The 111962-nt window shown below is 63.7% G+C and carries 111 protein-coding genes and 1 tRNA gene (1 of these 112 running past the window's edge); 41 read left to right on the top strand and 71 right to left on the bottom strand.

Translation table 11 applies throughout. The features are described from left to right. The 17 genes from ACN0S5_RS00560 to ACN0S5_RS00480 form a co-directional block, all read right to left on the bottom strand. Positions 1 to 1300: the 5' portion of a baseplate multidomain protein megatron gene (locus ACN0S5_RS00560; protein WP_417205016.1), read on the bottom strand. Its footprint begins 2636 nt before the window's first position; the window shows 1300 of its 3936 coding nt (coding positions 1–1300); the start codon lies at positions 1298 to 1300; its stop codon lies off the left edge, out of view. Between the two features lie 3 nt (positions 1301 to 1303). Continuing rightward, positions 1304 to 1735: an NlpC/P60 family protein gene (locus tag ACN0S5_RS00555; RefSeq protein ID WP_417205015.1), complete on the bottom strand. Its 432-nt coding sequence runs from the start codon at positions 1733 to 1735 to the stop codon at positions 1304 to 1306. Continuing rightward, entirely contained in the window at positions 1732 to 2616 is an 885-nt protein-coding gene (locus ACN0S5_RS00550; RefSeq protein WP_417205013.1) for a DUF2163 domain-containing protein, read from the bottom strand. Before ACN0S5_RS00550 ends, ACN0S5_RS00555 begins: the two co-directional genes overlap by 4 nt. Continuing rightward, positions 2616 to 3248, bottom strand: coding sequence for a TIGR02217 family protein (locus ACN0S5_RS00545; RefSeq protein ID WP_417205012.1), 633 nt, complete (start codon positions 3246 to 3248; stop codon positions 2616 to 2618). The genes ACN0S5_RS00550 and ACN0S5_RS00545 overlap by 1 nt, the downstream gene beginning before the upstream one ends. A 10-nt stretch (positions 3249 to 3258) precedes the next feature. After that, positions 3259 to 3918, bottom strand: a complete 660-nt coding sequence (locus tag ACN0S5_RS00540) for a phage tail tape measure protein (protein WP_417205011.1) — start codon at positions 3916 to 3918, stop codon at positions 3259 to 3261. Next, the gene (locus ACN0S5_RS00535) at positions 3915 to 4118 is read right to left on the bottom strand and encodes a rcc01693 family protein (protein ID WP_417205010.1); all 204 of its coding nucleotides are present in this window, start codon (positions 4116 to 4118) and stop codon (positions 3915 to 3917) included. The genes ACN0S5_RS00540 and ACN0S5_RS00535 overlap by 4 nt, the downstream gene beginning before the upstream one ends. Further along, on the bottom strand, positions 4105 to 4437 hold the full coding sequence (locus ACN0S5_RS00530) for a gene transfer agent family protein (protein ID WP_417205009.1): 333 nt from the start codon (positions 4435 to 4437) through the stop codon (positions 4105 to 4107). Before ACN0S5_RS00530 ends, ACN0S5_RS00535 begins: the two co-directional genes overlap by 14 nt. Next, positions 4437 to 4844 carry a phage major tail protein, TP901-1 family gene (locus ACN0S5_RS00525; RefSeq protein WP_417205007.1) on the bottom strand — a complete coding sequence of 136 codons (408 nt, stop codon included), beginning with the start codon at positions 4842 to 4844 and terminating at the stop codon, positions 4437 to 4439. Before ACN0S5_RS00525 ends, ACN0S5_RS00530 begins: the two co-directional genes overlap by 1 nt. A gap of 22 nt (positions 4845 to 4866) precedes the next feature. Beyond that, the gene (locus tag ACN0S5_RS00520) at positions 4867 to 5274 is read right to left on the bottom strand and encodes a DUF3168 domain-containing protein (RefSeq protein WP_417205006.1); all 408 of its coding nucleotides are present in this window, start codon (positions 5272 to 5274) and stop codon (positions 4867 to 4869) included. Next, on the bottom strand, positions 5271 to 5606 hold the full coding sequence (locus ACN0S5_RS00515) for a head-tail adaptor protein (RefSeq protein ID WP_417205004.1): 336 nt from the start codon (positions 5604 to 5606) through the stop codon (positions 5271 to 5273). The genes ACN0S5_RS00520 and ACN0S5_RS00515 overlap by 4 nt, the downstream gene beginning before the upstream one ends. Then, positions 5603 to 6196, bottom strand: a complete 594-nt coding sequence (locus ACN0S5_RS00510; RefSeq protein ID WP_417205003.1) for a head-tail connector protein — start codon at positions 6194 to 6196, stop codon at positions 5603 to 5605. Before ACN0S5_RS00510 ends, ACN0S5_RS00515 begins: the two co-directional genes overlap by 4 nt. Positions 6197 to 6353: 157 nt before the next feature. Then, positions 6354 to 7535: a phage major capsid protein gene (locus ACN0S5_RS00505; protein WP_417205002.1), complete on the bottom strand. Its 1182-nt coding sequence runs from the start codon at positions 7533 to 7535 to the stop codon at positions 6354 to 6356. A gap of 28 nt (positions 7536 to 7563) precedes the next feature. Continuing rightward, the gene (locus ACN0S5_RS00500; protein WP_417205001.1) at positions 7564 to 8103 is read right to left on the bottom strand and encodes an HK97 family phage prohead protease; all 540 of its coding nucleotides are present in this window, start codon (positions 8101 to 8103) and stop codon (positions 7564 to 7566) included. A gap of 80 nt (positions 8104 to 8183) precedes the next feature. Further along, entirely contained in the window at positions 8184 to 8402 is a 219-nt protein-coding gene (locus tag ACN0S5_RS00495; RefSeq protein WP_417205502.1) for a GTA head formation protein, RCAP_rcc01685 family, read from the bottom strand. Between the two features lies 1 nt (position 8403). Continuing rightward, positions 8404 to 9603 (bottom strand): phage portal protein, encoded by a 1200-nt coding sequence (locus ACN0S5_RS00490; protein ID WP_417204999.1) that lies wholly within the window; start codon positions 9601 to 9603, stop codon positions 8404 to 8406. A 206-nt stretch (positions 9604 to 9809) separates the two neighbouring features. Further along, entirely contained in the window at positions 9810 to 11087 is a 1278-nt protein-coding gene (locus tag ACN0S5_RS00485) for a DNA-packaging protein (RefSeq protein ID WP_417204997.1), read from the bottom strand. A 13-nt stretch (positions 11088 to 11100) separates the two neighbouring features. After that, on the bottom strand, positions 11101 to 11463 hold the full coding sequence (locus ACN0S5_RS00480) for a hypothetical protein (protein ID WP_417204995.1): 363 nt from the start codon (positions 11461 to 11463) through the stop codon (positions 11101 to 11103). 268 nt (positions 11464 to 11731) lie between these two features. Between ACN0S5_RS00480 and ACN0S5_RS00475 the strand changes: the two genes are divergently transcribed. From ACN0S5_RS00475 to ACN0S5_RS00465, 3 genes are read left to right on the top strand one after another with little or no spacing between them, the layout of a single operon-like run. After that, entirely contained in the window at positions 11732 to 12922 is a 1191-nt protein-coding gene (locus ACN0S5_RS00475) for a pyridoxal phosphate-dependent aminotransferase (protein ID WP_417204993.1), read from the top strand. Continuing rightward, a complete protein-coding gene (locus tag ACN0S5_RS00470) occupies positions 12909 to 13718 on the top strand; it encodes an isocitrate lyase/PEP mutase family protein (RefSeq protein ID WP_417204992.1) in 810 nt (269 codons plus the stop codon). The genes ACN0S5_RS00475 and ACN0S5_RS00470 overlap by 14 nt, the downstream gene beginning before the upstream one ends. After that, complete coding sequence (locus ACN0S5_RS00465) at positions 13715 to 14071, top strand: TfoX/Sxy family protein (protein WP_417204990.1); 357 nt, start codon at positions 13715 to 13717, stop codon at positions 14069 to 14071. The genes ACN0S5_RS00470 and ACN0S5_RS00465 overlap by 4 nt, the downstream gene beginning before the upstream one ends. 57 nt (positions 14072 to 14128) lie before the next feature. On the opposite strand, the gene ACN0S5_RS00460 is transcribed toward ACN0S5_RS00465, so the two are convergent. Beyond that, complete coding sequence (locus ACN0S5_RS00460) at positions 14129 to 15277, bottom strand: hypothetical protein (RefSeq protein WP_417204989.1); 1149 nt, start codon at positions 15275 to 15277, stop codon at positions 14129 to 14131. Next, positions 15261 to 15683 (bottom strand): nucleoside-diphosphate kinase, encoded by a 423-nt coding sequence (gene ndk, locus ACN0S5_RS00455; protein WP_323770054.1) that lies wholly within the window; start codon positions 15681 to 15683, stop codon positions 15261 to 15263. Before ndk ends, ACN0S5_RS00460 begins: the two co-directional genes overlap by 17 nt. Before the next feature lie 203 nt (positions 15684 to 15886). On the opposite strand from ndk, the gene ACN0S5_RS00450 reads away from it, so the two are divergent. The 3 genes from ACN0S5_RS00450 to ACN0S5_RS00440 all read left to right on the top strand — a co-directional run bounded on the left by ACN0S5_RS00450 (position 15887) and on the right by ACN0S5_RS00440 (position 19190). After that, positions 15887 to 17746, top strand: coding sequence for an ABC-F family ATP-binding cassette domain-containing protein (locus tag ACN0S5_RS00450; RefSeq protein ID WP_417204987.1), 1860 nt, complete (start codon positions 15887 to 15889; stop codon positions 17744 to 17746). A gap of 184 nt (positions 17747 to 17930) precedes the next feature. After that, a complete protein-coding gene (locus ACN0S5_RS00445) occupies positions 17931 to 18551 on the top strand; it encodes a MarC family protein (protein ID WP_417204986.1) in 621 nt (206 codons plus the stop codon). 57 nt (positions 18552 to 18608) lie between these two features. Continuing rightward, entirely contained in the window at positions 18609 to 19190 is a 582-nt protein-coding gene (locus ACN0S5_RS00440) for a retropepsin-like aspartic protease family protein (RefSeq protein WP_417204984.1), read from the top strand. A 37-nt stretch (positions 19191 to 19227) separates the two neighbouring features. Here the strand turns inward: ACN0S5_RS00440 and ACN0S5_RS00435 are convergent, their stop codons facing one another. After that, positions 19228 to 19686: a DNA polymerase III subunit chi gene (locus ACN0S5_RS00435; protein ID WP_417204982.1), complete on the bottom strand. Its 459-nt coding sequence runs from the start codon at positions 19684 to 19686 to the stop codon at positions 19228 to 19230. A gap of 25 nt (positions 19687 to 19711) precedes the next feature. After that, entirely contained in the window at positions 19712 to 21178 is a 1467-nt protein-coding gene (locus ACN0S5_RS00430; RefSeq protein WP_417204980.1) for a leucyl aminopeptidase, read from the bottom strand. A gap of 136 nt (positions 21179 to 21314) precedes the next feature. On the opposite strand from ACN0S5_RS00430, the gene lptF reads away from it, so the two are divergent. The 6 genes from lptF to rsmA are packed head-to-tail and all read left to right on the top strand — an operon-like array spanning position 21315 to position 28766. Further along, a complete protein-coding gene (gene lptF, locus ACN0S5_RS00425) occupies positions 21315 to 22451 on the top strand; it encodes an LPS export ABC transporter permease LptF (RefSeq protein WP_417204979.1) in 1137 nt (378 codons plus the stop codon). Next, positions 22448 to 23542 carry an LPS export ABC transporter permease LptG gene (gene lptG / locus ACN0S5_RS00420; RefSeq protein WP_417204977.1) on the top strand — a complete coding sequence of 365 codons (1095 nt, stop codon included), beginning with the start codon at positions 22448 to 22450 and terminating at the stop codon, positions 23540 to 23542. The genes lptF and lptG overlap by 4 nt, the downstream gene beginning before the upstream one ends. Then, positions 23539 to 25707 carry an LPS-assembly protein LptD gene (locus ACN0S5_RS00415; protein ID WP_417204975.1) on the top strand — a complete coding sequence of 723 codons (2169 nt, stop codon included), beginning with the start codon at positions 23539 to 23541 and terminating at the stop codon, positions 25705 to 25707. Before lptG ends, ACN0S5_RS00415 begins: the two co-directional genes overlap by 4 nt. Next, a complete protein-coding gene (locus ACN0S5_RS00410; protein ID WP_417204974.1) occupies positions 25695 to 26918 on the top strand; it encodes a peptidylprolyl isomerase in 1224 nt (407 codons plus the stop codon). The genes ACN0S5_RS00415 and ACN0S5_RS00410 overlap by 13 nt, the downstream gene beginning before the upstream one ends. Next, positions 26915 to 27886 (top strand): 4-hydroxythreonine-4-phosphate dehydrogenase PdxA, encoded by a 972-nt coding sequence (gene pdxA, locus ACN0S5_RS00405; protein WP_417204972.1) that lies wholly within the window; start codon positions 26915 to 26917, stop codon positions 27884 to 27886. The genes ACN0S5_RS00410 and pdxA overlap by 4 nt, the downstream gene beginning before the upstream one ends. 37 nt (positions 27887 to 27923) lie before the next feature. Further along, on the top strand, positions 27924 to 28766 hold the full coding sequence (gene rsmA / locus ACN0S5_RS00400) for a 16S rRNA (adenine(1518)-N(6)/adenine(1519)-N(6))-dimethyltransferase RsmA (protein ID WP_417204971.1): 843 nt from the start codon (positions 27924 to 27926) through the stop codon (positions 28764 to 28766). A gap of 15 nt (positions 28767 to 28781) precedes the next feature. On the opposite strand, the gene ACN0S5_RS00395 is transcribed toward rsmA, so the two are convergent. From ACN0S5_RS00395 to ACN0S5_RS00365, 7 genes are all read right to left on the bottom strand, one after another. Then, complete coding sequence (locus tag ACN0S5_RS00395) at positions 28782 to 29642, bottom strand: DUF4167 domain-containing protein (RefSeq protein WP_417204970.1); 861 nt, start codon at positions 29640 to 29642, stop codon at positions 28782 to 28784. 213 nt (positions 29643 to 29855) lie between these two features. Next, positions 29856 to 30704 carry a peptide chain release factor N(5)-glutamine methyltransferase gene (gene prmC / locus ACN0S5_RS00390; protein WP_417204969.1) on the bottom strand — a complete coding sequence of 283 codons (849 nt, stop codon included), beginning with the start codon at positions 30702 to 30704 and terminating at the stop codon, positions 29856 to 29858. 5 nt (positions 30705 to 30709) lie between these two features. Then, on the bottom strand, positions 30710 to 31759 hold the full coding sequence (prfA, locus tag ACN0S5_RS00385; protein ID WP_417204967.1) for a peptide chain release factor 1: 1050 nt from the start codon (positions 31757 to 31759) through the stop codon (positions 30710 to 30712). Positions 31760 to 31840: 81 nt separating this feature from the next. Continuing rightward, positions 31841 to 32254 carry a DUF1499 domain-containing protein gene (locus ACN0S5_RS00380; RefSeq protein ID WP_417204965.1) on the bottom strand — a complete coding sequence of 138 codons (414 nt, stop codon included), beginning with the start codon at positions 32252 to 32254 and terminating at the stop codon, positions 31841 to 31843. Positions 32255 to 32359: 105 nt separating this feature from the next. Continuing rightward, on the bottom strand, positions 32360 to 33325 hold the full coding sequence (speB, locus tag ACN0S5_RS00375; RefSeq protein ID WP_417204964.1) for an agmatinase: 966 nt from the start codon (positions 33323 to 33325) through the stop codon (positions 32360 to 32362). Between the two features lie 66 nt (positions 33326 to 33391). Continuing rightward, a complete protein-coding gene (locus ACN0S5_RS00370; RefSeq protein WP_417204963.1) occupies positions 33392 to 34552 on the bottom strand; it encodes a M20 aminoacylase family protein in 1161 nt (386 codons plus the stop codon). A 121-nt stretch (positions 34553 to 34673) separates the two neighbouring features. Beyond that, positions 34674 to 35831 carry a M20 aminoacylase family protein gene (locus tag ACN0S5_RS00365; RefSeq protein ID WP_417204961.1) on the bottom strand — a complete coding sequence of 386 codons (1158 nt, stop codon included), beginning with the start codon at positions 35829 to 35831 and terminating at the stop codon, positions 34674 to 34676. Positions 35832 to 35896: 65 nt separating this feature from the next. Here ACN0S5_RS00365 and mazG point away from each other — a divergent pair, with 65 nt between their 5' ends. Next, positions 35897 to 36718: a nucleoside triphosphate pyrophosphohydrolase gene (gene mazG, locus ACN0S5_RS00360; protein ID WP_417204959.1), complete on the top strand. Its 822-nt coding sequence runs from the start codon at positions 35897 to 35899 to the stop codon at positions 36716 to 36718. A 148-nt stretch (positions 36719 to 36866) separates the two neighbouring features. Here the strand turns inward: mazG and ACN0S5_RS00355 are convergent, their stop codons facing one another. Then, positions 36867 to 37775, bottom strand: a complete 909-nt coding sequence (locus ACN0S5_RS00355) for an AEC family transporter (RefSeq protein ID WP_417204957.1) — start codon at positions 37773 to 37775, stop codon at positions 36867 to 36869. 388 nt (positions 37776 to 38163) lie between these two features. Between ACN0S5_RS00355 and ACN0S5_RS00350 the strand changes: the two genes are divergently transcribed. After that, a complete protein-coding gene (locus ACN0S5_RS00350) occupies positions 38164 to 38589 on the top strand; it encodes a hypothetical protein (protein ID WP_417204955.1) in 426 nt (141 codons plus the stop codon). Positions 38590 to 38908: 319 nt separating this feature from the next. On the opposite strand, the gene ACN0S5_RS00345 is transcribed toward ACN0S5_RS00350, so the two are convergent. From ACN0S5_RS00345 to fabD, 3 genes are all read right to left on the bottom strand, one after another. After that, positions 38909 to 39142 (bottom strand): acyl carrier protein, encoded by a 234-nt coding sequence (locus tag ACN0S5_RS00345; RefSeq protein ID WP_094035528.1) that lies wholly within the window; start codon positions 39140 to 39142, stop codon positions 38909 to 38911. 219 nt (positions 39143 to 39361) lie between these two features. Continuing rightward, on the bottom strand, positions 39362 to 40099 hold the full coding sequence (fabG, locus tag ACN0S5_RS00340; protein WP_417204954.1) for a 3-oxoacyl-ACP reductase FabG: 738 nt from the start codon (positions 40097 to 40099) through the stop codon (positions 39362 to 39364). A gap of 17 nt (positions 40100 to 40116) precedes the next feature. After that, positions 40117 to 41055 (bottom strand): ACP S-malonyltransferase, encoded by a 939-nt coding sequence (gene fabD / locus ACN0S5_RS00335; protein ID WP_417204952.1) that lies wholly within the window; start codon positions 41053 to 41055, stop codon positions 40117 to 40119. A gap of 179 nt (positions 41056 to 41234) precedes the next feature. Between fabD and ACN0S5_RS00330 the strand changes: the two genes are divergently transcribed. Continuing rightward, entirely contained in the window at positions 41235 to 42434 is a 1200-nt protein-coding gene (locus ACN0S5_RS00330; RefSeq protein ID WP_417204950.1) for a cytochrome b/b6 domain-containing protein, read from the top strand. A 72-nt stretch (positions 42435 to 42506) separates the two neighbouring features. Here ACN0S5_RS00330 and ACN0S5_RS00325 read toward each other — a convergent pair whose 3' ends face one another. Next, positions 42507 to 43085: a YceI family protein gene (locus tag ACN0S5_RS00325; RefSeq protein WP_417204948.1), complete on the bottom strand. Its 579-nt coding sequence runs from the start codon at positions 43083 to 43085 to the stop codon at positions 42507 to 42509. Positions 43086 to 43190: 105 nt separating this feature from the next. Next, the gene (locus tag ACN0S5_RS00320; RefSeq protein WP_417204946.1) at positions 43191 to 43448 is read right to left on the bottom strand and encodes a hypothetical protein; all 258 of its coding nucleotides are present in this window, start codon (positions 43446 to 43448) and stop codon (positions 43191 to 43193) included. Between the two features lie 238 nt (positions 43449 to 43686). On the opposite strand from ACN0S5_RS00320, the gene rpsF reads away from it, so the two are divergent. From rpsF to ACN0S5_RS00300, 4 genes are all read left to right on the top strand, one after another. After that, on the top strand, positions 43687 to 44058 hold the full coding sequence (rpsF, locus tag ACN0S5_RS00315; protein ID WP_323770025.1) for a 30S ribosomal protein S6: 372 nt from the start codon (positions 43687 to 43689) through the stop codon (positions 44056 to 44058). Positions 44059 to 44080: 22 nt separating this feature from the next. Then, complete coding sequence (rpsR, locus tag ACN0S5_RS00310) at positions 44081 to 44308, top strand: 30S ribosomal protein S18 (protein ID WP_058310770.1); 228 nt, start codon at positions 44081 to 44083, stop codon at positions 44306 to 44308. Positions 44309 to 44320: 12 nt separating this feature from the next. Continuing rightward, complete coding sequence (gene rplI, locus ACN0S5_RS00305) at positions 44321 to 44941, top strand: 50S ribosomal protein L9 (protein ID WP_417204944.1); 621 nt, start codon at positions 44321 to 44323, stop codon at positions 44939 to 44941. Between the two features lie 222 nt (positions 44942 to 45163). Continuing rightward, complete coding sequence (locus tag ACN0S5_RS00300) at positions 45164 to 46162, top strand: hypothetical protein (protein ID WP_417204943.1); 999 nt, start codon at positions 45164 to 45166, stop codon at positions 46160 to 46162. 230 nt (positions 46163 to 46392) lie between these two features. Here ACN0S5_RS00300 and tig read toward each other — a convergent pair whose 3' ends face one another. From tig to ACN0S5_RS00270, 6 genes are all read right to left on the bottom strand, one after another. Then, complete coding sequence (gene tig, locus ACN0S5_RS00295) at positions 46393 to 47718, bottom strand: trigger factor (protein WP_417204942.1); 1326 nt, start codon at positions 47716 to 47718, stop codon at positions 46393 to 46395. Positions 47719 to 47821: 103 nt separating this feature from the next. After that, entirely contained in the window at positions 47822 to 48547 is a 726-nt protein-coding gene (locus ACN0S5_RS00290; RefSeq protein WP_417204941.1) for an HAD family hydrolase, read from the bottom strand. A gap of 81 nt (positions 48548 to 48628) precedes the next feature. Beyond that, positions 48629 to 49639, bottom strand: coding sequence for a glycosyltransferase (locus ACN0S5_RS00285; RefSeq protein WP_417204939.1), 1011 nt, complete (start codon positions 49637 to 49639; stop codon positions 48629 to 48631). A gap of 27 nt (positions 49640 to 49666) precedes the next feature. Then, a complete protein-coding gene (locus ACN0S5_RS00280; RefSeq protein WP_417204938.1) occupies positions 49667 to 50659 on the bottom strand; it encodes a glycosyltransferase family 2 protein in 993 nt (330 codons plus the stop codon). A gap of 12 nt (positions 50660 to 50671) precedes the next feature. Next, a complete protein-coding gene (locus ACN0S5_RS00275; protein WP_417204936.1) occupies positions 50672 to 51589 on the bottom strand; it encodes a glycosyltransferase family 2 protein in 918 nt (305 codons plus the stop codon). Between the two features lie 4 nt (positions 51590 to 51593). Further along, the gene (locus tag ACN0S5_RS00270; protein ID WP_417204935.1) at positions 51594 to 52823 is read right to left on the bottom strand and encodes an oligosaccharide flippase family protein; all 1230 of its coding nucleotides are present in this window, start codon (positions 52821 to 52823) and stop codon (positions 51594 to 51596) included. A 190-nt stretch (positions 52824 to 53013) separates the two neighbouring features. Here ACN0S5_RS00270 and ACN0S5_RS00265 point away from each other — a divergent pair, with 190 nt between their 5' ends. After that, positions 53014 to 54243 carry a polysaccharide biosynthesis/export family protein gene (locus tag ACN0S5_RS00265; protein ID WP_417204933.1) on the top strand — a complete coding sequence of 410 codons (1230 nt, stop codon included), beginning with the start codon at positions 53014 to 53016 and terminating at the stop codon, positions 54241 to 54243. A 10-nt stretch (positions 54244 to 54253) separates the two neighbouring features. Here the strand turns inward: ACN0S5_RS00265 and ACN0S5_RS00260 are convergent, their stop codons facing one another. The 3 genes from ACN0S5_RS00260 to ACN0S5_RS00250 all read right to left on the bottom strand — a co-directional run bounded on the left by ACN0S5_RS00260 (position 54254) and on the right by ACN0S5_RS00250 (position 58840). After that, positions 54254 to 56809: an ATP-binding protein gene (locus ACN0S5_RS00260; RefSeq protein WP_417204932.1), complete on the bottom strand. Its 2556-nt coding sequence runs from the start codon at positions 56807 to 56809 to the stop codon at positions 54254 to 54256. A 19-nt stretch (positions 56810 to 56828) separates the two neighbouring features. After that, the gene (locus tag ACN0S5_RS00255) at positions 56829 to 57338 is read right to left on the bottom strand and encodes a molybdopterin-dependent oxidoreductase (protein ID WP_417204930.1); all 510 of its coding nucleotides are present in this window, start codon (positions 57336 to 57338) and stop codon (positions 56829 to 56831) included. Between the two features lie 122 nt (positions 57339 to 57460). Then, a complete protein-coding gene (locus ACN0S5_RS00250) occupies positions 57461 to 58840 on the bottom strand; it encodes a sugar transferase (protein WP_417204928.1) in 1380 nt (459 codons plus the stop codon). A 261-nt stretch (positions 58841 to 59101) separates the two neighbouring features. Between ACN0S5_RS00250 and ACN0S5_RS00245 the strand changes: the two genes are divergently transcribed. The 3 genes from ACN0S5_RS00245 to ACN0S5_RS00235 all read left to right on the top strand — a co-directional run bounded on the left by ACN0S5_RS00245 (position 59102) and on the right by ACN0S5_RS00235 (position 62936). Further along, positions 59102 to 59716, top strand: a complete 615-nt coding sequence (locus ACN0S5_RS00245; protein ID WP_417204927.1) for a response regulator — start codon at positions 59102 to 59104, stop codon at positions 59714 to 59716. A 436-nt stretch (positions 59717 to 60152) separates the two neighbouring features. After that, positions 60153 to 61601 (top strand): GumC family protein, encoded by a 1449-nt coding sequence (locus ACN0S5_RS00240; protein ID WP_417204926.1) that lies wholly within the window; start codon positions 60153 to 60155, stop codon positions 61599 to 61601. Positions 61602 to 61604: 3 nt separating this feature from the next. Then, positions 61605 to 62936, top strand: a complete 1332-nt coding sequence (locus tag ACN0S5_RS00235) for an O-antigen ligase domain-containing protein (protein WP_417204924.1) — start codon at positions 61605 to 61607, stop codon at positions 62934 to 62936. Positions 62937 to 62952: 16 nt separating this feature from the next. On the opposite strand, the gene ACN0S5_RS00230 is transcribed toward ACN0S5_RS00235, so the two are convergent. Then, entirely contained in the window at positions 62953 to 63933 is a 981-nt protein-coding gene (locus ACN0S5_RS00230) for a hypothetical protein (protein WP_417204923.1), read from the bottom strand. Beyond that, a complete protein-coding gene (locus ACN0S5_RS00225; protein WP_417204921.1) occupies positions 63933 to 65318 on the bottom strand; it encodes a hypothetical protein in 1386 nt (461 codons plus the stop codon). The genes ACN0S5_RS00230 and ACN0S5_RS00225 overlap by 1 nt, the downstream gene beginning before the upstream one ends. A 94-nt stretch (positions 65319 to 65412) precedes the next feature. Here ACN0S5_RS00225 and ACN0S5_RS00220 point away from each other — a divergent pair, with 94 nt between their 5' ends. Further along, positions 65413 to 67533, top strand: coding sequence for a peroxidase family protein (locus tag ACN0S5_RS00220; protein ID WP_417204919.1), 2121 nt, complete (start codon positions 65413 to 65415; stop codon positions 67531 to 67533). A 110-nt stretch (positions 67534 to 67643) separates the two neighbouring features. Here ACN0S5_RS00220 and ACN0S5_RS00215 read toward each other — a convergent pair whose 3' ends face one another. From ACN0S5_RS00215 to ectA, 4 genes are read right to left on the bottom strand one after another with little or no spacing between them, the layout of a single operon-like run. Beyond that, positions 67644 to 69062: an aspartate kinase gene (locus tag ACN0S5_RS00215; protein WP_417204918.1), complete on the bottom strand. Its 1419-nt coding sequence runs from the start codon at positions 69060 to 69062 to the stop codon at positions 67644 to 67646. 4 nt (positions 69063 to 69066) lie between these two features. Then, complete coding sequence (locus ACN0S5_RS00210; RefSeq protein WP_323770004.1) at positions 69067 to 69468, bottom strand: ectoine synthase; 402 nt, start codon at positions 69466 to 69468, stop codon at positions 69067 to 69069. A gap of 5 nt (positions 69469 to 69473) precedes the next feature. After that, the gene (ectB, locus tag ACN0S5_RS00205; RefSeq protein WP_417204917.1) at positions 69474 to 70760 is read right to left on the bottom strand and encodes a diaminobutyrate--2-oxoglutarate transaminase; all 1287 of its coding nucleotides are present in this window, start codon (positions 70758 to 70760) and stop codon (positions 69474 to 69476) included. A gap of 46 nt (positions 70761 to 70806) precedes the next feature. Next, complete coding sequence (ectA, locus tag ACN0S5_RS00200) at positions 70807 to 71337, bottom strand: diaminobutyrate acetyltransferase (protein ID WP_417204915.1); 531 nt, start codon at positions 71335 to 71337, stop codon at positions 70807 to 70809. 210 nt (positions 71338 to 71547) lie between these two features. On the opposite strand from ectA, the gene ACN0S5_RS00195 reads away from it, so the two are divergent. The 10 genes from ACN0S5_RS00195 to ACN0S5_RS00150 all read left to right on the top strand — a co-directional run bounded on the left by ACN0S5_RS00195 (position 71548) and on the right by ACN0S5_RS00150 (position 82773). Next, positions 71548 to 72030 (top strand): MarR family winged helix-turn-helix transcriptional regulator, encoded by a 483-nt coding sequence (locus ACN0S5_RS00195; RefSeq protein WP_417204914.1) that lies wholly within the window; start codon positions 71548 to 71550, stop codon positions 72028 to 72030. Positions 72031 to 72971: 941 nt separating this feature from the next. Next, a complete protein-coding gene (locus ACN0S5_RS00190) occupies positions 72972 to 73619 on the top strand; it encodes a GntR family transcriptional regulator (protein WP_417204912.1) in 648 nt (215 codons plus the stop codon). 101 nt (positions 73620 to 73720) lie between these two features. Continuing rightward, positions 73721 to 74584, top strand: a complete 864-nt coding sequence (locus ACN0S5_RS00185) for an FAD binding domain-containing protein (protein WP_417204911.1) — start codon at positions 73721 to 73723, stop codon at positions 74582 to 74584. Continuing rightward, a complete protein-coding gene (locus ACN0S5_RS00180) occupies positions 74581 to 75078 on the top strand; it encodes a (2Fe-2S)-binding protein (RefSeq protein ID WP_417204909.1) in 498 nt (165 codons plus the stop codon). The genes ACN0S5_RS00185 and ACN0S5_RS00180 overlap by 4 nt, the downstream gene beginning before the upstream one ends. Further along, on the top strand, positions 75075 to 77399 hold the full coding sequence (locus tag ACN0S5_RS00175) for a xanthine dehydrogenase family protein molybdopterin-binding subunit (protein WP_417204907.1): 2325 nt from the start codon (positions 75075 to 75077) through the stop codon (positions 77397 to 77399). The genes ACN0S5_RS00180 and ACN0S5_RS00175 overlap by 4 nt, the downstream gene beginning before the upstream one ends. Then, positions 77386 to 78435, top strand: coding sequence for a CobW family GTP-binding protein (locus ACN0S5_RS00170; RefSeq protein WP_417204905.1), 1050 nt, complete (start codon positions 77386 to 77388; stop codon positions 78433 to 78435). Before ACN0S5_RS00175 ends, ACN0S5_RS00170 begins: the two co-directional genes overlap by 14 nt. A 338-nt stretch (positions 78436 to 78773) precedes the next feature. Next, on the top strand, positions 78774 to 79703 hold the full coding sequence (locus ACN0S5_RS00165; RefSeq protein WP_417204904.1) for an amidohydrolase family protein: 930 nt from the start codon (positions 78774 to 78776) through the stop codon (positions 79701 to 79703). Between the two features lie 31 nt (positions 79704 to 79734). Continuing rightward, positions 79735 to 80679: an amidohydrolase family protein gene (locus ACN0S5_RS00160; RefSeq protein WP_417204903.1), complete on the top strand. Its 945-nt coding sequence runs from the start codon at positions 79735 to 79737 to the stop codon at positions 80677 to 80679. Between the two features lie 116 nt (positions 80680 to 80795). Further along, positions 80796 to 82187, top strand: a complete 1392-nt coding sequence (locus ACN0S5_RS00155; protein WP_417204901.1) for a UbiD family decarboxylase — start codon at positions 80796 to 80798, stop codon at positions 82185 to 82187. Positions 82188 to 82197: 10 nt separating this feature from the next. Further along, positions 82198 to 82773 carry a UbiX family flavin prenyltransferase gene (locus ACN0S5_RS00150; protein WP_417204899.1) on the top strand — a complete coding sequence of 192 codons (576 nt, stop codon included), beginning with the start codon at positions 82198 to 82200 and terminating at the stop codon, positions 82771 to 82773. A gap of 597 nt (positions 82774 to 83370) precedes the next feature. Here ACN0S5_RS00150 and ACN0S5_RS00145 read toward each other — a convergent pair. From ACN0S5_RS00145 to ACN0S5_RS00075, 15 genes are all read right to left on the bottom strand, one after another. Next, positions 83371 to 84741, bottom strand: coding sequence for an amidohydrolase family protein (locus tag ACN0S5_RS00145; protein WP_417204898.1), 1371 nt, complete (start codon positions 84739 to 84741; stop codon positions 83371 to 83373). Then, positions 84738 to 85520: an ABC transporter permease gene (locus ACN0S5_RS00140; RefSeq protein ID WP_417204897.1), complete on the bottom strand. Its 783-nt coding sequence runs from the start codon at positions 85518 to 85520 to the stop codon at positions 84738 to 84740. The genes ACN0S5_RS00145 and ACN0S5_RS00140 overlap by 4 nt, the downstream gene beginning before the upstream one ends. Position 85521: 1 nt before the next feature. After that, a complete protein-coding gene (locus tag ACN0S5_RS00135; RefSeq protein WP_417204895.1) occupies positions 85522 to 86313 on the bottom strand; it encodes an ABC transporter ATP-binding protein in 792 nt (263 codons plus the stop codon). 2 nt (positions 86314 to 86315) lie between these two features. Then, entirely contained in the window at positions 86316 to 87299 is a 984-nt protein-coding gene (locus ACN0S5_RS00130) for an ABC transporter substrate-binding protein (protein ID WP_417204894.1), read from the bottom strand. 876 nt (positions 87300 to 88175) lie between these two features. Further along, a tRNA-Arg gene (locus ACN0S5_RS00125) sits at positions 88176 to 88252 on the bottom strand. Positions 88253 to 88498: 246 nt separating this feature from the next. Further along, positions 88499 to 89719, bottom strand: coding sequence for a cysteine desulfurase (locus ACN0S5_RS00120; protein WP_417204893.1), 1221 nt, complete (start codon positions 89717 to 89719; stop codon positions 88499 to 88501). Next, positions 89712 to 90296 carry a YIP1 family protein gene (locus tag ACN0S5_RS00115; protein WP_417204891.1) on the bottom strand — a complete coding sequence of 195 codons (585 nt, stop codon included), beginning with the start codon at positions 90294 to 90296 and terminating at the stop codon, positions 89712 to 89714. The genes ACN0S5_RS00120 and ACN0S5_RS00115 overlap by 8 nt, the downstream gene beginning before the upstream one ends. Then, positions 90293 to 90802, bottom strand: coding sequence for a YIP1 family protein (locus ACN0S5_RS00110; protein ID WP_417204890.1), 510 nt, complete (start codon positions 90800 to 90802; stop codon positions 90293 to 90295). The genes ACN0S5_RS00115 and ACN0S5_RS00110 overlap by 4 nt, the downstream gene beginning before the upstream one ends. Before the next feature lie 3 nt (positions 90803 to 90805). Further along, positions 90806 to 92086, bottom strand: a complete 1281-nt coding sequence (locus ACN0S5_RS00105; RefSeq protein ID WP_417204888.1) for a SufB/SufD family protein — start codon at positions 92084 to 92086, stop codon at positions 90806 to 90808. After that, the gene (gene sufC / locus ACN0S5_RS00100; protein ID WP_417204886.1) at positions 92086 to 92841 is read right to left on the bottom strand and encodes a Fe-S cluster assembly ATPase SufC; all 756 of its coding nucleotides are present in this window, start codon (positions 92839 to 92841) and stop codon (positions 92086 to 92088) included. The genes ACN0S5_RS00105 and sufC overlap by 1 nt, the downstream gene beginning before the upstream one ends. An 81-nt stretch (positions 92842 to 92922) precedes the next feature. Further along, entirely contained in the window at positions 92923 to 93234 is a 312-nt protein-coding gene (locus tag ACN0S5_RS00095; RefSeq protein ID WP_323769982.1) for a heavy metal-binding domain-containing protein, read from the bottom strand. 70 nt (positions 93235 to 93304) lie between these two features. After that, a complete protein-coding gene (locus ACN0S5_RS00090; RefSeq protein WP_417204884.1) occupies positions 93305 to 93526 on the bottom strand; it encodes a hypothetical protein in 222 nt (73 codons plus the stop codon). Next, positions 93526 to 95058 (bottom strand): Fe-S cluster assembly protein SufB, encoded by a 1533-nt coding sequence (gene sufB / locus ACN0S5_RS00085; protein ID WP_417204882.1) that lies wholly within the window; start codon positions 95056 to 95058, stop codon positions 93526 to 93528. The genes ACN0S5_RS00090 and sufB overlap by 1 nt, the downstream gene beginning before the upstream one ends. A 15-nt stretch (positions 95059 to 95073) precedes the next feature. Continuing rightward, positions 95074 to 96177, bottom strand: coding sequence for a cysteine desulfurase family protein (locus ACN0S5_RS00080; protein WP_417204880.1), 1104 nt, complete (start codon positions 96175 to 96177; stop codon positions 95074 to 95076). 3 nt (positions 96178 to 96180) lie between these two features. Then, positions 96181 to 96648, bottom strand: a complete 468-nt coding sequence (locus ACN0S5_RS00075) for an Rrf2 family transcriptional regulator (RefSeq protein ID WP_417204878.1) — start codon at positions 96646 to 96648, stop codon at positions 96181 to 96183. A 187-nt stretch (positions 96649 to 96835) separates the two neighbouring features. On the opposite strand from ACN0S5_RS00075, the gene ACN0S5_RS00070 reads away from it, so the two are divergent. Together ACN0S5_RS00070 and ACN0S5_RS00065 are read left to right on the top strand one after the other, a co-directional pair. After that, positions 96836 to 97489, top strand: coding sequence for an alpha/beta hydrolase (locus ACN0S5_RS00070; protein WP_417204877.1), 654 nt, complete (start codon positions 96836 to 96838; stop codon positions 97487 to 97489). Positions 97490 to 97498: 9 nt separating this feature from the next. Continuing rightward, positions 97499 to 97780: a hypothetical protein gene (locus ACN0S5_RS00065; protein ID WP_323769976.1), complete on the top strand. Its 282-nt coding sequence runs from the start codon at positions 97499 to 97501 to the stop codon at positions 97778 to 97780. A gap of 76 nt (positions 97781 to 97856) precedes the next feature. Here the strand turns inward: ACN0S5_RS00065 and ACN0S5_RS00060 are convergent, their stop codons facing one another. From ACN0S5_RS00060 to ACN0S5_RS00035, 6 genes are all read right to left on the bottom strand, one after another. Further along, on the bottom strand, positions 97857 to 98273 hold the full coding sequence (locus ACN0S5_RS00060) for a DUF1801 domain-containing protein (protein WP_417204874.1): 417 nt from the start codon (positions 98271 to 98273) through the stop codon (positions 97857 to 97859). A 114-nt stretch (positions 98274 to 98387) separates the two neighbouring features. Beyond that, the gene (gene lpdA / locus ACN0S5_RS00055; RefSeq protein ID WP_417204872.1) at positions 98388 to 99782 is read right to left on the bottom strand and encodes a dihydrolipoyl dehydrogenase; all 1395 of its coding nucleotides are present in this window, start codon (positions 99780 to 99782) and stop codon (positions 98388 to 98390) included. 78 nt (positions 99783 to 99860) lie between these two features. Beyond that, complete coding sequence (locus ACN0S5_RS00050) at positions 99861 to 100442, bottom strand: DUF924 family protein (protein WP_417204871.1); 582 nt, start codon at positions 100440 to 100442, stop codon at positions 99861 to 99863. 98 nt (positions 100443 to 100540) lie between these two features. Continuing rightward, positions 100541 to 101803, bottom strand: coding sequence for an MFS transporter (locus ACN0S5_RS00045; protein WP_417204869.1), 1263 nt, complete (start codon positions 101801 to 101803; stop codon positions 100541 to 100543). 172 nt (positions 101804 to 101975) lie between these two features. Further along, positions 101976 to 103031 (bottom strand): tRNA preQ1(34) S-adenosylmethionine ribosyltransferase-isomerase QueA, encoded by a 1056-nt coding sequence (queA, locus tag ACN0S5_RS00040; RefSeq protein ID WP_417204868.1) that lies wholly within the window; start codon positions 103029 to 103031, stop codon positions 101976 to 101978. 17 nt (positions 103032 to 103048) lie between these two features. Further along, positions 103049 to 106270: an AsmA-like C-terminal region-containing protein gene (locus tag ACN0S5_RS00035; protein WP_417204866.1), complete on the bottom strand. Its 3222-nt coding sequence runs from the start codon at positions 106268 to 106270 to the stop codon at positions 103049 to 103051. 154 nt (positions 106271 to 106424) lie between these two features. On the opposite strand from ACN0S5_RS00035, the gene ACN0S5_RS00030 reads away from it, so the two are divergent. The 5 genes from ACN0S5_RS00030 to ACN0S5_RS00010 all read left to right on the top strand — a co-directional run bounded on the left by ACN0S5_RS00030 (position 106425) and on the right by ACN0S5_RS00010 (position 111521). Then, complete coding sequence (locus ACN0S5_RS00030; RefSeq protein ID WP_417204865.1) at positions 106425 to 106886, top strand: peroxiredoxin; 462 nt, start codon at positions 106425 to 106427, stop codon at positions 106884 to 106886. 95 nt (positions 106887 to 106981) lie between these two features. After that, positions 106982 to 107806, top strand: a complete 825-nt coding sequence (locus ACN0S5_RS00025) for a ferritin-like domain-containing protein (protein ID WP_417204863.1) — start codon at positions 106982 to 106984, stop codon at positions 107804 to 107806. Positions 107807 to 107969: 163 nt separating this feature from the next. Beyond that, positions 107970 to 109280 (top strand): DUF5930 domain-containing protein, encoded by a 1311-nt coding sequence (locus ACN0S5_RS00020; protein WP_417204861.1) that lies wholly within the window; start codon positions 107970 to 107972, stop codon positions 109278 to 109280. Continuing rightward, positions 109270 to 109782, top strand: coding sequence for a bactofilin family protein (locus tag ACN0S5_RS00015; protein ID WP_417204860.1), 513 nt, complete (start codon positions 109270 to 109272; stop codon positions 109780 to 109782). The genes ACN0S5_RS00020 and ACN0S5_RS00015 overlap by 11 nt, the downstream gene beginning before the upstream one ends. A 356-nt stretch (positions 109783 to 110138) precedes the next feature. Beyond that, positions 110139 to 111521, top strand: coding sequence for a hypothetical protein (locus ACN0S5_RS00010; protein ID WP_417204858.1), 1383 nt, complete (start codon positions 110139 to 110141; stop codon positions 111519 to 111521). Positions 111522 to 111582: 61 nt separating this feature from the next. Here the strand turns inward: ACN0S5_RS00010 and ACN0S5_RS00005 are convergent. After that, positions 111583 to 111962 (bottom strand): HNH endonuclease (locus ACN0S5_RS00005; RefSeq protein WP_417204856.1); only part of this gene is annotated, 380 nt, incomplete at its 5' end.

The following is a 111962-nucleotide window of genomic DNA, read 5'->3' as shown; positions in this document are numbered from 1 at the left end:
CACTGGCCGAGGCCGTACCAAAGAACGCGGCAACCTCGGCATCGGCTGCCGCAGTTTGGTCCGGTGACCCGGATTGGCCCGGCGCGACGCTGAGGGTGATCCTTCCCCGCCAAGGCAATTCCGGCTGGTCGGTGGCCCCGCTCCAGGGATCTGGCAATCCATTGCCAGCCATCTGATCCATCAGGATAAACGGGTAATACATCACAGACAGACCTTCGGCCTGCATCTTGCGGATCGACTGAATCACCGACTCGTCTGTCGGAGTGCCGCCATAGACCGGGCGGCCGTCTTGCTGTGGCACCGTCAAAGCCGCGCTCCGATTCAGACCAGCCACGGACCAAGGCATCGATTTCGCCTCGAACTCAGTCTGTTCCACCTTCGGTCGGATCGAACAGTCACCGCAACGGAGATCATCCCCGAACCAACTCACAATCAACGAAGCCGCACCGCAATTGGGAACCTCGTCGGTGAGTTGCTTCAGCGAGGTGACGAAATCCGGCTCTTCCGAGGGTGATCCGACATTGGCCACCGCCTTGCCGTCTTTTCCCACCCCGAACAGGTTGTCAAAGGAACCGGCGGCATGTTTCATGTAAACCGGATCGGTCGCCAAGGCGTATTCCCCGGTGCCCGGTATCATCGCCACACCGCGCACCAATGCCGGCACCTGATCCTCGGCCAGATCGGGGCGCACAACCTCAAAGCTGAACTGCGGCACACGGTTGCCGAACCGTTCCAGACGCAAATCCTCCATCACCACATAAGCCGTGCCGCGATAGGCCGGCACCTGTCCAGCACCTTCGACCGCTTCGATCTTGGGATCGGGCAATTGATCCTGCGTCCCGGTGTAGACGCGCATATTGAGGTCCCTGATCGCGACTTCGGCGCCATCGGCCCAAACGCGATTGACAGAGGTGATCTCTCCCTCGCACAGCGCCAAAGCAAGGCTGATGGAATAGCTGTACTCGCGCACTGTGGGTTGCGCGGGCGCGCCTTTGCCGCCGCCCCCGGATTCGCGCACCCGTTCCTTGAACTCGGTCGCCCAGATGACATGGCCACCCGTCCGCATCCGACCATAGACCTGTGCAATCGGCGCTCCTTCACCCGCCCCGGTCAGGCGGAAACGGTCAATCCTGCCCGTCTCAACGGCCTCTGACCCCGCGCCCATCAGACGCTGGTCCAGTCCGCGCCCGATGGAGGCACCTATGAAACGGCCCACCGCCGTCATCGACAGCCCCAAAACAGAGCCGCCGATGGAACTGCCGATTGCCGCTCCTGCGGCGGAAAGAAGGATCGTCGCCATCACTCAATCTCCAATAGGAAGGGCAAACCGGGCCACCACACGCCGCGCCCAGGGCGCGCTCAGGGCGCTCTCGATGACACCATGTCCGCTATAGGCATGGATAAAACTCGCCATGCCCCCGGTCCGCGCCTGAAGCCCCACATGTTTCGCGATTGATCCGTCGCGCATCCGGAAGAGCAAAACGTCACCCTCCGCCGCATCGTCGCGGGCTTTGGGCACCATGTGCTGCAAGCCCGCCCGCCACAGGCGTTCATCGCCCTGCGGTTCCGACCAATCCATGCTGTAGGCGGGCACCTCTTCAGGCTCAGGCCCGATCACTTCGCGCCAGACGCCCCGCAACAGTCCCAGACAGTCGCACCCCGCGCCTCGGCACGACGCCTGATGCACATAGGGCGTCCCAAGCCACCCCCGCGCCGCATAAACCACCCGGTTCATCGGCGGCTCCCACCATCAAGGCGTTTGGCATAGCTTGGGTGAACCGTGATCCAGTCCTCTTCGGGTAAGTCCGGAAAACCGCGAAAGTTCAGATGGTTGCCGAATTTCGCCCGACACGTCTCAAAGCGTTTGTCACAGCCTGCTGTCAATCTGACCATATCTCCGACGACCGGCACCGCGCGAAGCGGCTCCCAGATCTCGATCACTCTTGCACCATCGGTGCGCAGGTAATCGCGCTTGATCGCCCCCGTCAGCCCCTGCGCTGCGCCGCTGCGTATCTCCAGTCGCCCTCGCTGAAACCATCCGACAGAAAAGCCGTCCAGGGCTCCGGTTATGAACACCCGGTTTTCTTCGACCTCCGCCAATGTGCCGTCATGCAGATAGCCACCCGCCGAAAGGTCAAAACCGCAGTCCGCATCCCCCAGAACCGCGGTACACGGCTTTTGAAAGACCCGTCCAACGGGCCGATTGAGCCTTTCGGTCAAACCGCGCAATTCTGCGTGAAATGCGCCGTTTGCGCGACGCACCTCTCCGATGCTTCCGCGGAACATCACGCGGCGTGCCGACACGTCTGCCCAATTGACCAGCCACGCCACCACCTCGGCCCCGTCATAGCGCCCGGCGGAGATATCCGCCTTGCTGATGGCGCTGGCGCTCAGTGCACCCATGGCCTCGGAGTTGTCGACAGACAACCCGGTCGCCTGACTGAGAGCACGGGCCGACAAACCGCTATCGGCCTTGAAGACCAACCCGTCAAAGCTCAGATCCCGGTCGTGATCGGTGAACCCAAGGCGGGTGCCATCCGTGCGCGTGATCGCCCATGCCCGCGCCACGGTGGTCAGTCCGCCCGCCAGATGGGCGTGCAACTCTGCCGCGCCCATCAGACCCGCACCTCTACCACGGGCACATCCGGGATCTGACCGGCATTGAACGCCCCGGCACTGACGTGGATGCGATCCGTGTCAAACCGCACCGGTACATCAAAGGCAAAGCCTGCGCGGATGTCTTGCCCGACACCCGGCGCGCTGTCCAACGTCACGATCCCGGTGGCGGTGTCCACGATGAAACCGGCCCCCTCTGTCAGCCCGACACCGTCGACCTCGACCAAGACGGAACCGGCGACTGGTTTGGTCACTGGACGGGAATAGCTGATGCCTCCGGAAACATAGGCCTTGGAAAGCGCAAAGCTCTGGTTCGCACCGTCCCCGGTCCCGATCGACTGGTCCGCGGCCGACGGTTCCTGCGACGGCGCACATGATTTGAAATCCGCCCAGTCTTTCCAGCGAAAGCCGAACAACTGTCCCTGACGGGCCTCGAAAAACGCGATCAGCTCTGCCAGATCGTCCATCGACCGCAGACCCAGCCCCGCATCATAGCGTCGGCGTGAATGCGCCCAGGGCGTATTTCGCTCTTCAAAACCAGAGGTCAGCGCCACGATGTCAGTGCGCCGTTCGGGTCCACCGACGGAGCCAAAGCTCAGGTCAGTGGGAAATCTCACGTCGTGAAAGCTCATGTCACTCTCCTCAGCGGTTGCGCGCGCCACGGCTCAGCGCCTGGCTCATGCGTGCAGCAATCTGGCTCTGGCTGCGCTGAAAGCCTGCGGTATCGGGCGTGGATATGTTCATCACCACCGTCACCGGCGATCCACCGCCGCCATCTGAACGCACGCCCAGCTTGCCGTCAGGCCCACGGGTCAAGGGCATGATCGCCTCTGGCCCTGCTTCGCCCATCAACCCGGTCCCGCCCCGCATCGGGAAAGTCGTCGGGCTGCTCACCACGCCGCCGTTGGCAAAGGGCATAACCCGCCCCTGCGCAAAACCCGCGCCATTCGCAAAGGGCGAATAGCTGCCGAACATGCCTGACACCGCCGACGACAGCAGGCCCCCCACGTGGTTCGCCACCGGTGTCACCGCCGCCTTCCAGGCCGCGTCGATCATCGATTGGGCCACAGTCTGCAACGCATCGGACAGTTTCATTCCGTCCAGCACCACACCGTCGATTGCCCGCGCCACGCCCCGGCTCAAAGTCGCTTCCAGCTTGGCGGCACCACGACCGGTGGCCGAAAACGTCTCATGGATGCGTTTCAACTCGGCATCGAACTGCGCCGCCATGCCGACCGCGCCGCCCAGCGAGGTTTCCAGTGCCTCGACCTGGCCTTCCAGGTCATCGATCATGTCACTCATGTCTCGTCACCTCTCATCTTGTCGTCCGGAAAGGCTGTCATCAGTTCGGACAGCCGCGACCGACCCATCGGTTTTGCCCCGTCGCCCTCGCCCAGCATCAGTTGCAATTCGGCGGGCGTCAGATCCCAGAATTCCCACGGTTTAAGGCCAAGACCCCGCATGCCCGCCCGCATCAATGTCGGCCAGTCAAACCCCGCCATCGCGCGACTCCGGCAACATGAAGGCGCGCGCCAGCAGTGCGGCCGCCGCCCGTGCCGCCGCCATCGGCCCGCCATCGATCTCAGAGGACAGCAGGTCAGACGCGCGACCGGTCCATCCACCGCCCCGCAGTCCCGCCACAATCAGCGCCAGCACGTCCCGTGTGCTGAACCCGCCGGATTCGAACCGTTGCACCAGATCCACCAGAGACCCGCTCGCAAGCCCGGTTTCCAGTTCGGCCAACGCGCCCAGCGTCAACCGCATCACGTGGCTCTGGCCGTCTACGACCAGAACCACGTCACCTCGCCACGGATTGCCCATCAGGCCGCCGTGAAAGTCAGCGCGCCCGCCGACGCCAGCGCCAGTTCGTAGGTCGCCTCGCCATCATGCGCGCCGGCGTATTCGATTGACGTCACCTGAAACGGCCCTTCGACAACGCCGAAATCCGGGATGATCACCTGAAACGCCGGGGTCTCGCTGTTGAAAAACATCTGCCGCGCGCGTTCGTCCGTGGTGCCGTCCTTGAACACCCCCGAGCCGCTGAGGCTTGCCGATTTCACACCGGCCCCGGCCAGCAACTCCCGCCAGCCGCCCGTGGATTCCAGCGTCGTCACGTCCACCTGCTCGGCGTTAAAGCTGATGCGCGTCGCGCGCAGCCCCGCCAGCGTTTCAAACGTGCCGCTCACGTCCACCTTGATCAGCAGGTCTTTCCCGTTCTGTGCCGCCATGTCTCTTACTCCAGATGAAAACTCAGTTGTCTTCCACGCGCGCGCGAAAGGTCAGATCGATGCGCCGCAGGCCACGGCTTTCGCGCCCGGCCTTGGCCTTTTCGAACCACAGTCCCACAAGGGTTCCCCGGCTCAGGCCCAAATCGGCTCCGTGCAGCGCGTCGCTGATCGCTGCCGCCGCCTCCTTGGCGGTTTGAAACCCCGAATTTGACGTGACGACCGAGACAAGGAACCGGTGCCAGGCCCCCGCCCCGCCCTTGTCGCCCGCGTCCTTCGCCGTCTCCGGCCCCAGCGCCACGTAGATCGGCGGCAAGGCCCCGGTGGGCAGCGCGTCGTAGATGTCCGCCCCAACAATGGCCGACAGGGTCGCGTCGCCCTGAAGTCGCGCATAGACTGCCGCCTGCAAGGCCCCGGATACTGCATAACTCATGGCGCAACCTCCTCTTGGCACTGGCAAATCAGGTACAGTCCGGAAGGTTCTTCCTCGGTCACGGCCTCGATCCGAAAGAGGCGCGCGCCCATGCGCAACCGCTGACCCGGCTCCGGCCGACTGGAATGTCCCTGCGGGGCGCCACGCGTGATGATCCGAAATGCCCCAACCGAAACCGCCCCGGTTTCGCCATTGGCCAGCCGCCCGGTTCGTGGTTTGACCGAAGCCCAGAGTGTGCCCAGCGCGCTCCATGTTTCCTCAAAGCCACCCGCGCCATCGGTGACCCGTTGGGGGGCTTCCAGCGTCAACCGCCTGTTCAAGGTCCAGCTCATACGCCCAACCCCACACGCACCGGGCGATAGCGGGCGATCAGGCTCGTCACGCCGAACGGCATGCAGCCTTGGCTCAGCGCGGTATCGCTCCGGTATTCGTAATAGTGCGCCGCCAGCATCAGCACCGCTTGCTTCAGATCCTCGGGCACCGCATCGAAAGTGGGGCCGTATCCGGCGTCGAAACGGATCTCGACCGTCCCCCCCGTGGGAACACGCGGAAAAGTGGTTGCCATAGGCCGCAGGCGGGGATCAAAGGCATCCTTGTGCAGCCTGTAAGCCCCCGGATCGACAACCGTCGCAACTCCATAGGCATCCACCAGGGCCACTTCGGTAATCGCCTGAACAGGCGCCACCGGCAGCCGCTGGCCATCGGGTGCGGTCCACTCATCCAGAGTCACCAGAAAACCGCGTGTGACCAAGGCTTTGCTTGTGCGGCCCTCAATGGCGGCCAGCGCCGCGCGCAGGAACGAGACCAATACCGGATCTTGCAGATCGCCTTCGGTAAAACCGCTGCCCAGCAGCAGGTGGTCCTTCAGAGCATCCACCGGAAGCGCCGCTTCCAACACCTGGGTTTCTTCCACCAACATCATGTTTTTTCTCCGAAATCCTCGACCATCCCTTGTCCGCCAGGCGGTTGGACGCGCGCCGCCCCGACTGCACGGGCGGAGGGGTAGCTGGACAACCTGAACAGGCGCGCGCCCGCTGAGAGACGGACCGCGTGGCCCGCCTCCCATCTCATGGTCAGCCTCAGCTGACGGCGATACGCATCAGCTTGATCGCTGCGAAATCGCTCACATCGCCGCCCACCCGCTTGGAGGCGTAGAACAGGACGTGCGGCTTGGCGCTGAAAGGATCACGCAGAACACGCAGGTCCGGGCGTTCCGCGATGGTGTACCCGGCGGTGAAATCCCCAAAGGCAATCGGATAGCTGTCCGCTTCGATGTCGGGCATGTCCTCGGCGATCAGAACCGGATAGCCCAGCAGGCGGCCCGGTTCGCCAAAGGCAAACCCGTCGGCCCACAGGTGACGGCCATCCGCGTCCTTCAGCTTGCGCAGCGCGCCGGCGGTCTTCGAGTTCATCACAAACGTCGCCTTGGCGCGGTAGGGCGCATTCAGCGCATAGACCACGTCGATCAGCGCGTCGCCGTCACCAATCCCCGTACCCGACCCCGAGGGAACATAGCCAAGGTTGCCCCAGCTCCAGGTCGAATCCTCGACGATGGTGTGGTTGAGAAAGCCACGCGGCTTGTCGTTACCATCCCCGGCGATGAAGGCCCCGGCCTCCGCCCGCGCGAACTTCTCGGCAATGCGTCCCGCCAGCCAGGCATCGACATCAAAGGCGCTGTCGTCCAGCAGGCGCTGTGACACCTTCGGCATCGCATTCAGCTCATACAGCGGGATCGAGATACGCTCGATGGTCGGTGTCCCGGTCTCAGCCGCCGATCCGGTCTCGTTCGCCCAGCCCGCACCGGTGTCGTTCTGGTCGATCAGCACATCAAAGGCGGAGGCATCCACATTCACCACATTGGCAATCTGCCGGATCGAGGCCGTGGTGTTCAGTGACGACTTGATCGTCTCCGCAGTCTGCGGATCGACCAGATAGCCACCGTCAGAGTTGATGGCGGTCGACATTGCCTTGCCTTCCAGCTCGAGACCACGCAGGCCGTCGTCGTCGCCAGAGCGCAGATAGGCATCAAAGGCCTTTTGGTGGGGGGCTTCGACCTCGGTACGGGTCGAAAGCGCCGGGCGGTTCGCTTTTGCGGTCTTGTGATCCAGCATGGTCAGTCGCTCTTCCTGTTTCTGAAGCTTTTCTTCAAACTCGGCCTGAGAGGCCCTGTAGTCCCCGATCAGTCCCGCCATCGCGGCACTCACCCGGGCGACCGGAGACAAATCTTCCCCGGTCCGAGACTTGGTCTCGGTCTTGTTCATCCCTAGTTTCCCTCATGAGTGGCGCGCGTCAGACGCCCGCCAGGTTGCGGCGCATGCCCTCCAGGGCCTCCGCCAATTCACGCAAGGCAACGTCGTCCGGGGTTTCCCCCTTGGACGCCACCCGCGCACTGGGCAGCATCGGGAAGGTCACCAGCGACACCTCCCAAAGCTCCAGTTCCGTCAGGACACGGTGGCCCTTGTCGTTCTTGGTGGCTTTCAGCGTGCGATAGCCAATCGACAGCCCGTCGATCGCCCCCGCCTCGATCAGCGCCGCCGCCTCACGGCCACGCTCGACACAGTCCAGCAGCCGCCCTTTGACGAACAGCCCGCGTTCGTCCTCGCGCACCTCGTCCCAGATCCCGATGGGTTGCGCAGGGTCATGCTGCCACAGCATCTTGACCGCGCGCCCTTCTCCGGCCAGCCGCGCCAGAGAGCGGGCATAGGCCCCGCTGGCGACCACATCGCCGCCCTGATCGCAGGCTCCAAAGAGCGAGGCATAGCCCTCGATCCTGTGCCCTTCGACGGTCACTTCCGCATCGAAGCGAGAGAATTTGTGTTCCAGATCCATTCAATTCCCTTTCCTTGGGCTCGGGGCCGACCGCGGTGACAACAGCCGCTCCGGACGTCCCCTGATAGTCTCGCACCCCCTCAGGGTGCGGCGGTCAGCAATCCCTGAAACACATCCGCAAGGATGGCCCCCGCGACGCCGTAGACCGTCAGCCACAGCCGCCGCTCCAGCCGTTCCATCAACAGCTCAAGCCGCTGAAAACGGTCTGTCAGGGCATCGAACTGCAATTTGCTGACCCGCTCATGCGCCTCCAGACGCAGCCCCGGCGCGCAGGTAAAAGGATCGTGCCTTGAGCGCATTTCAGTCACTGCCCGTCTCCTCCATCTCAGCCGGCAACCCCAGCATCCGACGCTTTTCGGCAGCGGTCAGGAAATCGGCCGTTGCAACACGGTTCCACTGAGCGTCGCGCTCGACCGCCAATGCCGGCACCTGATCAAGGTCGGGGGTCAGAACCACTTCCTCGCCAACCCAGGTCGACAGCCAGCGCCCGACGCTCGCCGCGACCTTGGTCGCCAGCGGCAGCACCGTCTGGCGGTAAAAGGCGCGGTGCGACTCGGCATAGTTGGCATAGGTCGCCTCGCCGGTGATCCCCAGCAGCATCGGCGGCACACCAAAGGCCACCGCGATCTCGCGCGCCGCCGCTTCCTTGGTTTTCTGGAACTCCATGTCCGAAGGCGAAAAGCCCATCGGCTTCCAGTCAAGCCCACCCTCCAGCAGCATCGGACGCCCCGCATTGCGCGCACCCTGGTGATGCATCTCCATCTCGGATTGCAACCGTTCGAACTGTTCGGGGCTCAACTGCCCCTGCCCGTCCGCGCCATTCCAGACGATTGCACCAGAGGGCCGCGCCGCATTGTCCAGCAATCCCTTGGACCAACGCGAGGCTGCGTTGTGCACGTCCACCGCCTGCGCCGCCGCCTGCAAGGGCGACAACCCATAGTGATCATCCTGCGGATGGAACGCCTTCACATGACAAATCGGAGAGATCGCGCCGGTCACACCAAAGCGATGCTTGCGCCCGCCTACGGCGTATTCATAGGCCACCGGCCAGCCATCGGCACCGGGCACAACGCTCATCCGGTCGCTGCGCAACACATGCAGCTCAAACGGCAGCCCCTCGTCGCCCGCCACGGCCTCGACATAACCATCGCCCGACAGCAGCAACTGACCATACAGAGCCTCGAAAAGTTCCGCCCGGCCCTGACCGGGGTTCGGTGCCGCGATCAGCTTGAGGATCGGATGCTCGGCATAGCGGGTTGCATTGTCCTGCAACACCAGCGGCAAGGCCGCCGCCGCTTCGGCAATCAGCTTGACCGCGCGAAAGCCCACCGGGTTGCCGGCAAAGGCCTGCTTGGTCAGCGATACGGTATCCCGCGGGCTCCACGCAACGCGACCGCCGTTCAGATGCGCCACGACCCGGCCCGTCGCCGAGGCCTTGGCCTCCGGCGCGCTCGCCACCTCCGGCCCCTGCCCGTTCCGCCGCAGAAAATCGAATACCATCCCTAGTCGCTCCTTTCCTCAGGCGGCCCAAGGGCCCGCACTGTCCCGCCCGCGACAGCCGGGGGCGGTCGCGTTGCAGGTCATCTTCGTCTTTGGTTTGGGTCAGAGGCTTGCTGCCCCTGCGTCTCATGAAGCAAACTATGGCGGGCGGATTAAGACCGCGTCACACCACCGTTCGGCCCTCGCGCAACGGCCGCAACGGGCCGTTAAAGCCCGCGCACCTGCGGCGTCCGCTTCACCGGGCGTTTGCCCAGCATCAGTTCCGTCAGCGCCCAGACCAGCGCGTCCACGCGGTCGGGACTGCCAGCGCCATGATAGCCATGCGGCGTGATCAGGCACATCTGCGATTCAAGCTCGTCCAGCCCGCGCGCGTGTTTCACGCGCCCCTGCTCATACAGCGCGGCCACCGGCTCGGCCCGGACGGATTTCCCCTCCGTCGCATGCACCGCCTTGTAGGACACATAGGGATCGACCTGCCGCAACGTTGTCTCAACCATCGCGCCGCCCTGATTGACCTCGGCCACCACACGGTCCGCCTGCCAGCGCGCGGCGGCCTCGATTGCCGCCGTCGCCCAGCCCGTCGGCGACAACCCCTGGATCGAGGCATCCTCCAACACATAGGCCCGGCGGTCGCGCGGGTCGTCTGCCTCGACGATCCCGGCCACGACAATCCCGCAAGCATCGGACTTTGGCCCCTTGCCCGCAGGCGGATCGACTGCCACCACAACCCGGTCCAGCTCCGGCAGTCGCCCTGCACGCGCGCCGTCAAACATCTCGCGCGTCCACAAGGCCCCATCGACCTGATCCAGCAACACGCCGTCCAACTCCTGCAACCCCAAAGACTGCCCCTCATAGCGCGCCCGCACTTCCTCAAGGAAAGAGGCCGCCAGATGCGCCCGGTTCGCCTCGGTCCGGGCATGGGTCGACACGGTCGAGGGCGTCTCAAGCAGTTCCTTCAACACCTCGACGTTGCGCGGTGTCGTCGTCACGCAAACACGTGGCGCCTCCCCCAGACGCAACCCGAATTGCAGCATGTCCCAGACATCCTGCGCCTTTTTCCATTTCGCCATCTCATCCGCCCAAGCGCCGTCAAACTGAGGCCCGCGCAGCGCCTCCGGGTCTTGCGCCGAAAACACCGTGGCTTCCGCCCCGTTCGGCCAGATCAGCGTGCGGCGCGAGGCGTTGTAAGTCGGCTTACGGTCAAACGGCGAACAGGCCATGATTCCGCTATCACCGTAAATCATCACTTCGCGCGCCTGATCATAAGTCTCGCCAATCAGGGCAATCCGTCGACAACGCCCCTTGTCCATCGGCTTGGCCCCTTCTACCTGCGCGCGGACCCATTCGGCACCGGCCCGTGTCTTGCCCGCACCACGCCCGCCCAGAATGACCCATGTCCGCCAGTCGCCCTCGGGTGGCAACTGGTGCGGATGGGCCCAGAACTCGAATAGATAGGGGAGCGCAAGGCGCTCCCCGTCGGTCATTTCATCCAGAAACCTATCCTTCACCACAACAGGTGCGGAGGCTATCCAGGCGGCACCCGACCGCAAATCTCGCGGCGTCGAGGTCAAGCCCGTAGGCATCTCCGATTCCTTCGTCTTTTCTGATGATTGCTTCAAGTTCCAACTCCGTTTCTCGGGCCGCACGCAGCCAGTATTTCAACTCATTCAAGGCGCCACTCGCCTCGGTCTTTTTCGCGATGTCTCCCCGACGGACCCTGCTCTGAAGCTCCTCGATCTGATCGATGAGTTCCGCGATCGTCGCTGTCGCCCGATCACGTTGTCTGCGCAGCCGCTCACACCGCTCGTTGGCGGTGATGACGATGCGCTGTTCTTGTTCTTTTTGCTCTGCTCTGCTCATGCTCGACACCTTACTTGCCTGTAGGTTTTTGCCCCTCCGGGGGTGCAAGGCACGAAAAACGGCCCCAAAGGTCTCCCCCAGGGGCCGCCTGCCGCACCTCGTCCAGCATGGGAAAAACATACGGTCGACCGCGCGATGGGTCAATCCCACCCCCGCGCGCAACCAACTGATTTCATTCACACTTCCAAACCAAACCTTAACAGAGGCCAAACCTGCTTGCCGCGCGCCTGCGCCTCTGGCAAACCATTTTCAACGAAAGGAACCCGCTATGCCCCATCTCTCGACCCGCATCACCACGCTCAACGAAGGCGGCTCTGACGGGTGGGAGGTGTTCTACCGCGCCCGCGCCATGGCCGCCGCAGGCCAGCCGGTGACGGAACTGACCATCGGCGAACATGACATCGGCACCGACGCCTCGATCCTTCAGGCGATCCACGCCTCGGCCAGCGGCGGCCACACCGGCTATGCGATGGTTCCGGGCGTTTCGGGGCTGCGCAAGGCCGTGGCAGAGCGCATCACCGCCCGCACCGGCGTGCCCACCGGCCCCGAAAACGTGCTGATCACCCCCGGCGGGCAGGCCGCGCTGTTCGCGGCCCATGTCGCCGTGCTGTCGCCCGGCGATGCGGCGCTCTACATTGACCCCTATTACGCCACCTACCCCGGCACGATCCGCGCCGCCTCGGGGCGCGCGGTCCCTGTCCCGACAGAGGCGGACCGCGCCTTCCTGCCGCAGGGGGCCGCGATCCGCGCCGCCGCCACGACCAGCGGCGCAAAAAGCCTGCTGGTCAACACGCCCAACAACCCCACCGGCACGGTCTACCCGCGCGAAACCCTGCAAGAGATCGCCTCCGCCGCCATCGACCACGATCTCTGGCTGATCTCGGATGAGGTCTATGACACGCAGGTCTGGCAAGGCGACCACATCAGCCCCCGCACCCTGCCCGGCATGGCAGAGCGCACGCTGGTCGTCGGGTCGATGTCCAAAAGCCATGCCATGACCGGCTCGCGCGCCGGTTGGCTGGTTGGCCCGAAAGAGGCCATCGACCGCCTCATCGACCTCGCCACCTCGACCACCTACGGCGTGCCCGGCTACATTCAGGACGGCGCGCTGTTTGCCCTCAATCAAGGCCCCAATCTAGAGGACCAGATCGCCGCCCCCTTCCGCCGCCGCCGTGATCTCGCGCTCAAGGTGATCGCCGAACAGAACACCGTCACCGCCATCCCCGCGCAGGGGGCCATGTACCTGATGCTCGACATCCGCGCGACGGGCCTCTCGGGGCGCGACTTTGCCGAGGCGCTGCTGGACGAACACCTGATCGCCGTCATGCCGGGCGAAAGCTTTGGCAAATCTGCTGCCGGTCACATCCGCGTCGCCCTGACCGCGGCGGACGACCGTCTGGTCGAGTCGCTGAAAACCCTCTGCGCCTTTGCCGACAACAAGGCCCATGCCGATGCCTGACAGCTTTCGCGCCATGCACCGCCCCGGCGATCCCTTCATCCTTGCAAATGCTTGGGATGCCGGATCGGCCAAGATGCTGGTCGCGATGGGGGCCAAGGCCATCGCAACCTCATCGGCGGCCCACGCCTTTACGCTGGGCCGCCCCGACGCCGGAACCATCACCAGAGACGAGGCCTTGGCACATGCCCAGGACCTCATGGCTGCCGTCAACGTCCCCGTCTCGGGCGATTTCGAAAACGGATTTGGCGAGGCACCGGAAACCTGCGCCGAAACCGTGCGCCTTGCCGCCGAGATCGGCCTTGCTGGCATCTGCATCGAGGACACCGCCCTCCCCGGCTCCGCCCCCTATGACGCCGCCCTCGCGGCAGAGCGTATCCGCGCCGCCGCCAGCGCCGCCCGCGCCCTGCCGGGCGATTTCTTCCTCGTCGCCCGCGCCGACGGGATTCTCACCGGCCACTACGACACCGAAGAGGCCATCGCCCGCATTCAGGCGTTCGAATCCGCAGGCGCCGACGGGGTCTATGTCCCCGGCCCGCCCTCGATGGCGGCGCTCGGGCGCTTGGTCAAAGCCACCGGCCTGCCCTTCAACGCCCTCGTCTCCGGTCCTTTCGCCAATCACGCCCGCGCCGACTTTGCCGCCCTTGGCGTGGCGCGCCTGTCCCTTGGTTCGGCACTGGCCCGCGCCACCTACCGCACGATCCACACCGCCGGAGAGGCCATGTTCGGCACTCAAGGGCGCTTTGACACGCTAACCACCGGCCTGCCTTTCGACGTCCTGAACCCCATGCTGAAATGAGCGGCACCCCGGTCAGCAGCATCCGCAACCTCGGCCCGGCGTTTGAAACGGCCTGCACAGAGGCCGGCATCCCCGATGCCGAAACCCTGCGCGCCCTCGGCCCGGATGAGGCGTATCGCAGGCTGCTGCTGTCCGGCCAGCGCCCGCATTTCATCGGCTACTATGTGCTGCACATGGCGCTCCAGGGCCGCCCTTGGAACGACTGCAAAGGGGCCGAGAAGGACGCCCTTCGCGTCCAGTTCGACGCCCTAAAGGCGGGCACCAAAGCCACCCCACAAAACGCGCTGGACCGTATTCTGAATGAAATCGGCGTCATTGACCCCAGCCGCCACCCCAGCAGCCGGGCCCGTTGATGACAGGCGTCCGCACCACGGCGGGCAACCCCAAACGCCGGTCAATCCCCCAATGACCTATCTCAGGTCGCGCAACAGAGTATCCGGCGTGTAACCGACCCAGGAATTGAAATTTCTATCCCCTATCGGAAGCGCATCGTATTCAGACGCCGTGACGCGATACCGGGGTTCGAAATCGTAGTATTTGATGTCGCAAAAATCGTTGGAAAAGTTGTTCACCCAAACGCTCCAGTCACGATCCAGATCGTCCGAATAGTCCCGCCTCATGGCCTCATCGGTCCTGAGATCTCCGGGGGAAAAGTCTACAATCGGCTGATCCCGGAACCGGCGAAGGATCAACGTACAAAGCAGAACCGGATCAACCCCCTGACGTCCAACCCCTTTTTTCGTATCGACATCGATGCCCCAGACCGCCGCCTTTTCCACCGTGTCGATCCACAGGAAATCATTGCCCTTGTGACGCAGCATCTCTGCCAGCAGGGATCGCGGAAACCTGTTGACCCGGCTCATGGAATTGGCGTCGTCCAGATCCTTGGCGATCCGGGCGATCGCATCTATGGCAAGGTCGAACGCCTTTGTGACCGTCGCACGATCATACGACCGGTCAGGAACCTCCAGATCCGGCGCATGGAACCCCAACCGCGCCGTCGGATGCATGCTCCTTTGGATCGGCGTATAAATGTCGAACCGCAGGGTTCCGCCCATGAACGCCACGGCGCAGGCCGACAGACATTCCGCCCCCTCGGCCAAGACCGTGGGCACAGAATACGCTGTCAGGACTTCTGCAATCTTGACACCTTCGTTCAGGGCGCCACCCGGACTGTCAAGACACAGCGCCTGTATCGAATTCTGCCCATCGTCCAGGTATCCCTGACGCTCCAGCAGGGTCCGCAATGTGTCCGCGTCTCCTGCCGTGATCCGGCCAGACAACCGCAACGTGCAAGCCACGTTGTGTGAATCAAAAAGCGTGGGTGGCGCGACCACGACAATCTCGGCGGCGGAAAGCAACCGGGGCAGGACTGTCAGACAAAAGACGAAAGTCAAAACACGCATGTCTGAATTCTCCACATCAGCGGAATATTCAAACAGTGCACGCGGCGGCACGATCGAGTCAACGACTCTGTTCTGCAAACGAAATGGGCCGCCCCAAACCGGGACGGCCCAATCAATAGTCGCAAAACGGTATGGTTCAGCCGACCAGTTCAAGACCCGAAAAGAAGAAAGCGATCTCTTCCTTGGCGGTGTCCGGCGCGTCCGACCCGTGGACCGAGTTTTCGCCAACCGATTCCGCAAATTCGGCGCGGATGGTGCCCGGTGCGGCATCGGCGGGGTTGGTTGCGCCCATGACTTCGCGGTTCTTCAGGATGGCGCCTTCGCCTTCCAGAACCTGCACGACAACCGGCTCAGAGGCCATGAATTCGCACAGTTCGTCGTAGAACGGACGTTCGGCGTGCACGGCGTAGAACTGGCCGGCCTGCGCCTTGGTCAGGTGAATGCGCTTCTGCGCGACGATGCGCAGGCCCGCTTCTTCGAACTTGGCGTTGATCTTGCCGGTCAGGTTGCGGCGGGTGGCGTCGGGCTTGATGATCGAGAAAGTGCGCTCAAGGGCCATGGGATGCTCCATCGGTTTAGCGCCGGACGGTGTGTCCGGGGCATGAATGATGCGCGGGGCGGTAGCATGGGGCGCGGCGATTGGAAAGCCCGCCAATGTGACGCGGTTTTGTCGCAAACGAATTTTCGACGAAAATTCGTCTCGGCCCGCCGACGCAACGCCGTGCATTGACACCCCCGCGCGCCTCTGGCACGCGCCTTGCCATGTTGAAGATCGAAAACATTTCCTTTTCCGTGGACGGCCGCCCGCTGTTCGACGGGGCCAGCGCCACAATCCCGGACGGTCACAAGGTCGGCCTTGTCGGGCCCAATGGCGCGGGCAAGACCACGCTCTTTCGCCTGATCAAGGGCGAGCTGACGCTGGACGGCGGCGATATCTCCTTGCCGCAACGCGCCCGCATCGGTGGCGTCAGTCAGGAAGTGTCGGCGTCAGAGACCTCGCTGATCGACACCGTGCTGGAGGCCGACACCGAACGCGCCGCCCTGATGGCCGAGGCAGAGACCGCCACCGGTGTCCGCATCGCCGAGGTGCAAACCCGCCTCGCCGACATCGACGCATGGAGCGCGGAGGCCCGCGCCGCCACCATCCTCAAGGGCCTTGGCTTTGACGACGACCAGCAAAAACAGCCCTGCTCCGCCTTTTCCGGCGGCTGGCGGATGCGCGTGGCGCTGGCGGGTGTGCTCTTTGCCCAGCCCGACCTGCTGCTGCTGGACGAACCGACCAACTATCTGGATCTCGAAGGCGCGCTGTGGCTGGAAAGCTACCTGATGAAATACCCGCACACGGTGATTGTCATCAGCCACGACCGCGGCTTGCTGAACCGGGCGGTGAACACGATCCTGCATGTCGAGGACCGCAAGCTCACCTATTACGGCACGCCGTATGACGGATTTGTCAAACTGCGCGCCGAAAAGCGCGCACAGCTCAGCGCCACCGCCAAGAAACAGCAGGACCGCCGCGCCCATCTGCAAGGGTTTGTCGACCGTTTCCGCGCCAAGGCCTCCAAGGCCAAACAGGCCCAAGCCCGCCTCAAGATGATCGAGCGGATGGACATGGTAACCCCGCCCGAAGAGGCCGCCAAACGGGTGTTCTCTTTCCCGCAACCCGATGAACTGTCGCCGCCGATCATCAATATCGAAGGCGGCTCAACCGGTTACGGTGACACCGTGGTTCTGCGCCGCCTGAACCTGCGCATCGATCAGGACGACCGCATCGCGCTGTTGGGCAAAAACGGTCAGGGCAAATCGACCCTGTCCAAACTGCTGTCAGACCGGCTGCCGCTGATGGACGGCCGCATGAACCGCTCGTCCAAGCTGCGCATCGGCTATTTCGCCCAGCATCAGGTCGATGAACTGCATCTGGACGAAACGCCTTTGCAGCACGTCCAACGCGAACGCCCCGGCACCCTGCCGCCGAAACTGCGCGCCCTGCTGGCGGGCTTTGGCCTGATGGCGGCGCAGGCGGAAACAGAGGTGGGCCGCCTGTCCGGTGGACAAAAGGCGCGTCTGTCGCTGTTGCTGGCGACGCTCGACGCGCCGCACCTGCTGATCCTCGATGAGCCGACCAACCACCTAGATATCGAATCGCGTGAGGCGCTGGTTGAGGCGCTCACCGCCTATTCCGGAGCGGTGATCCTTGTCAGCCACGACATGCACCTGCTGTCGATGGTGGCGGACCGGCTCTGGCTGGTGGGCGACGGCACGGTGAAACCCTACGAGGATGACCTTGACGCCTATCGCACCATGCTGCTGACCCGCGACGCCCCGGCGAAACCGTCGAAATCCAGCAAGGCCGCGCCGGGCAAACCCAAGCGCCCCTCGCGTGACCAGATGCAGGAACTGCGCTCCGACGTCCGCAAATGCGAAGACCGCATAGCCAAGATCGAAGAGATGCGGGAGAAACTGGCAAAGAAACTCGCTGATCCCGCGCTTTATGAAAATGAAAAAGTCGGCGAGCTTGAGGTCTGGAACAAGAAATACGCCGAAGTCATGACAGCGCTCCACCGCGCTGAAGTGATGTGGGAAACGGCGGCGGAAAAACTGGACACGGCAGAAAACGCCTGACCAAGGCGCGTCCCTTCTTCCCTTGTACCTTGGGCGTAGCCTTCGGACGCAAAAGCGCTCGATCCGTCGGGCGGGGCCTTCAATACCTGAGACGGATCGCGCGGGACAGCGCCATGCAAACGGACCCTCGACCAGTTCCTCCAACGATCTGGACAGTTTTGCACTTCGCCTTTAGGCCATGACCATGGACACCGCTTTTCTCATCAGCGCCTTTGTCACCTTGTTTGTGGTGATCGATCCAATCGGGCTGACGCCGATCTTTATCGCGCTCACCCAAGGCACCGACGCGCGCCATCGCCGCATGGTGGGCTACCGCGCCTGTGGAATCGCCTTTGGTATCCTGACGCTCTTTGCCTTTTTCGGTGAGGCGGTTCTGGGGTTCATCGGCATTTCCATGTCCGCCTTCCGGATCGCGGGCGGCATTTTGCTGTTCATCACCGCGCTGGACATGCTGTTCGAACGCCGCACCAAGCGGCGCGAAGACAAGGCCGACGAAGAGGAATTCCCGGACCCTTCGGTCTTTCCATTGGCGATCCCGCTGATTGCCGGACCGGGGGCCATTGCCTCGATCATCCTGCTTGTCGGTCAGACGGGCGACACGGTCGAGGTCGTGTCCATCCTTGCCGTCATGTTGGCCGTCCTGCTGGTGGCCTTGGCGCTGTTCCTGATCGCCGGGCCGATCGAACACCTTCTGGGACGCGTCGGGATCAACGTCGTCACGCGGATTCTGGGGATGTTGCTGGCGGCCCTGTCGGTGCAATTTGTGCTGGACGGACTGCGCAATTTCGGACTGGCGCCCGCCTGACCCTGTTACCCGCCGCGGAAATCCCTATCTTTTGGATGAACCACAGGGAAACGCGTCATGTCCGGAGACCAGATCGGCAATCTCATCTACCTCGTGCTGCTGGGCGGCGTGCTGGTCAGTTGGTTTTTTGTTCAGGGCCGCGCGAGCCTTGGCAAAACGATGCAGCAGATGGCGGCCTGGGCGCTGATCTTCGTCGGCGTGATCGCGGTCTACGGACTGTGGACCGATATTCGCGGCACCGTCCTGCCGCAGCAGATGGTCTTTGGCAGCGAAGGCCGGGTCGAACTGCCGCGCGCGCCGGACGGACATTACTACGTCACCTTGCAGATCAACGACACGCCCACGCGCTTTGTCGTGGACACCGGCGCAAGCTCGGTCGTGCTGACACGCGCCGCGGCGGAACGCGCCGGGATTGACGTGGCCAGACTGCACTTCCTGTCCGAGGCCATGACCGCCAACGGCACCGTCCAGACCGCGCCGGTCACGCTGGACACGGTCACGCTCGGCCCCTTTGCGGATCAGCGGGTGGCGGCCTATGTGAACGCGGGCGACATGCAGAATTCGCTGCTGGGGATGACCTATCTCGACCGCTTTTCCAGCCTCCAGATTTCCGGCGGCAAACTGGTGCTTCAACGGTAAGGCAGGCCCGAATTTTCGCCGAAAATTCGTCTCTCCCTCAGCTTTCCGCCTTCTTCTCCCAGCGCCCCGATTCCTCGGACCAGTAATGCGCCTTGCAGCCCGCCCCGGTCAGGGCCCGCCACTGATCGCGCGCGCGTTGCAAGGCTGCGCCATCCTGCCCGTCGAACAGGACGCACACCCTGTCCAGCGCGATGACCTCTTCGGCCGCGACCTCTGCCCCGTCTATGGCCATCAGGCAGCCCGGCGCATTGCCTGCCTGCATGTCGGTGGTCAGCAAAATGGGTTGATCGGCGTCATGCGGCCCACCGGACAGGCCGTGTGGCAGGAACCCGTCCTCGGGTCCCTGCCACAGTTTCTGATCCAGCCAGTCCATGCGCCGCGGATCGGTGCCGCGCACCGCGACCCGCCAACCGCGACCCAACGATTTCCCCAACAGATCCGGCAGAACCGCCTCAAGCGGTCGCCGGGTCAGGTGGTAGAAAAAGGCCTCTCCCATATGTGGCTCCGACCGCCGATGCGCCTCAGTGGCTCTCGAACCGGTCGCGCACCAGCCGGTCCAGCGCCATCACACCCCAGCCGGTCGCGCCCTTGGGCGAAAGATCGGTGTCTTTGGTCACCTGAGCCACCCCCGCGATGTCGAGGTGAATCCAAGGCATGCCGTCCTTGACGAAGCGTTGCAGGAACTGCGCCGCCGTGATCGCGCCCGCGGGCCGCCCGCCGACGTTCTTCATGTCGGCTTTCTGGCTCTTGATCAGATCGTCATAGCTCTTGCCCAGCGGCAGACGCCATGCGCCCTCGCCCTCGGCCGCCGCCGCCTTGAGAAAGTCACCGGCCAGCGCGTCGTCGTTCGAAAAGACACCCGCGTTGTCATGACCCAGCGCGATGATGCAGGCCCCGGTCAGCGTGGCCAGATCGATCATCGCCGAAGGCTGTTCGCTTTCCTGTGCGTGCCACATCACATCCGCCAGCACCAGCCGCCCCTCGGCATCGGTGTTGATGACCTCGATGGTGTCGCCCTTCATCGAGGTGACGATATCGCCGGGACGTTGCGCCATGTGCGAGGGCATGTTCTCGACCAGACCGACCAGCCCGACCACATGCGCCTGCGCCTTGCGCAGCGCCAGCGTCTTCATCACACCGGCGACGGTGCCTGCGCCGCCCATGTCCATGGTCATATCCTCCATGCCCTGCGCGGGCTTGAGGCTGATCCCGCCGGTGTCAAAGACGACGCCCTTGCCGATCAGGGCCAGCGGCGCGCCTTCGGCCCCTTTCCAGCGCATCACCACCACCTTGGACGGCATCGCCGACCCCATGCCCACGCCCAACAGCGCGCCCATGCCCAGTTCGGTCAGCTTGTCCTCTTCCAGAACCTCGACCTCCAGCCCGATGTCGCGCAGCGCCTCCAGCCGCGCGGCGAACTCCGTGGTTGACAGCACGTTGGCCGGTTCGGACACCAGATCGCGGGTAAAGGCCACACCCTCGGCCACGGCATGAGACGCCGCAAAGCCTGCCTGGGCCTCATCGGGGGTCTTGACCATCAGCACGGCACCGGCGGGCGCCTCATCCGGTTTCGACTTGCGCGCGGTAAAGGCATAGCTGCGGAGGGCCGCGCCAAGGGCGATCTCTTCGGGCAGGCGTGTGGCCTCGACCAGCACCGTCAGCGCCGACTTTCCGGCCAGCCGCGCCAGTGTCGCACCGGCCTTGCGGGCTTCAGCCGTGGCGGGACGGCGCGCCAGCTTGACGATATCCAGCGCCTCGACGATCAGACCCGACGGCCACGCAAGGGTCAGCGCCTCGCCAGCGGCCAGCTTGCCGAACGGTGCGCTTTCGACCGCACGCCCCAACGCCCCCTTGGTCAGCCGGTTGAGACGCCGCGCGCCGGGGCTGAGCGCCCCTTCGGGCGAAACGACAACGGCGAGGCGTCCCTCGACTTCGTCAAGCCCGTCCAGAGCCACCTCGGCAAAGCGGATTGCGCGCAGTTCGGTCATAAGTCCTCGTCTCCTGAGCTGAGTTTCGCCCACGAGAGGTAACGTCCCCGGTCTCGGTTGACCAGTGCCACCTTTCCCAATTCCACACGATGGATTAGGGTGCCGCCACCTGCTTTGGTCTGGGGGGACCACGCGATTGCAAAGATTCGACAGATATGTCCTGTCGCAACTGATGGTAGCGTTCGGCTTCTTCGCCCTAGTCCTTGTGTCGGTCTATTGGGTGAATAAGGCCGTTGCGCTGTTTGACCGGCTGATTTCGGATGGCCATTCGGTTGGCGTGGTGATGGAATTCACCGTTCTGTCGCTGCCTGCGGTGATCACTTTTGTGCTGCCCCTGTCGGCCTTCGCCGCCTCGGTTTACGTCACCAACCGGCTCAACAGCGACAGCGAACTGACCGTGGTGCAGGCAACCGGCTATTCGCCCTGGCGTCTGGCCCGGCCGGTGTTGCTGTTCGGATGCGTCGTGGCGCTGATGATGTCGATGCTGACGCATTTGCTGGTGCCGAAATCGCTGGAGCAATTGCGCATCCGGGAAAAGGCGCTGTCCGGCTCGCTCAGCGCGCGGCTGCTGCGCGACGGTGCGTTTCTGCATCCGATCGACGGCGTGACCTTCTACATCCGCGATATCACTCCGGAGGGCGAACTGCGCGACGTGGTGCTGTCGGACCGGCGCACCGTCGGGCGCGACGTGATCTATACGTCAGAGCGCGCCTATCTGCTGCGCGACGACGAGGGCCCCAAGCTGGTGATGCTCACCGGCATGGCGCAGGACATGGACCTCGACACCCGCCGCCTGTCGACGACAAATTTCAGCGATCTGATCTATGACGTCTCGGGGCTGGTAACCTCGACCGCGCCGACCAAGCGACGCCTGAATTACATGTCCACATGGGAATTGATCACCCAGCCCGCCGCCGCCGCTGCCGAGGCCAAGGACACCCCCGGTGAGGCCATCGAGGAAGGCCACCTGCGATTCCAGCTGCCGCTGCTGGCGCTGACCTTTTCGCTGATCGGCTATTCGGCCCTGATGGTGGGGGGATTCTCCCGGTTCGGAGTGACCCGCCAAATTGTCTTTGCCGTCGGGCTGCTGGTGTTTGTCAAAGTGCTGGAAAGCGCCGTGACCGATCCGGTGCGCGGCGACGTCAGGCTGTGGCCGCTGGTCTATCTGCCCAGCATTGTCGGGCTTGTCCTTGCGACCGTATTGCTGTGGGTGGCCGCCCGTCCGTTCCGGCCCCGTCGCGCACGGGCGCGCACGCAGGAGGCCGCCGCGTGACCCTGCATTTCTACTTTGCCCGCCGGTTCCTATGGATCTTCCTCAGCGTGTTCGGCGTCTTCGCGCTGTTTCAGGGCCTGCTTGACCTGATCGAGGAAATGCGCCGCTTCGACTCGGACGTGCGTTTCGGGCAAGTGGTGCAGGTCACCTTGATGAAGCTGCCCGGCGCCATCTACGAAATCGTGCCTCTGGTGATGATCCTGTCGACCGTGGGATTGTTCCTTGGGCTGGCGCGGTCGTCCGAACTGGTGGCCGCGCGGGCGGCGGGTCGGTCGGGCGTGGCCACGCTGATGGCCCCTGTCACGGTGTCGCTTGTCATCGGTGGACTGGTCGTCGGTCTGATGAACCCGATCGTCTCTGCGACCTCCAAACGCTATACCGAACTGCGCGAAACTCTGGAAAGCGGCAGCGCCTCGGCCCTGTCGATCGGCCCCGAAGGCCTGTGGCTGCGGCAGGGCGGCGATCAGGGTCAGGCGGTGATCCATGCCGCCCGCGCCAATGCCGAGGCGACGGAACTGTTTGAGGTGTCCATTGTCACCTATGCGCCGGGGGGCGGGCCGGCGACCCGCATTCTGGCCAAGAGCGCGCGGCTGGATGACGGGTTCTGGGTGCTGACCACCGCCAAGGCTTGGCCGCTGACACCGGGCCTGAACCCGGAAACGGGCGCAAAAGAACATGACACCCTGCGCCTGCCCTCCAATCTGACGCAGGACAGCATCCGCGACCGGTTCGGCACGCCTTCGGCGGTGGCGATCTGGGACCTGCCAACCTTTATCGAGGGCCTTGAAACCGCCGGGTTTTCGGCGCGCCGCTATGTTGTCTGGTTGCACATGGAACTGTCCCGCCCGCTCTTTCTGATGGCGATGACCCTGATCGGCGCGGCCTTCACCATGCGGCCCACGCGCCTTGGCCGCACCGGTATCGCCATTCTGTCTGCCGTCCTGCTTGGCTTTGGCCTGTATTACGTGCGAAACTTCGCGCAGATCATGGGGGACAATGGCCAGTTGACACCGCTTGTGGCGGCATGGGTGCCGCCGGTGGCCTCGGTTCTGCTTGCAATGGGGTTGGTTCTGCATATGGAGGACGGATGACCCGCGTGTTTTACCGTCTTGTCCGGCTCCTTGGGGTGCTGTGCGTTCTGGGGACAGCGGCCCAGTCGCAGGACACAGCCGAGACCGGCACCGTTCCGGCCATGCTTGTGGCTGATGCCGTCTTTGTCGAAAGCGGTGAACGGCTGATTGCCACCGGCAACGTCGAGGCCTTTCACAACGGTCTGCGGATGACCGCCGGGCGGATCGTCTATGACGGGACGACCGACCAACTGTTCATCGACGGCCCGATCCGGATCATCGACGAAGAAGGCAATATTCTGCTCGCCACTTATGCCGAGATGGATCAGGGGCTGCAAAACGGTCTACTGGCGGGCGCGCGACTGGTTCTGGACCAGCAATTGCAGGTCGCCTCTGTCGAGGCGCGCCGCGTGAACGGCCGCTATACACAGTTCCGCAAGGTCGCCGTCACCTCGTGCCTTGTCTGCGGCGACCGCAAAGTGCCGCTCTGGCAAATCCGCGCCTCGCGGGTTGTACATGATCAGGACGAACGCCAGTTGTACTTTGACAACGCGCAGTTCCGCGTGCTGGACGTGCCGGTGTTCTACTTTCCACGTCTGCGCCTGCCCGACCCCACGCTGAAACGCGCGCGCGGCTTTCTCTACCCGTCTTTCACCAGCAGCACCCTGCTGGGGTTCGGGGTCAAGACACCGTATTTCTTTCCGATCGGTCGCCATCAGGACATCACCCTGACGCCCTTTCTGTCACCCAAGACGCGCACGCTGGAATTCCGCTACCGCCGCGCCTTTCACACCGGAAACCTGACACTGACCGGGGCGCTGTCCTCTGACACGCTGATCTCGGACGGGCCACGCGGCTACCTATTCGCGGTTGGCGAATTCAAGGTCGCGCGCGACTACAAGCTAAGCTTCAACCTCAAGGGCGTCAGCGACGATTCCTACCTGTATGACTACGACATTACCGATGTCGACAGGCTCAAGAGCAACCTGTCCCTGACGCGGGTCACCGCCGACAGCTTTATGGACACCAGCGTCCTGAACTATCAGTCGCTGCGCGACTATGAAGACAACGCAACGCAGCCGCGCTTTATCGTCGATTACCGCAGGGAACAGCGGTTTTTCCCCGGCATCGGTGGCGAATTCCGGTTCGGAACCGAAGTTCACGGCCACCTGCGTCAGTCCACCCGCGACACCGATGGCGGCGACGACGATACCGAAATCGACGGGCGCGACGTGACCCGGCTCAATGCGGAATTCAGCTGGCGCAACCGCTGGACCCTTGCGGGCGGGGTGCGGGCCGGACTGTCTGGGCATCTTTGGGTCGACCGATACATGACCGAACAGGATGCCATTTCGGACCCCGAGGTCAGCCGCGCCGTGCCCGGCGTGGCGGTGGAGTTCCGCTATCCCATGCAACGTCAGGGGGTCCGTGGCGGTCGCACGCTGCTAGAGCCGGTGGTGCAACTGGGCTGGGTCGGGGGCGACCGCTTGCGGAACCCCAACGACGAAAGCACCCGAGTCGAATTCGATGAGGCCAACCTGCTGTCGCTGTCGCGCTTTCCCGCCTCTGACCGGCGCGAGCATGGCACAACCCTTGCCGCCGGTCTGCGCTGGCTGCATCAGGCCCCCGGCGGCTGGTCCACGGCGCTCACGCTGGGCAAGGTTTGGCGGGATACCGCCGATGCCGATTTTTCGCTGTCCTCCGGGCTGGACGGGACACAGTCCGATCTGCTGATCGCGGGACGCTTTGCCAACCGGCTGGGCCTGACGTTGTCGGCGCGCGGGCTGCTGGACAGCGATGCCAAGTTTTCCAAGGCCGAGGCGCGCGCCGGCTGGTCCAATACCCGGATGGATCTGGGCGCATCCTACCTGCTGCTGGTCACCGACGCCGACGAGGATCGCACCCAGCGACAGTCCGAATGGACCTTTGATGGCCGCTATCAACTGACCCGTAACTGGGCGACGTCGGGCGAGGCGCGCTATGACCTTGCCGATGACCGGCTTGACCGTATCGGTCTGGGCCTGCAATACCGAAACGAATGTATTCAGGTGGATTTTCAGGCAACGCGGAACTACGCATCCGCTACAAACCTGGAACCCTCCACCGATTTCGATCTGACCGTCGCGCTAAGAGGCTTTGGCGCTGGCGCCAGTGGCAAGGAGTATCGCCGCACATGTTCATTCTGACCCGCCTGCTTGCACCGGTCCTCGCGGTCCTGTCGATCACCCTGAGCCCCGCCCCGCTGGCCGCGCAAAACCTTTTTGCCCCCGCCATTCAGGTCAACGACAGCGTCATCACCAACTATGAGATCGAGCAGCGCAAGCGCATGTTGCAGGTGCTGAGCGCGCCGGGCAATCTCGACAAACTCGCACGCGAGCAGTTGATTGACGACCGCCTGCGCATGCAGGCCGCCCGCGACAATGGCATTCGCCCGACAGAACAAGAGGTGCTGGACGGCATGGGGGAATTCGCCGGTCGCGCCAATCTTGACCGCGATCAGTTTGTCGCCGCCATTGGCGCCGAGGGCGTGGCCGAACAGACGTTCCGCGATTTCGTCTCCGCCGGCCTCAGCTGGCGGCAACTGGTGCAGGCCCGCTTTGGCAGCCGCGCCACCGTGTCAGAGGATGAAATCGACCGCGCCTTGTCGGTGCAGGGCGGCACCAGCACGGTGCGCGTTCTGCTGTCAGAGATCATCATGCCGATGCCACCGGGCGAAGAGGCCGCCGTGCGTGCCCGAGCAGAGCGTATCGCCCAGATCGACAGCTTTGGCGCGTTTTCGGCGCAGGCGCGTCAGTACTCCGCCACGGCCACCCGCGACGCCGGTGGCCGCCTGCCCTGGCAGAACCTGAACGATCTGCCGCCGCCGCTGCGCCCGCTGCTGCTGGGTCTGGCACCGGGCGAAGTGACCGCGCCCATCCCGCTCGACGGGGCCGTGGCCCTGTTCCAGTTGCGCGACATCGAGGAAACCGGCTTTACCCCGCAAGAGGTCAGCGCCGTCGAATATGCCGCCTACTACATGGCCGGTGGCCGGTCGCCAGAGACGCTTGCCCGCGCGCGCGTGCTGGCGGGCACCGTGGACCGCTGCGACGATCTGTACGGTGTTGCCAAGGGGCAGCCCGCAGAGGTGCTGGATCGCGGCACCTTGCCGGTCGAAGACCTGCCCACCGACATCGCGCTGGAACTGTCCAAGCTGGACCCCGGCGAGGTGTCAACGGCCCTCACCCGCTCTGGCGGACAGACGCTGGTCTTTCTGATGCTCTGCGGTCGGTCGTCCAAGATCACCGAAGACGTGGACCGGACAGAAGTCACCATCGGGCTGCGCAACCGTCGTCTGGCCACGTTGGCCGATGGCTATCTCGCGCAACTGCGCGCCGACGCTCGCATCGTCAACCGATGACCCCTGCGACGCCGGTCGCTGTCAGCTGCGGAGAACCTGCCGGGATCGGACCGGAACTGGCCGAGGCGGCGTGGCAACATCTGGGCGGCGCATTGCCGTTCTTCTGGATCGGCGACCCGGCGCATCTGCCGGGTCGTGTCCCGCACATCGTGCTAAAGGACCCGTCGGAGGCATCGGCGCGCATGGCGCAGGGCTTGCCGGTCTGGCCGCTGGACATGCCCGGACCCCGCGTTCCCGGACAGCCGCAGGCAGCCCACGCGCCGGGCGTCATCGCCGCCATCGAAGAAGCTGTGCGGCTGGTCCAGTCCGGCGCGGCTTCGGCGCTGTGTACCTTGCCGATCCACAAACAGGCGCTGGCAGAGGGCGCCGGCTTTGCCTATCCCGGTCATACCGAGTTTCTGGCCCATCTGGCGGGGGTGGACGAGGTGGTGATGATGCTGGCCTCTGACCGGCTGCGGGTGGTGCCTGTGACCATCCATATCGCGCTGTCGGATGTGCCCGCCGCGCTGACGCCCGACCTGCTGGAACGGCGCATCCGCATCACGCAAGCGGCGCTTGTGGCCCAGTTCGGCATTCCAAACCCACGCCTTGCCGTCGCTGGCCTGAACCCGCACGCGGGCGAAGGCGGACGCATGGGAACAGAGGACGCCGCGCTGATCGCCCCGGTGCTGGAGCGTCTGCGCGCCGAGGGACTGGACCTGCGCGGCCCCCTGCCCGCCGACACCATGTTCCACGACCGCGCCCGCGCCGGGTACGACGCCGCGATCTGCATGTATCACGATCAGGCGCTGATCCCGATCAAGACGCTTGATTTCGATGAGGGGGTGAACGTGACCCTCGGCCTGCCCTTTATCCGCACCTCGCCCGACCATGGCACCGCTTTCGACATCGCGGGCAAGGGCCTGGCCAATCCCAGTTCCACGCTCGCCGCGCTGCGCATGGCCGCGCGGTTGGCGGGCGCGACATGACCAACACCAGACCTCGGAAAGAGGCCACCGGAACCATATGAGCCGTATCGACGACCTTCCCCCGCTGAGCGAGGTGATCAAGCGTCACCAATTGTCCGCGCGCAAATCGCTGGGACAGAACTTTCTGCTGGATCTGAACCTGACCGCGCGCATTGCGCGGGTGGCGGGCGACCTGTCACAGACCGATGTGCTGGAGGTCGGCCCCGGTCCCGGCGGGTTGACCCGCGGGTTGCTGGCCGAGGGCGCGCGCAAGGTTCTGGCGGTGGAAAAGGACGCGCGCTGCCTGCCTGCGCTGGCAGAGATCGCAGAGGCCTATCCGGGCCGGTTGGAGGTGATCGAGGGCGACGCGCTGGACGTCGACGCAGAGGCGCATCTGACACCGCCCTACGCGATCTGCGCCAACCTGCCCTACAACGTCGGCACCGAACTTCTGGTGCGCTGGCTGACGCCGCCGCAGTGGCCGCCCGCATGGCGGTCCCTGACGCTGATGTTCCAGAAAGAAGTGGCTGAACGGATCGTGGCAGAGCCGGGGTCCAAGGCCTACGGACGGCTGGCGCTGCTGGCACAATGGCGCTGTGACGCGCGGATTGCGCTGACGCTGCCACCGGGGGCCTTTACCCCGCCGCCCAAGGTCAGCTCTGCGGTGGTGCACCTGACGGCCCTGCCCGCCCCCCGGTTCGAGGCGGATCCAAAGGTTCTGGAACGGGTGGTGGCCACGGCCTTCAACCAGCGGCGCAAGATGCTGCGTGCAGCCCTGAAAGGGCTGTCGCCGCAGATCGAGGATCATCTGGCCGAGGCCGGGATCGCCCCGACCGAACGGGCCGAACGTGTCCCGCTGGAACAATTCTGCGCGCTGGCGCGCAGCCTTGCCTCAGCCTGAACTATGTCACCTGAATTATTCGGCGGCGTCCGGCGGCGGGGTATCGCCCGGCTCTGCCGAAACAGGCCGCGTGTCAGCCTCACCCGCGTCCGGTTTCGGCTCGGGCTTTTTGCGGGGCTTGCGCGGTGCGCGCGGCTTCTTGGGCTTGTCCTCTGCCGCAGGGGCCGCGGCCGTATCGGCTGCGGGCTGCGGTGCCGCCTCTGCCGTCGGGGCCTCAGCCGCGGGGGCGTCAGGCTTGGCGGCCTCTGCTTTGGGGGCGCGTGTTCGGCGCGTTGCGGGCTTGGGCTCTGCCGGGGTCACAGCGGGCTGAGTCTCGGCCCGCGATTCCGGGGTGTCGACCAGACCGGGTCCATCGTCCTCTGTCCCAAGGTCCAGCACATCCGCCGACATCGGCGTGGCTTGATCTTGACCGGGCGCGTGCGCCTGCCGCGCGGGCCGGTCCTGCCGGTCAGACCGTTCGGGCCTGTCGGATTTCTCGGGCCGCTCCGATTTCTCGGGCCTGTCGGACCGTTCCGGACGGTCCGGTTGATCGGAAGACCCATCGCGCTGCGACCGCTCACGGTCCCGCTGGGCCTGACGTTCGCGGTTCTCGCGCTCTTGCTGCTCGCGCCGCGTATCCTGTTCGCGCTGCGCCTCGCTCAGCATCCGCATGTAATGTTCGGCGTGCTGTTGAAAGTTTTCGGCAGCGACACGGTCATTGCTCAGCGACGCGTCGCGCGCCAACTGGTTGTATTTGTCAATGATCTGCTGCGGAGTGCCGCGCACCTTGCCCTCCGGGCCGCTGCTGTCAAACACACGGTTGACGACATTGCCCAAATTGTTGGTGTTCCGGTTACGGTTGCTCTTGTTCCGCGAGCGGGATTTGGAAGAACGCATATTTTCTGATTTCCAGCCTTATCTAGACGGCTCGGTGACGGGGCAAGGGCGCATCCTGCGCCAATCCGTTGGGGTCACCCTTATGTTGGCTTGTCGTTGCACAGGATCGGCAAGAGAGCCATTCGACTGAGCAGCTACAGTGAATATGCACATGGACAGATATGTGACAAGTCAAAATACCACAAAATCGGCGATTTCGGCAGGAAAAGGTCGCTAAATACGGCCACGCGTGCCCAGAACCACACGGTCGCGCCCGGCAAGATCGGGGATCACGCGCACACCGCGCAATCCGGCCTCGGCAAACAGCTTTGAAACGGCCATGCCCTGACTCGCGCCGATCTCGACCACCAGCCGCCCGCCCGGTGCCAGATGCGCGCTCAGGCCAGAGAGAATCGCCCGGTAGGCGGTCAGCCCGTCGGCCTCGTCGGTCAGGGCCAGACGCGGTTCATATTCGCGGACTTCCGGCGACAGAAAGGGCATTTCGTTCACCGCGATATAAGGCGGATTGGACACGATCAGATCAAAGGTATCCTCATCCGGGTTCAGCGCCGCGTACCAGCTGCCCTCACGCAGGTCCGCCCGCGTCTGAAGGTCCAGCGCATTGCGGTTCCAGTAGGCGACGTTCAGGGCCGCCGTACTGACATCGGTGCCCACGCCCACCGCGCCTTCGCGTTCCGCCAGCAGGGTCAGCAGGATACAGCCCGACCCGATGCCAAGGTCCAGCACCGTGGCAAAGGGTTCTGTCAGCACCACCTCGATCAGGGTTTCGGTCTCGGGGCGCGGGTCCAGCACCTCTGGCGTGACAAGGAAATCGCGCCCGTAAAACGCCCGCCGTCCGATCAGGTGACTGACCGGAACCCGTTCGGCGCGGCGTTCGACCAGTGTCAGATAGATCACCTCAAGATCGGGGTCGACGGGTTCGGGCAGGAACAGCGTCAGGCGACCGGGCGGCACTTTCAGCACATGGGCCATCAACCGCCGCGCATCGCGCCCCGGATCGGGCACCTCAGCCTCGGCCAGCCGGGCTGTGGCGCGGGACAACAGATCGGACCCACGGGTCATGTCGGTCAGCCCCCCATCTCGGCCAGTTGCGAGGCCTGATGTTCCGCCGTCAGCGCGTCGATGATCTCATCCAGATCACCCGCCATGACCTGCTCCAGACGGTACAGCGTCAACCCGATCCGGTGATCGGTCAGCCGTCCTTGGGGAAAATTATAGGTGCGGATGCGCTCTGACCGGTCGCCAGATCCGACCTGCGCCTTGCGGTCGGCAGAGCGCGACGCATCCGCCTGCTGGCGCTGCTGATCGAACAGCCGCGCGCGCAGAACCTGCATGGCGATCTCGCGGTTGCGGTGTTGGCTTTTCTCCGAACTGGTGACGACGATCCCGGTGGGAATATGGGTGATCCGCACCGCCGAATCCGTGGTGTTGACGTGCTGCCCACCCGCCCCGGACGAGCGCATGGTGTCGATGCGGATGTCGTTCGGGTCAATGCGGATGTCGACCTCTTCGGCCTCTGGCAACACCGCCACGGTGGCCGCAGAGGTATGGATGCGCCCGCCGGATTCGGTTTCCGGCACCCGCTGAACGCGGTGCACGCCGCTTTCGTATTTCAACCGGGCAAAGACATTGTCCCCGGCGATCCGCACCACCAGTTCCCGCACGCCGCCCAGTTCGGAAAGCTGTTCCTCGATCACTTCCCAGCGCCAGCCCCGCGCCTCGGCATAGCGTTGATACATGCGGGCCAGATCCCCGGCGAACAGCGCCGCCTCATCGCCGCCCGTCCCCGGACGGATTTCCAGCATCGCGGGCCGCGCATCGGCGGCATCGCGGGGCAAGAGCGACAATTGCACCGCGCGCTCTGCCTCTGGCAGGCGCGCGCGCAACTGCGGCAGTTCCTCTTCGGCCAGCGCGCGCATCTCCGGGTCGTCCAGCATCGCCTCGGCCTCGGCGATCTCGACGCACAGCTGCTCCCACTCGGTGATCTGGGTCACCACGGGTTTCAACTCGGCGTATTCACGCCCCAGCGCCGCGATGTCGCCATCGCCGGTGGACATGCGCGCCTCGACGAATTCGAGCCGTTCCTTGATCTGATGAAGTCTGTCTGTCGGGATCATGGGGATGCATTGCCCAAAGCACGGGGGCCGTCAAGCCGTCCCCGGCATCAGGCCCCCCACCCCCGTCAGCTTTCGCCCCCGTCAGCCTTCGCCCCCGTCCAGACGTTGCAACCAGTCCTCGACCCGCGCCCGGTTCACCCCAAGGTCCGACTGCCCAAAACGGGAGCGCGCCCAAAGCTCCAGCACCGCATCGTTTTCCCGCACCGTGGTGTAGTCGGGAAAGCCCATCCACTTCGACCGCGTGACATAGGTCACCTGCCCGTCGCCCGGACTGCCCGCCAGAACCTCGGTGCGCGGTGTCTCCAGAATGATCGCGTGAAGACGGTCAAACATGTTTGCGCCCGCCGGAATCCGCCGCCGCACACCGGCGGCCAGATCCTGATCCGCCGTCACCTGCGGATCGACATGCCAGTCGGCAGGGTCAGAGGGCGCAAACCGGATCCAGGCCATCCCGCCCAGTACAATCAGCAGTAGAAGGAAAAATGCGATGCGCAAAACGGGTCTCTTTCTCGGTGCTCAAGCTGACCCCCGGCATGACATGCCAAGGGGCGATTCTGAAAGCCAAGGTTTCGCGACGGTGCTGCCCCGCCGACCGGACCGTCACGGCGTGCGGCGCGCCCAGCCCCAGAGGCACAGCAGCTCCATGCCCACATGCGCCGCCGCCACCGCCGTCGCGCCGGTGGTGTCGAACGGCGGCGATACCTCGACCACATCGCCGCCTTTCAGGTCGATCCCCGCCAGCCGACGCAGGATCACCGCCGCCTGATGGCTGGTCAACCCGCCCCAGACCGGCGTGCCGGTGCCCGGCGCATAGGCCGGGTCCAGCGCGTCGATGTCAAAGGTCAGGTAACAGGGGTGCTGGCCCACGATCTCATGCACCCGCTCGGCGATCCGTTCCGGTCCCTCGGCATGGACCTGCCGCGCATCAAGGATGTTGAACCCCAGCGTATCGGGATTGTCGGTCCGGATGCCGATCTGGACAGAACGTTCGGGGTCGATCACCCCTTCCCTGACGGCCTTGTACATAAACGTGCCGTGATCCACGCGCGCCGCGTCGTCATCCGCCCAAGTGTCGGTGTGCGCATCGAACTGAATCACGCTCAGCGGTCCATGTTTCTCGGCATGGGCGCGCAGACAGCCGTGGGTCACGGAATGATCCCCGCCCAGCACGATGCAGGCCGCGCCGGCGTCCAGAATGCCCCCAACGTGCTCTGCGATCCGGGCGGGCACCTCGGACGGCATGGCGTAATCGAATGCCATGTCGCCATAATCCGCGATGGCGAACTCCGACAACACATCATAGCCCCAGCCATAGGGCACATCCATCGTCTGCAACAAAGACGCCTCGCGGATCGCACGCGGCCCCAGCCGCGTACCGGGCCGGTTGGTCACCGCCTGATCGAACGGCAGCCCCGTCACCGCGATATCCACCCCGGTCAGATCCTTGGTGTATTTCCGGCGCAGAAACGACGGTGCCCCGGCAAAGACATTCTCGAACGACGGCCCCTTGAGGTCGTCGCGGGTAAAGGCATGGTCGATCTGGCGCTTGGCGTCTTCAAGGCTCATGAGGCGGCCCTTTGCGGTGTCGGGGTGGGGGGGTGGGCGACGCCGCAAAGGGCCGCCCGGCACGGATCAGAGCGGCAGCGCTTTTTCCACCAGCCGCGCGAAAAAGCTCGCGCCGACCGGCGCAATCGCGTCGTTGAAATCGTATTTCGGATGATGGCAGACCGGCGTGTCGCCCTGCCCAAGGAACAGATAGGCTCCGGGCCGCGCCTCCAACATATAGGAAAAATCTTCGCCCGGCATGATGGGCGGCGCGTCGATGTCCACCGCATCGGCCCCCACCAGTTCCCGCGCGACCTCTGCCGCGAATTCCGCCTGCGCGGGATGGTTGACCGTCGGCGGATAGCCTTCGACATAGTCCAGCGTTGCGGTCATGCCAAAGCTCTTGGCCTGAAACTCGACGATCTCGGCCATGCGGGCCTTGACGACAGCCTGAACAGCCTTGTCGAAATAGCGCACAGTGCCGTTCAGAACGGCGGTTTCCGGTACGATGTTCATGGCTGACCCGGTGTGGATTTGCGTCACGCTGACCACCAGCCGGTCCAGCGCATCGACATTGCGGCTGACGATGGTTTGCAGGGCCTGCACCATAGAGGCCGCCGTCACCACCGGATCGCGGGTCTGAAACGGCATCGCGCCATGTCCACCCTGCCCGGTGATCTGGATGGTGAACTCATCCACTCCCGCCAGCAGCGCGCCCCGGTTGGTGTGCAAGTGGCCGACCGGACCACCGGGCATGTTGTGGATGCCATAGACCTCATCGATGCCAAAGCGGTCCATCATGCCCTCTTCGACCATGATGCGGCCGCCGCCCTCATTTTCCTCTGCCGGTTGAAAGATCAGCGCGACCTTGCCCGCGAAATTCCGCGTCTCCGCCAGATATTTCGCCGCCCCCAGCAGCATGGTGGTATGGCCGTCATGGCCACAGGTATGCGCCATGCCGGGAATGGTCGAGGCGTGATCGGTGCCCGACAGATCCTGCATCGGCAGCGCGTCCATATCGGCGCGCAACCCGATGGTCCGCCCCGGTGCGCGCCCCTCGATGATGGCGACAACCCCGGTGCGCGCGATGCCGGTGTGAATCTCCGTGATGCCGAATTCCGTCAGCCGGTCCACCACAAACGCCGCCGTCTTGAAGCAATCCAGCCCCAGTTCCGGGTGCTGGTGCAGATAACGACGCCACTCCGTCATCTGAGGTTCCGACGCGGCGATGGAATTGACGATGGGCATGGGCGTGACTCCTTTGGGCGCAGAGTGCCCGTTTGGGCCGGTGTTGAAAAGGGTCAAGCCGGGCCGCCTGTGTCGGCTGTGGTCTTGGGTATTTTGACAGAGAAGAAACCCGAAGAGGGCGCTACGGCAGCCGGTGGCGCCGTTCGATCAGGCGGGCAAAGAAGCTGGCGCCGATGGGCGCGGCGGCATCGTTGAAATCGAACGCCGGGTGATGCACCGACGGCCCGTGGCCCTGCCCGAGGAACAGGAAAGCGCCGGGGCGCGCCTCCAGCATGTAGGAGAAATCCTCGGCCCCCATTTCCGGCGGCAGGTCGTCGATCACAAGCGGCGAGACCTCGCGCGCGATCTCGGCGGCAAAGCGGGTTTGTTCCGCGTGGTTGATGGTGGGCGGGTAGTTGCGTTCATAGTCAAGAATGCCCTCGACGCCATAGCCCGCCGCGATGCTGGACACGATTTCAGTGATGCGGGCCTGCGCCATGTCACGCACCTCGGGCGTGAGGCTGCGGACGGTGCCGCCCAAGGTGACCGCCTCGGGGATGATGTTGGACGCGCTGCCGCCGTGGAGCATCGTCAGCGAGACCACCAGCGCGGCCAGCGGATCGGTGTTGCGCGACACCACCGTTTGCAACGCCTGCCCGATGGCAAGGGCGGCGGGCATCGGGTCGCGGCAGGTTTGTGGATAGGCGGCGTGGCCACCCTGCCCCTTGACGGTCACGCGGAACTCATCCGCCGCCGCCATGATCGGGCCCGGCGTGGTGCGGAACTCTCCCAATGCGCCGAAGGGATCGGTGTGCAGGGCATAGACCTCCTGCACGCCGAAGCGGTCCATGATCCCCTCTTCGACCATGATCCGGCCGCCGCCGATGGTTTCCTCGGCCGGTTGAAAGATCAGCACCACGCGGCCGGTAAAGCGGCGCGTCTCTGACAGGTATTTCGCCGCCCCCAACAGCATCGAGGTATGGCCGTCGTGGCCGCAGGCGTGCATTCGTCCCGGCACCGTGCTGGCCCAGTCGGCGCCGGTTTCCTCCTGCATCGGCAGCGCGTCCATGTCGGCGCGCAACCCCGTCACCGGCCCGTCGCCCTGCCCTTCGATCACCGCGACCACGCCGCTGGTGGCGATGCCCGTGTGGATGTCGGTGATGCCGAAGGCGCGCAGGCGCTCTGCCACAAAGGCGGCTGTTTCATGGCAGGCGAGGCACAGTTCGGGATGCCTGTGCAGGTGCTGCCGCCAGCCGGCCATTTCCTCTGCAAACCCCGCGATTCGATTGATCACCGCCATGGCTGGACTCCCCGTGCCCGATCCGACATTTCAGGGACCATGGGACCAAAGCGGGGGCGGATGCAATGAGCGACGATGTGATCCACAATCCGAAGGGCGGGATGCCGCGGCTGTTGGAAATCATGCGCCGGTTGCGCGACCCGGATGGCGGCTGTCCCTGGGATCTGGAGCAGAGTTTCGAAAGCATCGCGCCCTACACCATTGAGGAGGCCTATGAGGTCGCCGACGCGATCGAGCGCAAGGACTGGGCCGAGCTGAAGGGAGAGTTGGGCGACCTGTTGTTCCAGTCGGTCTTTCACGCGCAGATGGCCGAAGAGGCGGGGTTGTTCACCTTTGATGAGGTCGCCGACGGGATGTCGGACAAGATGGTGGCGCGGCATCCGCATGTCTTTGGCGATGAGAGCCGCGACAAGTCACCCGAGCAGCAGACCCGCGACTGGGAGACGATCAAGGCCGCAGAGCGGGCCTCGAAAAAGGAGGCCGGCGTGTTGGACGGGGTGGCGATGGGCTTGCCGGCGCTCCTGCGGGCGGTGAAGCTACAGAAAAGAGCGGCGCGGGTGGGGTTTGACTGGCCCACAACCGATGAGGTCATGGACAAGCTGCGCGAGGAAATGGATGAGCTGCGCGAGGCTGAGGATGATGACCATCGCTTTGAGGAATTTGGCGATCTGCTCTTTGTGATGGCCAATCTGGGGCGGCATATGGGGATCGATCCGGAGGCGGCGCTGCGGGCGGCGAATGGGAAATTCACCCGGCGTTTCAGGTCCATCGAGGCGGCCCTGGCCGCGGAGGGGCGGCGGCCCGAGGACAGCGATCTGGACGAAATGGACCGGCTTTGGGATGCGGCCAAGGCGGTGGAGAAGGCGGCGAAAAAATCGGAGACTTGAAGGCGCTTGGTGAGGCTGTCCACACGTGGCGGGATTTGTGACGTCGCGTCTTCAAGGGCTTACAGAGACGGTTTTACCTTTTGGTTACGATTTGCGCCAAAGGAAGATGGGTTGAAAACCCATCCTACGGGCCGGGTCAGGCGGAGTCTCAGCCCAGACCGAGGACCAGCAGCACCAGCGGAATCGTGACCACCGCCGCCATGGTCTGCGCGGTCACAAGACCGGCCATAAAGGTACCATCGCCGTTCAATTGCCGGGTCAGCACATAGGCGGTCGGGGCCGTGGGAATGGCCGAGAACACCACCAGCACCAGCGCCTCTGCCCCGTCGAGACCATAGGCAAAGCCGATCAGCGCCGCCAGCAAGGGCATCGCCAGCAGACGCAGCGCCACGTTGCCCGCCACCGGGCCAACGTCCTGACGCAGGGCCGAGGGTTGCAGCGCCGCCCCGACGCAGAGCAGGCCCAGCGGCAGGCTGCCCCTCGCCAAAAGCTCCAGAAAGGTGCCCATGCCACCGGGCAGGCCCACCCCCAACAGCGCCAGCGCGATGCCGACAAGACAGGCAAGGATCAGCGGATTGCGCAGCATCGTGCGCAGCAGCGCGCCGGGACGGCGCAGGACCTCACGCTCGCTCAGCGCGATGATCGACAGCACGTTGACGACCGGCACGCAGACCGCAAGGTAGACCGCTGCGCGCTCCATCCCCTCGGCCCCTGCCAGACTGGCGGTGACGGCAAGGCCGAGGTAGGTGTTGAACCGCACGACGCCCTGCAAGGCCGGGCCAAAGCGGGCCGCTGGCGTGGGAAAGACCCGGCGCGCAACAGCCATGCCAAGCGCGGCCAGACAGATCGTCGTGAGGGCCGCCGCCCCCAGCCGCAGGATCTGCGGGTCGCCGATGGGCGCATCGACCAGACTGGACACCAGCAGCGCCGGAAACAGGATGAAATAGTTGATCCGCTCCGCCGCAGGCCAAAAGCCGGGATCGGGAAAGCCTTTGCGGGCCAGAACATGGCCAAGGCAGATCAGCGCAAAAAGCGGCCATATCGTGATGAGAAGCACGCGTTGGAGTCCCGGTGGGTCAGGTGAGGTTGGGCGCTACTTAACGCCGTCCTTTGGGGAAAGGCCAGTGTGGGATGGGGTCGGGTGGCAAGGTTTTAGGCGGAGGGGCCAAGATGTATCATGGTTCTGGCGGAAACGGTTTTGGGGGTGCTGCGGCTAGTACTGTTGATGCTGGCCCTTGGGTTGTTGAGGTCGGTAGATCATGGATTGCATCGAGCCCAACTTGACGGATTCTGCTAAATGGGCGAGTATTGACTGCAACCTTTTCAAGTTTTGAAACCGACAAGGTCTTCTCGAGTTGTAGCGAAAAAAACTGCATGAATTGCAAGGTGCTTCCGTGGTTTGGACGAAGTTCTTAAAAAGGAAGCGTGATCCACGGTCAGAGAAAATGATTCAAGAGGCATCTACGCTCGGTCGTCGTGCTTTTCTTGTCCAAGAGATGCTTGCTATTACCTCTCTTTCGACCGTGAAAGGCGCAAAAGAAATCCTCGACAACCCACATCACATGCTCGCGATAGAACTACCCTTCATGTGGGGTTGGTTCGAAGCCTTTGCTGAAATCCAGGGAGAATGGCCGACGTCGCCAGACCAACGGGCGACTGTACATATTATTCGGTATTGTATCGATCACCACGAGATGGATTTCAATCAAGCGTGTGCCGAAGGTAATTATTTGGATCAAATGTGGAACGAAGAAGATCCGCTATTCGAGGCGTTTCGACAGCGCGGGAGGAAAGCATTCAAGGAGCCACGTCGCGAGATTCTTGCCCAAGCTATTATGCAAATCTCGGATTTTCGGAGCGAGACGACATGAGGTAGAATTTGTCAGAGGGGCACTTCCTTGAGATGACCTTCACGCAACCTCAGCGAGTGCAGCTCCGTCCGCACTGCCATCCTTCATCCCTTCAATACTGTGCGCAATGCAGGCGGCTGGTCTGGTGACGTTGCTGCGCGGCATCGGAGCCAGCGACCAGTGGCGTCAATGGACCTGTCACGACGGTCGTACTACCCAAATCGATGCTCCGGACAGCCCGCACAGCTGATCAAAGCGGTATTCGTCAAAGACAGCCCCCCAACGAAAAACGGCGCCCCCGCAAGGGAGCGCCGTTTAACTGTCGCCGATGGCGAAACGCTTATTGCGCTTCGGTGATGAACTTCACCGCGTCGCCGAAGGTCTGGATGGTTTCGGCCGCGTCGTCCGGAATCTCGATCCCGAACTCTTCTTCGAAGGCCATGACCAGTTCCACGGTGTCCAGGCTGTCCGCGCCGAGATCGTCGATGAAGGAGGCCGATTCCGTCACCTTCTCTTCTTCCACGCTCAGGTGCTCGACCACAATCTTCTTCACGCGATCTGCGATGTCGCTCATGTCAGTTCCTCACAAGTCTGTCGGGCGCTGTGGCCCATTCTGCCCTGCCCGTGGCGTGGCGTCTTTTGCCCTTGCGGGCGGCTCGATCCCCCGGAAGACCGGGTTTGCCGATGGCCCGCAGAGGCGGGCATCCGGCGGAAAATCTGCGCGGCCTATAGCACAGGCGGCGAGGATGGCAAACGCTTTCCCATGCCGCAGTGCAACAGCCCGCAGGGCGTCTCACAACATGGCCATGCCGCCGTTGATGTGCAACGTGGTTCCCGTCACATACGCTGCTTCGGGGCTGGAAAGATAGAGCACACCGGCGGCAATTTCGTCCGCAGACCCCATGCGGCCGGTGGGGATCTGGGTCAGGATGGCGGTTTTCTGGTCATCGGTCAGTTTGTCCGTCATCGCGGTTTCGATGAAGCCGGGGGCCAGCGCATTGACGGTGATGCCGCGGCTGGCGACCTCATAAGCCAGCGATTTGGACATGCCGACCATGCCCGCCTTGGCGGCGGCATAGTTGCCCTGACCGGGGTTGCCGGTGGCCCCCACCACGGATGAGATGTTCACGATCCGGCCCCAGCGCGATTTCATCATGCCGCGCAGCACGCCTTTGCACAGGCGAAAGGTGGAGGTGAGGTTGACGTCGATGACGCTCTGCCATTCGTCGTCGGACATGCGCATGAACAGGTTGTCACGGGTGATGCCGGCGTTGTTCACGAGGATGTCGACGCTGCCCATCGCCTCGACCGCCTGTTTGGGCAATGCGGTCACGGCCTCGGCGTCGCTTAGGTTGCAGGGCAGGACAAAGGCGCGGTCGCCGAGGTCGGCGGCCAGCGCCTCGAGCGGTTCCACGCGGGTGCCGGACAGGCCGACAGTGGCGCCCGCGCCGTGCAGCGCCTTGGCGATGGCGCCACCGATGCCGCCAGAGGCCCCGGTGATCAGCGCGGATTTTCCGGTCAGATCGAACATGCTCTTATCCTCTTTGTTCAGGTCGCGGCCGCGACGGCGGCGGTGACATCCGCGGCCGAGCCGATGTTGCGGACGGTGGCGGGGCGGTGGATGCGGCGCACCATGCCGGACAGGGCCTTGCCCGCGCCGATTTCCCAGAAGTCCTCGACCCCTGCGTCGACCATGGCCTGCACGGATTCGCGCCAGCGGACCGCGCCGCAGATCTGCGCCTCTAGCAGGGTGCGGATCTTGTCCGGGTCGCTGACAGGGGCGGCCTCGACGTTGGAGACCACCGGCACGGCGGGGGTCTTGATCTGGACGTCGGCCAGCGCCTGCGCCATCGCCTCGGCGGCGGGTTGCATCAGGGCGCAATGGAAGGGCGCGGAGACCGGCAGCATCACGGCGCGTTTGGCCCCTGCCGCCTTGGCCAGTTCGACGGCGCGTTCGACGCCCGCCTTGTGGCCGGAGATGACCACCTGACCGGGGTCGTTGTCATTGGCGGCGGCGACCACATCGCCCTGAGCGGCCTCGGCGGCGACCTTGCGCACGGCATCAAGGTCCAGCCCCAGCAGGGCGGCCATCGCGCCCACGCCCACCGGCACGGCGGCCTGCATGGCCTGCCCCCGCTTGCGCAGCAGGCGCGCGGCGTCGGCAAGGGTCAGCGCACCGGCGGCGGTCAGCGCGGAATATTCGCCCAACGAATGCCCGGCGACAAAGGCGGCGGCGTCGATTGCGATGCCTTCGGCCTCGAGCGCGCGCATGGCGGCCATCGAGGTGGCCATGAGGGCGGGCTGAGCGTTCTCGGTCAGGGTCAGCGTCTCGATCTCGCCTTCCCAGATCAGCGCTGACAGCTTTTCTCCAAGGGCTTCGTCGACCTCGTCAAAGACGGCGCGCGCCGCTGGATAGGCCTCGGCCAGATCGCGGCCCATGCCGATGGTCTGCGCCCCCTGTCCCGGAAAGATGAATGCGCGGCTCATGCCCGTCTCCTCAGCAGAAAAATTCCGTTCCGCAGGGCTTACCCGTCCGCGCCGCGTTAGGCAATCACTTGGGGCTGCTCTGCAACGGCGCTGGCCCCCTGTGCGGGCGCGCGGAATTGTGCCCTGCGGCCCCTGCGTTAGCTGTAGCCGCAAAGAGACCGTTACGTCGAGGACCACAGATGGCACTGACCAACACATCGCAAAGCTATGGCGCGATCACCAAAACCCTGCACTGGCTGACAGCCTTTGGCATCCTTGGGATGATCCCGCTGGGGCTGATCGCCAATGAATTGCCTTATGAAACGGCAGACCAACTGGCCAACAAGGCGTGGCTGTTTTCGCTGCACAAGACCGTGGGCGTGGCGCTGTTTTTCATCGCGCTGGTACGCATCCTCTGGGCGCTGACCCAGCCCAAGCCGGAACCGCTGCACCCGGAGCGCCGGGCAGAGACATTTGCCGCAGAGTCGGTGCATTGGCTGCTTTATGGCTCTTTGGTGGCGGTGCCGCTGTCGGGCTGGGTGCATCACGCGGCGACCGCAGGCTTTGCCCCGATCTGGTGGCCATTGGGGCAATCGCTGCCCTTGGTGCCGGAAAGTGAGACACTGGCGGGGATCGCCTCTGGCCTGCACTGGGTCTTTGCATGGGTGCTGGTGCTGTCACTGATGCTGCATGTCGCGGGCGCGGTCAAACATCACGTCATCGACCGCGACGCCACGTTGCGGCGGATGCTGCCCGGTCGGACACGGGCCGGTGGCGATGCGGGCAAACGGCACCGGCTGACCGCACCCGCCGCTGCGCTGGCGGCCTGGGCCGTGGCGCTGGGGCTGGGCGGGTTTGTCGGGGCCTATGGCGAGCGCAGCGATGCGGCGCAGGTGGTCGCATTGCAAGAGGTCAAAAGCGATTGGCAGGTCGCCGAGGGCACGCTGGCGCTGGAGGTGCGCCAGTTCGGGCAGGAGGTTCAGGGCTCGTTTGGCGCATGGACCGCGCAGATTGCCTATGACGACAGCGACGCCCCCGGCCCCAAGGGCGATGTGCGTGTCGAGGTGGCCATCGGCTCGCTGACGCTGGGATCGGTCACGGCGCAGGCCATGGGGCCGGAATTCCTTGACGCGACGCAGTTTCCGACGGCGGTTTTCACCGCGGACATCACCCGTGGAGACGCGGGGCTGGTGGCCAATGGCACGCTGGACCTGAAAGGGCGGCAAGTGCCGATCACCCTGCCCTTTGCCCTGACCATCGACGGCAACGTGGCGCAGATGACCGGCACCGCAACGCTGGACCGGCGCGATTTCGGCATCGGTGAAAGCATGACCGACCCGGCGCAACTGGGCCATGAGGTTGTCCTTGACGTATCGTTGACCGCGCACCGCGCCGAGTGATCGCTATACGCAAAGAAAAACCCCCTGCGCTGTGAGGCGCAGGGGGTCTTTTTTTGTCGGGGAAACCGGCGCTTAGTCGGCCTTCATCGCCTCAACCGAGATCATCACCTGAACCTCGTCACCGACGTAGGGCGCGAACATGCCCAGATCAAAATCCGACCGGACAAGTGTGGTGGTGGCGTCGAAACCGGCCCAAGGCTTGCCTGCCGTGGGGTGCACGCCCGACTGGTTCAACGTGGCGTCCAGAGCGACCGATTTGGTCACGCCGTTCAGCGTCAGGTCGCCGGTGATGACGGCGGAGATCTCTCCGGTCACGTCGATGCCGGTCGAGGTGAATGTCACCATCTCATCGGCGTCGGCCCCGAAGAAGTCGGCGGCCATGAAGTGGTCAAACCGTGCTTCCCAGCCGGTGAGCATGCTGCGCACCGGAAACGACACCGTGACGGTCGAATTCGCGGGCGCGGCCTTGTCCCAGGCGATTTCACCGTCGAACCCGGAGAACATGCCGTAAGTCGTCGAATAGCCAAGGTGGCTGTAGGTAAAGACGATCTGGCTGTGGCTGGGGTCCAGCACATAGGTTTCGGCGGCGTCGCTGGCCAGCGCGGCAAAGGGGAGCGCTGCGATGGCCGTGGCAAGGAAGAACTGTTTCATCAAGTCTGCACTTTCTGTTGGCTTCTGGTGCCGGAACAGATGGCGCGATGCTGCGAACCGCTCAATCCCTGCAAAATCAACAGGGTCCGTGCGTTCCCGAACAGATCATTCGGGCAGTTTCTTGGGCACCGTCATCAGGCTGAGGCCGACACCGAGAAAGACAATCGATACGCCCAGCTTGATCAGCAGAACCGACGGCAGGGTGATCCCCTCGGGCACCAGCCACAACAGGAAGGCCGCGATGGTCATCGCCGCCCCTACCAGCCGACGGGCGATGCCGTCGATATTCACCGATTGCCGGTCGGCGGATGCCGTGTCGTCGGATTTCGCGAACCCGGTCTGTGCGGTCTCTGTCAGTGCCATGATACTCTCGTCCTCTGGTTTTTGGTTAACGCCAGGTTAAACCGGAGATTGAGCCATGAATTGGGCGCGACCGGGGCAATCCGTTGGCATCCCGGACGGGCCTTGCGGATTGCGGGGATGCGTGTATATGGGGCGTTCCTTCCGCAAGGACGTTTTCCCGCGCAGTCTCTCGTGGGCAGGGTGTGGAAGGATTTGGCCCCTGCCCTATGAAATGCGCCTCGATAGAAATGGAGTGCACATGCCGCTGTACGAGCATGTCTTTATCGCGCGTCAGGACCTGTCCAACGCGCAGGCCGAAGGGCTTGTCGAACATTTTTCCACGGTTCTCTCCGACAACGGCGGCAAGGTCGTTGAAAGCGAGTACTGGGGCGTCAAGACGATGGCCTACAAGATCAACAAGAACCGCAAGGGGCATTACTCTTTCCTCAAGACCGACGCACCTGCCTCGGCCGTGCAGGAAATGGAACGCCTGATGCGCCTGCATGATGACGTGATGCGCATCCTGACCATCAAGGTCGATGCCCATGTCGAGGGCCCCTCGGTCCAGATGCAAAAGCGCGACGAGCGCGGTGACCGTGGCGACCGCCGCGAACGCCGTCCCCGCGACTGATCTGAAGAAGGAGAGCTAACCCATGGCCGCAAAACCGTTTTTCCGCCGCCGCAAGGTCTGCCCCTTCTCGGGCGACAATGCACCCAAGATCGATTACAAAGACACCCGTCTGCTGCAACGCTACGTCAGCGAACGCGGCAAGATCGTGCCGTCGCGTATCACCGCCGTCTCGGCGAAAAAGCAGCGTGAACTGGCCCGCGCCATCAAGCGCGCCCGCTTTCTCGCCCTGCTGCCCTACGCCGTGAAGTAAGGAGAACCTGACATGCAAGTTATCCTTCTCGAACGTGTTGCCAAGCTGGGCCAGATGGGCGACGTCGTCGACGTCAAGCCGGGCTTCGCGCGCAACTACCTGCTGTTGCAGGGCAAGGCGCTGACCGCGTCGAAAGAGAACATCGCGCAGTTCGAAGTGCAAAAAGCACAGCTCGAAGCGCGGAACCTCGAAACCAAAACCGAAGCCGAAGCGCTGGCATCGCGTCTCGACGGACAGCAGTTTGTCGTGATTCGTCAGGCGTCGGACGGTGGTAACCTCTACGGTTCCGTCACCACCCGTGACGCCGCCGATGTGGCCACCGCCGAAGGTTTCTCGATCGACCGCAAGCAGGTGCTGATCCGCACCCCGATCAAGGAACTGGGTCTGCATGAGGTCGAGGTGCACCTGCACCCCGAGGTCATGGTTGTGATCCTGCTGAACGTTGCACGTTCGCCCGAAGAGGCCGAGTTGCAGGAAAGCGGCAAGTCGATCCGCGAACTGGCAGCCGAGGAAGAGGCGCAGGCCGATTTCGAAGTGTCGCAACTGTTCGATGAGATCGGTGCCGCTGCCGATGAGGACGATGGCGGCGACGCCCCGGTCCGCACCGAGGCCGCCGAAGGCGACGACGACTGACACCGGCTATCCGGACAACAAAGAAAGGGACGCCGTGCAATTGCGCGGCGTTCTTGTTTTGCGGGTCGCGAATCCGGCTGGCATACGCTCCAACTCGGTATCCTTCCAACCTTGGCCGAGAAAGCCCGGACGACCCAGGCCAGCGCAAAACGCCTTGACCAGGTACTATTGAAGTTCCAATCTGATAGTTTCTCCCAAGATCAGATTGAGGACTTGCAAACGATGAAGCGGCTGATTTTAATATGTTTTCTTCTTGTCCCGAACCGCATTACGGCGGCTACGATCGAAGAAACCTGCATGATGCGTTTTTGCGTACTTGAGATAACGGGCGTAATTGACAAGGCCACTGTTTTAGATGTTGCCAAGGCCATAATAAATCAGCCTCAGCTTGATGCGGTCTTTTTATCCAGTCCTGGTGGCGATCTTAAGTCTGGATTGGATATCGGAAGACTTTTCAGGGCGAACTTCATTCGAACTATTGTCAGGAGCGGTGAAGAATGCTCGTCGGCCTGCGCCTACGCGTTCCTAGGGGGGGTCGACCGCACCGTTGAATCTGAAGGCTCGGTTGGTTTTCACCGGTTCCTGCTCCCGGAAGGCACTTCAAGATTGGTCGACGCCAATACGATGATTAGACAAGCACAGGCACTGTCGGGTGAACTCCTTGAGTACACCATCACGATGGGCGCTGATGCGCGCCTGTTTGTGAAGGCATCCGCTACAGCCAGTGACGAAATGTTCTATCCTGATGCGAAGGAACGGCTTGACTACGCAATTGATACTCCACCCTCTTTCGATGATTTCTACTTGTCTCCGATTGGAGCGGGAGTGGCGGCGGTCAGCCTGCGAGATCACACATCTCATCGCTTCGACAATGTGAGCCGAGTTTCGCTTTTCTGCCGCCAGGAACAGAGTTATGTCGCAGTACAATCAACTATCGAGGCGATAGGTCAACCGATTGAACCAATGATTATCGTTGTTAAAGGCAAGGAACGAGTCGAATTAAAGGTCCCCGCCAAAGATATTCAATCAAACGTGGATGGGCAATTTTCCATTTATACGGTGAAATTGTCAGAGAGGATTGAAGTCGTTCTGACCTCGGCAGAAGTCATTGAACTTCTCATACCCTTTTCTTATGCTAACGGTGGCGATCTGCGGTTTTCCAAGTCTCTCAACAAGGATGAGCACGGTTTTATTGCGGCCAGCCTGAGACTTTGCATTTGAGGACACATGGCAGCGACTTCTTCCGTCTCGACCCGACGGAGTGTCCGCAAGGATCTGTCCTTGAGCAATAGCAGACCGCCCCTGAACTGCGAACACCCCGCCTCAAGCAAATGATCGCCTTTGCCGATACTCCTAGAAATGGTCGGACATGCCGCGACCCTACGTTTCAAAACATGAAAAAAGCCGCCCCTACCGGGGCGGCTTTTCCGTAGACTTAAGGCCGGGGACGATTATTCGTCGTCCAGTGCCTCGACCGCCTTCTGAAGGTCCTCTTTCGAGATTTCCTTTTCGGTCACTTCGGCCTTTTCGACGATGTGGTCGACAACCTTGTCTTCGAAGATCGGCGCGCGCATCTGCTGCTGCATCTGCGGGTTCTGGCGCACGTATTCAAAGAACTCACGCTCTTGACCCGGATACTGGCGTGCCTGATTCATGATCGCCTGAGTCATCTCGGCCTCGGAGACTTCGACCTCTGCCTTCTGACCCAGATCAGCCAGCAGCAGGCCAAGACGCACGCGGCGCTCTGCCAGCTTGGTGTGCTCCTCGGTGGTCTCGATCTCGGGGTGATCGTGGCCCTGCACGTCGGGGTTTTCCTCGTGCCACAGTTGGTGCGCGATCTGCTTGGCCTCGGCGTCGACAAGGGTCGGCGGCAGTTCAAAGCTGACCAGCCCATCAAGGCTATCGAGCAGCGACCGCTTCAGGACCTGACGGGCGGCACCGGCGTATTCGGCCTCCAGACGTTCCCGAATCTGGGTCTTGAGGCTGTCGAGATCCTCGGCACCGAATTTCTTGGCCAGTTCATCGTCGATCTCGGCGGCCTTGGGGGCTTTGACACCCTTGACGGTCACGTCAAAGACAGCGGCCTTGCCGGCCAGATGCTCTGCGCCGTATTCCTCGGGGAAGTTGACCTCGACGGCCTTTTCGTCGCCGGTGGACACCCCAACCAGCTGCTCTTCGAAGCCGGGGATGAAGGAACCCGAGCCCAGCGTCAGCGGATAATCCTCGGCGGCACCGCCCTCGAACGGCTCACCGTCGACCTTGCCGACGAAGTCGATCACAACCTGATCGCCATCTTCCGATGCGCCGTCTTTGTCCTCAAAGTCCTGCGCGGTTTCGGCGAGCGATTTCAGCGCCTCGTCAACGGCAGAGTCCTCGGCCTTGACCACCAGCTTTTCGAGCTTGATGCCCGACGCGTCGAATTCCGGAACCTCGGGCAGCGCCTCATAGGACATCTCGACATGCACGTCGTCGCCTTCGGACCAGTCTTCGTTGGTCATCTTGACTTCGGGTTGCAGCGCCGGACGGTCGCCGCTGTCCTCAAAGTGCTGGTTCATGGCACCGTCGATGACCTCTTGCATGGTCTCGCCCAGCACGCGCTGGCCGAACTGCTTTTTCAGCAGCGGCAGCGGAACCTTGCCCTTGCGGAAGCCCTTCATCTCGATGTCGGGCTGCGCTTCTTTCAGCTTTTCGGTGACTTTCTCTTCCAGCTCGGCCGCCGTCACGGTGATGGCGTAGCCGCGCTTGAGGCCCTCTTTCAGCGTCTCGGTGACCTGCATCTTTTTTTCCCTCGGAATGGTCAAGCGCCCCGGAAACCGGGGCGCGAATGGTCGACGAATTTGGCACCTTCTATTGCCCGCGACGCCTCGGCGCAAGCCGCTTTCAGGCCGGAATCCGCAGCGTTTCGGCCTGCATTCGCTGATAATGGGGCAATGCGGCGTCATGAACCGCGCGCAGGGCGGGGTCGACCGGGGGCAACGGCCCCTCTGCCCCGGCAAACCCGGTCGAGCGGTGAACGGCGTCATACCAATGCGCTGCCCAGACGCCATCGTCCGGGTGCCCGCCCGCAGGCCACGACAACATGGAAGGATCGAATGGCAGGCCGATGGCGTCACAAAGCGCGCGCAGGGCCGGTTCCGGCGCGCGGCGAATGTCCACGCTGTCGATGACCGCATAGCGCCAGCCGCGCGCGCGGACCGCATCGAACACCGCCGCCTGCTGGGCAAATCCGATGTCCGTCAGATCGGGGTTTTCGCGTTTCACCGCATAGCTGGCCAGAACCCGCGCCGGGTGGCGGATCAGAAAGACATGCGCCGCGCGCCCGGCCCAGTCGAGGCTGTCGCCCTCCAGCACATGATGCGTCATTAGCTTGAGGTAATAATGCGCCGCGCCCTTTGGATCGGGCGCGGCGCAGCGGCGGGCGACCTCTGCCGGGTCGGCTGTTCCCGCCGCGATGATCTCATCGCGCATGGGATGGTGTATCCCGGTGCGGGTGAGATAGGCGGCGTAAAAGGGTTCATCCCAGACACCGCAGTCGGCGCGGGCACCGAACGCATACATGAGGGCAGTCGACAGGTTGCGGGGCCCCGACCAGCACGCGATATTCATGCCTTGGTCCCCCGTCCGTGAGTGGTGGTTTGATGTGTCATGCCCTATGTCATGCGCGCAAACGGCGCCCGCGTCGACCCATCAGGAGGCCAGCAACGCCGCTTCCTGACGGTCCCGCCCAAGGACACCCGAAATCAGGCGGTCCCAGGCGTTTGCAAAATCCGTTTCGGCCCGGTCCGTCGGGTCGTCTGGCACGCCCACCGGGACGTTCAGCGCCCGGCCCAGCGCGCGGGTCCAGCTGTCGACCGACCACCCGGCCACCGTTTCGGTGCGCCCGGCGGTCTGATCGCTCAGCCCGTCGACGCCGGAGGACACCAGCGGACGGCCCGCGGCGCGCGCCTCCAGCGCGACAAGTCCGAAGGCCTCCCAACGGGAGGGCATGGCAACCACGTCGACCGCTGCCATCGCCGCCTCGGGCGAGGCCGCATGGCCCATGAAACGGATGCGCTCATCCCCCCCGGCCAAGGCCTCAAGCGCCGCCCGTTCGCGGCCTTCGCCGTAGACGTTCAGGCGGATGTCGCGGCGCGCGAGGGCCCGAAAGGCGGGAATCAGCAGGTCGAACCCCTTTTGCGGGTCCAGCCGACCAATCGCGCCCACGGTGCGCCGCGTCGCGGCACCCGGTGGCACTGCGCGAAAGCCCTGAAGATCGACAACCGGGTTGATCACCTGCAACGCCGTGTCGCTGACAAGGTTGCGCGCCTGCATCCAGCGCGCCTGCCCCCGGCTGACCGCCACGACGCGGTCAAACAGCGCATATGTCGTGCGCAGCAAGGTGTGAAAGCGCCGCTTGGCCGGGACATTCAGCGCGGCAAAGCCTTCGGTATAGCTGTGCTCGACATGAATCAGCGGGGTGGCCGCGTTGCGGGCGCGGAACAGGATCAGCACCGGCAGCATCCGCCAATTGACCGTCAGGTGCGAGACCACGACATCGGCGGCCACCGGCGGCAGCGGCTTGCCGCGCAGGACGGGCTGCACGCTGTGGACGGCGTTGCGCGCCATCAGCGGACAGTGGCGGATGTGGTCGAGGACGCGCATGACACCACCGGCGGTGGTGTCCTCGATCAGGTGCAGCACGTGGGGACGTTTGGTCATGGCCAATTCCTTTCTGGAGAACCGGGGTCAACGGGTGGCGCGACATCCGGGATGCAGGCGCTTGGCAAAGCCAAGGACTGAAGGACCGAACCGGTCGAGGGCATGCGCGGCGGCCCATGTGGTCAGCGTCTTGGCCGGCTCCTCGCGCAGCGGCGCGCGTGACAGGCGCAGCGCATTGGCGATCAGCGCGCGCGCCGTGGCGCCGTCGGAATCGCTGACCGCGCGCCGCGCGAGGTAGCGCAACTGGTAGGCGCGTGCGGCGCTCTCATGACGGGCGAAAAACTCTGGCGCCATCGGGCGCAGCTTGTCCACCATCCGCTCCCACGAGGCGAGTTGCGCGGTGGTGTTGGCCGACAGGCCGCCGGGACTGATCCGGTAGCCGGTCAGCAGACCGGGCACGCCTTGCAACTGCCAATCCGTTGTCAGCGCCAGCCGGGTCCAGCATTCGATGTCTTCGGACTGGCGGAACGACTCGTCAAAGACCCAGTCGCGTTGGGTCTCGAACCGTGGCCGCCATGCCAGCGCCGCCAGCGCCGCGCGGCGAAACACCGGCGCAGAGCCATTGCCGACCGGGTTGCGTTTGAACACATGGGCGGCGGTAATGCCGGTCAGGCGCGGCTTCTGCGCATGGCCGGTGGGACGTCCCTCGGCGTCGATCAGCGCCGAGCCGGAGTAGCTGAGCCCGACCTGCGGCGCGGCGCGCAGATGCGCGATATGCGCGGACAGTTTGCCCGGCATCCACAGATCGTCGGCATCGCAAAAGCCGACAACCTCCCCCTGCGCCGCCGCGATACCGCTGTTGCGGGCCCCGGCAAGGCCCCGATTGGCCTGCCGAACCACGCGGATACGCGAATCGCGGGCGGCAAAGCCAGCGGCCAGCTCTGCGGTTTCATCGGTCGATCCATCATCGACCACAACAATCTCAAGCTCACGCCAGCTTTGGTCCAGCAACGACTCGAGCGTTGGGCGCAGGGTGGCGGTGGCGTTGAAGGCAGGAACAACTATCGAGGCAAAGGGCATGAAACGGGGTCCTCAGTGAGCAAACAGGGCGCGCCGCAAAGCGGTGGGCAGACACGGGGCAATCAGGGCGGCACCAGCGGTGGCGACACCGCGACGCGGCGGCATCAGAAAGGCGCGCGGTGACAGACGCATGCCGCGCAGGGCAAGGCGGCGGGCGATATGCGGTCCTTGATCCAGCCGCAGCGCGCGCCGCGCGAGATAGCGCAGATGGACGGCCTCGGCGCGGGCATCAGGTGCGACGCCGTAGCGGCGCGCGGTCTTCAGCGCCTCGGCGCGTCCGCGTTGCATCCGGTCCAGGTCTGCGGAAAGGCCGCCGGTGCTGGCGCGATAGCGGACATGCAGGCGGTCGATGCCGCGCAGGACACAGCCCTCGCCAACAAGGCGGATCAGGAACTCCAGATCCTCGTTATGGACCATGTCCGCGCGAAACCCGCCCAAAGCGGCAAAGACCTCTGCGCGCACCGACAGGTTGGACATCGTGCAGACCGGGTTTTCGCCCAGCAGCATCTGCACGGTCACCGCGCCTGCCGGAACGGTGGACAAAGTCCCGAGGCTTTGCGGGTCCACGTTGAAAAACCCGATCTGGCCGAACAGCGCATCGCTCCCCGTCGCGTCAAACGCCTGCGCCAGACCCGCCAGCTTGTCCGGTTCCCACAGGTCGTCCGCGTCACAAAAGGTAAGGATCTGCCCGCGGGCGCGCGCCGCGCCAAAGTTGCGCGCATCGCTTGGGCCCTTGCCCGGATTAACCAGCAACACGATGCGCGAATCCGCCTGTGCCGCCTCTTTGACCAAAGCGCGGGTGGCATCGGTCGAGCCGTCATCGACGACCAGTGCCTCCCAGTCGGCAAAGCCTTGTGCGGTCAGGCTGGCCAGCGTGGCGGGCAGGGTTTCAGCGGCGTTGCAGGCCGGGATCACGATGGTAAAACGCATGGGATCAGGCCCTTTTCAGCGACGGAAGGAAAGCAATGTTCAGCGCGGGCCAAGCAAGCAGCGTCATGGTCGCGCAGGCGGTGATCAGGTAGCCCCAGGCGATGGCGGTCAGGCCGTGCGGCGCAAGAACCACGGTGTTGAGCATCAGTGCGGCGGTGAGGATCGCCGTGCCTTTGAGTTCCTGCATCGGGCGCCCCTCGGCGCGCATCCACCCGGCTGCCCCGGTCCACAGCATGGTGGGGATCGCGGCCAGACACAGGATCGAAACAATGCCGCTGATCCCTGCCCATTTCTCTCCCAAAAGAAACGGCACGTACCAAGGGGAAAGCGCGGCTTGCAGGATCACCGCCGGGGCGACCAGAGCGACCGACACCAGCAGCCCCTGACGCAAGGCGACCGCGCGATCCTCGCTGGCGCACAGATGAGGAAAGAGGACAGCGGCGAAGGCGGCCGAGAATGACGTGGCAAGGCTGAGCCCCGCGTTGAACGCCATAAAGTAAAGTCCCAGCGCCTGCGGTCCCAGCAGAACGCCGACCAGCAGTTTGTCCGCTTGCAGGCGCAGCGCCTTGACGATCTCGACGCCCAGCACGGCCCAGCCGAAGGTCACGAAGGGACGCACCGGTGCAAACCCGGCGGCGGGCTGACGGGTCCAGCGATGCAGGCGGCGCACGGTGACCAGCCAGATCGGCGCGGTCAGCAGACGCGGCAGCACCAGCGCGATGGCTCCGGGCCAGACAATGGCCAGAACAACCGACATCAGGTTGGCCGAAACCGCCTGCGTGCCCGCGATGGCCGCCGTCTGGCGCATCTTGCCGCTGCGCATGGCCAGCGCGACCTGCACCAGACCGCCGGGCATGAACAGGTATTCGCCCGCCAGCAGCAGGATCAGCGCGCTGACCACCGCCGACCCGCCAAGGCCAAGGTAGATCCCGGCCACCGTGACCTGCACGGCGAACAGGCCAAGGCACCAGATCCAGAACAGGCGGTGCGCGGTGTTGCAGGTGGCGTCCAGGTCGTCATCGCGGGCGGCAATGATGCGCTGCACAACGCCGTTTTCGGTCAAGGCCTTGAGGATATCGCCGGTGGCAAGGGCCGCCGCCGCCAGCCCGATCTGTTCGGGGTCCAGAACGCGCGCAACGGCAATCACCACAAAGAGGCGTGACAGCTTTGTCACAACCTCGGAGGCTCCGTAGGCCATCAGGTGGCTGATGAATGTCGATCTGTTGCGCGGCACGCCGAAGTCTCCGATTGTGTGACCAAGAAATACGCCAGCGGTGCAGGCAAAGTCGCGCGCGCGGCGGGACGACCCGGCGGCGCGGACGGGTGCCCGCCTCTCCGAAAGGATAGGGCCGCTATCCGCCGTCATGGTTGACCGCCCGGCCCGGCCCGGCCACTGCGGCGCAGGTGTTGAGAATGAGGTTTGAATGGTGCAGGTGCGGACAGGCGCGCTGGGAGTTGGGTTTGCCCTGGGATTGACGGCAACGGCCTGCGGGCCGATCACATCGCCGGACAACATTCCCCCCGTGGCCAGCGGCCACGCCTATCAGGCGCAATACCGCGACCCGCCGCCGCGCGATGAGGTCGCGCCGGTCCTTGTGTCTGCCCGGATGAACGCCCAGCGCTGCAAACCCTATCGCGGGGCGACCGCCGATGGCGGCAGCAAGGGCAGCGGCCTTGTTGCCGTGGTCCTGCGTGGGGAACGGCTGTCGCGCAACGATCTGCTGGATATCCGCGTCGCCGATGACGAGACCTTTAACGGCGATTACGTGATCTCGCGCGATGGTCTGATCAAGCTGCCCTACCTTGCCCCGATCCGCGCCGAGGGGCGCACCACCGACGATATCGAACGCGATCTGACGCGGGCGCTGATCGCCGATGGCTTTTATGACGACGCGCCGCGCCTGTCGGTCCGGGTGCGCGATTTCGCGGGCGTCAGTGTCGCCGTGTCCGGTGCCGTCTTTGACCCCCACGCGATCGAGGTGGGGGCGGTCGCAGGCGACAGCATCGACCGGGCGCGGCAGGCGGCCATTGGCGCCTCGACAGAGGCCCGCAACATGTCGGACGCGCTGCGGTCTGTCGGCGGGGTGCGCCCGGACGCCGATCTGTCGGCGGTGACGCTGATCCGGAACGGCAGGCGATACCCGCTGGACATGCGCGGCGTGTTCGAGGGCAGGCATGCGGTCGACGTGATGCTGATCACCGGGGATGAGATCGAAGTGCCGTCGCGGCTGTGTTTTCAGGACAACCTGATGCGGCCCGGTCCGGTCAGCCCGCCCGGCGTGTCGCTGTTCCTGTCGAACCTGACCCAGCCCGCCACCGGCAACGCCCCGTCCGCGGTCGGACGCGACGTCCGCGAGGTGCCCTATGGCACGCGCTTCATGCAGGCGGTGGTCGATACCAACTGCGTGGGCGGCGCGCGCGCCAGCAGCGCGCACCGGTCCGCGCTGCTGTTCACCCGTGACCCGATGACCGGCGTGTCGATCGTGATCGAACGCCGGATCGAAGACATGCTGCGCCGCGCCGACCGGGACGACTATGACCCCTATCTGCTGCCCGGCGATTCCATCGCCTGCTATGACAGCCGCATCACCAATGTCGCCGAGGTCGCGCGGGTTGTCGGGGCCGTGGGGGCCGCCGCGATGCTGACCCGCTGAGCCGGTTGGTTCAGCCGACGCTGGGGGCCGGTGCCGTCTGCCATGCCTGACGTGCCGCCTGCACCGCATGATCCAGCGCCTGCGCATCCTCGGCCTCGGCGGCGGCTTCGACCCTGAGCAGCGCCATGCGCAGGTCCGGTTGGCCAAAGGCGGCGGCGCTGCCTGCGATCCGGTGCGCGCGATCCGCGATCTCTGTCCAGTTGGTGGGGCTGGAGCCCAGCCAGTCAAACAGCGCCTCGGTTTCGTCCAGATACCGCGCCATGAGCGCGGCAATCGGGTCCGGCGTGGCCGGGACTGGCGCGGGCGGGGCTTGCGGCGCGGCTGTCTGGCCTGCGTCAGAGGCATCGACCGCGCAGAACCGCGCTATCACCTGAGACAGTTCTTCCTTGATCAGCGGCTTGCCAAGGAAGGCCGACATGCCGCCGGCGATGAACCGGTCCTTGGCCTCTGGCAAGACGTTTGCCGACAGGGCGACAATGGGCACGTCGCGGCTGGCCCCCTGCCCTTCGCGGATCGCCTTGGTCGCGGCCAGCCCGTCCATGACCGGCATCCGGATGTCCATCAGGATCAGGTCAAAGCGGTCCGCCTCTGCGGCCTCGACCCCTTCGCGCCCGTCGCGGGCCACGGTCACGCGATGGCCAATGAGGGTCAGCATGTCCTGCGCCAGTTGCAGGTTGATCTCATTGTCTTCGACCAGCAGAATGTTGCGGTCGGTCAGCGCCGGGCCAGTACCAGCGCCGGTATCCGCAGCGGTGCCAGCGCCGGGGAGGGCCGCGGTGGCGGGGGCCTCTGCGGGCGTGACGGGCAACCGCACCCAGAAAACGCTGCCTTCGCCAAGGGTGCTTTCGGCCCCGATCTCGCCCCCCATGGCCTGCACAAATCTGCGCGCGATCCCAAGGCCAAGACCGGTGCCCGACACATTGTGTTCCGACGCGTGGGCGCTGGTCTGGAAATCCTCAAAGACCCGGTCCAGATCGCCATCGGCAATGCCGATGCCGGTGTCGATGACACGGACGTCGAGACAGGCCGCATCGCGCGGCCCGTCGGTGCCATTGCAGGGCGGATCGCTCTGCTCAAGCTCGATCAGGATGCGGCCGTGATGGGTGAACTTGACGGCATTTCCGATCAGGTTCAGCAACACCTGTTGCAGGCGCGACAGATCAATCATCGCCCAGTCGAGCGGCTGTCCGATCCAGGTCCATTGCAGCGCCGTGCCATTGACCTCTGCCGCGCTGGTCAGGCTGTCCACGATATCCTGAACCAGACGGCCAAGGTGCACCGCCTCAACCTGCGCGTCCCTCGCCCCGGATTCGAACCGGGCAATGTCCAGCACCGCGTCGACATGCGACATCAACAGCTTGCCCGAGACGGACATGTTGTGCGCATAGCGCTGCTGGACCGGCGTCAGCGGCGTCTCTTGCAGCAGCGACAGGTTGCCCAGCACACCGTTGAGAGGCGTGCGGATTTCGTGGGTCATCATGGCAAGGAAATCGGCCTTGGCCTTTTCGCCTGCCAGTGCCTTGTCCCGTGCCTCGACCAGTTCGTTTTCAGCGGCAACCCGGTGCGAGATGTCACGCAGGAAACCGATCAGGATCTCTTCGTCGCCGGTCATCGCGGATTCTAGGGCAAGTTCGACCGGGAACACCTCTCCGTCGCTGCGCATGCCTTCCAGCCGGACCCGGCCATGGCCCACAACGCGGCGTGCGCCGGTTGCGTGCATCCGTTTCATGCCGGCGTCGTGCAGATCGCGCAGATGGTCGGGCACAATGACCTGTCCGATGTTGCGCCCGATCACATCCACGACGTCGCGTTTGAAAATCCGTTCCGCCGCCGGATTGAACTGCTGGATTTTGCCGTCGATGTCGGACACGATCACCGCATCCAGCGATGTATCCAGCACCGTGTTCAGACGGGCATAGGCGGCGGCCAGTTCTTGCCCGCGCACTTCGGTCTGGCGCGTGGCGCGCCGCGCGTGTCCCAGTAGCACAACCAGCGCAAGGATCAGGAACGCGGTCAACAGGGCCACACGCAACAGGGTGACGGCCACAGAGGTCCGTTGCTGGTCGGACACCCGCGCGAACTGCAACAGCCCGGCGGTGGACATGTCGCGCAGATCGTGCTGACCCGCCCGCAACCGCGCATCGACGGTTCCAAGGGTCCGGATCAGGTCGTCAGGCGGGCCGTCGATCAGCACCACCAGATCGTCCAGCAGCCCGCGGATCTCGGCCAGCGGCACGGAAAAGGCGGGAACATCGCGCAGGGCGGCATAGACCGTGCCGGACTCAAGGGTCGATATCCGGCTGTAGAACACGTCGAACTCTTCGATCACCTTTTCCAGATCCGGCGCGTCCTGAAGCTGTGCCTCTTCAACCGCCAGCCGCAGTTCAAGGAACTCGACTTCGGCCTGCGACAGCGTCCATTGCACATTGTCCGACGTGGCCGAGTTCAGCAGCCGCAGATCGCGCACGATCTCGACCGCCAGAAAGACGATGGAGACCACACACAGGAACGCGACGCCGAAAATGATCACCCGGCCGCTTTTGCGGAGCCCGCCCGCGACGTTCATGATGTGACCGTGTCCCGGCTCATTCTCCGACTGTCATCCGGTCAAGTTGCCAGATGCTGCGGGCGTATATGACCTCGGTCCGGTAGTCGCTGGACGCGGCGTAGGGATAGACAAGCCACAGCGGGCCTTTTTCGCGCCGGGACATGGTCTTGCCGTCCATTTCATAGGCGATGATCGGCCCCCCCTCGACCGCGTCGGTGACGGGTACGGTGACCGCGTAGTCATTGATCGCGCGCGCGCTGAGGCTGTCGCCGGTGGCCCCGAGATAGTCCAGCAGGTCGGCCAGTTCGACCCCGGTGAAGGTGTAGGTGCCCGAGGTCCAGATCGTGTCGGTTACAAATTCGGTCTCACCGATGGCGCGCAGCATGTCGAGATCGAACCGCGCCACGCCGTCGCCATTGGTGCGGGCGATGTCGCCGGTCACCGTCAGGACAACCTTGCCCCGCGGATCAGGCAGGTCATCGGCCGCCACCGACATGACGGAAATGAGCACGGCACAAGCAGCCGCCAAAAAAGTGGATTTCATCATGTGTCAAACCTCTGTTCCCTAGACTGGTTTTGCCACAGGTCGATTGACAAGGCATGAGGCTTTCGGGATGGCCTGCCTATCCCTTGGGATAGTCAACCGACCGGCCATCCGGCGACGCCGGATCAGTACGCCCCCCGCCCCGATACCACGGCGCGCGCGGTCATGGCCAGCAGCAGCAGGTCAAGGATCATGCTGCGCGACCGGACATAGGCCACATCCAGATCGACCATCTTGTCAAACCCGATGTCGGCGCGGCCCGACACCTGCCACAGGCCGGTGATCCCCGGCTTGGCGTCCAGACGCTCACGCGCGTGGACCGGATAGGCGGCGGCCTCGCTGGGCAGCGCCGGGCGCGGGCCGACCAGCGACATGTCGCCCCTGAGCACGTTCAGGATCTGCGGAAGTTCGTCGAGGGAGTACCGGCGCAGCACCCGTCCGATGCGGGTCACCCGCGGGTCATGGCGCGCCTTGAAACAAAGGCCGTCCCGGTCCGAATGCGCCGCTACCTCGGCCCGGCGGGCCTCGGCATCGACATGCATGGAACGGAACTTGTACATGGTGAAGGGCGCGCCATTTTCACCGACCCGCACCTGACGGAACAGAACCGGCCCACGACTGTCGAGGCGGATCAGCAGCGCGACCATCAGCAGCAATGGCGCGGCACAGAGGATCAGCGCGGCGCTGGCCACCGCGTCAAACGCGCGTTTGGCCAGATCGTCCCGGCGCAACCGGGGTGCGGCATACGCGGCGGCGCGGGCCAGAAAGGTCACATTGCCGACAACATAGCGGCCCGCAAGGCGGCGCGGCTCCATCGCCAGACGCCAGAGCCACTCCATCTTGGCCCGGCGCAGCGTGACCGGCGCGCGGCGCACCCTGTCGGCAAGGAAATCGAACAGCGCCCCCACACCCAGAACAAGCCGGGGAGACAGACGATGCGCGTGCTCGTCGATCCAGAGTTCCTGCATCGGCACACCAAGCGCGACCAGCAGGATATCCGCGCCCGAGCCGTTGATGTGGTCGATGGCCGCATCGCTGTCGGCGGCACCCTCAAAACCGTCGCGGGTGCCCGCGATGCGCAGGCCCGGAATGGCCAGCGCCAGCCTGTTGGCGGCGGCCTCGGCGGTGCCCGGTGCCGCGCCGAACAAAAAGACCGACTGACCGCGCGCGGCGGCGGCCCGCAGCAGCGCAGGCGTGAAATCGGTGCCGTTGAGGTTTTCCGTCAGGCCCTTGCCGGTCATGCGCGCCGCCAGTTCGACGCCGATCCCGTCGGGCAGCACCATGTCGGCCTTGTCCAGCGCCGCCGCATAGCGACTGTTGCGGGCGCGGACATTGGCGCAATGCGCATTCAGAAAGTAGACACGCCGCGCACCGCCGGTCATCAGCGTCGCTATCGCCTGGTCCGTTGTGCCATCCACCAGCGGCAACCCCAGCACCGGGCGGGTCCGCAACGGCGCGGCGACGGGCGTGGCGGACGTGAAGCTGTCTGAGGCGTAAGCGTGCATTGTCGGTCTCTCCTGAGCTGGATTTGATCCGATTTCTGGCCCCTCGGCACCGCATCGCTCAATTCCCGCCAATGGACAGAAAGCTGCGCCTTGGGCTGGCCTGTTCGCCCGGCGGGCGAGGCCACAGCCCCCGCCCGGAGGCATGGCCTACCCAAGTGGATAGGATTTCCTCTCAATTCCCCTTCGAACCGCCGGACAAAGCGCTTAGGTTATCAGCAACGAGAATGCCTTACGGTCTCACTCCAACCTGCAAGGAACCCCATGCGAATCCTGATTGCCGATGACCACGACCTGCTGCGCGACACATTGGTCGCCTTTCTGGGGGCCACTGAGGGCTTCGAGATCGGCACCGCCGCCAGCTATACAGAGGCCTGCGTCCGCATTCGCGAGGATGAGACCTATGACCTAGTCCTGCTGGACTACAAGATGCCGGGGATGCAGGGGCTGGACACGCTGCGCGAGGCGCTGGACATGGAAGGCGGCCAGCGTGTCGCGCTGATTTCCGGAGAGGCCACGCGCGAGATCGCCGAACAGGCGCTGGAGATGGGGGCCGCCGGATTTGTCCCCAAGACCCTGCCCGCCAAATCGCTGGTCAACGCGGTGCGGTTCATGGCCATGGGTGAGAAATACGCCCCCATCGACTTCATGACCGCGCAGGAGGACGAACCGGAACACCCGTTCGCCAAAAAGCTGACCCCGCGCGAAATGGATGTGCTCAAGGGCCTTGGCGACGGCAAGTCCAACAAGGAAATCGCCCGCGATCTGGGCCTGACAGAACCGACGGTCAAGCTGCACATGAAGACCCTGTATCGCAAGCTTGAGGTGAACAACCGCACTCAGGCGGCGCTGGCCGCACGTGAGGCGGGGCTGTTCTGACACAGGGCCGGGGCCCCCTCCCGAACCGCTGCGCCTGTTCAACCCGCGCGTCGACCAGCCCGGACCCGGTGTCGCGCGCGCCGGATTATTTGGAGAGCCGGCTTTACCCTCCCGCAGCCCGTGACCGCAGCCGTCGGCCTGCGCGCTGCCGCCAGACAGCCCCCCAGGCGGCGGGCAATTCCTTTATGGTCCCACTCGCCCGCAGGGCGCTTTGCCGCGCGGACGGGCTCACGCCATGTCGCGCGTCCGGTGAACGATCAGGTCATCGGCGCGTCGCGGTGATGCGCAGCATGGCCGCGGTCAAAGCCCGCCCGAGCGGGGCGCGTCCCTATCCGGGGGGATAGGGCGCGGGACATCTGACCCCGGCTGTCCTCCTCCGGTGATACAGCGCGACCTGCGCCGCCGCCGCTAAAAGGACGGGCAAAGGAGACAGCCCATGACCCTTCAGGACACGTTCGCCCCCGAGGCCCGCAAACGCCCCGCGGTTGCCGTGGTGCGCATGCCGGTGCGCCGGATGTCGATCAAGCGCCTGTTCATCGGCGGCCGCCCCGCCGATCTGGGCCGCCTGCCGCGCTACGTCGGGATTTTCCTGCTGGGGTCGGCGGCGATCTGGGCCCCGATCACCGGCTATCTCAGGACCGCGCCGCTGACGTATTCCAGCCATATGTCGCTGATCCTGCCGGGGTCAGGGGCGTCGGCCTCAGTCACTCTGAACGACATCGGACAGGCGTCCTCTTTCGCAAGCTCGGCCTTTGCGTCGAACGCCATCAGCCCGACAGAGACCTACAAGCGGCTTTTGGGGGCGGGGCGCATCCTGAAAGACGCCGCTGACCGGCATGGCGTGGACTGGCGCGCATTTGGCGCGCCCAAAATCCGTCTGGTGGACCAAACCGCCTTTATCCATGTCGAGATGACCGGCCCCACCCCCGAAGACGCCCGCAACCGCAACAGCGCGTTGCTGGATGCGTTTTTCGACGAAATCGACCGGCTGCGCGCGGATGAACTGTCGACCCGCGAAGACGGCGGGCTGGCGGCGCTGCGCGACTACCAAGGCTCTGTTGCGGGCACCCGCGACGGGATCGCGGCGCTGCAAAAATCCACCGGGCTGTATTCCGTCGATCAGTATTCCCGGCAAGTGGACGAGCTGGACGCATTGCGCGCCCAGGTGGACCAACTGAGCACCGAGATGCAACGCGCGGAGGGGTCGGTCACACGGCTGGAATCGCGGTTGGGGACCGATGCCGGAAAAGCCGCCCTGATCCTGCGCGTGAACGCCGACAGCACCTACCTTGCGCTGCTTGAAGCCATGTCCGCCGCGGCATCGGATCTGGCCGATGCCCGCTCGCGCTATGGCGCGCGCCATCCCAAGGTGACAGGCGCGCAATCCGCCCATGACGAGGCGCGGGCCGAGGCCTCGGCCCGCGTGGCGCAGATCACCGGCAACCGGATCGGACTGGAACGTGTCAGCGACGGAGGCCGCGCCGACCTGCTGACCGATCTTGTCCGGCAAGAGGCCCAGCGCACCGGCATCGCCGCGCAACTGGCCGAAGCGACGGCGCAACTGGCCACGGAAACCGCGCGTCTTGACGCTCTGGCACCGGCGGCGGCGCGGCTGGAGGACATGCAGCGTGACTTTGACGTGGCCGAGGCGGTCTTTGCCTCCGCCATTGCGCGGACCCAGTCCTCAAAGGCCGATATCTACGCGTCTTACCCGCTGGTTCAGGTGCTGGAGGACCCGACACTGGCCGAAGACCCGACCTCGCCCAAGCGCAAGCTGGCCGTCGCCGCGGGGATCGCCGCCAGTGTCATGCTGTTCATGGCGCTGATGCTGGGATGGCTGCGCAAGCCGTTGATCGAAAAGCTGCTTGTCAAGACGGGCACATAGACCATGGCCCGCGCCTTGCACACCGTTCGCCCACAGAACCCCGCCGAGGGGACTCTGTACAAGACGATTGTCCTGACATGGGTCTTTTACCTGTTTGGTGCCTTGTACGTCGTGGGTCCGGTGCTGGCCTGGCTGATGGGCGGACTGGCGGCGCTGGTGCTGTACCTTGGTCCCGCCGTCCGCGCGGACCTGCGCGCCACCGGGGCCGTCCCGCCGATCGTCTGGGGCTGGACACTGGGCATGATCGTCATGCTCATCGCCCTTTGGGCGGGGCATATGGACTGGGCGCTGGGGACCAAACAGACCATCAAGTCCTCGATTGGCTGGGCCAAGGGCTGGGCCTTGCTGGCGTTGTTTCCACTGATCGGCGCAGTGCTGCCGATCCGCCGCGAGGTGCTGGTGCGCGCGCAATGCCGTCTTGGCATGTGGACGCTGATTCTTGCGCCGATCCTGCTGGCCGCGCCTTATGTCGGGATGCCGGAAAAGATCTTTACCTCGCCGCTGAAGGCCATCGGCGGTCCGGGGCCGGAATATTTCTCGGTCTATTTTTTCACTTTCGATCCGGCGTCGTGGACGCCGCGCTGGCAGTTCTATGCACCGTGGTCGCCCTTTGCCGCCCTTCTGGGTGTTGTGCAGGTGCTGTTCGCGCTTGAGGAAAAGGACCGCAGGTGGATGGCCATGGGTGTGGCGGCGGGTGTGCTGATGATCCTCGCGTCCAAGTCGCGCATGGGGCTGGTGGGGCTGGTAGCCTGCACCATTGCGCCGCGCATGATGCCGCTTATCTTTCGCGGATGGGCATGGATGGTGCTGGCGGGCCTGTCCGCGTCGCTGTCGGTGCTGGGTGGCTGGCTGGGGGAAAAGATCGAGGCCTTTGTCGGTGCCTTCAAAGGCGCGCGCGCCGACAGCACGCGGGTCCGCGAGACACTGCAACGAATTGCACATGAACGCTGGCAGAATGAGGCCGTCTGGTTTGGGCACGGCACGGTGCATCCCGGCCCGCATATCGTGGAATACATGCCCATCGGCAGCCATCACACTTGGTTTGGCCTGCTCTTTGTCAAAGGGTTGACCGGGTTCTTTGCCCTGCTGGTGCCGCTGGTCTGGCAGACCGCGCTGGCGCTGTGGGACGCAGCCAGAGGACCGCGCGGGCGGTTGCCGCTGGGGATCGTCATGGTGATCGTCTTGCTGTCGATGGGCGAGAATCTGGAGATCGAGGTCTACCTGCTCTGGCCCGCCTTGGTGATCCTTGGCATTCACGCCCGCGAACTGGCCGACGAGACCGCCGCGAAACGGGCGGACAAGGCGCAAGGGCAACTGGCGCCGGACCCGGCCTGAGGCCTGTTCCGATCGCTCAATCCCTCCGCGCCTGGGCCATTGCGCGGTAGATGTCGCGCCGCGCGCGGTTGATCGCCCCCAAGGGCCGGTGCTCTGGCTGGCACATCCATGGCGAAAAGCGCAGGGATTCGGCCTCTGCGTCCTGCTGGGGAGAGTTCTGCTGCGCGGGCAGCAAGATGTCGGCCAGAGGGACAAAATCCGCGCCTGCCGCCTCCCAGTCGCTGCTGGCGTCCTCGACCGGCTGCCGTGCGGGGTCCACCTGCGGGACGACGCCAAAGGTGAACCGCGCCTCGCCCGTGGTTTGTGCCTGCCAAAGCCCGTCGCGCAGCCCGTCCGCCTGTTCGGTGGGGGCAGCCGGTGCGCCATGGCCGATGGCCTTGTATTTTACCGCGCCCTTCCCCAACCGGTACGCCGTGGTGCTGTGGTAGGTCAGCGCAAGGACCGACCCGACCCGCCGCCCGGCAAAATCCTGTGCCGCGCGCAATAACGACCGATGAAACAGGGCCAGCATGACCCCGCCCCTGGCCGCCCGCAGCAGACGCCCGAGGCTGGGACCATTGCCGCGCAGCGCCTGTATCGGCGTGAAATGCCGGTTGAAGACCAGATAGTCCTTCATATTGGCGCAAAAATAGGTCGGGTGATCGACCAGCACAAAGTCCTGCTCCATCACGTGCCCCTGCCCCGGCAACAGCTTGACCCCCGGCACGTTCAACAGCTTGACCGCCATGCCGCGCACATCCTTTTCGCGATCGTCCCGCTGCCCGCCGTTGGAGAACCGCACCCGGCAGGCGTATTCCGCCCCCGGACGAAAGATGCCGTGGGCCAGCGCCTCGGGAACCTGTTCGGACACGCGAAACACGCCCTCCAGCAGCCCGTGATGTTTGCCATGCTGACCGCGTTTGATGACACCGCCCACTTGCCACAGGGTCCGCAGATTGTGGCGGATCAGCCGCCGGATGTCGGCGGCCTCGCCCGGCGGGATCTGTTCGCAGGCCATCAGAGCGACCTGAGATAGTCGAGCAACAGCGCCTTGTCGTCCGCTGGCAGATCGGTGCCCCAGAGGTGCCCGCCGTTGCCATTGCCGGTCAAAGAGGTGTCCACCTCAAACCCCGCGTCGCAGGTGAACCCGACCTTGGCCGGGTCAAACAGGGTGCAGCCGCGAAAGAAGGTCCGGGGCCGGTCGTCCGGCGGCGACAGCAGGTCGGCCAGCGTCGGCACCGACCCGTTGTGCAGATAGGGCGCGCGCATCCAGATCCCGTCAAGCGGCATGTTGGCGTAACCGTCGGTGGCCTGATAGTTGCGGAACTGCCAAGAGTATTTTTCGCCGACAGTGCTGAAATAGCTGACCATTTCCGCGTCGAACAGATCGGTGCGCTGGCGGTCGGTGCCAAGGATATCCGCCGAAGTGACCTGCCCCAGACTGGCGCTGCCGGGGTCGTGGCAGCTGTGACAGCCCGCGCTTTCATAGATCGCGCGGCCCTGCGCCACGCGCGCGGCGTCCAGTGGCAAAGGGTAGTCTGGCGGCGGGAAATCCATCAGCCAGTCCGACACGCGCTGGATAGAATGCCGTTCCAGCAGCCATTCGGACGCGCCCCCGGCCAGCGCCGCCGAGATGTTGCGCTCCTCCAGCGAGCGGTTGTTGCCGTCCCAGTGAAACCAGCCGTGCAGCCGGATGCGCTGGTTCCAGACAGAAGGGAAATCCACCACGCCGACACGCATGTCCTTGGCCGGTTCCAACCCCCAGCGTTGCCGCCAGAAGTTGCCCGCATCGGTGCGCCCCGGCCCATGCGCCGGGCGGTTGTCCATCCATGCCAGCCCGTCCTCCAGCGCCGCAACCTCTGTTTCCAGCCGGGGAAAGACCACCGCGCGCAGGACCATCCGGTCGAACCAGCCCAGCGCGCGCCCGTTTGCCTCTGCCGAGGCGATCACCGCATCCGCCGTCAGGCGCGGGTCCTTGGTTGTGCCGACGAGGAACCGGATATAGGCCTGAATATCCAGCTTGTTGTTGGGCGCGCCCAGCACAAGGGTTTCGACCCCGTCCACCTCATAGGTCGAGACATGGCAGGTGGCGCAGTTGAACCCCACCCGGTCCACCCCGATCCGCCGGACCGACACGCCGATGGGCAGGTCATGCCCCGCTTCGGACAAAAAGCCGAAGCCCGCGTAACCCTGCGGGATGTCCTCTGCGAACAGGGTCGGCAGCTCTCGCCAGATGTCATAGGGAAAGCCGTCCACCTCGGCCCCGATAGAGCCGTATTTGAAATGCTCGACCACGTCGTCGAAATGCGCGGCGGGCCATGGTTTGATGGTCAGGCGCTTGTATTCAAGGACCAGCGCCGCGCCCAGAAGGACGAAGAAGACCAGAAACAGAATTTTCTTCATGATACATCTTCTGCGAGAAAAAATTTGGACTTAACCCCTTAAAGGTGCCACACTCGGCCCCATTAATGAAGGTTTTATTGAAAGGGGCGCGCAAATGTCGTCTGCCTCCGCGGTGCCGCCGCACAAGGGATTTCGTATCGACTGGACGGTCTGGCGCCGTACCTTTCTGCAACTGACCTGCCTTTTGGTGGGCGCGATGATGTTCTATCGCGGCTTGCTGAACCTGTTTGGCTATCCCAGCGACTGGATCTCGCTTTTTCCCGGAACGCCGCTTTTGGGCGCGATCTGCCGGGTGCCGGAGTATTGGCAACGCTGGATGCTGGGCCCGATCTTTATGGGCGGGGTGTTCGGCATCGTGCTGATGTGGCGTGAGTTGCGCATCGGCTGGTGGATCTTTACCGCGCTGAATTTCCTTGTCGGCTATTGGTTCATCTTCATCCTCGAAGACATCTGGCAGCACCATGTCCTGCCGCATATCGTTTTCTCGGCGGTCTTTCTGCCGTTCTATCCGGGGATGAAGCGGTCACAGTGGCTGAGCGACAAGGTCAACGCCGTGCTGGGATGGATCGCGACGCGCGCGCTGCTGCAACTGCAACGGCCTTGGGTCGCGCGCATGGTGGAGGCGGTGCCATTCCTGCACCGCAGGCTGAACGCGCTGCTGATCAACCGTATCGTGACGCAGGCGCGGTCGCGTCCGCATCCGTTTTCCACCCTGTCGCCCTATACCTCATGGAGCAGTCTGACGGACCGCACATGGGCCGGGCGGCATTTGGGGGTGTCGGACCTCGATCAGGCCTCGCTGCCGGGGTGGGAGGGGGAGAGCGGGCTGAAACCGCTGTTTGAACGCCCCGACGGGTCACAGACGATGTGCCCCAAGTCGACCTGCCTTTTCCCGGCATTTGCACAGTATCTGACCGACGGTTTTCTGCGCACCGTTGCGGAAAAGGACTTTGACGGCGTCGAAGACCCGGAGCGCCGCAAACGCAACACCTCGAACCATGAGATCGACATGTGCCCGCTATACGGACGCACCCCCGCCCAGACCCGCGCGCTGCGTGACCCGGACCGGCGCGGCTGTCTGCGGTCGCAGGTCATCGCCGGAGAGGAATACCCGGAATTCCTGTACGCCGACGGCGCGATACGCGCTGAATTTTCCGACCTCGACCGCCCGCTGGGCCTGCCCGGTCTGCTGGAGGCCTGCGCCGACCAGAACCCGGTGATCGCGCAGGGCGCGCAAGCCATGCGCGACGCGCTGTTTGCGGTCGGCGGAGACCGGGTCAATTCGGTGCCGCAGGTGTCGATGATGAACACCCTCTTCCTGCGAGAGCACAACCGGCTGGCCCGAGAGATCGGCGCGCGCCATCCCACATGGGACGACAGCCGCGTGTTCGAAACCGCGCGCAACGTGGTGATTGTCCAGTTCATCAAGATCGTGGTCGAGGACTACATCAACCACATCGCCCCTTTCGCGGTGCATCTGATGGCGGACCCCTCGGTCTGCTGGAACGCGTCGTGGAACAAATCCAACTGGATCACCACAGAGTTCAGCCTGCTCTACCGCTGGCACGCGCTGATCCCCGACGCGATCACCTGGGGCGGCACGGCATGGCCAATGGGGAAAACCTATTTCCTGAACAACCTGCCGCTGCTGCAAACCGGCCTGAAACGCGGGTTCGAAGACATGAGCGCACAGACCGCAGCGCGGCTGGGTCCGCGCAACACCAACGATCACCTGCTGGACATAGAATGGAATTCGACCCGGCAGGGGCGCATCTGTGAACTGGCCTCGTACAACGCATACCGCACCTACCTTGGACAGGCACCGGCCAAGCGGTTCGACGAGATCAGCAGCGACCCGGTTGTCGCGGCGCAACTGGAACGGGCCTATGGCGATATCGACAAGGTGGATTTCTTTGTCGGCATCTTCTGTGAGGACCGGGTGCCGGGATCGCCCCTGCCCCGCACCATCCTGTCATTTGTCGCGCTGGACGCCTTTTCGCAGGCGCTGCCGAACCCGCTGTTGTCAGAGCACGTCTTTGCGCCGCCTCCGGGGTTTGACGACACACCGGAAATGGAGCACCCGGCCTTTACCCGCTATGGCTGGGAACAGATCGTGGCCTGCGGATCGCTGCGCGACATCATCGCCCGCAACGTCGATGCGCCAGAGTCGCTGGCCTTTATCGGCATGACCCGCCCGGACTGGCAGGGCGCTTAAAGGACTGGGCGCATAAAGGACTGGGCGCATGAAAAAGGGCCAACCCCGCAGGGTCGGCCCAAGTCTGTGCACCGCTTGTCGCGGCCTGTTCTTGGCGGTCGCGGTTCGCCTCAGGCGACCAGCGCGACCTTCTTGTCTTCATCGTCGAAATAGGCGCTGTGCAGGCTCTTGATGGCCTTTGCCATATCGGCCCGTTCGAGGATGAATTGCGTATCCACGTTGCGCGGCCCCTGACTGGCACCGACGGAATAGATACCGACGCGGTCAAACGCCTGAAGCCCGCGTTGCAGCGTCGCCAGGCCGCTGAGATCGCGGCCCACCACCGACACCAGCGCCAGCTTGCGGGTGTTGATCTCCGCCTGCGGGTATTTTTCGGCCAGATCCGCCTCGACCCGGCGCAGCGTCTTGAGCGAGGTATCGACGTAATGCGTGACCGTATTGGCGTTGGACACCTTGGAGACAATTCGCACCTTGTGCCGGGTCAGGATGTCAAGGATCGAGGAATCGTACCCCTTGACCCCCACCATGTCCTGCTCGAACACCTCCAGCGCGATCACCTCCAGCCCGGTCACGATCTCGACGCCCGGCGTCTCGGCCGGCTGGTCGTCGATCAAAGTGCCCGGATCGCCGGGGTCAAAGGCATTGGTCACGCGCAGCGGCACACCGGCCTGACGCAGGGTTTTGGCCGCCGAGGGGTGAATCGCCTCCATCCCGAGGTTCGCCATCTGGTCGGCCACGTCATAGTTGGTACGGCCCAGCTTTTTGACGTTGTCCTCTCCGACGATGCGGGGATCGGCGGAGGACAGGTGGAATTCCTTGTGAATGATCGCCTCGCGCGCACCGGTCCGCGCGGCAAGACGCGAAAACGTCACCTCGGAGTAACCACGGTCAAACTCGCGCATCAGGCCCTCGCGGCACTGGGCATAGCCGGTCACGATGGGCATTTCGGTATCGGTGTCGATGCCCGCCATCCCCCGGTCCAGCCGCTCTGTCAGCGTCACTTCACCTTCGTCGCGCCAGCCGGTCAGGTCCACCAGCCGCGCGTTCACCCCCGAACGTTGCAGCAGCAACGTGGCGACCAGCGCGGAATGCGCCTCCCCCAAGCCGGACAGCAACTCGCGGATGTGCAGCAGATGCGCGTTCAGGCGGAAGTGCCCGTAGGAACACAGGCGTTGCAGGTCGATCAGGCAATTGCGCGCGCCCTCGATGCGTTCCTGCACAAAGGCGGTGGCCTGCTCGATGTCGCCGGGGTGGTCCAGCACATCCTCATGCGCGGCGATCATCGCCTCGCTGGTGCGGCTCAGCGCCTCGTGCCAGCCGTGATCGTCCTCGGCATTGGCAAAGCGCGCGTAGACGCCCGCCTCGCCGGTCTTTTTGTGTTCCAGCAGCAGGTCGGTGATGCCGCCAAAGGCGGACACCACAAACACCCGGCCATAGGCCGCCTTGCCGTCGGTCAAGAACAGCGTGTCGCGCAATTCCGCGAGGCGGGACATGCTTGTCCCGCCGATCTTTTCAACAGTGTGGGTCATAGGCTCAGGCCTCTACCTCTTCGGGGGCAGCATAAGATCCGTCTTCGCGGTGGACCTCATTGCCCGTCACCGGCGGGTTGAAGCAGCAGGCCATGACCAGCTCTTCGTCCGCCTTCAGACGGTGACGATCGTGTTTGTCCAGCGCGTACATCACGCCGGGCTTGATGTGGTGCACCTCACCCGTGGCCAGATCGGTGATCGAGCCTTTGCCCTGCATGCAATACACGCTTTCAAAGTGGTTCTTGTACTCGAACACATGTTCCGAGCCCGCCTCAAGGAAGGTGATGTGAAACGAAAACCCCATGCCGTCGTCGGCCAGAAGCATCCGCACACTTGTCCACTGCGCGTCCGAGACAACGCGGTCGGGCTGGGTCTTGCTGATCTCTTCGAAGTCTCTGACAATCATATCGGTTACTCCGCCGCCATCTTCTGTGTCGTCAGAACGGACCGCGCCGCCTCTGTCAGGATGTTGAGCCCGTCTTTCAGAACCTCATCCGGTGTGGTCAGCGGGGCAAGCACCTTGACCACCTCATCCCCGGCACCAGAGGTTTCAATAATCAGACCGTTCTCGAACGCCTCGGCGCAGATCGCGCCCGCCAGATCGCCAGAGCCGACATCGACGCCGCGCATCATGCCACGGCCCTTCAGCTTGGCCCCCGGCACCATTGTGGCGATGGTTTCCAGCGTGTGTTCGATCATCGTCGCCCGGCGCGCGACATCCTTTTGCAGGGCGTCATCGCTCCAGAATTTCTCGATCGCCACACGGGCGGTGACAAAGGCGTGGTTGTTGCCACGGAAGGTGCCGTTGTGTTCGGCGGGCTTCCAGATATCCAGTTCCGGCTTGATCAGCAGCGCCGCAAACGGCAGGCCCATCCCGCTGAAGGATTTCGCCATCGGGATCAGGTCCGGCTCAATCCCCATCTCCTCAAAGGAAAAGAACGGCCCGGTGCGGCCGCAGCCTGCCTGAATGTCGTCGACGATCAGCAGCGCGCCGTGTTCCTTGGCAAGGCGTGCGATGCCCTGCATGAACTCGGGCGATGCGGCGTTCAGACCGCCCTCACCCTGCACCGGCTCGATGATAAACGCCGCCGGAGCATCGACACCCGAAGACGGGTTGCCCAGCATCTGTTCGATGATCTCAAGGCTATCGACGTTCTCGCCAAAGGCCCCCTCGAACGGCATGTGGGTTGTGCCGCCCAGCGGCGTGCCGGCCCCGGCACGTTTGCCGGCGTTGCCGGTGCAGGACAGCGCGCCCATGGTCATGCCGTGAAAGCCGTTGGTGAAGGCGATGATATTGCGACGACCCGTGACCTTGCGGGCCAGTTTCATCGCCGCCTCGACTGCATTGGCGCCGGTCGGGCCGGTGAACATGACTTTGTGGCTCATGCCGCGCGGCTTGAGGATCACGTCCTCAAACGTCTCAAGGAACCGCGCCTTGACGCCGGTGTGCATGTCCAGCCCGTGCGCGATGCCGTTTTCGGACAGATGCGCCATCAGGGCGGCCTTCATGTCCGGATCATTGTGGCCGTAGTTCAGCGAGGAACAGCCCGCCAGAAAGTCAATATAGGTGCGGCCCGCCGCATCGGTCATTTCAGACCCCAGCGCGGTGGTGAACACGGTGTCGAACCCGCGGCAATAGCTGCGGGCCTCAGATTCACGTCGTTTGAAGATGGTCGGTTTGAAGGTTTGCGATGACATGTCGGTCTCTTTCATTCTGTGCATTAAAGGACGTGGGGCGCGGGGCTCAGGCCGCCTGCGCCATCTCTTCGTCCAGTTTGATGGTCACGAGGTTTTCGGTCTTGTGGCGCTTCTGAAAGTGCAGCGACTGGGTGTAGTAGGGCTGAACGTCCAGCCCCCGGCCCTGCATCCGGCCAAACTTGCGGAACAGCGCCCAGGACGCCTCATTGTCGCCGGTGATGGTGGTCTGCAAACGGGTCACGTCCTCACAGACCTCACGGTCGAGGATGGATTGCAGCATCAGGCCGCCCAGACCCAGACCGCGCGCCTTTTCGGACACCGCGACCTGCCACACAAACAAGGTGTCGGGGTCGTTGGGCGGGAAATAGGCCGACACCCAGCCGACAGTCTCACCGTCCAGTTCGGCCACGACACAGGTGTCGGCGAAGTGGTCACACTGCAAAAGATTGCAGTACATCGAATTTTCATCGAGCGGCTTGCAGGCGCGTACCAGTTCCCAGATCCCCGCGCCATCCTCTGCCGTCGGGCACCGGAGGGAGGGAAGGTTGGAACGAGTGATTTCGCGCGCGTGTCGCATCTGGTGCAGTCTCCTTGATTGCTTTGGAGGGTACTTAGCGCAGCGCAGCATGTATTTCAACATTCAAAGCATATTTTGTGGATATCTGGTCAAAATGCCCGTCCATTCATCCATATGGGCCATTTTACCCTTAGATTTACGAAACATTATTCTCTTTGTAGGGCGTTCCTGCGCCTTGTAGGATAGGTAATCTTTAGGACTGGACACCCGATGGACCGTGTTGACACCTGCCTGATCGCCATCCGCCGCATCCTGCGCGCGACAGAGCTTTACAACCGCGAACTGAAACGTGTTGCCGGGGTCACGGCCGTGCAGTTCCGGGTGCTTCAGATCATCGGGGAGCGCAGCCACGCGACAGCCAAGGAAATCTCTGTCCAGATGCGCGTGTCACAGGCGACGGTGACGTCGCTGGTCGACAAACTGGTGCGGCAGCAGCTTGCGGTGCGGGAGAAATCAGAGACGGACCGCCGCCAGATCAATATCCATATCACCGCCAAGGGCCAGCAGACGCTGATCGAGGCACCGGACCCGCTGCAACAGCGCTTTGTGCGCAAGTTCGCCGCGATGGAAGACTGGGAACAGGCGATGCTGGTGTCCAGTCTGGAACGCGTGGCATCGATGCTGGATGCCGAGGATCTGGACGCCTCGCCGGTGCTGGACACCGGCGACATCAAACACACGCTGGAGCCCTGACGTCTGGCTCTGAGTTCTGAGTTCTGCCTCTGGCCGGGTGCGCCTTTCGGCTGCTCCCGACCGGCGCGGCACCCGCCGACAACGAAACCAGCCGGCTTGCGATCAATTGTCCGGGGCGTGGCGCACCCTTGGGGTCTGGACCCCCAGCCCGCTGCCTTTGGAGGGCCGCGAAGGAGGCAGGTTTCACCCGAGGCTCATCATGTGGACCCTGTCGCATACAGATTCAGGTCGCGGTCATCACGGGGTATCAGGACCGAAACGGGACCAGTGCGGGGTGCAGGTTTGCGATTTTTCGGGACTCTGACGCACAAGGCCCATGAGGGAATCATCTTGTGAATCCAGCATGGTAGCTGGACAGCACAAGCAAACCCATACCGCCCGCCCGACCCGCACCGCCGCGCCCCCGATCGCCATCGAAACCGTGGCTTTGTGAACGTCCAAGCCAATCCTGCGTTTGGTCTCTCCCCAAGTCATGCGGCCCTACGTCAGTCAATCCGGCGCATCCCTCGAACTGAAGATGCCGCGTGAGACGCCACCGGCCCTGTCCGCTGGTGCCTCGATCAATCGGTCCCGGTTTGGCGCAGACAAGCTGTCGGCGGGGCCCTGTCGCCAAGGTCTGCGGCGACTTGCCGAGGGCGGAACGAAATCCAGCGTAGTGCAAACGGGACTGACCCGGCGCGTGGCCCCGGCCCTGCTCCGCGCATCCGATTCGACGCGGGCACATCTTGGCGAAGAGATGCGGGCACAAGCCGCCCAAACGGCCACTTTGATCAAACCAACTATATATGATTAAACGATTTTACTATCTTTGTTGACAAAATATCAGGACCACCCTAGCCTGATCATGAAAATGTTCAGAGGTTGCCGTGAAACACTCTCCTTTCCGAAGACCCCCCGCCAAACGATCCGAGCTGAAGAGCGGCCCTGCGGCGGAGGAGCGGGTGTTTTCCGTGGTGGTCGATGCGGTCCAGTCCCACCGGTTGCTGCCGGGGGACCGGGTGGTGGAACGGGAATTGGCGGATGTGGCCCGAGTAAACCGGCAGGCCATCCGCAACGGGCTGCTGCGGCTCGCAAATGCCGGACTGGTCGAGACCTTGCGCAACAAGGGCGCACGTATCGCGCAACTGACCGAAGAAGAAGCGCTCCAGGTGTTTGAAGCGCGCATCGTGATCGAAACCGCGCTGCTAAAGGCTCTCGCGCACAAGTTTGACGACAAGGCGCGCGCCGCGTTGCAGGACATCGTCAGCTCCGAGGCCGCCGCCTATGACGCGGCAAGGATCGAAGAGGCCCGGCACCTGTCGCGCCGCTTTCACATGGAAGTTGGCCATCATGCGGGCAACAAGTTCATGTCGCGGTATCTCGATGACCTGATCAATTGCCAGCCGCTTCTGTTGTCGTTCCGCGGCGGCAAGGCCTCGCAGTTTTCCGGCAACGAGCTCCATATCAAGACGCTGGGAGCCCTCGCCCGCGGTGACGGGGACGAGGCCGCCCACTACAACCATGAATTGCTGTCCGCGCTCCGCTCGGAAATGCTGCGCGACATCAATGCCAAAAAGGCGGAGGACGGCGAGACGTCCACACCTGCCTGACCGGAGATATGTTCCGGACATAACCACTGGCGAAGCCCCCAAAAGGAAAGCGGCCATCCATCGAACGCGTACCGGTCCGTGCGCAAAAGAAAGGAGCTGCGATGAGACGCTTTGCTTACCACGAACCATCCACGCTTGAAGAAGCCTCCCGGCTGCTGAGGGATCTGGGCGAAAACGCCTACGTCTACGCCGGGGGTACGGATCTGCTGGTCGAGATCCGCGAGCGGTTGAGGACGGTGAGCGACGTGGTGAACATCAAGTCTATCCCCGGAATGTCCGATATCACCTGGGACGCGGCAACGGGCCTGACCTTTGGCGCGCTGGTCACGGCGCGTCAACTTGAGGTTATTCAGGGCGTTCAGCAGACCTATCCGAACTTCGCGGAGGCGCTGCGCCAACTTGGCTCGATCCAGGTGCGCAACCGCGCAACCGTGGTGGGCAATATCTGCCGGGCGTCGCCCTCTGCGGATACCATCCCGCCGCTGATTGCCGACGGCGCGATCATCCATATCTATTCGCCTCAGGGCATGCGCCGGATACCGCTGGCCGACTTCTTCACCGGGCCGGGCCGCTCCGTCCTGAAGCGTGGCGAGATTGCCACCGGGATCATCGTGCCGCCCCCCGCGCCCGACAGTGGCCGCGCCTATATCAAGCATGGCCGTCGCAAGGCGATGGAACTGGCCACCGTGGGCGTGGCCGTCTCACTCGACCTTGACGGCGACCGTTGCCTTGCCGCGCGTATTGCGCTTGGTGCCGTCGGCCCGGTTGTGCTGAGGGCTTCGGCAGCCGAAGCGATCCTGAACGGCCAGATCATCACCGACAGCATCATTCAGCGCGCGGGCCATGCGGCAATGGCCGAATGCACGCCGATCAGCAACGTGCGCGCCACTGCGGAATATCGCCGCGACATGGTCGGTGTCCTGACCCGCCGCGCCGTCAAATCAGCAATGGAGGCCAAAGCATGAAACAGATCGTGGAAATGACCATCAACGGCGACCCCTATGATGTCGTCACCGAAGGCCACCGCTCGCTGCTTGATACCCTGCGCGAAGAGGTCGGGTTGACGGGAACCAAGAAGGGTTGCGATGTCGGCGATTGCGGAGCCTGCACCGTCCTGGTCGATGGTAAACCGACGAATGCCTGCCTGATGCTGGCCGTCGAGGCGCAGGGCAAAAGCATCGAAACCGTCGAGGGACTTCAGACCTCGGTCGAGGTGCTGCATCCGCTTCAGGACGCTTTCATGCGCCACGGTGCCTCGCAATGCGGCTTTTGCACACCGGGTATCCTGATGATGGCGCGCAAGCTGCTGGAGGAAAACCCGGACCCGACCGACGCCGAGATCCGCTTTGGCCTCAGCGGCAACATCTGCCGCTGCACCGGCTACACCAAGATTTTCGACGCCGTGCGCAGCGCGGCCGCAGACATCCGCGCGACCCGCACGCAGGAGGCAATGCCATGAACAAGCCAACCCAGCCCCTGCAAAACGATTTCCGCGTCATTGGCAAGAGCGTCAAGCGCGCCGACGTGATCGAGAAAGTCACCGGCGAAGGCAGCTATGTGGGCGACCTGAAACCGACCGGCATGCTTTACGGCAAGACCAAGCGTTCCGAGGTGGCTCATGCCCGGATAAAAAGCATCGACGTGTCAAAGGCGCTGGCCTATCCCGGCGTGAAAGCCGTGCTGACTCACAAGGACGTGCCGCGCGTTCTGCACTATGGTTCGCCGCACCCGCGCTCTGCCTCATGCACCAAGGACCAGTACATCCTCGATGACAAGGTGCGCTTTTGGGGCGAAGGCGTGGCCGCAGTGGCCGCAATCAGCGAAGAGATCGCCGACGAGGCGCTCGACCTGATAGAGGTGGAATACGAGGAGCTTCCGGCCGTCTTCACCCCCGAAGAGGCGATGAAACCCGATGCGCCCCTGATCCATGAGGTCGGCCCCGGCGGCAATCTGGTGCTTGCCCCGGTCAAGGTTGAACGTGGCGATGTGGACAAGGGCTTTGCCGAGGCGGATTTCATCCTTGAGAACGAGTTTTCCGGCGGCCGACCAACCCCGGCCTACATGGAGCCCAACATCTGTCTTGCCGATTGGGACGGCGCGGGCAAACTCACGTTCTGGACCTCGACCCAGACCTCTTTCATGGTGCGCGGCATCCTCGCCGAAGTGCTGGGTCTCCCGCTCAACAAGGTGCGGGTGCTGGTCGATCACATGGGAGGCGGATTCGGGGCGAAGCAGGATTGCTTCCAGCACGAATTTCTTTGCGCCCTGCTGGCCAAGAAGACACGCCGCCCGGTGCGCATGGAGTTCACGCGGCACGAGACCTTTATCGCCGGGCGGTCGCGCCATCCCTTCAAGTTGCGGCTCAAGCAGGGCTTTCGCAATGACGGCACGATCACGGCACGCGACATGAGCATCGTGTTTGATTCCGGGGCCTATGGCTCGCACAGCCCCGGCGTGACGACGGTGTCCGTAAATTCCGCCACCTCGCTCTATCGCTGCGAAAACATTCGGGCAGAGGCGCGGACCTACTATACCAACCTGCCGATTGCCGGGGCGTTCCGCGGGTTCGGCGTGGTCCAGACCTATTACGCGCTGGATATCCAGATGGATGAAGCGGCGGAAAAGCTGGGCATGGATCCGGCGGCCCTGAAGTTGCAGAATGCGGTGCGCGACGGCGATATCGCGCCTTCAGGCCATGCGATCATCGGGCGCGGGCTTGAGGCGTGTATCAAGACCGGCATGGAAAGGTTCGATTGGTCGGGTCTGCGCGCACAAAACCGCTGCTCGGACCCGAACACCCCGCATTTCCGCAGGGGGTGGGGTCTGGGGTGTGAAATGCACGGCTCATCGGCCTACCCCGGCATCAAGGAACAGGGCAACGCGCTGCTCAAGGTCAACGAGGATGGCTCGATCACCTTGATGACCGGCGCGGCGGGGCTTGGCACGGGCGCCCATACCGCGCTGGCCCAGATTGCGGCCGAAGAGCTTGGCATGCCATTCGAGAGCGTCAACGTTGTGCATGGCGATACCGATGCGGTGCCGTGGGACATCGGTGCCTTTGCAAGCCACACCACCTATCTGGTGGGCAGCGCGACACGCATGGCCGCCGCCGAGGCCCGTGCGGGCATCCTCAAGCGCGCCGCCGAAAAGATGCAGACCTCGCCGGACAATCTGGTCATATCCGAGGGGATCATCCATCTTCACGGGGCGCACGAGCAAAGGATGAGCGTGGCCGAGGCCATGGGCCCGACCCGCGGCATTCCCGCGGCGAACATCCTCGGGCGTGGCACCTATGAACCCACAAAGTCCTATTCCTTTGCCGCGCATTTCGTCGAGGTGACGGTGGATACGGAGACCGGGCAGGTACAGGTCGACCGGGTGCTGCCTGTGCATGATCTGGGCAAGGTGATCCACCCGATCGCCGCACAGGGCCAAATCGAGGGCGGCATCCAGCAAGGCATCGGCCATACCCTGTCGGAGGATTACGTCGTCTGCACCAAGACCGGGCGCTCGCTCAACGCCGGGCTGGTGGACTACAAGATGCCGCTGTCGATGGACATGCCGGATATCGAAACGGTGATCCTGGAAGCGGCACCAGATCCAAGCGGCCCCTGGGGCGCCAAGGGCATTGGCGAAGACCCGATCATCGCCATCGGACCGGCGATTGCCAACGCCATATACGACGCCATCGGGGTGCGCTTTCGCCACTATCCGATCACGCCGGATCAAATTCTGAACGCTCTGAAAGACAAGAAGGAGGCTCTCGATGCAAGTGCATGAAGTCGCAGAAAACAAGATCCCGATCACCATTCTGACTGGCTTTCTCGGCTCCGGAAAGACGACGCTGTTGAACTACATCCTGACCGAACGCCACGGCCACCGGATCGCGGTGATCGAGAACGAATTCGGCGAAATCGATGTGGACAGTGATCTGGTGCTGGCCTCTGACGAAGAGATCTATCAAATGCAGAACGGCTGCATCTGCTGCTTTGTCGACGTCCGCAACGACCTGATCGACGTGATGAAGAAGCTTTTGGCCCAGAAGGACAAGTTCGACCATATCATCGTCGAAACCTCGGGCCTTGCCGATCCGACCCCGGTCGCCACCGCGTTCTTTGCCGACCGCGCGGTGGCCGACGCGGTCAACCTGGATGCCATCGTGACTCTGGTGGATGCAAAGCACATCGACCAGCATCTTTACGACCCGGTGCTGGATGGCCGCGACAACCAGGCGGTTGACCAGATCGTTGCTGCCGACCGGATCATCGTCAACAAGGTGGACCTGGCGCAAGAGGACGGGCTGCAATCGCTGGAGTCGAGCTTGCGCGGATTGAACCAGACGGCGGAAATCATGCGGTCCGAATACGGCATCGTGGATTTGAAGCGCATTCTCAACGTCAACGGGTTCCAGCCCTCCTATGTGAATGAGCGCGCGGAGATCCTCCAGATCGACATGGACGCCGACGACGATCACGGGCACGATCACGGGCACGATCACCACCACGGCCATCTTCATGATGAAACCGTATCCTCGGTCAGCTTTACCTTTGAGCGGCCTTTCGTGCTGGATAAGCTGCGCGACTTCCTGATTTCCTATCTGGAGAAACAGGGCAGCGCGATCTTCCGCACCAAGGGCATCCTGTCAATTGCAGGAGACGACCGGTTCCACGTTCTGCAAGCGGTGCACACGCTGCTGGACCTGCGCCCCGACCATCCCTGGCAGGATGCGCCGCGTCGCTCGAAGATCGTCTTTATCGGCCGTGATCTGGACCGCGAGAGCCTGTCCTCCCGGCTCTCGGCCTGCCTCGTCGACTGAACGACTCCCCCTATCGACGACCGGCACTTTGGCCCGCGCGCTTCGGCGCGTGGGCCTTTGTGCCTTTCCATTATTTCACGTAAATTCAATGACTTAAATGTCAATCCTTGTTGACACCCCCTGCCGAATCTGATTGATTCAAAGCTGGAGTAGAAGCGCAGCCAATTGCTCACCAACCCGTTGAGAGGTGAGGCTGCGTTGTCGAAAGTCCCCAACATATCCGCCGAATCCGCTTCCGCCATGGGCCGTGGGTTAAGCCGCCGTCCGGTGGTGTGCGCGCGGCTCTGGCTGCGTTGGGGTTGCATTGCATCCAAGCACCCAGACACAGGAGTATATCCATGATTATCGACCTGAGTTGCTATCCGACGGATCTCGTCGATCTGGCCTGGCGCCATGACGGCGATCCGTTCACCGGAGAGCGGCTGATCAAGATGATGGATGGGCCTTATTACGTGAACGGCAAGCCACGCCGCGTTGACATGGCCTTCATCCAACCGCCGCAGGGCAACACGATCTACACCCACGGCATTCACGAAAAGGAAGGCAAGGCCGCGATCCGCGAATACATGGCCTATACCGAGAAGATGGTTTGCGAACATCCGGACCGCTTTATCGGCTGCTTTGTCTACAATCCGCGTTACGGCACGCAGAATGGGGCCGAGGAAATCGAGCGTTACGTCAAGGAGTTCGATTTCAAGATGGTGCAGTTGCAGGCCAACATGCACGCCTACCGTCCCGACCGGGCGCTCGACTGGATCCGCCCGGCGATGCGGGTCTGTGCCGATCTGGGCATCATGGTCAAGCTGCACACCGGCGATGGCCCCTATTCGATCCCGACGGAATTCGTTCCGATCATCCGGGAATTCCCCGAGGTGAATTTCGTCCTTGCGCACTTCGGCGTGCAGACCGGCGGGGTGTATACCTTCGAGCCGTTCCAGATGGGGATGGATGAACCCAACGTTTATTGCGAGAGCGGCTGGTGCCTGCAAAGCCGGATCGTGGAATTTGCCAAGGAACTGCCGAAGCACAAGATCCTGTTCGGCACCGATACGCCGCCGAACGAACCCGGCATGTGGATCAACACGCTGGAAGTGCTTTGCCACGAGCCGCCCCAGGGGCTGAACCTCGATGAGGACACGCTGGAGGATTATCTCGGCAACAACACCGCCCGGATGATCGGGCTGACGCCCACCGCCCCGCCCAAAACGGTGGCCGAGGCCGAAGCCTATCTGCGTGACAAAGGTGTGACGCTGGAACCTGCCGAATAAGGCGCCCGACCCTTTCCCAAAGGAGACAAAGATGATTATCGACACCCATCTCCATCCGACCAATCTGGTGGACGAAGCATGGCGCCATACCGGCACGCCCTTCACCGGCGAACGGATGCTGAAACTGATGGATGGCCCCTACATGATCAACGGCAAAAAGCGCCGGATCGACATGGGCTTTATTCAGCCGCCGCCGGGCAACACCGGCTACCGCGATGGCAATCGCATGGGACGCGAAGGCATTCGCGACTACATGTCTTATTGCGCCGAGCTGTGCCACAACTACCCCGACCGCTTCATCGGCAACTTCAGCTACAACCCGCGCTGGGGACCGGAAAACGGCGCCAAGGAGATCGAATTCCATCACAAGGAATACGGTTTCAAGATGATCAAGCTGCACGCCAACATGCATGGCTACCGCCCTGACCGCTGTCTGGACTGGCTGCGCCCGGCAATGGAAATGTGCGCGAAATACAACATCATCGTGCTGATTCACACCGGCGACGGGCCCTATACCATTCCGACGATGTTCTACCCGATCATCCGCGAATTTCCGATGGTCAACTTCATCATCGGTCACTTCGGCATCCAGACCGGGGGCAACTACAGCTTCGAGGCGTTCTGGATGGCGATGGACACGCCCAACGTCTATTGCGAAAGCGGCTGGTGCTTCCAGTCGCGGATCGTGGAATTCGCCCAGCAGCTGCCCAAGGACAAGATCGTCTTCGGCACCGACACGCCGCCCAACGATCCGGGCATGTGGCTGCGCGAGCTGGAGGTGCTTTGCCACGATGCGCCGCACGGGATGAACCTTTCGGAAGAGGATCTCGAAGGCTACCTCGGCAACAATGTCGCCAAACTTGTGGGCATCGACCCTTCGCCGCCCCCGCGCGACGCCAAGGACGCCGAAGCGCGCCTGACCGACAGCTATGCCGGCGTCGATAGGGCCACCGGAAAGCATCTGGAACCGGCCTGACCAAAGCTGGCGGCGCCACGGTTCCGGGCGCCGCCACCGACATCCCCGCCCGACCTTGAAGGCCCCGAACGTGAGGGCCGCCAGAGTGAGGGGCCCCAGATTTCAGGATCTTCTCCATGTCCAAGTCGCCACACGCCACCACTTATCATGCACAGGACGTCCGGCATTTCCTGTCCACCTATACCGCGGCCCAGCCCGATGATGTGATCGAGATCGACGCGCCGGTATCGGATGACCAGGATGCGACGGCGATGATCTGGGCGCTTGCGGCCAAGGGGCAGTATCCGATGCTGAACCTCAAGAACGTGCAGGGGTTGGAGTCACCGGTGCTGTGCAACATTTTTGGCTCCCGAACGCGGATCGCGCGACTGTTCGACACCGACGAATCCGGGCTGCACGCCGCCTATCAGGCACGCTCGCGCGCGGCGATGCCCTGCGAACTGGTCACGACCGGCCCGGTCATGGAGCAGGTCATTTCCGGCGATGACGTCGACCTGAACCTGTTGCCCATGCTCAAGCATTTTGAAACCGACGCTGCGAAATACATCACCTCCGGCATCATTCTGGGCGAAGATCCCGAAAGCGGGATCGGCAACCTGTCCTATCATCGCGCGATGATCCACGCGAAAAACCAGCTTGCCACATCGTTGCATTCGCGCGGACATTTGTGGCGTCTGCTGAACATGGCCAAGGACCGGGGCGAGCCGATGCCGGTCGCGATGATCATCGGTGGTCATCCCCTTTTCATGCTGGCGGCTTCGGCCCGGCTGGCGTTTGAAGAGGACGAGCGCGCCATTGCCGGCGGGCTGATGGGTGCGCCTCTGGAAGTGGTCGAAACCCCGAAATATGGCATCCGCGTGCCAGCCCATGCCGAAATCGTGCTGGAAGGGGTGATCGACCCCGATGCCAGCGTCGAGGAAGGCCCGTTCGGGGAATTTACCGGCTATTCCTCGGATCGCTCGACCAACAACCTGTTCACCGTGGAAACCATTCTGCGGCGCGAAAGCCCGATCCTCGTCAGCGTCGCGGGTGGCAATTCGGCCGAACACCTGAACCTCGGGCGCATCCCGCGCGAGGCCGAGATGGTCGAAAAGCTCAAGGCACGTTTTCCCTCGATAACGGCGGTGCACTACCCGTCTTCGGGCACCCATTTCCACGCCTACGTGGCGATGAACCAGAGCCGTGAAGGCGAAGCGCGGCAGGTCATGCTGGGGCTGCTTGGCTGGGATCAATATCTCAAGAACGTCATCGTCGTCGATGCGGATGTGGATATCACCCGTGACGAAGAGGTGCTCTGGGCGCTGTCGAGCCATTTCCAGCCGCACCGCGACGTGGTGATCATCGAGGGCCTGCCGGGCAACGCGCTTGACCCCTCGGCCAGCGGCATCGGCACCACCTCGCGCATGGGGCTGGACGCCACCCGCGGTCCGGGATTCCATGGCACGCGCGCGCTGATCAGCGAGGCAGCACAGAAACGGGCGGCCGACCTTCTGCGTGGCAAAGGGTGAGGCCGCGGACATGACCTTATCCAGACGCATGATCGTCGGCATCTCGGGCGCGTCCGGTGTCATCTATGGCAAGCGCATGCTCGAAGTGTTGCGCGATCTGGACATCGAAACGCACCTGGTGATGTCGAATGCCGCCCGGATCACCATGGCGCATGAATGCGATTTCACGGCTGCCGACCTTGAGGCGCTGGCCAGTCACACCCACTCCAACAAGGATATCGGTGCGGGCTGCTCGTCCGGGTCGTTCCGCAGCATGGGAATGATCGTCGCCCCCTGTTCGGTCAAGACCATGGCCGAGATCGCCTGTGGCACCACATCCAGCCTGCTGGCACGGTCCGCCGATGTGGTGCTAAAAGAGCGGCGGCGGCTGGTGCTGATGCTGCGCGAAACTCCGCTGCACCTGGGCCATCTGCGCAACATGGCGGCGGTGACGGAAATGGGCGGGATCATCTATCCCCCCGTCCCGGCCTTCTATGCCAAGCCCCAGAGCCTTGCTGATATGGTCGACCATTCGGTCGGCAGGGTGCTCGATCTGTTTGACCTCGACGCCGGTATCGTCAAGCGCTGGACGGGCGAGACGATTTAGGGTCCACGGGTCGCGGCGGGGGCCTGATCACGAGAGAGGCACCGCAGACGGCCCCAAGGGTGCCGAACGCCGACAGCCCGGATATCCTTTGGTCAAAGAAACGCCGGGCCCGCACCGCGGTCAAAGCGGGCACCAGATCGAAGAAGCTTGTCACTCGCGCGACGGAACCGGCCAACAGCGCAATTTCCCCTCCGATACGTTTCTGGAGCACTGTGCCCAAAGATATACCCGGCAATGCCGAAACCGCTGCCGAATGGCCAATTGCACTGAAGCCAAGTGCTCTGGAGCCAAGTGCACTGGGGCCAAGGCACCCGGCAGCCCTCCGGGCCCGGCAATGCCCAACACGATACCGGACCCCCACTTGAAATGGCAAAGAGCACCCCGCCCGGATAGATGCCGTGCGCACATATCCCGACACCCATCCGCCCGCCCGCTTCGCGGACGATGAAGCCGGCGGTCCAGATCACGACAAAGGCAATCGGGATCAGGCGGGTGAGAAACCGAAGCGGCAAACGTTTGGACATGTGTTCAAAAACGCAAAGCCACGGGGCGCGCGCGCGCCCCGTGGCTTTGGTTGTTGTTCGATTGGCCGGTGGTTCAGAGTTCGATGGACTTCAGCTTTTCAACCACCCTCCGCGCCTCATGGCGCAATTCGGTGAGATCCAGCCAAGGGATCTTGCCGTTTTCCACCAGCGGCCGACCTTGCACGAAACTATGGCGCACCGACAGGTCTCCGGCAGAAATCACCGGGCTGATCACCGCATCGTGCTGGCCAAAGTATCTTGGCGTGTCGAGGTCGAAAATCGCGATGTCGGCGCTCTTGCCGACCTCGATCGTGCCGATGGTATCAAGCCCCAGCACTTTGCCCCCGCCTGCCGTGGCCCAACTCAGCACAGTTTCTGCCCTGCTGGCGATGTTTTGGTTGGCGGCGCGGGGCAAAGCAAAGGCCAGATAGAGCGTCGTCCCCATATCTGCCGCCTCATTGGCCGCGGCACCATCAACCGCCAGCGACACCGTGCCGCCCGCAGCGTGCAGCGCAGCCGTGGGTGCGATACCCGACCCAAGCCGCGCATTGGCCTGCGGACAATGCGACATGCCGGTTCCGGTTTCAGCCAGGACCTTCACTTCGCTCTCATCGATGTCAACCATATGCGCGAACCAGACATCCTCGCCCAGCCAGTCGTGTTCGGCCAGCCAATGCACCGGACGCATTTTGTAGTTGGCCAGCGTGTAGTTGGCGTAATCCTTGTTTTCACTCAGATGAGAGTGCAGCCTCAGGCCCATGTCGCGCCCGGCCTGCCGGATTTCTTTCAACTCGCCAATGTCTACGGAGAACGTCGGCGTTGTGGGCGCAAGCGCCACACGCCGCATCGAATCCGGCGCAGGATCGTGCCAGCGTTGTGCTGTGGCAGCGACGGATTCCAGCATCTGCTCCAGACTTTCGGTCGGGACGCTCGCGGAATTGTCGCCATCGTACTTGCGGGTCTTCGTTGCGCTGCCTCGGGCCAGCACAAAGCGTGTGCCGAAATCTCCGGCGACGTCAAAGAGCACTTCGCTGGGGTCGTAATCGTAGCGATCACTGTAGAAATAGTGATGGTCCGATACGGTCGTGGCCCCGCTCAGCACAAGCTCCGCCATACCGACCTTGGCCGATACACGCATCACATCTTCGTCCACATACGGCCAATGCGTGACCGGCACCAGCCGCAACCAGGCCGCAAGCGTTTCATTCATCCCACTTGGCACGGCTTTCAGACAGCTCTGAAACAGGTGGTGATGGCTGTTCACGAGGCCGGGCGTGACGACACAGCCCCCGGCATCAATAACCTTCTCTCCCGGCTTGGCTTCCAGATTGCCCAGTTCGGCAATCACCCCGTCCCTGACCCGGATGTCGCCCTTGGCGCGGGCCTCCTGACCGATCTTGCCGGTCAGGATTCCTTCTGCGTTCTTGATCAGGAAGTTGGTCATTTCCCCTCCCTCGGCAGGCTCCACGGGAACGCCCGTTTCTGGATCTGCGTGATGATCTGAAACAGCGTCAGCGACATCAGCACGAGAATGCCAAGGCCCGCCCAGGCCTGTGGGATCTTGAACAGCGAGGTCGAGAACTGGATGAAGTATCCAAGCCCTTTGTCCGCCGCCACGAATTCCGCAACCACCGCGCCGATGATCGACAGGGTCACCGAGATCTTGAGCCCCGAAAAGATGTAGGGGATCGCGAAGGGAATGCGGATCTGGGTGAATTCACGGATCAGCGGCGCCTTGAGCGAATGGCTGAGTTCTATCAGTTCCTCCGGCGTCGCCTTCAGACCGGTCGTCATCGACACGACCAGCGGAAAGAACGAGATCAGGAAGGTGATCAGAACCCGGCTGGAATCCCCCGAGCCAAGAGTGACGACGATGATCGGTGCCACCGCCACGATCGGCGTCGACTGGATCACCACCAGCAGCGGATACAGCCCGGCCGAGACGATTTTTGACCGGGTCAGCAGGATTGCGGTCGGCAAGGCAATGGCGATGGCCAGAAGGAAGCCGGTCAGCGCCACGCGCAGGGTTGCCCAGATATGCGCGAACCAGCGCGAAAAAGTCACCGCGTCAAAGCCTTCCGCGATCCGGCTTGGCGCCGGCAGCAAGAAGGACGGGATAGGCAGAAAACGTGTGCTGAGCTCCCACACGACAAGGATGGTCAGGAATGTCAGTCCGGGAAACAAGCCGGGGATACGGTTCATTCGATCAAGAGTACCGGCCATGTCAGGCTACCTTTCTTGTCATAAGGAGGTCGCGCAGATGCGCAGCCAAGTCCTGCATTTCACTCAGTCGCATGGATTCCCCGGTTCGGGGGCGCGGTGCGGGAACGCGAATATCCTCGGCCACGCGGGCACCCGGCCCATTGCTCATCACGATAACCCTGTCGGCCAGCAGAACGGCCTCGACAATTGAGTGGGTGATGAACATCACCGTCTTGCGATGCTTCTGCCAGATGTTGAGAAGTTCGAACCCCATTTCCTCGCGGGTCAGCGCATCAAGCGCCGAAAAGGGTTCGTCCATCAACAGGATGTCGGGATTGTGCAGCAGGGCGCGTGCAATGCCCACACGCTGCTGCATGCCACCCGAAAGCCGCCCCGGTCGCCGCTTTTCCAGTGACCTGAGGCCGACTAGGTCCAGCAATTCATGGGCCCGTTCCCGTTGTTCCGGCGTCACTTTACCGTATTTGTGCTTCATCGGGAAAACCACGTTGTCCCCCAGCGTGGCCCAGGGCAAGAGCGTCGGCTTCTGGAACACGATGCCGATATTGTCACGTGGCTCTGTCACCTTCCTGCCGTGCACGTCAACGGTGCCTGCCGTTGGATCAAGAAGCCCCGCAACCAGCCGCATCAGGGTGGATTTTCCACAGCCCGATGGGCCGAGGATTGCCACGAACTCGTGGTCATTGATGGACAGATCGACGTTTTGCAGCGCGACAATCTCACCAGCCAGCGTATCGAATTTCATTTCGACATCGCAGAACTGGATCGCAGGCGCCGAATTGGTTTCGACGTTCATGTTCAGGACTCCGGCATAAAGCTACGGTCGACCACGGATTCAGGGTCGAGATCGGATACATCGAACCCCTGGGCTTCGGCCACGCGCAGCCATGTTGCCTTGAGCCGCTCGGCGTCGAATACACCTAGTCCGTCCGTTTCGGTGATTTCGTTGAAGATCAGCACCAGGGCATCGTTGAGCGAGCCGCGCGCCGTCGCCTGATCCATTTCCGGCACAGCATCGGTGACCGCCTGAGCGGCATCGTCGGGATTGTCGCGCATGTATTCGACGGACTTCACAAAGGCATCAAGGAACCGGCGTGCGACGTCGGGGCGCTCTTCAAGAAACTTGTTGGATGCGACAACCGTACCGGAATACATCACCAGTCCGGCATCGGCCCAGGGCAGCACGATCATTTCGCGACCCGCGTCCTTGGCCTGCTGGGTATAGCGGGTGACATCGGTGATCCAGGACACCACCGCGTCGGTCTGGCCGGTGACCAGCATCGGATTCAGTGCGCCGGGATCGGTCTTGATCAACTCGATATCGTCCATGGTCAATCCGTTGTCATGCAAAACCAGCGGCAGATAGACGTTGGACGAGGTGAAAGGAGAGGTAACGAGGCTCTTGCCCTTGACGTCGGCAAAGCTTTCGATGCCGTTGCCCTTGAGAGTGAAAAACGCGTGCGGGCCCTGATTGTAGTAGGACATGACCGCCGTCACGGGCAGATTTTCGGTCACCCGAGCCGCCATCAATGCGCCGATATCCGCATTGCCGATGTCTGTGTTGCCGGTGGCCAGTTTTGTCAGCGATTCCGAAGAACCGCGACCGGTTTCAAGGGTGACGTTCAGCCCTGCATCTTCGCAAAAGCCGCGTTCGATACACACGAAAATAGCGGCCTTGTCGCCGCCGGGTAGCCAGTCGAGCTGGAACTTGACCTCGTCTGCGGCATGAACGCCTGTCGCCAGGACGGTGGAAACGGCAGTTGCTGTGAGGAACGACTTCATTTTTTTCTCCATGTTGTATTTCCCAAACGCATGACCGTGTGCCGTGCGCCGTGCGCAATTCGGAACTGGTGCAGATTTTCGGAACAGGGGGAGGTAGTTGTCTTTGCTACCCCAACCGAAAAACCTTCCAGGTAAGCTGCATCACTACAGAGCAATTACCAAAGAGCCGGAGGGCGCAAAGTTCGCTTCTACTCACAAAAATGATACATTCCAATCTCCCTCAAAAGCAAGAAAAAATCTATTTTGTTGACAATGTGGCCAGTCCGGTTTGTGCCATCATGCGGTCCGTGGTGTGGTAAGTTGACGCAATCGTTGATGAAATCCGGTATACCAAGAACCGTTGCAGCCCGCAGCTTCGATACCGGAAATTCAGGCCTTGGGCGCAGCAGGTGATCCGTCACTAAGGACCCGCCGAGGACGTAGCGATGTGCAGGCAGAATCGCCCTGGTCAGGAGAGAATGCGCGGCCAAACGGACGACCGTCTCCATGCCGCTCACCCATGGATCGCGCCCTGCCCCTGGTGTCCTATCTCGACCGCCCTGCGCCGGGTCTTTATCGCCGTGGCGCTGATCGGCATCGTCGTTGCGGTCGCCGATTGGAAGCGGGGGTTGAGCGGATGGGCAGGTCTGACCGGCCGGCGTCTGGCCCGGCCGCAGTAGACGACAGCCCGGCCGGACAGTCGCGCGGCGGGATCCTCGCGGAGGGCGGCCGGACCCCGCCCCGATCGGAGACCGGACAGGGCACGAGTCCCTGAGGAAAGTCGCGCACGACACCCGCGCGGCGAACAAACGGGCAATGGTTTCTGGAAACCGGGTTGGAAACTCAGGTGAGAGTGTCGCAATCGTGCGAGACAAAACAACAGGTTAACTGGATATGTGGCGCACCCATGAGGATTCGAACCTCAGACCTCTGCCTTCGGAGGGCAGCGCTCTATCCAGCTGAGCTATGGGTGCTTCGGCGGTCTCTATAGCCGCTCCCCAATGGTGCTGCAATGGGGATTGACGAAAACCGTCCCGCCATTTGACGCAAAGCCACCGGGGCGGAACCGGATGCAACGGGCCGGGACGGACTCCGGAGAAATCCTTGGCCGCCGGGCTGTTGCCCGGCCCCGGCCACAGGCAACCGCATCGCGACGACGCGTATCGGATGCGCTCCCCGCCCGCCCGCACGTGGCCAGATCGGTGCGCAACAGTGACGTTTCAGCCGAAAAGATCGTGCGCCAGTTCCAGCGCGTCGATCAGCGCGTCGACCTCGGCGGTGGTGTTGTACAGACCAAAGCTTGCCCGGCAGGTGGCCGTGACACCCAGAAAATCCATCAGCGGCCCGGCACAGTGATGCCCCGCCCGCACCGCGACGCCCTTTTTGTCGAGGATGGTCGAGATGTCGTGCGCGTGGCCGGCCCCCTGCATCGTGAAGGAAAAGATCGCCGCCTTGTTGGGCGTCGTCCCCTGCACGCTGAGCCAGTTCAGACCGTCCAGCCGGGTCCGCGCATAGTCGCGCAAGGCTTTTTCATGGGCGGCGATGTTCTCCATCCCCAGACCCATCATGTACTCCAGCGCGACGCCCAGACCGATCTGCTGGACAATGCCCGGCGTGCCGGCCTCGAACTTCATCGGCGGGTCGTTCCATGTGACCTCGTCCTTGTGGACCTCACGGATCATGTCGCCGCCGCCCATGAAGGGGCGCATCTCATCCATCCGCGCCCTGGCAATCCAGATCGCACCCGAGGCGGAGGGACCATAGAGTTTATGGCCGGTGATGGCGTAGAAATCACAGCCGATATCGGCAACATTCACCGGCATGTGAACCGTCGCCTGCGATCCGTCGACCAGCACCGGAACGCCTTTGGCACGGGCCCCGTCGCAGATGGTTTTCACATCCACCACCGTGCCCAGCACGTTGGACAGATGGGTGACGGCGACCAGCTTGGTCCGGGGACCAATGGCGTCGATCACCTTTTGCGGGTCCAGATAGCCGGTGGAATCCACATCCACCCATTTGATGACCACGCCCTGCCATTCCCGCAGGAAATGCCATGGCACGATATTGGCGTGATGCTCCATCACCGACAGGACAATCTCATCGCCCGGTTCCAGATTGGGCATGGCCCAGCCATAGGCCACAAGGTTGATGCCCATGGTTGTGCCGGTGGTATAGACGATCTCCTCGGCATCCTTGACGCCCAGAAAGCGCGCGATGATCTCTCGCACGCCTTCATATTTCTCGGTCGCAAGGTTCGACAGATAGTGCAGGCCCCGGTGGACGTTGGCGTATTCCTCGGCATAGCCGCGCGTCACCGCGTCGATCACCACCTGTGGTTTCTGCGCCGATGCCCCGTTGTCGAGATAGACCAGCGGCTTGCCGTTCACCTCACGCGAAAGGATCGGAAAATCGGCGCGGATCTTGTCGACGTCATACATGGTCTGTCATTCCTTCGGGTGTGACCCCGGCGAGGGTCAGTAAGAGCGAGACGGCAAACGCCATCGCGAGCATGCCCAATACCAAGACAGCCAAGGCACGCAAGGGTCCGCCCAGTTCATGCGCCTCATCCAGAAAGTTTACCGCGATCCAGACGCCAAGAGCGGTCACTATCATCGTAGCCAATCCCGCCAGCATTGCCGAGATCGGGACAATCAACACCATCGCCGCCTGAACGAGAACCCGCAGACTTTGCATCCAGATCATCAGCAGGGCGATTTCCTCGATCCGCGCCTTGCCACCGAACAACCGACCGGTCCATGTCAGTGCAAGGATGCTGGCCGCCAGTGCGCCGCCCTGCATGACAAGGAAGATCACCGGGCTGGCAAGGATGGCAGGAACCCCGGCGGGGTTGATCAACAGGGACATGGAAAAAATCAGCGCGTTCAGCACCACGACCAGCGCAAATGCGGTCCACAGCGCCTCTCGTCCCGGACGGATCGACAGCAGCAGGGCGGCGACCTCGCGCGGGTTTGTCACGCTTTGCAGCGCCAGTTTCAGGTAGCCGTCCAGCGTCACACCGCGCCCTTTTCCACACCCGGTCCCGCCCGATTGCGCGCCGCGCGCAACCCCGTGGTCCAGAACCAGAGGAACACCGCCAGCCAGACGGCGCCCACCAGCGTCAAGGCGCCCCCGGCACCGATGAACCCGGCAACCAACCCATTGAGCAAAGCCAAGGGGGACGCCGCCAGCAGCGCCCAGAACAGCGCCAGACGGGACTCGTACCCGCCCACCGGACGACCGATGCCTCTGGCCACGATCTGGCTCAATCCGGCGATGACATAAAAGATCAGCGGCAGGAAAATCACCGTCGCCAACAGCGCGCCGCCCAGTGCCGGTTCAAGGTCGGTGCCCTTCAGATGCGCGTCGCGCGCCAGTTTGGGCAGTTGCGCGATGAACATCACGCCACAGGCCCCCATGACGTAGGCCAAGGCACGCGGCTCGCTGACCCCGCGCGCCAGAAGCGCGCGCAGGGTGCGACCGGGCCTGCGATAGCTGGCCACGATATCGCTGGTGACAGGCACCGCTCAGCCGCGCCGACGCGCCAGCCAGGCCGACACACGCGCAACCAGCTCGTCTTGCAGGCTCTCGTCCTCGATCTCCTGCACCGCCTCGGCGATAAAGGCGATGGTCAGCAGATCCTCGGCGGTGCCGCGCGGCACGCCACGGGCGCGCAGGTAGAACAGCCCCTCTTCGTCGATCGCCCCAGAGGTGGAGCCATGCGAACAGGCCACGTCATCGGCGTAGATTTCCAGTTCCGGCTTGGCAAGGAACTGGCTGTCGCCGTCCAGCAGCAGCGACTGGCTGATCTGATAACCGTCAGTCTTCTGCGCCCCCGGTTTGACCAGGATCTTGCCCTGGAACACCCCGGTCGCGCCGTTGCGCAGCACCTTCTTGAACACCTGACGGCTTTCGCAATTCACCGCGTCATGGGTGACAAAGATCGTGTCGTCATGGTGGAACGCGCCATCGCCCATGCAGGCCCCGGCCACATGCGCCACCGCATCGTCGCCGGTGATGTCGATCACCACCTCGTTGCGCGTCAGCACGCCGTTCACGGTCAGGGTAAAGCTTTTAAAGGTGCTCTCCTGCCCCAGACGGGCAAAGATATGCGTCGCGGCCCGGCGCTCATGGTCGCGGCCCTGCGCGCGGATATGGTGCAGCGTGGCACTGTCGGCCACATCCACCTCGATGCACTTGTTAAAGCGCGCGGCGGCGGGACCGTTTTCAAGCAGTGTCACCTCGGCGCCCGCGTCCAGCTTGATCACGTGATGCAGGGTCGCGTCAGAGGTGTCGACCTCGTGGCGATAGATCAGGTTGATCGGTTTGGACACCTTGCCGGTCACATGGATCAGCACGCCGTCGCTGGCAAAGGCGGTGTTCAGCGCAGCCAACGGGCGCGCCACGGGCGTCTGCCCCGCTGTCTCAAGCACACCGTACAAGTCCTTGGCCCAATGAATGTCTTTGGCCTCGGCCAGACGGTCGATGGTGACCCCTTCAAGGCTCAGATCATCGGACTCCTCGGCAGAGAACACGCCGTCCACAAAGACGATTTTCAGCCGATCACGCGCCTCGAACAGCGGTGCCTCGTCGTCGGCCTCCAGCACGGCGGCCGACGGCGCATCCGCCGACACCAGCGTATCGGGGCGGGTGTACTTCCAGTATTCGTCACGGGCGGTGGGCAGACCCATGGCGCGCAGACGTGCCAGCGCATCGCGGCGCGCAGGCTCGCTCCAGCCGCCTTCGGGCAGCGTCAGCGCGGAAATCCGCGCTTCTGTTGCGTCCATCTTGGTTTGCGGCAGCGCCATTACGCGACCTCCTCAAGGATGTCGGCATAGCCGTTCTTCTCGACCTCAAGCGCCAGCTCGGGGCCACCGGTCTTGATGATGCGGCCATCGGCCATGATGTGAACCACGTCCGGTTTGATGTGGTCCAGCAGGCGCTGGTAGTGCGTGATGACAAGGAACCCCCGGCCCGCGTCGCGCAGCGCGTTCACGCCGTCCGCCACCAGTTTCATCGCATCCACGTCAAGGCCCGAGTCGGTCTCATCCAGAATGCACATCTTCGGTTCCAGCATCGCCATTTGCAGGATCTCGTTGCGCTTTTTCTCACCGCCGGAAAAGCCGACATTGACCGGGCGCTTGAGCATCTCGGCGTCGATTTTCAGCGACTTGGCCTTTTCGCGGATCACCTTGAGGAACTCGGCAGAGGACATTTCCTCTTCGCCGCGCGCCTTGCGCTGCGCGTTCACGGCGGTGCGCAGGAAAGTCATGTTGCCGACACCGGGGATTTCAACCGGGTACTGGAACGCAAGGAACAGACCGGCGGCGGCGCGGTCCTCGACCTCCATCTCCAGCAGGTCTGCGCCTTCCAGCGTGGCCGATCCTTCGGTCACCTCATAGCCGTCCTTGCCCGACAGGACATAGGACAGGGTCGACTTGCCAGAGCCGTTCGGCCCCATGATCGCGTGCACCTTGCCCGCCTCGACGGTCAGGTCGACACCTTTGAGGATCTGCTTGTCCTCTTCTTCAAGTTTGACGTGCAGGTTCTTGATTTCCAGCATTTTTAGTCCTTCTCAAGTCTGGCCAGTCGCGCACCTTTGCCAACGGGCGGGCGCGAGGGTGTTCCATGGTTGGGCGGTGGATCAGTCGATCACCACCGCCGTGCCGCTGGCCGAAACCATCAGCATATTGTTGATCACTTCATAATCGAGGTCGACGCCCACAACGGCGGTGCCACCGATGGACGCGGCGCGCTCTTCCAGTTCCCGCAGCGCGGTTTCGCGGGCTTCCTGAAGGCTGGCCTCATAGGCGCCGGAGCGGCCACCGATGATATCGGTGATCCCGGCAAAGATGTCGCGGAACACGTTGGCGCCAAGGATCGCCTCACCCACCACGATGCCCTTGTAGGCGGTGATGCGGCGGCCTTCGATGGCCGGGGTCGTGGTGACAATCATCGTTCAACTCCAAGATCTTGCGACGCTTTCCTCAGGCAAGAACCTGCCAAAAGACCTATCCGCAGGGTCGTTACAGCGGCCCCCAATGGCCCCAGAGGTTACAGTGCCGGGTGACAAACAGGCTGGGCTCACAGTCGCGGACCCGCATGGCGGTCTCCACATCAATCCCGTACAGGAAGGTCGGGTCGTACTGTGGACCGGCGGCCAGCGCCGGTTCCTGCAAGCCAACACCGCCGACCAGCATCATAACGCCCGCCAGCAGCAGACCCGCCAGTCCGACCCGCCGCAGCATCAGCCCACGGACCCTTCAAGCGAGATCGCCACCAGTTGCTGCGCTTCCATGGCGAACTCCATGGGCAGCGCCTGCAACACGTCGCGGCAGAACCCGTTGACCACGAGGGCCACGGCCTCTTCCTCATCCATGCCACGCTGGCGGCAGTAGAACAGCTGGTCGTCGTCCACCTTGGAGGTGGTCGCCTCATGCTCAACCCGGCTGCTGTTGTTCTTGACCTCGATATAGGGGACCGTATGCGCCCCGCATTTGTCGCCGATCAACAGGCTGTCACACTGGGTATAGTTACGCGAATTCTTCGCCTTGGGGTGCATCGACACCAGGCCCCGATAGGTGTTCTGCGCAACACCCGCGCTGATCCCCTTGGACACGATGCGCGACCGCGTATCGCGACCCAGATGGATCATCTTGGTGCCGGTGTCGGCCTGCTGGTGGTTGTTGGTGATGGCGATGGAATAGAACTCACCCTGAGATTCATTGCCGCGCAGGATGCAGGACGGGTATTTCCATGTCACGGCAGAGCCGGTCTCAACTTGCGTCCACATCACCTTGGCCCGGTCGCCCCGGCAATCGGCGCGTTTGGTGACAAAGTTGTAGATGCCGCCCTTGCCCTCTTCGTTGCCCGGATACCAGTTCTGCACCGTGGAATATTTCACCTCGGCGTCTTCCTCGATGATGATCTCGACCACCGCGGCGTGCAGTTGTGCAACGTCGCGCTGCGGGGCGGTGCAGCCTTCGAGATAGCTGACATAGCTGCCCTTGTCGGCAATGATCAGCGTGCGTTCGAACTGACCAGTGTTCTCTGCATTGATGCGGAAATAGGTCGACAGTTCCATCGGGCAGCGCACGCCCGGCGGCACATAGACAAACGACCCGTCAGAGAACACGGCCGAGTTCAGCGTGGCGTAGAAGTTGTCCGAAACGGGTACCACAGAGCCAAGGTACTTCTTGACCAGTTCGGGGTGTTCACGGATCGCCTCGGAGATCGAGCAAAAGATCACGCCCGCCTTTTTCAGTTCCGCCTGAAAGGTGGTGCCCACGGACACGGAATCGAACACCGCATCCACCGCCACGCGGCGCTCCCCTTCCTTGGCCTCCGCCGGGGTCGCCTCCGCGCCCTCGACGCCCGCAAGGATCATCTGTTCTTTCAGCGGAATGCCAAGTTTCGCGTAGGTTTCCAGCAGCTTGGGGTCGACCTCATCCAGCGACTTCGGCTTTTCGGTCATCGACTTGGGCCGGGCGTAGTAATACTGGTTCTGAAAGTCGATTTCAGGGTAGTCGACCATCGCCCAGTCAGGCTCTTTCTTCTGCAACCAGCGCTCATAGGCCGCCAGACGCCAGTCGGTCATCCACTGGGGTTCTTCGTTCTTTTCCGAGATCAGACGCACGATATCCGGCGTCAGCCCCTTGGGGGCGTATTCCATCTCGATATCGGTGTCCCAGCCGTGTTTGTAGGTGCTGACCGATTTGACGGCATCCACCGTCTCCTGGTCGACGCCGTCCTTGACTGTCACTTCATCGAAAGCCGCCATCGGGTTTCCTCTCTTTCATGCGGCCCGCGCGCGGTGCCGCTGGTATTTGCTGATCCAGGCGTCGCAAAAGCGCGCCACGTCGTCTTCTGTTGTCTCCAGACCCAGGCTCACCCGGATGGCGCTGCCTGACGTCTGGTCGTCATATCCCATCGCCTCCAGCACCCGGCTCCGGCGGACCTTGCCGCTGGAACAGGCGGACCCGGCGCTGACCGCAAAGCCCGCGAGGTCCATCTGCATGACCTGCGTTTCCCCCTTCCATCCGGGGGTGGCAAGGCAGGCCGTGTTCGGCAGGCGCGGCGACTCTTTCCCGACAGAAATAGTCACCTCAGAGGCAGCCTCAAGAGATTCTTCTAGAATGTTTCTAAGTTTTTCGACACGGGCCCAGTTCCCTGCCGCAACGTCACGCTGCGCGGCCTCTGCCGCCGCGCCGAACCCGGCGATGCCGACGATGTTTTCAGTGCCGGAGCGCCGTCCCATTTCCTGCCCGCCGCCCTTCAGGATCGCCCGCGGATCGTCGCGGGTGAAGTTGATGAAGGCACCCACGCCCTTGGGGCCGCCGATCTTGTGCCCGGACAGGATCATGTAGGCCGGTTTGGGCCCCTCGGGGTAAAGCACCGGCACCTTGCCCGCCATCTGGGTGATGTCGCAGACCACGGCCCGGTCGCCGTCACTGGCCACAACACAGCGGTCCGGCATCATGATCCCGGTCTCGCTGTTGGCGGCAGAGACCGCCACCAAGGCCGCCTGCCCGCCCGGCACATCCAGACGGCCAATCGTGCCATCGGCGCGATGCAGCGCGGGCAGATCGACCTCAGACCAGACGTTCAGACAGTCGTGTTCCGTCGGCAGCGCCGCAAACACCCCGCCGTGCCGGTCCTTTTGCGCCACCGCCAAGGCCGCCGCCTCTGTCGCCGATCCGGTAAAGATCACCTGAGAGGTCAGACACCCCACAAGCGCCGCAACCTGTGCGCGCGCCGTCTCGACCACGCCTTTGGCAGCCCGCCCTTCGGCATGCACCGAAGAGGGATTGCCCACCACTTCCATCGCCGCGATCATCGCGGCGCGCGCCTCGGGGCGCAGCGGCGTGGTGGCGTTGTGATCAAGGTAGACCCGCGACATGCCTTACTTGTCCTCTTCATCCACCACGGCAAAGATCGACGGCACCGCCGGACAGGGGGCCAGCGAGTTCTCGACCACATCGGACAGCCGCGTCTGGTGCAGGAACACATAGACATGCGCCGACAGGCTTTGCCACAGGCGGTTGGTCATGGATTGCGCGCGGCTGCCCGACAGCCCGCCAGAGGCCCCCGCGCCCACGTGCATCGCATCCACCGTCTCATCGACGGCGGCCAACACCTCGACCACCCGGATCTCTGCCGGGGGCCGCGCAAGGCGGTATCCGCCGCCGGGGCCGCGCACCGATTCCACCAGCCCGGCGCGCCGCAGCTTGACGAACAATTGCTCCAGATAGGGCAACGACACGTCCTGCCGCTTGGAAATATCGCCCAGCGTGACCAGCCCGTCAGAGGGCTGCATCGCGATATCCGTCAGCGCGACCATGGCATAGCGTCCTTTGGTGCTCAGTTTCACGGCTTCTCCGCCCCTGTTTGCGGCGGCAATTGACCTTGTCCGTTCAATTGCCTATCTGCTTTCCAGCCCGGATCACGCCAAAGCCGATTTAGAAACCTTCTAAAGTAGCTGCGTGTTTTGGTCAAGAATGCCACGGCGACCGAATGAGCCGCCCGGCCAGTTGCTGTGTAAGGAGCCACTCCGCCCCATGCCCGAGGTCATTTTTCCCGGACCCGAAGGCCGCCTTGAAGGCCGCTATCACCCGCAAAAAGACCGCGATGCCCCCATCGCGATCGTTTTGCACCCTCACCCGCAGTTCGGCGGGACCATGAACAACAAGGTTGTCTACAACCTGCACTACGCGTTCTACAACATGGGCTTTACCGTGCTGCGGTTCAATTTCCGTGGTGTCGGGCGCAGTCAGGGCGAATACGATCAGGGTGTCGGCGAACTGTCCGATGCGGCCTCGGCGCTGGATTACCTGCAATCGATGAACCAGAACTCCAAACACTGCTGGGTGGCCGGGTTCTCCTTTGGCGCATGGATCGGGATGCAACTGCTGATGCGGCGGCCAGAGATCACCGGATTCGTTTCGGTCTCGCCGCCCGCCAACATGTATGACTTCAGCTTCCTTGCGCCCTGCCCCTCGTCCGGTCTGGTCATCAACGGCACCGCCGACCGCGTGGCGCCGCCGGCCGACACCCGGTCGCTGGTGTCCAAACTGCATGAGCAAAAGGGGATTCACATCACCCATCAGGAGGTCGAAGGGTCGGGACACTTCTTCGAAGAGCCGCATATGGATACGCTGATGGAAACGGTCTCGACCTATGTAAAGCGGCGCCTGACCGAAAACACCCGTTGAGGAGATCCCATGTCCGTCGTCGATGATCTGGCAGACAAGCTCGCCCGCGACACGATCAAGGCGATGGACGTGCTTGGCGACGAAAACCTGCCGGACCAGGTGGCGGCGGTGCTGGGCGCGTCGTCGCCCTCGTCCGAGGAAATCTTTCGCGCCGCGGTCCGCATCCGGTTGGCCGAGCGGCGCGCCCGCGGCTTCCTGAACGACCACGTCCAAAAGGCGCTGGAAGCGAAGAAACGCGGCGACGCGGTGCCGCAGGCGATTGCGCCCGGTTCGGACAACGAAAACCTCTGACCCGGTTCTCTGGCCGGGTTGGCGCAACGCTCAATTGGTCAGACGCGGCCTGACAACGGGCCGCGTCTCTCCGTCTTCAGCTCGGCTCGATGGGCCAGTGTCCGGCAAGATCGTCCAGACCGGCACGGATCAACTCTGCCAGAACCGCCGGATCCACCTTTGACAGCGCGCCCAGATACAAACAGGACTTGCCCAGCCTGTGCGGCCCCAGCCGCGACAGGATCGCGCCGAAATCGGCGTATCCGGGCATGATGTAGACCACCATATTGGCCTTTCGCGGGGCAAAGCCGGTGGCCAGACTCTGGCCGGAATGCCCGCTGGCATAGGTATAGGCATAGCGCCCGTAGCCCACGATGGAACTGCCCCACAGCACCGGGGTCCAGCCCGTCACCTCACGAAACAGCCGGTCCAGAACCAGCGCATCCTCGCGCCGGCGCGGCGGCTCTACCCCTGCCAGAAAATCCGCGACCGAGGCCTCTGAGGGTTGTGTCATTCGATCCGCCATCTTCCCGCCCCTGTACGGTGCATCCGGTCTGGCCGCGTTGGCCCTTTTCGCAGGCGGACGGCTCCGGCCCTCCTCTCCGCCCCGCCCCGCCCCGCCCCGCCATCAGAAATGGATCGCCCGGCCCCAGGCATCCAGCACGGATTCGTGCATCATCTCGCTCAATGTCGGATGCGGGAACACGGCCTGCATCAGGTCCGCCTCGGTTGTCTCCAACTGGCGACCGACGACATAGCCCTGAATCAGTTCCGTCACCTCGGCCCCGACCATATGCGCGCCCAGCAGCGCGCCGGTCGCCGCGTCGAACACCGTCTTGACCATGCCCTCCGGCTCTCCCAGCGCGATGGCCTTGCCGTTGCCGATAAACGGAAACCGCCCGACCTTTACGTCAAACCCCTGCGCCCGCGCCTGCGCCTCGGTCAGACCGACAGAGGCGATCTGGGGCTGGCAATAGGTGCAGCCCGCGATGCTGTCCGGGTCCACCGCATGAGGATGCCCGCCCGCGATCAGTTCGGCCACCATGACGCCCTCATGGCTGGCCTTGTGCGCCAGCCACGGCGCGCCCGCGATGTCGCCAATCGCATAGATGCCATCGACGCCCGTGCGGCACATCGGGTCGGTCACGACATGGGTCCTGTCCACCCGGACGCCCACATCCTCCAACCCCAAATCTTCTACATTTCCAACAATACCCACAGCCGAAATAACTGTATCAACGGTAATCTTTGACTTATCCCCATTTTTATCCACATGGGCGACAACCGCATCCTTGCCACGCTCCAATTGCGTAACCTTGGCCCCTTCGAGGATGGTCATGCCCTGTTTCACAAACTGCTTTTTGGCGAAGGCGGCGATCTCTTCATCCTCGACGGGCAGGATGCGGTCCATGACCTCGACCACCGTGACCTCGGCCCCCAGCGTGGCATAGAAACTGGCGAACTCGATGCCGATGGCGCCCGATCCGATGACCAGCAGTTTTGATGGCATCCGGTTTGGCACCAAGGCATGTTTGTAGGTCCAGACCCTGTCGCCGTCCGCCTCCAGCCCCGGCAATTCGCGTGCCCGCGCGCCGGTGGCCAGCACCACGTTGGCGGCCTCCAGCACCTCTTCGCCCTTGTCCGTGGTCACATGCACCCGCCCCGGCCCGTCCAGCCGCGCGGCGCCCATGATCGCCGCCACCTTGTTCTTTTTCAGCAGGTGACCGACGCCGGAATTCAGTTGCTTCGCCACCCCGCGCGAGCGTTTGACCACCGCGTCCAGATCATAGCCCAGCCCTTCGGCCGTCAGCCCGAATTCCTTGGCGCGCTGCATCAGGTGAAACACCTCGGCAGAGCGCAGCATCGCCTTGGTCGGAATGCAGCCCCAGTTGAGACAGATACCGCCCATGTGCTCACGTTCGACCACCGCGACGCGCAATCCCAGTTGGGCCCCACGGATGGCCGCCACATAGCCACCGGGTCCAGCCCCGATCACCACCATGTCAAAGCGTTTCGCGCTCATGCCGCCCCTCCCTGCAAGCCATTGCAGCGAAGGCTAGCTTAGCGTCGCACGCGGGGCAATCACCCCGCGCGCGCCATGTCAGGCGGCGACGTCGGCCTGCAATGCGCGCAGCGTCGTGCCATAGCCGCCATTGTCCAGAAACCCCTTCTCGGAGACCGTGGTGCGCCGCGCCAGCGCGTCGTTGCGATAGGGAAAGCGGCCAAAGTTGCGGATCACCTCGCGGTGCACGCGGGCGTGCAGCAGGTTGCTGTCCGACTCGGGCATGCGTTCCTTGAACAAGCGCACGCAGCGGTCCTGATCACACAGGTTTTCCGCGTGCATCAACGGCATGTAAAAGAACTGCCGCGCCGGGGCGTCGATCTTGAGATCCCAGCCCCGGTGGATGGCCTGCTTCGCCGCCGCACGCGCCACCTCATCCGAGGCAAAGGCGCGCGGATCGTCGCGGAACATATTGCGCGGAAACTGATCGGCCAGAATGATATAGGCCAGCGCCCCCGACGGATAGGTCAGCCACAGGCCAAAACGCCCCTCCATCAAGCCCTGCAAAGCGCCGCCAAACCGCGTCCGGATGGTTTCATCCAGCGCGTCATCCTTGGCGTACCAGCCCTTCGGGCCCACCTCATCCAGCCAAAAGGCCAGTATATTGTCGGGCGTGATCATCTGCTTCTCCTTTGTCACCCGTTACTCATCCCACCACGAAAGATCATTGCGCATCCCCCGAAGGCACCCAAATCACGAATTCTGTCAGGTTCTGACATTCAGGGTTTCTGGCCCTCGTCGTCGTCGTCTTGCCGGTCGATGAAATATTCCTGCGCCACCTCGACCGCCACCGGCGTGGACGAGGGCATGACCGGCGCATAGGCCCCGGTGTCGCCGACAGAAGGCGCGGCCCGCTGCGTCATCCGGTACAGCGCGTACAGCGCGACAGCCGCCAACAGCGCGAGGATCAGCACAAAGTACCCGCTTGGACCGGCGACACCCATCACCCAACCGATTACCAGCGGTCCGGCGATGGCGCCCATGCCGTTGACAAACAGCAGCCCGGCAGAGGCGCTGGCCATGTCCTCTGGTTGCAGAAAGTCGTTGGTATAGGCAATCAGCAGCGAATACAGCGGATTGGAACACCCCCCGATGACAAAGGCAGAGGCCACCAGAACGGTGAACGATCCCCCCAGCGCGGCGGCAACCCCTGCCGCCACGGCCCCCACCGCCGCCACCAGCATGACCAGACGCCGCCGGTCGACCCGGTCCGACACCCAGCCCAAGGGGTATTGCAGCACCAGCGCGCCGACATAGAAGGAGGCGACAAAGATCGAGATCTGGCCAAGCTTCAGGCCCACCTCGGTGGCATAGACGGCGGCCATACCGAACTGCGCCGAGAACACCCCGCCCATAAAGAACATCCCCACCATGCCCAGCGGCGACACGCCGTACAGTTCGCGCAGGGTCATCGGCTTGGAGGATTCAAAGGCCGGGGTCGGCTGGATCGACAGCAGGATCGGCGCAAAAGCGATCGAAACCAGCACCGATGGAATGACAAACAGCAGGAACCCGGACGCATCCGGTATCACCAGCAGGCCCTGACTGATGATGATGCCGCCCATCTGGACGATCATATAGGCCGACAGGGTCTGGCCCCGCGTCTCATTGTCGGCGGCATTGTTGAGCCAGCTTTCGGCGGTCACGTAGACACCGCAGAAACAGTAGCCAAGGATCAACCGCCCAAGCGTCCATGCAATCGGGTCTTTCAGCGCCGGAAAGAGGATCAGCGCCGCCGAGATCAGCGACCCCAGCGCCGCAAAGACCCGGACGTGACCGACCCGCCGGATCATCCCCGGAACGGTGCGCGACGCAAACAGGAAGCCCGCGAAATAGCCCGACATCACAATCGACATGGTGCCCGCAGAGAAACCGGCCTCTGCCCCGCGCACGCCCAGCAAAGAGCCCTGCAACCCGTTGCCGATCATCAGCAGCAACATTCCGAGCAAGAGCGCCCATGAGTTTTTCAGCACGTGGAGCAATGGTTTATTCCTTCTTTGGCCCACCCTGCTGGGCACCGATGATCAATTCCAGACCATAGGCGACGCCCTGCACGATTCGATGTCGCAGGGAAACCATTCAAGGCAACCGGGCGGCGGAAAGCCGCGTTCAAAGCGTTTTTGCGCCTGCGAATGTCTTTGAGGTTCGGGGCCGTCAGCCGCGCGGCGGCAACAGCAAAGAGGCATCCCCGTAGGAGAAAAAGCGATACTCCGCAGCGACCGCGTGGTCATAGATGCGGCGGATGCGCTCCGGTGCCATCAGGGCCGAGACCAGCATCATCAGCGTCGATTTCGGCAGGTGGAAATTGGTCATCAGCGCGTCGGTCACGTGGAAGGTGAAACCGGGGTAAATGAAGATATCCGTCACCCCCCGGAACGGCGCGATCCGGCCACCCCGCGCCGCCGTTTCGATCAGCCGCAGCGCCGTGGTGCCCACCGGGATCACCCGGCCCCCGGCGGCGCGCGTGGCGGCGATTTCCGTGGCGGCGGTCTCTGACACCTCGCCCCATTCGCCGTGCATCTTGTGGCGGGTCACGTCCTCGACCTTGACCGGCAGAAAGGTGCCCGCACCCACATGCAGCGTGACATGGCTGAAGGTGACGCCCTTTTCGCGCAGCACCGCCAACAGCGCATCGTCGAAATGCAATGAGGCCGTGGGCGCGGCCACGGCCCCGCTGTTGCGCGCCCAGACGGTCTGGTAATCCTCACGGTCGCGGTCATCGGCGGCGCGCTTCGCGGCGATATAGGGCGGCAGCGGCATGGCCCCCGCCGCGTTCAGCGCCGCATCGAAATCCTCCCCCGACAGGTTGAACCGCAGCTTTCCCTGCCCCGCCTCACGCGCCTCAAGAATAGCGCTCAAGTCATTGGAAAACCGTATTTCCTCACCATCCCTGACCTTCTTCAACGGCTTGATCAGCGCGGCCCATGTGCCATCCGCCTGCGGCTCCAGCAATGTCACCTCGATTCTGGCCTCGGTCTCACCGGCATCGGACATCCGTCTGCGCAAACCTTGAAGTCTGGCCGGTATCACCTTGGTATCGTTCAGGATAAGCCGGTCGCCCGCACGCAACCATTGCGGCAGATCAAAGACATGCGCGTCCGTTATCGCGTCCCCCTCGGCCACCAGCAGCCGGGCGGACGAGCGCGGGCGCGCGGGCCGCGTGGCAATCAGCCCGTCGGGCAGATCAAAGTCGAAATCGCTCAGTTTCATAGGTCAACCCGTTGGGATCATTGCGACAGCTTGGGCGGAGGCCGCCGAAAGATGTCACGGAACATGCCCGGAGTGAAGGCCGAAAGCGGGTTGACCAGCACCCGTGGCTTTTCGACTGTGCCGCGCAGGTTGAAGTTGAACCCGATCAGCCCCTCCCCCTGACGAGAGATCAGCCGCCCGATGCCGTTCACCAGATAGATCGGTGACAACACGCCCTGCATGTCCATCCGTCCGGTACCGAGGTCATAAAAACCGTCCAGCGAAATCCCCATCGACGGCCCCACCGCGCTGGACCGGCTGATCACAACCCGGCTGGGGGTCAGTCGGAACCGCGCCTCGACCTCGCTGAAAAAGATCCCCGGACCGTTGAGCTGGTCCAGCAGGCCGATGATGCTGACCGCGTCCAGCAGCGCCGCGATGGCGGGGGCCTTGCGCAGCCGGGTGCCCTTGATCGTCATCAGACCGTCATAGGTGCCGGGCTTGCCCTTGACCGGCGCAAGGTCCAGCCGAAAAGAGCCGTCGCGCACGGTCTTGAGCATATTCGTCGCGCGCAACACGTCGCCCGCGTCCTCGGCGGTGATGCGAAAGGCGGTGCCACCGTTCTGCGGCACGGCCACCCCCTTGACCGGCGCACGCCCGCCCAGCATGGCGGTGAACGGCCCGTTCAGCCCCTGGGTGGTGTCGAAACTGGCGCGAAAATCCTCGAAGACGATGCTGTCGGTCAGCCGCAGACTGTCCAGCGTCAGCGCCAGCGGCGCGCCGCCGCCGCCCGGCCCCGCGCCGCCATCCGTTCCGGAACTGGAGGTAAACGGCGCGTTGCGCATGTCGATGCGGCCCTTGTCCACCTCGATCCCCGGAATTCCCCCGCCGCGCGCCACCAGCCGTCCGCTTACATCCAGCCAGTCGCTGACCGTCAGCCGCGACAGCTCCAGCCGGTCAAAACCACCGGAGCGGGTCAGCAGGACGCGTCCGTCCGCCGTCAGCCCCGCACCGGACAGCGCGAGGCGTTCGATGGTCGGCACCTCGCCCAACAGGCCCGCGACGCTGAACCTGCCGCGCGTCGCCGGTGCAAGATCCCAGCCGATCTGCGGCAACGACAGGCCAATCCCGTCCAGATCGCTGGTCAGTTCGAACCGCGCCGGGGCACCGCGCGGCATGTCGATGCGCAACCGGCCAATGCCGCGCCCGCGCACGCTGCCCGGTGGCAATCCGATGCCAAGCGCGGCGATGCTTTGCGCGGTCAGGGTGACATCGGCATCGACCTCCCCGCCGCTGCCTTGCAGGGGCCGCGCCCAACGGCCCTTGGCGGGCACACCGTCCACCAGAACCGCCCCTTCCAGCGCCACGGCGGCGTTGGTGACGCTCAGCTCCAGCCGGTCGGCGGTCAGCGGTTTGCCCGGAATCGCGGTCGGCGCATCGACGTCGCGCAGCGTGCCCGACAGGTCCAACACCACATCCTTCAGGGTCAGCCCCTCGATCAGCGGCAAGGCAATACGCCCCGACACGCGCGCCGCACCGCTGGCCATGTCGACCGTGCGGTCCGCCTTGTCGATCAGTCGCCATGCCTCGTTGTTGAGATAGGCCAGCGCGGCCGTCACACCGCCCGCCGCCTGTAGCCGGACCTCTCCCACGGTGGGGCGCGCGCGCAGGTCGGCAATCACGAATTCCGATCCCGATACGTCGATCGGACCGCGCCCGGCATCGGCTGTGCCCGCGTCCAGCCGCAGGCCCAGACGGTTGTCGTGGAGGGTCAGCCGCCCCGCCGCCCCGGTCAGTCCCGGCAGGCGCGGGTTGAAGGTGGCGATGGCTTCGGAAAATCCAAGATCAAGATAGGTCTGCGGTCTGTCGCTGCCCGGCCCGGCGCGCAGGGCAAAATGGACGTCCTCGATCTGGCCGCTTGTGACATTGTTGGTGATCCAGAGACGCACACCGGGAAAGCGATCCGCAGGCCAGAAACTCAGCACCTGCTCCGGGGTTGTGCTGGCGGCGCGGGCGTCCAGCGACACTTGCCAGCCAGCCCTTTCCGCCGACAGCCGCCCGAAGGCCCGCAACGGATAGTCCGGATCGGTCACCCGCAACTCGCCCAGCGTCATCTGAAACGGTTCCAGCCGGATCTTGAAGGCCATCTCGGCCCCGGACAGCGCCAGCGGGCGCTCCAGCAATGCGCCCTCGGCCAGCGACATGTCGGACAGTGCGAACTGGCCGGTCAGCCCCTGCGGCCATCCGGTCTCGATCCCGTTCAGGCGGGCGGTTCCGGCGGCAGTCACCGTGCCCAGAGGCGAGGTCAGCTGAATCCGCTGAAACCGCAGGACGCCCTCGTCGGGCCGGTAGGTAAAGGCGGTTTCCGCCGCATCAAAGGGCAATGCGCGGGTGGCGGCGGTGGGTTGCAGCGCGCCCGCGCCGATCTGCAAGGAGGCCTCCAGCGGCTGCAAGGTTCCGGCCTCGTCAAAGGCCGACCGCAGCGCGCCGGAAATCGGTGCGTCCAGTTCCTTGAGCCAGGCCAGCGCCGGGCTCTGGGTGGCGATATCGCGCGACGCCAGCCCGTGCAGGATGATGCTGAAGTCAAGCGCCTGCGCGCCAATCGGGCTTTGCGCCTCGACCTCGACGGTGGCGACCCCGTCGCCGCCCGACAGCAGCGCCACGTCGCCGGTCGCGCGCAGCATGCCGTCCTCACGCGCCAGCCGCAGCCGTCCGCCATCCGCCGTCCAGCCCCGCCGCGCGCGCTGATCCTCGTAGCGCAGGGTCAGCGCGTCCGCCTCAAAGACCTCCAGTTGCGCCAGTCTCGGGTCGGCCATGATCGCGTCGATCTGGGCGATGATCTGGCTGATGTCCGGCATGTCCGCGCCTTCGGAAAACGCATCACCCAGCGCCAGCCCCAGCCGCCCGTCGCCATCGCGCCGCAGGGTGACAAAGGCCCCGGACACCTGCGCCTCGCGCAGCACCACCTTGCCGCCGAGCAGCGCACGGGGCGAAATCCCCGCCTCGATATCCGAAAGCTGCGCCACCGGCGCGCCATTCACGTTGCGGATGTCCACGTCCCACAGGATGATCCGCGCCAGACCGGAGCGCTGGACCAGCAGGCTCATCCGACCGAAATCAACGCTGAGTCCCGGCAGGCTCTGGGCGAGGCGCGCCTCGATCCGTTCGCGCACCCAGCCCGGCGCATCCACCGGGCGACCGATCATCAGGTAGGCCGACACGCCCGTCGCCGCCATCAGCGCCAGCAAAACCAGCAGCACGGCACGGCCCCGCCGTCGCCGCCGGGGCCCCGGTGGCGGTGTCGCCGTCTGGTCTTTGCGTTCACGGCTCACTGGACGCCCGCACCTTCTGTCTTACTCTCACATGGCGTAGCTCTATGGCACATCTTAGTGCATCGTAACAAAGGAGATATCCATGACCGACACCGCCCCGGCCCCTGCGCCTGACTTCACCCTGCCCTCGACCGCCGGAGAGGTCTCGCTGTCGGCGCTCAGGGGCGCGCCGGTTGTGCTGTTCTTCTACCCCCGCGACGACACCTCTGGCTGCACCAAGGAGAATGAGGCCTTTACCGCGCTGCTGCCCCAATTCGAGGCGCTGGGGGTCAAGGTCTACGGTGTGTCCAAGGACTCGATCGCCAGTCATGAAAAGTTCATGGCCAAAAAGAACCTGACCGTGCCGCTGATCTCTGACGAAGGGTCCGACCTGTCCGAAAAGCTGGACGTGTGGAAGGAAAAATCCATGTATGGCAAGACGTTCTGGGGCATCGTCCGGTCCACGTTCCTGATTGACGCCGACGGACAGATCGTGCGCGAATGGCGCAAGGTCAAGGTGCCCGGCCACGCCGAAGAGGTGCTGGAGGCCGCCCGCGCGCTCTGAACACGCGACCCGGCTCCGGGCCTTGCGTCACGGCGGCGCGACCGCCATACCCCCAAGGCAATCCGGAACCTGATCAAGCCTGAGGGGCGCGCGCGATGTTAAGCCTTTGCGAAATGGCGGTGGACGTTCTGACCACCGCCGATGGCCGGCAGAAAACCGCCAAGTCGCGGCAGTATGCGGCGCAATGGGCCGCCGCGCGCGCGGCCGGCACACCGATTCCGGTGGGCCGCGCCGACCCGCCGCTGCGGCCCGCGCGGCCCGCAAAGCCCGAATTGCTGGACCCGCGCGACGTGCCCAAGCGCAAGCCCGGCAGCCCGCAAGGCCGCATCGCCCTGCTGCACGCGGTCGCGCATATCGAGTTGAACGCCGTCGACCTGCACTGGGACATCATCCCGCGTTTTGCCGGAACCCCCATGCCCGCGGGATTCTATGACGATTGGGTCAAGGCGGCGGATGAAGAGAGCAAACACTTCAACCTGATGTGCGACTGCCTCGAAGAAGCGGGCAGCTTTTACGGCGCCCTGCCCGCCCACGCCGGAATGTGGCGTGCCGCAGAAGACACAGTTGACGATTTAATGGGCAGGCTCGCCGTGGTGCCAATGGTGCTGGAAGCACGCGGTTTGGACGTCACTCCGGGCATGATCGGGATCTTTCGCAAGGCCGGAATCGCCAGCGCCGTGGCGGCTCTGGAAACGATATATGCCGAAGAGGTCAGCCACGTCGCCTACGGGTCGAAATGGTTCCACTTCTTGTGTGGCAGACACGACACGGACCCAATTGTTGTGTTTCACGATCTTGTCAGACGGTACTTCAAAGGCGCGCTCAAACCCCCGTTCAATGAGGAAAAACGCGCCGAGGCGGGCCTGCCGCCGGACTTCTATTGGCCCCTCGCGGATCAGGCCCAGCCACGAACCCGTTGAATCGGCGGATTTTTGCCATATCGGCCCCTTCCCGCCGGTGCGACCGAATCGCATGGCTAAAATTCTTGCGGAATGACGAATGTGTGAGGTAAGCCCGACGACAGGGTGTCGTTCTGTGGGGACAGCGAACACCTTATTTGGGACGGGACTAGGGGACAGTCGGGTGAGATCACGTCTGACGATCAGATTTCATGCGCTCGTTGAGCGCTTTTTTCCGGAACGCCGGCTCTTTTTGAGATCCGACACCGACACGCGATTCATCCGTCTTCGGTCTGAAACGCAGGCTGTGGCCTTTGTGGGTCTGACGGCGCTGATGGGCTGGACCATCGTGGCCACCGCGATCCTGCTGATGGACTCCATCGGGGCCGGAAACTTTCGCGAACAGGCCAAGCGCGAACAGGTGACCTATCAGCAGCGTCTGAACGCCCTGTCGGCGGAACGCGACGCCCGCACCGCCGAGGCGCTGGCCGCGCAGGACCGTTTTTCGGCGGCGCTGCGTCAGGTGTCGGTGATGCAGACCGAATTGCTGGACTCAGAGGCGCGCCGCCGCGAGCTGGAAACCGGCATCGACGTGATCCAGACCACCCTGCGCGACGTCATGAAATCGCGTGAGAACGCCACCAAACGTCTGGCCGAACTGGAATCCGATCTCAAGGGTGAGGTCGCCGTGGCACGGGCCAGCGGTGACGACGCCACCGTGAACCTGCTGACCGACGCGCTGGCACGGGTGGCCGAAGAACGCGATCAGGTCATTGCAGATGCGCAATTGTCGCTGATCCGCGCCGCAGAGATGCAGGCCGCCATCGAAACCCTCGAAGATAAGAACGACCGCATCTTCCGCCAGCTCGAAGAGGCGATGACCGTTTCCGTCCTGCCGCTGGACAAGATGTTCGAAAAGGCCGGCATGAACCCGGATCGCATTCTGGATGAGGTCCGCAAGGGCTATTCCGGTCAGGGCGGCCCGCTGACACCGCTGTCCTTCTCGACCAAGGGCGATGACGCCCCCTCCCCCGACACCCTGCGCGCCAACCGTATTCTCAACCAGATGGACCGGCTGAACCTGTACCGGATCGCCGCCCAGAAAGCGCCTTTTGCCTCGCCGCTCAAGGACGCGTTCCGCTTTACCTCGGGCTTTGGCTATCGCTGGGGCCGCCTGCACGCGGGCACCGATTTCGCCGCCCCCCACGGCACGCCGATCTACTCCACCGCAGATGGCGTCGTGATCCACGCCGACTGGCAGTCGGGGTATGGACGGCTGGTTAAAATTCAACACGAATTTGGCATCGAGACCCGCTATGCCCATATGTCCAAAATCCGCGTGAAAGTCGGGGATAGGGTCTCGCGTGGGCAGCGGATCGGTGATATGGGAAACACTGGTCGATCGACCGGGACTCATCTCCACTACGAAGTCCGAGTCGGTGGCAAACCCGTCAATCCGATGATCTATATCAAGGCTGCGAACGATGTTTTCTAAGAGCAAGATCAATGAGCCCGGCCACAAGGCCGACGACGTGTCGAAACCGGCCATGCCTGAGCCTTCGAAAGCTTCCGCAGGGGATTACAAGCCCGCAGCGACGCCCAAGGCAAAGCCACCGGCCTCTGTTCTGTCCGCAGACCTGCATGTGACCGGCAATCTCAAGACTACCGGCGACATTCAGGTCGAGGGCACGGTGGAAGGCGACATTCGCGCCCACCTGCTGACCATCGGCGAAAGCGCCACCATCAAAGGCGAAGTGGTTGCCGATGACGTGGTTGTGAACGGCCGCATCGTCGGTCGTGTGCGCGGCCTCAAGGTCCGCCTGACCGCCACCGCCCGCGTCGAGGGCGACATCATCCACAAGACCATCGCAATCGAATCCGGTGCCCATTTCGAGGGATCGGTCCAGCGTCAGGACGATCCGCTGAACGGTGGCAAGCGCCCGGTTCAGCCGCAGGGCGCACCGCAGGCCGCGCCGGTTGCCGCAGGCAACGACTGACCTCGAATCGCAGTCTTCAGGTTTGAAAGGCCCCGCAGATGCGGGGCCTTTGTCGTTTCAGCGGGCATCACGGGCCGCCCGTTTTCTGCCGCGCCTGCCGCGCCTGCCGTGCCTGCCGTACCCCAGCCGGAGTTGCCGCCTCCCCCGGCGTGGGTCCACGTGCAGTCCGACCGGGCCGTTCACCGTCCCGTCGTTCCTTTCGCCCGCCCCCGGTCCGCCGCAACCGGCCATGACCGGAACATGATCCGCGCCTGTGGCCCCCGATCCGGCCTTTCCGGTCCGCGCGCCCCGGAAAAGGCTCGCCTTGTGGGGATGATTTTGCTTTGCTGTGGCCACCCCACGGGAAAGGACGGGCCATGCACCGCCTGCTGACGCTGATACTTTGCCTGTTGCTGGGCCCGTCCATGGCCCATGCCGCGCGCATCGGCCTGACGGATGACCCGGCCTACGGCTGCCTCGTCGAGTTGAGCGGCACAATCGAGCCGGGTGACGCGGCCCGCCTGCGCGCCGCCATCGAAGAGGCCGCCCGCCTGCCCCGCCATGACGGCACGATCTACGTCAACGCCGACCTTGCGGACGGGCGACCGAACTTTGGCATCTACACCCCTCTGCACCTGTGTCTCGACAGCCCCGGCGGATCGCTGAGCGAGGCGATGGACCTGATCGACATCGTCCACGGCCACCTTGGCACGGTGATCCGCGCCGGGGCGCGCTGCGAAAGCGCCTGCGCGCTGGTCTTTATGGCGGGCAGCCATTCCACAGAGACCGATTTCGGCCTCTCGGTGAATCGCTTTCTGCACGTCGAGGGGCGCTTGGGCTTTCATGCGCCCAGCCTGACCGTCGCCGAGGGCCGCTACGACGCCGACACCGTCGAACGCGCCTACCGGGTGTCGGTCTCTGTCACCGAACTGATCTTTCGCAACCTCGTCCGCTTTCGGTTTTCGCCCTCGCTGGCCGCGCGGATGCACGCCACCCCGGCCGAGGACATGTTTTATGTCACCACGGTCGCGCAGGCTGCGCGCTGGGGAATCGCCGTGCTGGGCGTCGACCGCCCCTCGGCCCTGTCCGATGCGGTCATCCGCACCGCCTGCGGCAACCTGTACCTGTCGGCACTGGACCGCACCACCAGCGATCCGGATGTCTGGCCCAACACCCTGATCGGGATGGACGAACCAGTCGAACGTCTGGCCGATCAGGGCTACAGCTACCGCGCATTCGGGCAGGAGGCCGCCGGGGCCTGCATCGTCAACGCCGAAGTCCCAAGTGACGAATACGCTGTCTCCAACAGCTTTTGGGGCACCGCGCCCCTGGTCCGCGATTCGGTCTGGGCCACGGCCAATGTGCGCGATGCCGAACCCCCGGTGTTTTTCGGATTTCTCCAGAACTACATGGCCTGGCCGGGGGATCTGCCGCTGGACGCCCTGCCCCGCAATGGGCAGGCCCGCGTGCTGAACACCCAAGGCACCTGTACCGTATTCGATGGCGCCGACCGGCTGACCGACAGCGACCCCTGCACCCGCACCCGACAGGCCATGGCCGATGGCGGCATGACCGACACCCATCTCTGGCCCTCCGGCGCGCGCACCCTGCTGGCCTATCAGGGCGGCACGGTCCTTGTGAATGGCCGCCCCGGCAGCAACAGCTACTGGCCGCTGGACCCGGTGCAGGGCGCGCCGCGCCCCACCTGCACCCTCAACAGCGGCTCTGGCAATCGGTTCTGTTTTCAACCTGACCCGTGACCCGCGCCGCACCCAGCAAGGCCCCGGCACCGCCCCATTGTGCCCCAAGGGCCAAAGCGGGTCACGCCTCCAGCACCGCATCCCAATACAGGAAATCCAGCCAGCTTTCGTGCAGATGGTTGGGCGGGAATCGCCGCCCCATGTTCAACAACTCGCCTGACGACGGCTGGCGCGGCGGTTTGCGCAGCGACATGCCCACCTGCCGCAAACTCTTGGAGCCTTTGCGCAGGTTGCACGGCGCGCAGGCCGCCACCACGTTTTCCCAGCTTGTCACGCCCCCGGCGGCGCGCGGCACGACATGGTCAAAGGTCAGTTCCGTCTTGGTGCCGCAGTACTGGCACCTGAATTCGTCCCTCAGAAAAAGATTGAAGCGCGTGAAGGCCACGCGCTTCTGCGGTTTGACGAAATCTTTCAGGACCACCACGCTGGGGATCCTGATCG

This window comes from Antarctobacter sp., from assembly GCF_048262615.1.
Classification (GTDB): domain Bacteria; phylum Pseudomonadota; class Alphaproteobacteria; order Rhodobacterales; family Rhodobacteraceae; genus Antarctobacter.
The sequence above is the reverse complement of the archived record's forward strand: the minus strand, read 5'-3'. Positions and strand labels throughout refer to the sequence as shown.

What these genes read in the sequence shown, in the direction of transcription:
- ACN0S5_RS00215 (WP_417204918.1), bottom strand. Translation starts at nt 69,062, where the DNA reads ATGACCCACACTGTTGAAAAGATCGGCGGGACAAGCATGTCCCGCCTC.
- ACN0S5_RS00170 (WP_417204905.1), top strand. Translation starts at nt 77,386, where the DNA reads ATGCAAGTGCATGAAGTCGCAGAAAACAAGATCCCGATCACCATTCTG.
- ACN0S5_RS00470 (WP_417204992.1), top strand. Translation starts at nt 12,909, where the DNA reads ATGCCGATGCCTGACAGCTTTCGCGCCATGCACCGCCCCGGCGATCCC.
- ACN0S5_RS00350 (WP_417204955.1), top strand. Translation starts at nt 38,164, where the DNA reads ATGATTCAAGAGGCATCTACGCTCGGTCGTCGTGCTTTTCTTGTCCAA.
- ACN0S5_RS00555 (WP_417205015.1), bottom strand. Translation starts at nt 1,735, where the DNA reads ATGAACCGGGTGGTTTATGCGGCGCGGGGGTGGCTTGGGACGCCCTAT.
- ACN0S5_RS00535 (WP_417205010.1), bottom strand. Translation starts at nt 4,118, where the DNA reads ATGGCGGGGTTTGACTGGCCGACATTGATGCGGGCGGGCATGCGGGGT.
- ACN0S5_RS00325 (WP_417204948.1), bottom strand. Translation starts at nt 43,085, where the DNA reads ATGAAACAGTTCTTCCTTGCCACGGCCATCGCAGCGCTCCCCTTTGCC.
- ectA (WP_417204915.1), bottom strand. Translation starts at nt 71,337, where the DNA reads ATGCGACACGCGCGCGAAATCACTCGTTCCAACCTTCCCTCCCTCCGG.
- ACN0S5_RS00545 (WP_417205012.1), bottom strand. Translation starts at nt 3,248, where the DNA reads ATGAGCTTTCACGACGTGAGATTTCCCACTGACCTGAGCTTTGGCTCC.
- ACN0S5_RS00240 (WP_417204926.1), top strand. Translation starts at nt 60,153, where the DNA reads ATGACCCTTCAGGACACGTTCGCCCCCGAGGCCCGCAAACGCCCCGCG.
- ACN0S5_RS00540 (WP_417205011.1), bottom strand. Translation starts at nt 3,918, where the DNA reads ATGAGTGACATGATCGATGACCTGGAAGGCCAGGTCGAGGCACTGGAA.
- ACN0S5_RS00445 (WP_417204986.1), top strand. Translation starts at nt 17,931, where the DNA reads ATGGACACCGCTTTTCTCATCAGCGCCTTTGTCACCTTGTTTGTGGTG.
- ectB (WP_417204917.1), bottom strand. Translation starts at nt 70,760, where the DNA reads ATGTCATCGCAAACCTTCAAACCGACCATCTTCAAACGACGTGAATCT.
- ACN0S5_RS00480 (WP_417204995.1), bottom strand. Translation starts at nt 11,463, where the DNA reads ATGAGCAGAGCAGAGCAAAAAGAACAAGAACAGCGCATCGTCATCACC.
- ACN0S5_RS00530 (WP_417205009.1), bottom strand. Translation starts at nt 4,437, where the DNA reads ATGGGCAATCCGTGGCGAGGTGACGTGGTTCTGGTCGTAGACGGCCAG.
- ACN0S5_RS00210 (WP_323770004.1), bottom strand. Translation starts at nt 69,468, where the DNA reads ATGATTGTCAGAGACTTCGAAGAGATCAGCAAGACCCAGCCCGACCGC.
- ACN0S5_RS00440 (WP_417204984.1), top strand. Translation starts at nt 18,609, where the DNA reads ATGTCCGGAGACCAGATCGGCAATCTCATCTACCTCGTGCTGCTGGGC.
- speB (WP_417204964.1), bottom strand. Translation starts at nt 33,325, where the DNA reads ATGAGCCTTGAAGACGCCAAGCGCCAGATCGACCATGCCTTTACCCGC.
- ACN0S5_RS00245 (WP_417204927.1), top strand. Translation starts at nt 59,102, where the DNA reads ATGCGAATCCTGATTGCCGATGACCACGACCTGCTGCGCGACACATTG.
- ACN0S5_RS00430 (WP_417204980.1), bottom strand. Translation starts at nt 21,178, where the DNA reads ATGACCGAACTGCGCGCAATCCGCTTTGCCGAGGTGGCTCTGGACGGG.
- ACN0S5_RS00320 (WP_417204946.1), bottom strand. Translation starts at nt 43,448, where the DNA reads ATGGCACTGACAGAGACCGCACAGACCGGGTTCGCGAAATCCGACGAC.
- ACN0S5_RS00265 (WP_417204933.1), top strand. Translation starts at nt 53,014, where the DNA reads ATGGTGCAGGTGCGGACAGGCGCGCTGGGAGTTGGGTTTGCCCTGGGA.
- ACN0S5_RS00235 (WP_417204924.1), top strand. Translation starts at nt 61,605, where the DNA reads ATGGCCCGCGCCTTGCACACCGTTCGCCCACAGAACCCCGCCGAGGGG.
- ACN0S5_RS00280 (WP_417204938.1), bottom strand. Translation starts at nt 50,659, where the DNA reads ATGCCCTTTGCCTCGATAGTTGTTCCTGCCTTCAACGCCACCGCCACC.
- ACN0S5_RS00330 (WP_417204950.1), top strand. Translation starts at nt 41,235, where the DNA reads ATGGCACTGACCAACACATCGCAAAGCTATGGCGCGATCACCAAAACC.
- sufC (WP_417204886.1), bottom strand. Translation starts at nt 92,841, where the DNA reads ATGCTGGAAATCAAGAACCTGCACGTCAAACTTGAAGAAGAGGACAAG.
- ACN0S5_RS00485 (WP_417204997.1), bottom strand. Translation starts at nt 11,087, where the DNA reads ATGACCGACGGGGAGCGCCTTGCGCTCCCCTATCTATTCGAGTTCTGG.
- ACN0S5_RS00435 (WP_417204982.1), bottom strand. Translation starts at nt 19,686, where the DNA reads ATGGGAGAGGCCTTTTTCTACCACCTGACCCGGCGACCGCTTGAGGCG.
- ACN0S5_RS00260 (WP_417204932.1), bottom strand. Translation starts at nt 56,809, where the DNA reads ATGAACGTCGCGGGCGGGCTCCGCAAAAGCGGCCGGGTGATCATTTTC.
- ACN0S5_RS00195 (WP_417204914.1), top strand. Translation starts at nt 71,548, where the DNA reads ATGGACCGTGTTGACACCTGCCTGATCGCCATCCGCCGCATCCTGCGC.
- tig (WP_417204942.1), bottom strand. Translation starts at nt 47,718, where the DNA reads ATGCAGGTCACCGAGACGCTGAAAGAGGGCCTCAAGCGCGGCTACGCC.
- ACN0S5_RS00450 (WP_417204987.1), top strand. Translation starts at nt 15,887, where the DNA reads ATGTTGAAGATCGAAAACATTTCCTTTTCCGTGGACGGCCGCCCGCTG.
- ACN0S5_RS00520 (WP_417205006.1), bottom strand. Translation starts at nt 5,274, where the DNA reads ATGAGTTATGCAGTATCCGGGGCCTTGCAGGCGGCAGTCTATGCGCGA.
- fabG (WP_417204954.1), bottom strand. Translation starts at nt 40,099, where the DNA reads ATGTTCGATCTGACCGGAAAATCCGCGCTGATCACCGGGGCCTCTGGC.
- ACN0S5_RS00105 (WP_417204888.1), bottom strand. Translation starts at nt 92,086, where the DNA reads ATGGCGCTGCCGCAAACCAAGATGGACGCAACAGAAGCGCGGATTTCC.
- ACN0S5_RS00120 (WP_417204893.1), bottom strand. Translation starts at nt 89,719, where the DNA reads ATGTATGACGTCGACAAGATCCGCGCCGATTTTCCGATCCTTTCGCGT.
- rplI (WP_417204944.1), top strand. Translation starts at nt 44,321, where the DNA reads ATGCAAGTTATCCTTCTCGAACGTGTTGCCAAGCTGGGCCAGATGGGC.
- prmC (WP_417204969.1), bottom strand. Translation starts at nt 30,704, where the DNA reads ATGACCCGTGGGTCCGATCTGTTGTCCCGCGCCACAGCCCGGCTGGCC.
- ACN0S5_RS00145 (WP_417204898.1), bottom strand. Translation starts at nt 84,741, where the DNA reads ATGACCAACTTCCTGATCAAGAACGCAGAAGGAATCCTGACCGGCAAG.
- ACN0S5_RS00250 (WP_417204928.1), bottom strand. Translation starts at nt 58,840, where the DNA reads ATGCACGCTTACGCCTCAGACAGCTTCACGTCCGCCACGCCCGTCGCC.
- ACN0S5_RS00180 (WP_417204909.1), top strand. Translation starts at nt 74,581, where the DNA reads ATGAAACAGATCGTGGAAATGACCATCAACGGCGACCCCTATGATGTC.
- ACN0S5_RS00345 (WP_094035528.1), bottom strand. Translation starts at nt 39,142, where the DNA reads ATGAGCGACATCGCAGATCGCGTGAAGAAGATTGTGGTCGAGCACCTG.
- ACN0S5_RS00025 (WP_417204863.1), top strand. Translation starts at nt 106,982, where the DNA reads ATGTTAAGCCTTTGCGAAATGGCGGTGGACGTTCTGACCACCGCCGAT.
- ACN0S5_RS00255 (WP_417204930.1), bottom strand. Translation starts at nt 57,338, where the DNA reads ATGATGAAATCCACTTTTTTGGCGGCTGCTTGTGCCGTGCTCATTTCC.
- fabD (WP_417204952.1), bottom strand. Translation starts at nt 41,055, where the DNA reads ATGAGCCGCGCATTCATCTTTCCGGGACAGGGGGCGCAGACCATCGGC.
- ACN0S5_RS00505 (WP_417205002.1), bottom strand. Translation starts at nt 7,535, where the DNA reads ATGAACAAGACCGAGACCAAGTCTCGGACCGGGGAAGATTTGTCTCCG.
- mazG (WP_417204959.1), top strand. Translation starts at nt 35,897, where the DNA reads ATGAGCGACGATGTGATCCACAATCCGAAGGGCGGGATGCCGCGGCTG.
- lpdA (WP_417204872.1), bottom strand. Translation starts at nt 99,782, where the DNA reads ATGAGCGCGAAACGCTTTGACATGGTGGTGATCGGGGCTGGACCCGGT.
- ACN0S5_RS00080 (WP_417204880.1), bottom strand. Translation starts at nt 96,177, where the DNA reads ATGTCGCGGGTCTACCTTGATCACAACGCCACCACGCCGCTGCGCCCC.
- ACN0S5_RS00030 (WP_417204865.1), top strand. Translation starts at nt 106,425, where the DNA reads ATGACCGACACCGCCCCGGCCCCTGCGCCTGACTTCACCCTGCCCTCG.
- ACN0S5_RS00175 (WP_417204907.1), top strand. Translation starts at nt 75,075, where the DNA reads ATGAACAAGCCAACCCAGCCCCTGCAAAACGATTTCCGCGTCATTGGC.
- ACN0S5_RS00150 (WP_417204899.1), top strand. Translation starts at nt 82,198, where the DNA reads ATGACCTTATCCAGACGCATGATCGTCGGCATCTCGGGCGCGTCCGGT.
- ACN0S5_RS00070 (WP_417204877.1), top strand. Translation starts at nt 96,836, where the DNA reads ATGCCCGAGGTCATTTTTCCCGGACCCGAAGGCCGCCTTGAAGGCCGC.
- rpsF (WP_323770025.1), top strand. Translation starts at nt 43,687, where the DNA reads ATGCCGCTGTACGAGCATGTCTTTATCGCGCGTCAGGACCTGTCCAAC.
- ndk (WP_323770054.1), bottom strand. Translation starts at nt 15,683, where the DNA reads ATGGCCCTTGAGCGCACTTTCTCGATCATCAAGCCCGACGCCACCCGC.
- ACN0S5_RS00525 (WP_417205007.1), bottom strand. Translation starts at nt 4,844, where the DNA reads ATGGCGGCACAGAACGGGAAAGACCTGCTGATCAAGGTGGACGTGAGC.
- ACN0S5_RS00060 (WP_417204874.1), bottom strand. Translation starts at nt 98,273, where the DNA reads ATGACACAACCCTCAGAGGCCTCGGTCGCGGATTTTCTGGCAGGGGTA.
- ACN0S5_RS00065 (WP_323769976.1), top strand. Translation starts at nt 97,499, where the DNA reads ATGTCCGTCGTCGATGATCTGGCAGACAAGCTCGCCCGCGACACGATC.
- ACN0S5_RS00160 (WP_417204903.1), top strand. Translation starts at nt 79,735, where the DNA reads ATGATTATCGACACCCATCTCCATCCGACCAATCTGGTGGACGAAGCA.
- ACN0S5_RS00230 (WP_417204923.1), bottom strand. Translation starts at nt 63,933, where the DNA reads ATGGCCTGCGAACAGATCCCGCCGGGCGAGGCCGCCGACATCCGGCGG.
- ACN0S5_RS00495 (WP_417205502.1), bottom strand. Translation starts at nt 8,402, where the DNA reads ATGCGCTCAAGGCACGATCCTTTTACCTGCGCGCCGGGGCTGCGTCTG.
- sufB (WP_417204882.1), bottom strand. Translation starts at nt 95,058, where the DNA reads ATGGCGGCTTTCGATGAAGTGACAGTCAAGGACGGCGTCGACCAGGAG.
- ACN0S5_RS00090 (WP_417204884.1), bottom strand. Translation starts at nt 93,526, where the DNA reads ATGCTGCGGCGGGTCGGACTGGCGGGTCTGCTGCTGGCGGGCGTTATG.
- ACN0S5_RS00225 (WP_417204921.1), bottom strand. Translation starts at nt 65,318, where the DNA reads ATGAAGAAAATTCTGTTTCTGGTCTTCTTCGTCCTTCTGGGCGCGGCG.
- ACN0S5_RS00300 (WP_417204943.1), top strand. Translation starts at nt 45,164, where the DNA reads ATGAAGCGGCTGATTTTAATATGTTTTCTTCTTGTCCCGAACCGCATT.
- ACN0S5_RS00155 (WP_417204901.1), top strand. Translation starts at nt 80,796, where the DNA reads ATGTCCAAGTCGCCACACGCCACCACTTATCATGCACAGGACGTCCGG.
- rpsR (WP_058310770.1), top strand. Translation starts at nt 44,081, where the DNA reads ATGGCCGCAAAACCGTTTTTCCGCCGCCGCAAGGTCTGCCCCTTCTCG.
- ACN0S5_RS00275 (WP_417204936.1), bottom strand. Translation starts at nt 51,589, where the DNA reads ATGCGTTTTACCATCGTGATCCCGGCCTGCAACGCCGCTGAAACCCTG.
- ACN0S5_RS00510 (WP_417205003.1), bottom strand. Translation starts at nt 6,196, where the DNA reads ATGATGTTGGTGGAAGAAACCCAGGTGTTGGAAGCGGCGCTTCCGGTG.
- queA (WP_417204868.1), bottom strand. Translation starts at nt 103,031, where the DNA reads ATGAAACTGAGCGATTTCGACTTTGATCTGCCCGACGGGCTGATTGCC.
- ACN0S5_RS00370 (WP_417204963.1), bottom strand. Translation starts at nt 34,552, where the DNA reads ATGCCCATCGTCAATTCCATCGCCGCGTCGGAACCTCAGATGACGGAG.
- ACN0S5_RS00290 (WP_417204941.1), bottom strand. Translation starts at nt 48,547, where the DNA reads ATGAATATCGCGTGCTGGTCGGGGCCCCGCAACCTGTCGACTGCCCTC.
- ACN0S5_RS00475 (WP_417204993.1), top strand. Translation starts at nt 11,732, where the DNA reads ATGCCCCATCTCTCGACCCGCATCACCACGCTCAACGAAGGCGGCTCT.
- ACN0S5_RS00220 (WP_417204919.1), top strand. Translation starts at nt 65,413, where the DNA reads ATGTCGTCTGCCTCCGCGGTGCCGCCGCACAAGGGATTTCGTATCGAC.
- ACN0S5_RS00015 (WP_417204860.1), top strand. Translation starts at nt 109,270, where the DNA reads ATGTTTTCTAAGAGCAAGATCAATGAGCCCGGCCACAAGGCCGACGAC.
- ACN0S5_RS00185 (WP_417204911.1), top strand. Translation starts at nt 73,721, where the DNA reads ATGAGACGCTTTGCTTACCACGAACCATCCACGCTTGAAGAAGCCTCC.
- ACN0S5_RS00130 (WP_417204894.1), bottom strand. Translation starts at nt 87,299, where the DNA reads ATGAAGTCGTTCCTCACAGCAACTGCCGTTTCCACCGTCCTGGCGACA.
- rsmA (WP_417204971.1), top strand. Translation starts at nt 27,924, where the DNA reads ATGAGCCGTATCGACGACCTTCCCCCGCTGAGCGAGGTGATCAAGCGT.
- prfA (WP_417204967.1), bottom strand. Translation starts at nt 31,759, where the DNA reads ATGATCCCGACAGACAGACTTCATCAGATCAAGGAACGGCTCGAATTC.
- ACN0S5_RS00515 (WP_417205004.1), bottom strand. Translation starts at nt 5,606, where the DNA reads ATGAGCTGGACCTTGAACAGGCGGTTGACGCTGGAAGCCCCCCAACGG.
- pdxA (WP_417204972.1), top strand. Translation starts at nt 26,915, where the DNA reads ATGACCCCTGCGACGCCGGTCGCTGTCAGCTGCGGAGAACCTGCCGGG.
- ACN0S5_RS00095 (WP_323769982.1), bottom strand. Translation starts at nt 93,234, where the DNA reads ATGATTGTCACCACGACCCCGGCCATCGAAGGCCGCCGCATCACCGCC.
- ACN0S5_RS00365 (WP_417204961.1), bottom strand. Translation starts at nt 35,831, where the DNA reads ATGGCGGTGATCAATCGAATCGCGGGGTTTGCAGAGGAAATGGCCGGC.
- ACN0S5_RS00465 (WP_417204990.1), top strand. Translation starts at nt 13,715, where the DNA reads ATGAGCGGCACCCCGGTCAGCAGCATCCGCAACCTCGGCCCGGCGTTT.
- ACN0S5_RS00550 (WP_417205013.1), bottom strand. Translation starts at nt 2,616, where the DNA reads ATGGGCGCGGCAGAGTTGCACGCCCATCTGGCGGGCGGACTGACCACC.
- ACN0S5_RS00285 (WP_417204939.1), bottom strand. Translation starts at nt 49,639, where the DNA reads ATGACCAAACGTCCCCACGTGCTGCACCTGATCGAGGACACCACCGCC.
- ACN0S5_RS00410 (WP_417204974.1), top strand. Translation starts at nt 25,695, where the DNA reads ATGTTCATTCTGACCCGCCTGCTTGCACCGGTCCTCGCGGTCCTGTCG.
- ACN0S5_RS00165 (WP_417204904.1), top strand. Translation starts at nt 78,774, where the DNA reads ATGATTATCGACCTGAGTTGCTATCCGACGGATCTCGTCGATCTGGCC.
- ACN0S5_RS00010 (WP_417204858.1), top strand. Translation starts at nt 110,139, where the DNA reads ATGCACCGCCTGCTGACGCTGATACTTTGCCTGTTGCTGGGCCCGTCC.
- ACN0S5_RS00500 (WP_417205001.1), bottom strand. Translation starts at nt 8,103, where the DNA reads ATGGATCTGGAACACAAATTCTCTCGCTTCGATGCGGAAGTGACCGTC.
- ACN0S5_RS00135 (WP_417204895.1), bottom strand. Translation starts at nt 86,313, where the DNA reads ATGAACGTCGAAACCAATTCGGCGCCTGCGATCCAGTTCTGCGATGTC.
- ACN0S5_RS00140 (WP_417204897.1), bottom strand. Translation starts at nt 85,520, where the DNA reads ATGGCCGGTACTCTTGATCGAATGAACCGTATCCCCGGCTTGTTTCCC.
- ACN0S5_RS00050 (WP_417204871.1), bottom strand. Translation starts at nt 100,442, where the DNA reads ATGATCACGCCCGACAATATACTGGCCTTTTGGCTGGATGAGGTGGGC.
- ACN0S5_RS00415 (WP_417204975.1), top strand. Translation starts at nt 23,539, where the DNA reads ATGACCCGCGTGTTTTACCGTCTTGTCCGGCTCCTTGGGGTGCTGTGC.
- ACN0S5_RS00395 (WP_417204970.1), bottom strand. Translation starts at nt 29,642, where the DNA reads ATGCGTTCTTCCAAATCCCGCTCGCGGAACAAGAGCAACCGTAACCGG.
- ACN0S5_RS00490 (WP_417204999.1), bottom strand. Translation starts at nt 9,603, where the DNA reads ATGGTATTCGATTTTCTGCGGCGGAACGGGCAGGGGCCGGAGGTGGCG.